The organism is Acinetobacter sp. 24-47-66, assembly GCF_056779755.1.
The window spans coordinates 1-115343 of record NZ_JBWYIL010000003.1 but is presented as its reverse complement, the minus strand read 5'-3'; the positions used below and the strand labels follow the sequence as shown (position 1 = coordinate 115343).

Here is a 115343-nt window from a genome sequence, read left to right as displayed (position 1 = left end):
ACTTGGTGAAAAACAGAAAGAATCTTTAGCTGCATACGATGTTGTGCTCATGCGTAAAGATCCACCTTTTGATATGAACTTTGTTTATACAACTTATATTCTGGAACAAGCGGAACGTGAAGGTTCGTGGATTATCAATAAACCTCAAAGTTTGCGAGACTGTAACGAAAAGCTGTTCGCTACACAATTTCCAGAACTGCAGGTTCCGACTTTGGTAACTTCACAGCAAAGTTTAATCCGAGAGTTTATTGCTGAACATCAAGATGTGATTGTAAAACCACTAGATGGGATGGGCGGTATGGGGATTTTCCGTTTAACTGCTGCAGGGGCAAATATCGGTTCAACTTTGGAAATGTTGACTCAAATGGGGCAGCAACCGATTATGGCGCAACGTTATATTCCTGAAATTGTGGATGGAGATAAGCGTATTCTGATGGTCAATGGTGAGCCAATACCATATTGTTTAGCTCGTATTCCACAAAATGGTGAAACGCGAGGTAACCTTGCTGCTGGTGGGCGTGGTGAAGCACGTCCGTTGACTGAAAATGATAAGGCGATTGCTGCTAAAGTTGGACCATTCTTGCGTGAGAAGGGACTAGTATTTGTTGGTCTTGATGTCATTGGAAACTATGTAACAGAAATTAATGTGACTAGTCCAACATGTATACGTGAAATAGATGCACAATTTGGTACATCTATCGCAGATACATTATTTGATGTTTTAGAAACTGGACGTTAGTTGATCTGCAAAAAAGAGCCTAAATAGGCTCTTTTTTTTGCGTATATATTTTAAATAAATAATAGCTGGTCAATAGTCCTAGGGTGGAAAGACTTACGGTAACCCATGCGGCATTGGACCACTGGTGAGAAGACGAAACGAGAGCTGCTGTTGCTGGGGGAACAAGGAACTGCGCACATGCAGAAATTTGCAGCACTAAGCCCATACTGGATGCTGCTGCATTGACCTGTGGCGCGTATCTAAGCGTATTGGCAAAGACGGTCGTCGGAATAATGCCACCGATAAAAGAAAACAAAATAGCGCACAAATATTGCAACTCAAAAATCAACCAATAGGGTTGTGAAAATACAACCCAGCTACATAAAATTAGACTTAAAAAACTAAATTGAAGTAATTTAAAAGGAGCTATGCCTTTTTGAAGTAATACGCCTGCGCCAAAGGTTCCACCTAAGTTAGATAACACAACCATTGACACCAAAATTCCTACAAGCTTTAAATCCATATTGAATGAGACATACAAGCTGGGTAAAAAACCTGTGAGTGTGATCCATTGACTGGTATAGCAAGCAAAGATAACGGCTAGACAGAGAATGGGTGGATGGGTCGCGGTGGCTTTAACAATAGATAAAAAAGAGTTGGAGGTTGATGTGCTCAGTGCCTTTGTCGTTACAGTGGTTTGCTTATCGTCATAACGTAAAAAATGGTAAATCATCAAGGCAACCAGCCAACACAAGGCACCAAATAATGCCCAAATGTGTTGCCAACTGAGCCATTCGAGTAATACAGGGATGGTCAAAATAGCAAGACTAACCCCAACTCCCATATAAGAACTCCATAACCCCATTTTAAAATTCATGGTTTCAGGCGTGCTTAGGCGTTTTAAAATTGCGGGAGCGCAAAGACTAATGGTGAGAAATCCAATGCCTTCCATAAATCGAAAAAAATAAAGGCTAACACTATGATCAATCCATAAGCTTGCAAAACTACTCATCCCCAATAGAATGAGTGCAAAAATAAGACATTTTTTGAGTCCTATTTTCTCAGATACAGCACCAATACACAGGGCAAATAGCATTCCAGCACCTTGAACCAGTGATAAGGATAGGCCTGCTTGGGTGAAACTTAGATTTAAATCTTTTTGAAGAATTGGAATAACAGCAGAAAGTTTACCGACATGAATTGCAGCAAGGTAGCCTGCCAAAATAATCCAAATGTCATAAGATGATATTTTTGACATTTGCGTTTAAAAATCCTTTTATTCGCGAGCTGAATCTCAATGAGATATAGCAATATCATAAATAGAACTATTGCCTCATACCATTTAGACATAAGTTTATATCCAATATGGCGGTAGCGCAGATACGAAGGAACAATAGAACCAATGCTGTGGTGGTTTTTAATGTGCACATTAATCATTATGTTGGTGCGTTATAAACTAGATCGAATGGTAAAATACATAAAAAAGGCACACCTCATAATAAATCTAGTTTAAACTCTGAAATCATATGAAAAAAACAATTAAAGGGTCCGTGAAAAAAAGTAAATAAACTTTCATGGATATACGATTGTGATTACAATTGATACCTTATATAAAATTTTCTGTTAGCTCTTAGATTTGAAGAATTAGACCGTGACACAAGCTCAGCATAAACAACCTAAACATGTCATGATGATGGCTGCAGGTACAGGTGGACATGTATTTCCTGCCCTAGCAGTTGCTCAGGAATTACAACAGCAAGGTGTCGAAGTGTCATGGTTGGCAACGCCTTCCGGTATGGAAAACCGCTTGCTTAAAAATCACCACATTCCAATTTATCAAATTGATATTCAGGGTGTGCGTGGCAATGGAATCGTCCGTAAGCTGCAAGCCCCTTTTAAAATTTTAAAAGCAACGCTTAGCGCAATGCGCTATATGAAACGATTAAACGTAGATGCCGTCGCTGGTTTTGGCGGTTATGTTGCAGGTCCTGGTGGTTTGGCTGCGCGTATTCTTGGTATTCCTGTCATCATTCATGAGCAAAATGCAGTAGCGGGTTTCACCAATACCCAATTGGCTCGTGTTGCTAAAACGGTCTGTCAGGCATTCCCGAAAACATTTCCAGAAAACCATAAAATCGTGACTACAGGTAATCCCGTACGTAAGGAAATTTCTGCGATATTGAGTCCTGCTTGGCGATATCAAGAGCGAGAAAAAGCCAATCAACCTATTCGTATTTTAATTGTAGGCGGCTCTTTGGGCGCACAAGCATTGAATGAGCGCGTACCCGAAGCACTGAAACAATTAGATGTTCCTTTAAGTGTTTATCATCAGTGTGGTCAAAATCATGCTGATAGCACGCGGGCACGTTATGCCGATGCTCCTGATCATTTACAGGTAGAAGTTCAACCGTTTATTGAAAATATGGCGGAAGCCTATGCCAATGCCGATCTAGTAATCTGTCGTGCTGGTGCACTGACAGTTACTGAGATTGCTACCGCGGGTGTTGCAGCCGTATTTGTACCTTTGCCAAGTGCGGTAGATGATCACCAAACCGCGAATGCCAAATTCCTAGCAGATATTAATGCTGCAAAAATTTGTCCACAAGCGACACTCACTCCTGATTCATTAAAAGCAGTTTTATTGCCACTCATGAACCGTACATTGTTGACGGAAATGGCTGTTAAAGCACGTCAACAAGCTCAACCAGATGCAACTCAGCGTGTGGTTGGTTTAATTCAAGATTTGTAAGTTTTTAGAGAAAATTATGTCTTCAACGAACCCAGCTGATAAAGCAAAAAACCTGATCAAAATTCCTGAAATGCGCCGTATCAAACATATTCATTTTGTGGGTATAGGTGGTGCAGGAATGTGCGGGATTGCGGAAGTCTTAAAAAACCAAGGCTATAAAGTTTCAGGGTCGGATATTAAAGCCTCTAAAACCACTGCACAGCTTGAAGAAAATGGCATTAAAGTTCATATCGGACACGCTGCTGATAATATTAACGGTGCGAATGTATTGGTTGTATCGACCGCGATTGACCAAGAAAACCCAGAAATTAAAGCAGCGATTGAAACACGCATCCCTGTAGTGCGTCGTGCGGAGATGTTGGGCGAGTTGATGCGTTACCGTCATGGTATTGCGGTTGCAGGCACACATGGTAAAACCACTACGACAAGTTTGGTGACCTGTATGCTTGCTGAAGAAAACATGGATCCGACATACGTGATTGGTGGTTTGCTTAATCGCTCTGGAGTAAATGCTGCTTTAGGTGCGAGTCGTTATATTGTAGCTGAAGCAGATGAATCTGATGCTTCATTCCTATATTTAGAACCAATGGCCGCTATTGTCACCAACATTGATGCTGATCATATGGACACTTATGGTGGTAGCTTCGATGTTTTGAAAGATACTTTTGTTCAATTCTTGCAGAAGCTTCCGTTCTACGGTTTAGCAGTGGTGTGTGGCGATGATCAAAATATTCGTGAAATTATGCCACGTATTGGTCGACCTGTTTTAACTTATGGGTTTAACGAAGATAACGATATTCGTGCTGTAGATGTGGTACAAGAGGGGATGCAATCACATTTTACTGTGCTTCGTAAAAACAAAGAGCCACTCAAGTTAACCATTAATATGCCTGGTTTGCATAACATCCTTAATGCGTTAGCTGCGATTGGTGTGGCAACTGATGAAGGTGTATCTGATGCTGCAATCGCTCGTGCTTTAGAAAGTTTTAGTGGTGTAGGGCGTCGTTTCCAAATTCAAGGTGAATTTGAGTTAGGTGATGGAACGGTCAAACTGGTTGATGATTATGGTCACCATCCAAAAGAAGTTGAAGCAACGATTAAAGCTGCGCGAGCAAGTCATCCTGATCGTAGACTTGTGATGATGTTCCAACCTCACCGTTTTAGCCGTACACGTGATTGTTTTGATGATTTCGTTGATGTCTTGTCACAAGTCGATCAATTACTGCTATTAGAAGTATATTCTGCAGGTGAAAAGCCGATTGTTGGTGCAGATAGTCGCTCACTGGCAAGAAGTATCCGATTACGTGGTGATGTTGAACCAATCTTGATTGATCCAGTAGAAGGGAATTTGCCAAATGTGATACAAAAAGTGTTACAAGCAAATGACTTGTTATTGACTCAAGGTGCGGGTAACGTTGGAGCAATTTCAATTGAGCTTGCTCAGAACCAGCTCTATTTAAAATAATCGTCGTTTGATGATTTGGCTAAATTGAAAATTTTATAAGTTTAAGGAACTAAACGTGTCAAATGCTTCTAAATTCGGCAAAGTTGCTGTATTGCTTGGTGGTAAATCTGCAGAGCGTGAGGTGTCATTAGATAGTGGTAAGGCTGTACTTGAAGCATTGGTACGTTCAGGGGTGAATGCAGAGGGTTTTGACCCTCAAGAACGCAGTGTGACTGAATTGGTAAATTACGATCGTGCATTTATTGTGTTACATGGTCGTGGTGGAGAAGATGGTCAAATCCAAGGCGCATTAGAGTGGTTAAATATTCCATATACTGGAACTGGTGTGCAGGGGTCGGCTATTGGAATGGATAAAGTAAAGACCAAGCAAATTTGGCAAGGTTCTGAACTTCCTACAGCGCCATACCGCATTGTTTCTAAAGATACTGATGCACAAGCACTCGTTGCAGAGCTTGGATTACCACTGATTATCAAACCCGTGCATGAAGGCTCAAGTGTGGGCATGAGTAAGGTTGAGAAAGCAGAGGATTTAGCTGAAGCAATTAAAAAAGCGACTCAACATGATGCCGTGGTCATGGCTGAGAAGTGGATTACAGGTCGTGAATTTACGATTTCATTTTTAAACGGCCAACCATTACCAGTCATCCGTTTACAACCTCCAGCTGATGTAGCCTTTTATGACTATGAAGCTAAATACCAACGCAATGATGTTGAATATGGTATCCCTTGTGGTTTGAGTGAAGCTGAAGAAAAAAGCTTACAAGCACTTTGCTTACGAGCGTTTCAAGCTGTTGGGGCAAGTGGTTGGGGTAGAATTGATGCTATGCAGGATGAGCAAGGTCAATTTTGGTTGCTAGAAGTGAATACTGTTCCAGGCATGACCAGTCATTCATTGGTACCAAAAGCAGCTCAAGCAGTAGGTTATAGTTTTGAAGATTTGTGTTTGGCTATTTTAGAGCAAACCTTAGCGAAAGAATCACACTAAGTTATGGCTCAACTACCTCCATCGATGCGTCGCAAACGTGCGGCGATTACATCGATTCATGACAAACCACCGACTCGCAAAGAGAAAATGATTAATGCGGGTGGTTGGGTCATGCTTATTTTTGCATGTTGTGTACTTTTGATCGGGATTTATGGCTTATATAGCGTCATGACCAATGCAAAAGTAGCATCGTTGGATGTGGTTGGTCTGCAAGCCGAGCCTGAAATTAGTCAAGTAAAACAGCAGTTAATGCCTACCATTACAGGCAATTATTTTACTGCTGATCTTGAGCAAATTCGTGATAAGGCATTAGAGATTTCTTGGGTAGATCGAGTGGTCATCTCTAGAGCTTGGCCAGACGGCATTAAGGTTCGTGTTATTCCGAAACATCCGATTGCACGTTGGGGAACAGGACGTCTGTTAAGTGATCAGGGTGTGGTGTATACAGAGGCGTACTCTAGAAATCACGCAAATTTACCACTTATGCATGGTCCGTCAGATCAGTCAAAAGTCATGATGAGACGTTATCATGAAATTAATCAACTGTTTAGTCCAGTGAATCTGCGTTTGAAAGAGCTATATTTAACAGATCGTCGGACATGGTTTATGCAGTTCGATTCGGGTTTACGTATTATTGTGGATCAGGATCAGACCATAAGCAAACTGCAACGATTGAGTCACTTATCTCAAGCAGATCTGAAAGTGGTTTGGCCAAGAGTTTCAGCGATTGACTTACGTTACCGTAATGGCTTAGCGATTCAATGGAAAAATGCGACACCACCAAAGATTATAAATGGTCAGTTTGTTGTAACCATTAATGACATTAACATTGCAGATTCAAGAGTTGCAAAGCCATAATACGTGGCTTTAAAAATAGGCATAAGCCAGATATAAACAATGAAGAAAATGGTAGTGAATCATGAATGAGGCTGTTCCCTCAGTTGTTGCGATAGACATTGGGACACATAAAGTTTCAGTTCTAATTGGTAAAGTACATGCGCCGGATAATATCCAGGTCATCGGTATGGCGACTGCGCGAAATAAAGGCATGAACAAAGGAAAAATTGTTAGCCTTGAAAAAGTGATCTCTGCGATTAAGAATGCGGTACAAGAAGCAGAAGATATGGCGGAGTGTCGTGTGCATTCGGCATGGGTATCGATCCCGAGTACAGAACTGCAAAGTGCTTATGCGACAGGCCGGACACCGATTTCTAATCCAGAACGCACCATTACGACTTCAGAAGTGGTTAAAGCTTTAGAAATGGCAAAAGCCAGTCATTTAACTTCTGATCATTATCTTGCAAGTGCAGTCCCATTGGGTTTTGAGTTGGATGATTCACCTGAGTGGGTGCATAATCCAATTAACCTTTCAGCAAATAGCATGACGGCGCATTATCAACTTATGATGCTACCAATCAGCACCATGCAAAATTTAGATCGTGCAATGAAAGGCGCCAATATTTTTGTCGAAAAGATGGTGATTTCATGTTTAGCAACGGCTGAAGGTGCATTGCTGAAAGATGAAAAAGAGTATGGTGTATGCTTATTGGATATTGGGGCTGGTACAACCAATATTGCAGTTTATATTGAAGGTCATTTAGTGCTAGCACACACCATTCAACGTGGTGGTGAAAATGTAACGCGTGATATCGCCGCAGTATTGCAAACGACGACCGAAGAAGCTGAACGACTCAAATTGCTTTACGGCTGTGTTGATTTACAGCAAGTCAAACCTGAACATATGATCGAGTTTGAAGCGATCGATGGTCCTCAAGCGATCAGTCGGATTGAGCTATCAGAGATTATTATTGCACGTTACGAAGAAATTCTTTCTATGGTGCGTGATGAGTTACAACAACGTGGTGCGCTACAAAGTTTATATCACGGTGTAGTTTTAAGTGGTGATGCATGTCAGATTGAGGGTATGATCACACTATCACGTCGTATGTTGGGTGTTTCTGCCCATTTAGGCAATCCTCCGCTACAAGTATATGCGGATGATCAACATTTACCGGCATTAAGACGTTCAATGTATTCTACCGCAACAGGATTGCTGTTATTTAGTCAAAGCGATTTACAAGAATCGGTTGAGCAACCTGAAGAAGTGAATAAGCGTCCAATATTAGAGCGCATAGCGAATGGTTGGAATGCGTTTAATAACAAATTGAAAGGTATTTTTTAAGTTTAGTTTTTAAGGGAGTATTGTTTGCAACTTGTAAGAGCAACTTCATGTGCTTGACAAGAATGTGATTGCAACGCATCCTAAAAACAAATTTTTATTATTGAAGATCAAGGCAGTATACGGGCTTAAGTGACTGCCAAATTTATTAGGAAAAGTTAAGGTCATGGCTTCATTTGAATTTTTAGAAGATGAACAAACCGATAATAACGGTCAAGCCCGTTTTACTGTGTTTGGTGTTGGTGGCGGTGGTGGTAATGCCGTACAACACATGGTGCAATCTGATATCAAAGGCGTGAAATTTGTTTGTGCAAATACAGATAAACAAGCTTTAGATCGTATGAATGCGCCATTCAAAATCCAATTGGGCCAACAAAGTACGCGTGGACTAGGTGCAGGAGCAAATCCTGATGTCGGTCAAATTGCAGCAGAAGAAAGTCGCGAGTTAATCCGTCAGCATCTAGAAGGTGCAGATATGGTATTTGTTACTGCCGGCATGGGTGGTGGTACTGGTACTGGTGCAGCACCAGTCGTGGCTGAAATAGCACAAGAAATGGGTATTTTGACGGTTGGTGTTGTCACCACTCCATTTAACTTCGAGGGTCGTCGTCGTCAACGTTCTGCTGAAAAAGGGATCGAAGAACTTGAAAAGCATGTTGACTCATTGATTATCATTCCAAACCAACGCCTACTTAGCGTTTATGGTGATATTTCGATGCAAGATGCTTATCGCAAAGCGGATGATGTCTTGCTTAACGCAGTACGAAGTATCTTTGATCTAGTTGTGCGTCCTGGTCATATCAACCTTGACTTCGCCGATTTGAAAACAGCGATGAGCACACGCGGTTATGCGATGATGGGTGAAGGTAAGAGTAGCGGTCCAGATCGTGCTGAAGATGCAGCGCGTCTTGCGATTCGCAGCCCGTTACTTGACAACGTAAATATTATGAACGCGAAGGGTGTTTTAATTAATATCACTGGCGGTAATGATGTTACCTTACGTGAAACCGAAATTATCACAGATGTTGTCAATCAGATTGTTGATCTAGATGAAGGTGAAGTCTTCTTTGGTACAGTATTTGATCCAGATGCGCGTGATGAAATCCGTGTTACTGTGATTGCGACAGGTTTAACTCGTAATGCGAATGAAACGGAAGTGAAGCGCCGTGCGCCAGTGAGTGTAAACCCATCAGTTGGTGGACAAGCTGCTGCTTTGGATGAAGATGATGTTCCAGCAATCAGTAAACGTCAGAATCAAGAGAGTGTAGCCCCAGAGCCTTCTGCAGCGCCTCGATCTGCACCCATGAGCATTCAAGATTATCTTAAAAATCAACAGCGTAAATAACATGTAACATAATGTGTTTACGATGATCAAACAGAAAAGGTGGCTCTTATGCCACCTTTTTGATTTTTATCAATGGCTAAATGTGCTAACGTATACTAGATTTTAGATGAATATTGAAGAAACATGTTGAAACAACGCACCCTGAAACGAGTCGTGAAAGCGAGTGGTATCGGATTACACAGTGGGCAAAAAGTAATGATTAACTTTGTACCACATGTAGCTGATGGGGGTATTGTTTTTCGCCGTATTGATTTAAATCCGCCTGTAGATATTCATGCCAATGCGATGCTGATTCAGGAAGCATTTATGTGTTCGAATTTGGTACAAGAAAATGCCAAAGTTGGGACTATCGAACATATTATGAGTGCGATTGCAGGTCTTGGTATTGATAATCTGATTATTGAAGTATCAGCTTCAGAAGTTCCAATTATGGATGGAAGCGCTGGTCCATTTATCTATTTACTCATGCAAGGTGAGTTGATGGAGCAAGAAGCGCCTAAAAAATTTATAAAAATATTAAAGCCTGTTGAAGCATTAATTGACGATAAGCGCGCTATTTTTAATCCGCATGATGGTTTTCAACTTAATTTTACGATTGATTTCGATCACCCAGCCTTTGCCAAAGAATATCAGTCTGCCAGTATTGATTTCTCAACGGAAACATTTGTTTATGAAGTCAGTGAGGCACGTACTTTCGGCTTTATGAAAGATTTGGATTATCTTAAGGCGAATAATTTAGCTTTGGGTGCTAGTTTAGAGAATGCAATTGGTGTTGATGATTCAGGTGTCGTGAACGAAGAAGGCTTACGATTTGCTGATGAATTTGTACGTCATAAAATATTAGATGCGGTGGGTGATCTTTATTTACTCGGACATCAAATTATTGCGAAGTTTGATGGTTACAAATCTGGACATGCACTCAATAATCAACTGCTTCGCAATGTTCAGAGTGACCCATCTAATTATGAAATTGTAACATTTGATGACGAAAAGTCTTGTCCAATTCAATATGTAAGTGTGATCTAAGTCATTGTCTTCAGGTTAAATGTTATAGTATAACATTGTTAAGTGTGACTTAATTCTCCTTTAAAATAGTGAATGACGTTTAAATCAAATGGTCCTGTTACTTTTTATTGCTTGCCAAACGTATCATAGCTTGGCTAAGCTTAGGATCGTTCACAAAACTAGCAGCGTTGAGTAACATTTCTTGCGTTGTCGGACATAAGGAAGTTTTGGAATTTTCAGTTTGTGTTTGGGGAATTTCTTTTTTTGCTCGAAGACGAACTTGGATTTTTTGTAAATCTTTGAGTTCAGGGATTTGTGATAACTGAGAAATATACTGTTTTTGAAGGTAACCGAGTTGACTAATCATGGCTTGATTTTCACCGGTGATGGTCAAAATACCGTATTGATAACAGACAACTTGCCATTGTTCATTTTTGGGCAATAGCGGTTGAATTAATTTTGTAAGTCTCTGCCAGTCAGCAACTTGTTTTGTGAGAAACGATAAGTTTCCTGTTTTTATGTGTTGTCTTGTTTGTTGAAACATATTTTTTGGTTCTGACATACATTGTTCCTACATTGTTTTGTCTTAATCTTAAACGCTTGTTTCTTTCGATATCAAGGAAGAGATCACACAAGAGACTTGAGTAAGAACAGTTTAATGAGGTTTATATGTATACGCGACGTATTTTATTAGCGTTTTCTTTAGCAGCTTCAGCAGCTTCGGTTGCATTTGCAGATTTAGTTCAATTAGATGCCACACAAGCCTCCAATCCTGATCGATTGGAAGAGTTAACAAGAACACTATCACAAGGTTCTTATAGTCATCCTGATGACATGGACATTCCATCGACAGCACAAGTCGATGTGACAGTTCGAGCGAAGGCGGATCCAATCGAATTAAATAATGCGCTGCTTAATAGTAAATACCCTGCTCAAAAAACTACAACGACAAGTTCAAATCGTTACTCTTCAAATAATGCGTATTCATGGTTAGTGACACACCCACTTCCAAGTGGTCGTGTCAGTTCAAATTATGGCGGCCGAACAATGGGCGGACGTGCTGAAAACCATTCTGGTTTGGATCTTGCGGCACCAACAGGAACTCCAATATATGCAACTGGTCCAGGAATAGTGACTAAATCAGGTTGGGGTACAGGTTATGGTCAATATGTCGAAATCAACCACGGTAATGGGTATATCACACGATATGCACATGCTTCACGCTTAATTGCTAAAGTAGGTGATAAAGTCACTGCTGGTGAGCATATTGCCAATGTAGGTTGTACTGGACGCTGTACTGGTCCTCACTTACATTACGAAGTGGTCAAAGATGGTCAGCGTAAAAATCCTTCAACTTACCTAGCGATGTTGCCTTAATTAATTATCAAACCTCATTAATACACATCCATTGTTAAGTCATTTGAATAAATCGCCAAGCATAGTCTTGGCGATTTTCGTTTTTGCAGTCAGGTCACCTGACTAAATTCAAGATTAGAATAAAGCTTTGTATAAAAAAACAGCAAAATTGGCGTTTTAGTGTTAATTTGTGTAATAAACGGTCAAGTACTATTTATTATCGAAATATTAGTCTAATGTCGTATTCATTTATAGCCATAACTGCGTATCGCGAAAATATGTTAAATATAGGGCATACAAATAGGCATGAATATAGGTGTAATATGGCGTATTACGGTGATACCGACGCACAAGAAACCCAAGAGTGGCAGGACGCTTTTGACTCTGTTTTACAGCATATGGGGACGGAAAGAGCAGCCTTTCTTCTTGAAAAACTGTATCAACGTGCGATTGCGAAACATGTTCCCATTCAGCGTCTAAATACTCCTTACTTAAATACGATTTCAGTAGAAGAGCAACCTGCAATGCCTGGCGATCCAGATATGGAGCGCCGAATTCGTGCTTTGATTCGTTGGAATGCTTTAGCAATGGTGCTTCGCGCCAATAAAACAGGCGACGATCTTGGTGGTCACTTAGCCAGCTTTGCATCCTCTGCAACTTTATATGATGTTGGCTTTAACCATTTCTTCCGTGCGAACAGTGATAACTTCGGCGGTGACATGATTTATTATCAAGGTCACTGTGCACCAGGGATTTATGCGCGTTCATTTTTGGAAGGTCGTTTAACTGAAGAGCATCTGAACAATTTCCGTCGTGAAGTTGATGGTATTGGTTTACCTTCGTACCCACATCCGTACTTAATGCCAGACTATTGGCAGTTCCCAACGGTATCGATGGGTTTAGGTCCAATCATGTCCATTTATCAAGCACATATTCAAAAGTACTTGATGAACCGCGGTTTGATTAAAGAAGAAGATCGTAAGGTTTGGGCTTATCTCGGCGATGGTGAGATGGATGAACCAGAAAGTACTGGTGCAATCTCCTTGGCAGGTCGTGAAAAGCTAGACAACTTGGTTTGGGTTGTAAACTGTAACTTACAACGTTTAGATGGTCCAGTTCGTGGTAATGGTAAGATCATCCAAGAACTTGAGTCTTTATTCCGTGGTGCAGGTTGGCGCGTGATTAAAGTAGTATGGGGTCGTCATTGGGATCCACTACTTGCTAAAGATGAATCTGGTGCGCTTAAAGCCATTATGGAAGAAGCTGTAGATGGTGATTATCAGCGTTATCAAGTGAAAGGCGGCGCTTATACACGTGCGCACTTCTTTGGTAAATACCCTGAAGCTGAAGAGTTAGTTAAACACTTAAGTGATGAAGATATCGATAATTTAAATCGTGGCGGCCACGATCCTTACAAAGTATATGCTGCTTATGCAGAAGCCATGAAATCTACAGGTCAGCCAACGGTTATTCTCGCGAAAACTGTTAAAGGTTACGGCTTATCTGAAGAAATTGAAGCGGTCAATAAAACGCATCAAATCAAGAAAATGCAACTTGAATCGCTTAAATATGTACGTAACCGTTTCAACTTGCCATTTACCGATGAGCAACTTGAAGAAGTTCCATTTTATCGACCAAGTGAAAACTCGCCTGAAATTAAGTATATGAAGGCTCGTCGTGAGGCTTTAGGTGGTTACTTACCAGCACGTCGTAAAGAAAGTGAATCTTTAGCGATTCCTGAGTTGTCTGTATTTGATGCAGTGTTAGCTGGTTCTAATGGTAAGCAACAATCAACGACCATGGTGATGGTACGTTTGATTTCTGCACTACTGAAAGAAAAAGCAATTAAAGACCGTGTGGTACCAATTGTTCCAGATGAGGCGCGTACTTTCGGTTTAGAAGGGATGTTCCGTCAATTGGGCATTTATGCCGCGCACGGTCAAAAATATACCCCTGAAGATCAAGAGCAGTTGATGCATTACCGTGAAGCGAAAGATGGTCATATGCTTCAAGAGGGGATCAATGAAGCAGGTGCGATGAGTGCTTGGGCTGCTTTAGGAACAAGTTATTCAACCAATAACCTTCCTATGATCCCAATGTACATGTATTACTCAATGTTTGGCTTCCAACGTATTGGTGATATTGCATGGGCGGCAGGTGATGCACAGGCGCAAGGTTTCTTATTGGGTGCAACTGCTGGTCGTACTACGCTGAATGGTGAAGGTCTACAGCATCAAGATGGTCACTCACATATTCTTGCGAATACGATTCCAAATTGTATTTCTTATGATCCATGTTTCGGATATGAACTTGCGGTGATTGTACATGACGGTCTAAAACGCATGTATGTGGATCAGGAGCGTGTGTTCTATTACTTAACTGTAATGAATGAGAACTATGAGCATCCAGCGATGCCACAAGGTGCTGAAGAAGGCATTAAACGTGGTATGTATTTACTTGAGGAAGATGAAAAAGCCACAGTTCAGCTTTTAGGTTCAGGTGTAATTCTGCGTGAAGTGATTAAAGCGGCTCAAATCTTACGTGATGAATATCAAATTCATTCGAATGTCTACAGCGTAACAAGCTTTAATGAGCTTGCACGTGATGGTATGGCGTGCGAAGAATATAATCGTTTACATCCACTTACTGAAGATGTGAAAGAAGCATGGGTGTCGAAGCAGTTGCGTGGTACGAAAGGTATCGTCGTTTCTGCAACAGATCATATGCGTGCTTACAGTGAACAAATTCGCGCTTACCTTCCAGATAATCGTCCATTTGTAGCATTAGGTACAGACGGTTATGGTCGCTCAGATACACGTGCAAAACTTCGTAGCTACTTTGGTGTAGATGCTGCGCATATTGTGGTTGCGACACTGAAGAAACTTGCCGACGAGGGTGAAGTAGATGCGCGTCTAGTTAAGGATGCGATTTCTAGCTTTGAATTAGATACTGACCGTCCAGTCGCTTGGGCACCTCAAACAACGCCTGAACTTCACGCTGTAGCTGACTACAAAGAGGAGAACTAAGCATGCAAATTACGACTCCTGATATTGGTGTAGATAAAGCCACAGTGGCTGAAATTTTGGTCAAAGTGGGTGATACGATTAGTGTCGATGACAGCATTGTTTTGTTGGAGTCTGACAAAGCATCTGTTGAAGTGCCAAGCACTTCAGCAGGTGTGGTGAAAAGTATTTTGGTGAGCCTTGGTGACGAAGTTGCTGAAGGTGCGATTTTGGTAGAGCTTGAAGCGGAAGGGCAAACGTCATCTGAAGCACCTACAGCACAAGTTGAAGAATTGAAAGCACAAGCTCAAGCAGAACCTGTAGCTCAATCTCAAGTGGAAGCACCAAAAGCAGCAGCAACGGCATCTGAAACCGTTGATGTACAAGTACCAGACATTGGTGTTGAAAAAGCCACTGTGGGTGAAATTTTGGTTGCTGTTGGCGACGAAATTGATGCCGATCAAAGTATCATAGTCGTTGAGTCAGACAAAGCAACAGTCGAAGTTCCAAGTGCTGTTGCGGGTACAGTTGAATCGATTGAAATTTCAGTTGGTGATACAGTGAAAGAAGGTGTTGTGATTCTGAAAGTGAAAACAGCAGCTTCAGTATCAACCGCGGCGCAAGCTGCTGCAGAAACTGCATCGTCTTCTGCTCCAGCTGCAGAAGCACCACCTGCAGAATCAACAAAAGCGACAGTTGCTTCAGCGCCAGCAGGTAAAGTTGAGATTGCTGTCCCTGACTTAGGTGTAGACAAAGCTGCTGTAGCTGAAATTTTAGTGGCTGTTGGTGATAAGGTTGAAAAAGACCAAAGCATCATTGTGGTTGAATCGGACAAAGCGACCGTTGAAGTACCAAGTACTACCACAGGTGTGATTACCGCAATTCATATTGAATTGGGTCAAAACGTGTCTGAAGGCGTGGCTTTAGTTACGATTGAAGCTGAAGGTCGAGTAACCCCAGTTACAGAAGCCCCTGTAGCAGCACCAGTGAGTACAAAAGCGGAAGCACCAAAAGCAGTCCCTGCGCAAGCTGCTGCTCCTGTACAAACAGCTGCTCCTTCAGCAGATAAGCTGACCAAAGAGCAAAATGCAGCAAATGCTAAAGTATATGCTGGTCCTGCGGTACGTAAGTTGGCGCGTGAGCTTGGTGTTGTGTTGGCAGAAGTGAAAGCTTCTGGTCCACATGCACGCTTAATGAAAGAAGACATCTTTGCGTATGTGAAAACACGTTTAACTGCACCAGCACCTGTAACTGCTGCACCGACAGTTGCTGCACCAGCAGGATTGCCTAAATTACCAAGTTTTGATGCCTTTGGTGGTGTAGAAGAAAAAGCGTTAACACGTTTACAGCAAGTGTCTATTCCACAGTTGTCATTGAACAATTATATCCCGCAAGTGACCCAATTTGATGCGGCAGATATTACGGAGCTTGAAGCATGGCGTAATGAGCTTAAAGGCAACTTTAAGAAAGAAGGCATTAGCCTGACCATTATGGCTTTCATCATCAAGGCTGTAGCGCATTTGCTAAAAGAAGAGCGTGAGTTTGCAGGTCACTTGTCTGATGATGGCAAAACCGTATTACTGCGTAAAGAAATCCATATGGGCATTGCTGTTGCTACACCAGATGGTTTAACAGTGCCTGTGCTACGTAATCCAGATCAAAAATCAATTAAGCAAATCGCAGTTGAACTCGGTGAGTTGGGTCAAAAAGCACGTGATAAGAAATTGTCACCGAAAGATCTGCAAGGTGCCAACTTCACGATTTCAAGCCTAGGCGCAATTGGTGGTACTGCATTCACTCCGCTTGTCAACTGGCCGCAAGTGGCAATCTTGGGTATTTCACCTGCAACGATGCAACCTGTGTGGAATGGACAAGGTTTTGATCCACGTTTAATGCTTCCATTGTCATTGTCTTATGACCATCGTGTCATTAATGGTGCTGATGCTGCTCGATTTACCAATAAATTGACGAAGCTGCTTAAAGATATTCGTACATTGCTTATCTAATTATTTTTAAAAGCATTTTGGATGCAGAATCAAAACCTCACTTCGGTGGGGTTTTTATTTGTAAAAACAAAAAGCCAGGCTTATAATGGAGAAACTTCATTGGGGAGTAGCCGCTGTTCTGCAACAGAACAGGTGATGGTCAACATATTTGCTCTAAAACGAGCATGGTCATCATAGCAAAGAACCAAATGAGCTCCTTTCGAGCTTTCTTTCTTTTGTTGGCAAGACCTTTGATTTACCATTCTGCAGATTTTTGGCTAGCAGGGGTGGTGGGTCATTGGTATTTGTTATGCTAGCCAGAGAAAGACATCATGTATGAATTCCTTCTGTCTACAGGTATCGTCGCATTAGCTGAAATGGGTGATAAAACCCAATTGTTGGCTTTACTGCTTGCTGCACGTTTTCGTAAACCCGTTCCAATCTTAATTGCTATTTTGTTAGCGACAATTGTCAATCATGGGGTTTCAGCTGCTCTAGGACAATGGGTTACAACAATTTTAAGTCCCGAGATCCTCATGTGGATTCTAGCAATAGGATTTATTGCTATGGCTGCTTGGATGTTGGTCCCTGATGAATTAGAGGATGAGTCAGGTAGTATTCAAAAATGGCAAAAATTTGGCGTTTTTGGAGCGACATTTATTTTATTTTTCTTGGCTGAAATTGGCGACAAAACGCAGATTGCGACAGTGGCACTTGCTGCACGTTTTGACAGTATCTGGTGGGTGATGGCTGGAACGACATTAGGTATGATGATCGCTAATGCGCCGGCAGTATTTATTGGTGATAAATTGGCGAATCGATTACCTATTTCCTTGATTCACAAAATTGGCGCAATAATTTTCCTTGTCATTGGTGTGGGCACTTTAGTACAACACTATTGGTTATAAATGGTTGTATTCGCTTAAATATTTGAATCTTCAAAATTTTTGATTCATTTATAAATCGCGTTGAAAAAATGCATCATAAAAGTGATTCATAATGGTGCATTTTTTTAACAGAAGTTATTGATTAATAAACGAATATAATAAAAAAATTCTTGTTTTTGAAATTAAGTTTTTTTAGGATTTCGTCACTAAAAAATTATTTTTAAGAGATTTAAAAATGCTCTCTCAGATTTCTGCACAGGATGCGTGTTTAAGTTGTGGTGCTTGTTGTGCCTATTTCCGTGTTTCATTTTATGGTGCGGAAGCGATGAACATCCCTACCGAGATGGTTGAGGATATTAACCCTGTATATGCTTGTATGGTGGGGACGAATCAAACTAACCCGCGATGCGTTGCTCTAGAAGGAGAAATAGGGAAGCAGGTCTCTTGCTCGATTTATACGGTTCGCAGTTCATCGTGTAGAGAGGTCCAAGCCGGAGATGCGCAATGTGCCAAAGCTCGACAAGCCCATCATCTGATCCCATTAATTGATATTGAAATTGTTCCATCGTCGAATGATGACGATTACGATCAGGTCAGTTAATTTGAATGATTTAAAATATGCTTCTGTTTTATATGTTCTTATTATGATTTTCTCGGATAGTAAGTTGCATAAAAATAGGGGTGATGGGTAAATTTCATAAAATTGTCGATAATAAGAAATGAAATTTACCTTAAAATTTGTATATAATGGCGCACGGAAATTACCAGTGAGACTGTTATGTTGACCATCGTTCAAGACGCGTTAACTTTTGATGATGTCCTATTACTCCCTGCCTACTCTACTGTTCTCCCAAAAGATGTCTCTCTAAAGACACGTTTAACTCGCGGCATTAATTTGAATATCCCTCTTGTGTCTGCAGCAATGGATACGGTGACTGAATCCCGTATGGCAATTGCAATGGCACAAAATGGCGGTATCGGTATCCTTCATAAAAATATGGATATTGCAGCGCAAGCTGCTGAAGTACGCCGTGTTAAAAAATTCGAAGCAGGCATGGTGAAAGATCCAATTACAGTAACCCCTGAAACGACTGTGCGTGAGTTAATCGCAATTACGCACGCGAACAATATCAGCGGTGTGCCAGTGGTGAAAGATGGCAAAGTAGTTGGTATTGTGACAGGTCGTGATACACGCTTTGAAACTAATCTTGAACAGCCAGTAAGCAACATCATGACTGGTCAAGATCGTTTGGTCACTGTTCGCGAAGGTGAATCGAAAGAAAACATTCAGGCACTTCTTCAAAAAAATCGCATTGAGAAAGTGATTGTTGTTGGCGAAAACAACGAACTAAAAGGTTTAATCACTGTAACAGATTTTAATAAAGCTGAGCTTTATCCAAATAGCTGTAAAGATGACTTAGGTCGTTTACGTGTGGGTGCTGCAGTTGGTACAGGTGTAGAAACTCCAAGCCGTGTTGAAGCATTGGTTGATGCGGGTGTAGACGTGATTGTGGTCGATACTGCACATGGTCACTCTGCTGGTGTTATCGAGCGCGTACGTTGGGTTAAAGCCAACTACCCACAAGTTCAAGTCATTGGCGGTAACATTGCGACTGGCGATGCTGCATTGGCTTTACTTGATGCAGGCGCAGATGCTGTGAAAGTAGGTATCGGTCCTGGTTCAATCTGTACGACTCGTATTGTTGCAGGTATTGGTATGCCACAAATTTCGGCGATCGATTCTGTTGCTAACGCACTGAAAGATCAAATTCCATTGATCGCAGACGGTGGTATCCGCTTCTCAGGTGATATGGCAAAAGCGATCGGTGCAGGTGCAAGTACGATTATGGTGGGTTCTTTACTTGCTGGTACTGAAGAAGCACCAGGTGAAGTTGAATTCTTCCAAGGTCGTTATTACAAAGCTTACCGTGGCATGGGTTCATTGGGTGCAATGGCGGGTGCAACAGGTTCTGCGGATCGTTATTTCCAAGACTCTAAAGCAGGTGCTGAGAAGTTGGTTCCAGAAGGTATTGAAGGCCGCGTACCTTACAAAGGGCCAATGGGCAACATCGTGCATCAAATGATGGGTGGTTTACGTTCATCTATGGGTTATACAGGCTCTGCAGTGATTGAAGATCTTCGTCAAAATGCGAAATTCGTGAAAATCACGTCTGCGGGTATGTCTGAATCACACGTTCACGATGTGACCATTACTAAAGAAGCACCGAATTACCGTGTTGGTTAATTGCCTGTTATAAAACAATTTTTAAAAAAAACCGTCATGTAAATGACGGTTTTTTTATTTTGGTGTAAAGTGGTGCGCATTGAAAAAGGATGATGTTAATCACCCGCTAAGAAGTGAGAGAATGAATGAGTTATTTTGGTACTGATGGTATTCGTGGGAAATTCGGTGTATTTCCAATCACACCTGAGTTTGCACTCAAATTAGGGTTTGCTGCGGGTAAAGTACTTAAGCGTAGAACAAAAAGAAATAAACCGATTGTGGTGATGGGCAAAGATCCTCGTTTATCAGGTTATATTTTAGAAGCGGCTTTACAATCGGGTTTAAACGCAGCTGGTGTTTATGTGCATTTATTGGGTCCATTACCTACGCCTGCCATTGCTCATTTAACTCGTGCTTTGCATGCCAGTTTAGGGATTGTCATCTCAGCTTCACATAACCCTTATCATGATAATGGCATTAAGTTTTTTTCTTCAGAAGGAAAAAAATTACCAGACGAGTTTCAAGATGAGATTAATGCTGAACTCGAGAAAGATATTGTCATTGATGATATTGCGAGTCTAGGAAAAAGTGTGCGTGTTGATGATGCTCCAGGTCGTTATATTGAATTTTGTAAATCAACGTTCCCATACCATTATGATTTAAACAATTTAAAGATTGTCGTCGACTGTGCCAATGGAGCAGCATATAACGTGGGTCCTGCGGTATTCCGTGAGCTCGGTGCCAAAGTGATTGCGATTCATAATGAACCGAATGGTTTGAATATTAACCAAGGCTGTGGCTCAACTCATCCTGAGAGTTTGCAAGCTGCTGTTGTTGAGCATCAAGCAGATTTGGGTATTGCATTTGATGGCGATGCAGATCGTGTCATTCTAGTGGATCAGAATGGAAAGCTGATTGATGGCGATCATATTCTATATATCTTGGCGACACAAAGTGCCAATAAACCAGCCGGTATTGTCGGTACGCTCATGAGCAATATGGCACTTGAATTAGCACTTGAAAAAGCAGAAGTTCCACTGCTACGTGCCAAAGTTGGTGACCGTTATGTATTGCAAGGTTTAGAGGAAAACGGTTGGGTTATTGGTGGTGAACCTTCAGGTCACATTTTAACTCTAGACAAGAGCACCACAGGTGATGCGATTATTGCAGCCCTACAAGTCTTAACTGTCATGGTTGAACAGAAGAAAGCATTGCATGAGTTGGTTGCTGACTTTAAATTACTGCCAAACGTGCTTGTAAATGTCCGTTTAGATGCAATGTTTGATCCATACTCAGTACCTGCATTGGCTGCAGAATTTGCCAAAGCCGAAGCGCAACTTAAAGGTCGTGGTCGATTACTGATTCGTAAGTCAGGGACTGAACCTGTAATTCGTGTGATGGTTGAAGGTGATAATCTTCAAGAAGTGACTGCACTGGCACATGCTTTGGCAGATGCTGTACGTGCTAATGCAGCAGCTTAATCGGGGATTGACTCATGAGTGATTTGATTAAAGATCTCAGTGAACTGCGCCTAAATTATCAAAAAGGCGAATTACATGAGGATCAAGTGAATGCTGATCCACATGAACAGTTTCTATTGTGGTTTAACCATGCGTTAGAAGCTCAGCTTCACGAACCGTATGCCATGTCATTGGCTACGGCAAATGCCGATGGTCGACCGCACGTACGTACCGTATTACTTCGAGGTGCGGATGAAAATGGTTATGCGTTCTATACCAATTATGACAGCCAAAAAGGACTCGACTTAGTAGCCAATCCTTATGCGCAAATTCTGTTTTATTGGGCAGAACAAGAACGCCAAATTCGCATTTCAGGTCGAGTGGTAAAAATTTCGGAACAAGAATCCGCTGATTATTACCATAAGCGTCCGCGTGATAGTCAAATTGCAGCGCATATTAGTACCCCACAAAGTGGTGTGATTGCGAGCCGTGACGAGCTACAGCAACGCTTTAATGATTTGCATGAGCGTGTGGCAGATCAACAAACTTTAGATAAGCCTGGCTTCTGGGGTGGTTACCGTATAGAGCCAGATTATTATGAGTTCTGGCAAGGTCGCCCAAACCGTTTGCACGACCGTTTGTGTTATGAAAAAATCGACGGTGCGTGGAAATTACAACGATTGATGCCATAAATGCCAAAATTTGAAATCAAGCAACGTCCATTTTTAACACGCCCTGAAAATTTTCAGGGCGTGCCTTCATTTATTGCCGAAATTTTGGCACGTCGTGGCGTTGAATCTGAACAAGAATTAGAACTGAAATTAAAACATTTATTGGCGCCAACCATGAAAGGTTTGGATGCTGCAATTCAGTTGATTGACCAAGCCATCAATCAACACAAAAAAATTGTGATTGTCGGTGACTACGATGCTGACGGTGCAACCAGTACAGCACTGATGATGCTTGCATTGCGTGACATGGGGGCAGATGTTGATTACTTAGTCCCTGATCGCTTTAAGTATGGCTATGGTTTGACACCTGCTATAGCAGATCTTGCGTTTGCCAACTTTACGCCTGATTTGTTGATTACGGTCGACAATGGTATTTCAAGTCATGATGGAGTTAAGCAAGCCCAAGATCATGGCATGCAAGTAATTATTACTGATCATCATCTCACAACCAAGCCAACGCCTATGGCTGAGGCAGTGGTGAATCCGAATCAACTCGGTTGTGAGTTTCCAAGTAAAGCTTTGGCAGGAGTAGGAGTTGCCTTTTATGTGTTGGCGAATTTATCTAGTCATCGTAAAAAAATGGGCAAGTCTTTTTCACAAATGATTAACTATTTGGATTTGGTAGCGCTTGGGACCTATGCCGATGTTGCCAGTTTGGACTATAACAACCGAATCTTAATCGACAGTGGTCTAAAGCGGATTCAACAAGGATTATGTCGCCCCGGGATTTCAGCCTTATTAGATATTGCAAAACGTGATCCTGCAGGACTGAAAGCGCAAGACTTAGGTTTTGTGATTGGACCGCGAATTAATGCGGCAGGGCGTATGGAAACCATGGACATTGGCATCGAATGTCTCTTGGCATCCGACTTGGCTACAGCATATCCTTTGGCTGAACAGCTGAATCAACTCAATGTTGAGCGTCGTCAGGTTGAAGGCAAGATTAAACAAGAAGCATTAAGTGCATTAGATCAAATTCAGCTAGATAAGGATGCAATACCTGCAGCATTAATTATGTTTGAGCCACATTGGCATCAAGGCGTGATTGGAATTGTGGCAGGACGCTTAAAAGAGCAGTTCCATCGTCCGAGTATCGTTTTTGCCCGTGATGAAGATGGCATTCATATCAAAGGTTCAGCGCGTTCGATTGAGGGAATTCATATTCGGGATGCGATTGAGCGTGTGGCTGAGCAATATCCACATATTGTCAGTCACTTTGGTGGGCATGCTGCAGCTGCAGGTCTAACCATTAAAAAAGAATATTTTGCTGAGTTTAAGCAGGTATTTGAGCAGTTGATCGCCAGTCAAGATGAAAGTCTGTTTACTGCAACTTTATGGACGGATGGGGAGTTGCCAGCATCAGCTTTCCAAATTGAAACGGTGGACGTATTACAAAATTTAAGTCCTTGGGGGCAAAAGTTTCCTGCGCCTGTATTCGAGGGAGTTTTTAAAATTTTGGATTATCGCTGGCTTAAGGATGTGCACTTGAAACTGCGTGTAGCTTTAGAAAATGGTCAAGTGGTGGAGGCAATCGCCTTTAACGCAGCAGATAAATATCAGTTTGATCCGATGCTCAATGAAATTCGCTTGGTCTATGAGCTGGATAAAAATACCTTTAATGGCAATACCAGTTTACAAATGCGCATTTTACATATGCATCAATAAAAAACCGCTCATTAGAGCGGTTTTTAGCACTCAAAGATTAGAAGCGGTATGCACCACGTACAGCAAAGGTATTACCGTCATCTGCAAAACCAATTCGACCTTCGACACTTACTTGCTGATTGAAGAATTTTTTAGCATTTACACCAAATTCATCAAAAGATCCGCCGTTGAAATCTTGATTGAAATAGTCGACACCCACGCTGAGTGTTTTATCAATGTAATAATCGCCTCTTAAAGAGAACTCATCTAAATCACCAAATGCAGCACCAGCCTCTAAATTCACATCGTTTGCGCCAATTTGAGTGACATATTTTGCTCGAAGAGTAGGGTCAATACCATCATCGTTGTCATCATCCCAACCACGTAAACCAGCTGCGACCAATAAAGATGGTGCTAAGAAATAACCAGCTTCAATTTTATAGTTTGTGACATCATTATCAGGGGTGTTAGGTATTTTTTGAGTTTCCTGAGAAAGATTGGCATTTAGATAGAAATCAGTATTTGGAACAAAGTATTCAATTCCAACACCATAATTCCAGTATTCGACTACATCAAAGTCGTCATAAGATACTTTTGCATTCACGTTGCTCGAACGATTTAAAAATGCAGCTTCGTTCAATGGAGAGTTCTTGATTTGAACAGGATTAAAATAATATGTGCCATCAAGCGCAAAACCTGCAGAATTGCTACCATTATCAGGATCGATCAATTTGGCTGTAGCCCCAACTTCAGCTTGATACGCATGTGCAGTTCCTAAGCTTGCAATAAGTGCAGTCGCAAGTGTAATTTTTTTAAACATATATTGACTCTCTTTGTTATAGAAATATGACTGTTTTGTGACAGCTAGTTTCTATTGTAAGAACAAAAGGGGATGAGTCAATGTACATAAAATGACATTCCATCAGGTTTTTGCACAAAAAAAGCCCATCATTAAGATGGGCTTTTAAGAAACATTAAATCTTAATCAAGATATTAGAAGCGATATTTAGCAGCTAAACCGAATTTGTTGTAATCATTATTCGCAAGTTCACCAAAACCTACACGACCTTCTAAGCTGACTTGAGGTGTGAAGAATTTACGTGCGCTTACACCAAACTCGTTTGTATCTGCAGGACCAGTATCTTTACTATAGTAATCTACACCAACACTTAAAGTTTTATCGATGAAGTAATCAGCAGCTAGATTATATTCATCAAGGTCACCAAATGCAGCGCCAGCTTCTAAGTTGATATCTTTACCGTTAGACAATGTAGTTACATATTTAGCACGTAATGTTGGGTCAACACCATCATCATAGTCGTTATCGTAACCCTTAAGACCTGCTGCAATTAATAAGCCAGGTGCAGGCAAATAACCTACTTCAGCACCATAAACTGTCTCATCAAAATCAGGTCCAATATCAAATTTACGATCATCACGACCAACATTACCGCTTACATAAAAATCAGAATTAGGTACGAAGTATTCAACACCTACGCCGTATTGATGTCTTTCATCATCACCAACTTCGCTGTATTGGTATTTCGCATTTACATTACTTGCACGATCAAGGAATGCAGCTTCAGCTAGTGGAGCATTACGTGTTTGAACTGGTTGGAAATAATAAGTACCATCAACACCAAATGAACCACTTGTACTACCATTATCAGGATCGATAAGACCTGCAGAAGCACCTACTTCAGCTTGATATGCATTTGCAGTTCCAGTTACAGCTAAAGCAGAAAGAAGCGCAGACGCGATTGCTAATTTTTTCATGGATACTTCCCCTCAATAGAGTTAGTTGTTAATACATTTTTTGTTACAAGTTCAGTGTAGGGGAAAATCATGAAGGATCAATCAAGCAAAAGTAACAGTAATGTATCTTGTGTAATTTTTATGTAAAAATAAAACTTTAAATTATTGATTTTAAAAAATAAAAAATCATGTTAATTCATGTGAAAGATAAGGTGTTTTAGTCATTTTATGTTGCTTTTCAATATGAATTGTATGCAATTTGAACGAAAGTAGCAGTTTTGGCACTGCTACTTCCCCATGTTGAATGGAATTAGAATCGATATGTTCCGTTTATATTAAACTTATCTTCATCATCACTGAATCTTAAAATACTCCCAAGAGAGAGGTTATTATTGATAAAGTATTTGCCACGTAATTGGTATTCGTCTTTATGAATTTTACTAGTGCTATTCGTATCTCGCGTATAAGCACTACCTAGGCTTAAGCGTTGAGTTAAATAATAATCCCCACCAAATGTAATCGAATCAATATCATGTCCAAAGCTACCATCCAATTCTAAATTGAGATATTGACCATTTTGGCCTAATGGGGTGACATATTTGGCTTTTAAAGCAAAAGCATTTTCATCAAAGCCTTCACCTTTATAAGCATTAATACCTGCTGCTATCAGTAAATTTTGAATAGGAGTATAACCAACGAGAGCTCTATAGGTGGTTAGATCGAAACGCTGCTTAGCATGAGATGAACCGTTTAGTGAGCTTGAGCGTGACTCCACTTTATAATGTTGACGACCGACCTCACCTGTGAAGTACAGTTGATCAATATAATATTCTCCCCCTATTGAATAGCCGTGCAGCTCTTGTTTGCTTTGCGCAACTGTTTCATTTATATACAATTTATCGTCTTTAATATGCTGAAAACTATATTTCGCTGAAACGCGATTATGGTGGCCAAGAAATGCAGCCTCATTAAGTGGTTTATTTTCAGTATCAACTGCTTTGAAGTAATAAGTACCTTCTGTTTCAAATACACCGTGATAATCAACCTTGAGACTATCATGGTCAAAATAGGTATATCCAGCATCAATTTGAGCTTGGTAGGCCATGGCTGAAGTTGTCAAAGGGAGGATGGCCAAAGCCAAATAGGTTTTGTTCATTTTCATAAGTCTCTGCTTATTGTTGTAAAAATAAAGTAAGTATTTTTTAATAATTAAATGTATTGTTAATAATAACTAAACAATGGTCAAGAGAATATTGAATAAAAAAGCAAACTCTCAAGTTTTACTTGGCTGTGTTAAAATATTGGCAATTTTGATATAGACATATTTAGGATCTACACCGTGGAAATTAATCCTTATCTTCTCCAGCTAAAAGACTTGAGCGAACGTGGTCAAACACTACGGGGGTATCTTTGACTACGATCTAAAGAAAGAGCGTTTAGAGGAGGTTCTCCGCGAACTTGAAGATCCAGCAATTTGGAATGATCAAAATCGTGCCCAAGCGATGGCGAAAGAAAAAGGTGAGCTCGAAAACGTTTTAAATGTTTTAGATGGTTTAGCAACACAACTTGATGATGCACAAGCGATGCTTGATCTTGCTGTAGAAGCGGATGAAGAAGAAATGCTTGCAGATGTTCAAGCAGAACTTGATTCAGCTGAGGCTGAACTGGCTAAACTTGAATTCAGACGTATGTTTAGTAATCCAATGGATCCAAATCCTTGCTATGTCGAAATTCAAGCGGGGTCAGGTGGTACTGAAGCTCAAGATTGGGCATCTATGCTATTACGTATGTACTTACGTTGGATTGAGCGTCATGGCTTTAAAGCGGAGTTAATGGAAGAATCTGACGGTGATGTGGCTGGGATTAAATCGGCAACAATTCGTGTAGAAGGCGAATATGCTTATGGTTGGTTACGTACTGAATCAGGTGTACATCGCTTAGTTCGTAAATCACCTTTTGACTCAGGCAACCGTCGTCACACTTCATTCTCAGCGGTTTTTGTGTCTCCAGAAATTGATGACAACATTGAAATTGAGATCAATCCAGCAGATGTCCGTACGGATACATACCGCGCTTCAGGTGCAGGTGGTCAGCACATTAACAAAACAGATTCTGCCGTGCGTTTAACCCATGCACCAACTGGAATTGTGGTGGCTTGTCAGAACCAGCGTTCACAACACGCTAACCGTGATCATGCTTGGAAACAGCTTCGTGCTAAATTGTACGAATTGGAAATGAATAAGCGTAATGAAGCAGCTCAAGCACTAGAAGATTCTAAATCGGATATTGGGTGGGGGAGCCAAATTCGATCTTATGTGTTGGATGATTCACGTATTAAGGACTTACGTACTGGCGTTGAAAATTCAAATACGGGTGCCGTGTTAGATGGTGATCTTGATAAATTTATTGAAGCTAGTTTGAAACAAGGGCTTTAATATTTTTTTAAAAAAAGGCAGGGCAAAAGCCCTGCCTTTTTCGTTCTAGCACGAAGCTTGCTAGATTAAATCAGTTCAATGTTAGAATCAGAATTATTCGGCACAGTCATTCATAAACTCGATTTGTTAAATATCGTAATAATTCGATATTAATATCTATATAAATCGATATAATGAGTTCAGCACAGTGCAGATCATTAACTTGAGTGAAATGAGATGGATACTGAAGCAATTTTCAAAGCCTTATCGAACCCGATACGCCGCCAAATTTTACAATGTTTAAAAGATCCAGAGCGCTTTATTCCACAAGATGAGTGCGTGCAAGATTTTAGTCGTGGCGTATGTGCAGGACAGATTGAAAAAATTGCAGATGTATCTCAGTCAACCATGTCTAATCATTTATCTGTTTTACAACAAGCAGGTTTGGTTCATGTTACTAAGCATGGTCAATGGTCTTATTTTTCTCGTAATGAAGCACTGATAAAAAGTTTTGCAGAACACCTTCAACAATCACTCTAACGATAATGAGTGAAGAGGATAGATGAATGACTGATTTTAGTAGCCCAGTAGTCTTTGGTGAATTAAAGCTCAAAAATCGCGTGGTTATGGCACCTTTAACGCGTAGTCGTGCGACAGATGATCGTGTACCAACAGAAATGATGGCTGAGTATTATGCGCAACGTGCAAGTAGTGGATTAATTATCTCAGAAGCGACCGTAATTTCTGAGGAGGCGAATGGCTATTTAAATACGCCAGGATTATTCACTGATGCTCAAGTGGAAGGGTGGAAGAAAGTAACCCAAGCTGTTCATGACAAAGATGGCTTAATTGTCGCTCAGCTTTGGCATGTTGGACGTGTGTCACATCCAGATTTACTGAAGGGTGATATACCCGTTTCGGCGAGTGCTGTTCAACAAGCCGGACATGTCAGTTTGTTGCGTCCGAAACGTCCTTATGTCTTGCCACGTCCATTAGAAATTTCTGAAATTCACGCGATTACAGCGCAATATAAACAAGCAGCAATTCGTGCTAAAGAGGCAGGATTTGATGGTGTGGAATTGCATGCGGCGAATGGTTATTTAATTGATCAATTCTTGCAATCGAAAACCAATCAGCGTGAAGATGAATATGGCGGCTCGGTGGAAAATCGTGCGCGTTTCTTGTTAGAAGTCGTGGATGAGCTAATTGAAGTTTGGGGTGCTGGTCGAGTAGGTGTACATTTAGCTCCTCGTGGTGATGAACACGATATGGGTGATGATGATCCACGTGAAACTTTTGGTTATGTGTTAGAACAACTCGGTCAAAGACACATTGCATTTTTCTTTACACGTGAATATTTGGCAGAAGACAGTATTAGTCAAGAATTAAAAGCGCGTGGACAAGGTATTCCTTTTATTGCCAATATGCGTTTAAGTCGAGAGGATGCTTTACAACTTCTCACTTCAGGTCAAGCTGATGCAGTGTCTTTTGGTAAAGATTATATCGCCAATCCTGATTTATATGAGCGTTTGGTACAGAATGCTCCTTTGAATGAATTAAAGTTAGAAAATATGATCGGGACGAATGTGGCTGAAGGCTATATCGATTATCCTTTTTTACAAGGAAATTGAAATTTAAGATAAGTATTTGAACCGAAAAAATTCGCAGGGTATGATCTCAACTTCGTGGTCATGCCCTATTTTGTTAAGAAAGCTCGAGGTCTTACGTTTTGACAACTCCATTTTGGTATAACGCAGCATTGGCTTTATTAAAGCCAATTTATAAATGGCGTATAAAAAAGCGAGCAGACAATATTGAGCAATTTCATCAAGAGTGCTTAGAGCGCTTCGGTCCGTTTCAATCTCCAAAAAATCTTAATGCGATATGGTTTCATGTGGTTTCAGTTGGAGAAACCAATGCTGCACAACCTCTGATAGAACATTATTTAAAGCTTGGGTATGCTGTGTTGGTTACGAATACCACCAAAACAGGTCAGGCACGAGCTAAATCCTTATTTGCAAAAGTACCATATGTAGATCTTTTTCAAGCAGTATATTTACCTGCAGATCAAAAAAAATTAGTCAGTGCTTTTTTAAAAAAATATCAACCTAAAATGTTGGTTTTGGTTGAAACGGAACTATGGCCCAATTTAATTGATCAGGCGAAAATTAGTAAAATACCCACTTTTTTGGTGAACGCACGTTTATCTAAAAAGTCAGCAAAAGGATACGCCAAAGTACCAAGTATTACTCAGCCTATGCTCAGCGGTCTGACTCAACTTTTGGCTCAAGATGAAGCTTCACTGAATCGATTTAGGGCTTTAGGTGCTGCTACAGCGCATAGTCAAACAGTGGGTAGTATTAAGTTTGATATTCATGCGCCCGAAGAAATGCTATTGAAAGCGCAACAAATTCATCAAGATTGGGATTTGCAAGCACGCCAAATTATTACGATTGCAAGCACACATCATCCTGAAGAGAAAAATCTGTTATCTAAGTTTAAAGATTATTTAAATGATCATCCTGCCGTCTTGCTGATTATTGTACCGCGTCATCCAGAACGTTTTTATGAAGTTGCACAAGCCATTCAAAGTCATGAGTTAAAAATGCATCGACGTAGTTTAGGTGAAATCATTGAGGCTGATACACAAGTTTATCTTGCTGATAGTATGGGTGAAATGTGGATTTGGTATGCATTGAGCCAAGCAAGTTTTGTGGGTGGATCATTAAATGAACCTGGCGGTGGGCATAATATCTTAGAGCCAATATCACTCAATGTCCCGACTGTGATTGGACCGAACTACTTTAACTTTCAAACCATTGTCGATGAATTTGTGGAAGAAAAAGGGATTCTAATCGGTCAAACTACGGAAGAGGTGGTGAATCATCTTATTCAGTGCTTATCTCAGGATGAAACGATTTTAGCAGTACAAAATCAGGCTCAAAAGATCATGCAACGGAATACAGGGTCATTGCAAAAACATATTCATGTCCTGAATCAATACCTTTAGTTTTTAAGTATATGAATATTGTATTGCTTGATCCTGCATCAGCACAGGATGACCTCTGGACGATTCAATCTGCACGCCAAATTGAGCATCTGAAGCATCAACTTGATATTAAAATTGGAGATACTTTAAAGGTTGGTATTAGAGGTGCTGGTCGATATACAGCTGAGGTCATAGAAATTTCTGAAAGGGAAATCTTAATTCAGCCACTTTATGAAGAGCCTGTACCGAAGAAATTACCTGTAACGTTAATCGTTGCTATGCCTAGACCGAAAGTATTGAGACGATTGATTCAAGATGCTGTAACTTTAGGCGTAGAAAAAATCATTTTGCTGCACAGCTATCGGGTCGATAAAAGCTATTGGCAAACACCATTTTTACAGCAAATTGATCACTATGTTCAACTGGGCTTAGAACAAGCGGGTGATACATTTCCACCTGAAATCGAAATATATAAACGCTTTAAACCTTTTGTGGAAGATATTCTTCCTCAAATGATTTCCGTTGAACGACCAGCTTATGTAGCACATCCTTATGCAACCCACAGTATGCCTCATGCGATTGAGCACCCGTGCACGATATTGATTGGGCCTGAAGGTGGTTATATTCCTTATGAGATTGATTTACTCAAAAAAAACGGCTGCCAAGCTGTCAGCTTAGGCAACCGAATTATCCGTACTGAGACGGTGATTCCTTATGTGTTAGGTCGTCTGTTTAGCACGTGGTGATTCATCTTCTTGTGAAGAATCTCCGCGATAGACTTTAACTTCTTGAACTGGATATGGAATCGAAATTTCATGTTCAGCAAAAGCTTGAATTACTTTTTCTTGCACTAAACTGATAGATGTAGATGTCGCAGTTTCACCCGTATTCACCCACCAACGTACAGTGAGGTTGATTGAGAAATCAGCTAAGGCAGAGACATTCACGCTAAATCCGGGTTGACTGAGAATCTGTTGATCGCGGTCTAAAATACTTAAAATAATATCTTTCGCTTTTTGAACATTATCTTCATAACCAATACCAACCACGAATTCACAACGACGACGTGGATATGCCGTATTGACGGTCACTGCATTGGTATAGACCGTTGCATTGGGAATGACGATACGACGACCATCAGGTGAACGTAAGTAGGTTGCACGAATTTGAATATCTTCAACGGTCCCTTCTAAACCATTCACAATAATATCGTCGCCAATTTTGAAGGGTTCACCGAGTAGAATTAAGATACCAGAGAGCAGGTTTTGAAAAATATCTTTAAATGCAAAACCAATTGCGACAGATCCGATCCCCAGTGCACTCATCAGCTGTCCAGGTGTAAACCCTGGAATTGCAATAACCATCGCGATTAAGAAGCCAAAGAAAATAATAAAAGAGCTACCGACGCGGTTGAGGACGAGCACTAAATTTTGTTTGGTATATGAACGCTCTGAAAGTGCTTTTCTGACAAATAATTTGAACAGCTTAGACAACAACCAAAATAAGGTAAATACAATCAAAGCAATACAGATATAAGGGATTCGTTCCCAAAAGCCATCCATGATTTTATCAATGGTGGTATATGCATCATTGTATTTCGCAGTATGTGCAATGACGGTTTGAGCCGTTTTCTCACTTGCATCTTGTAGAAGTTGAGTCGTACCTTGAGCCACCTGACTCAAAGAATTTTGTTGTTCAGCCACGAGTGTTCCAAATGTATTGAATGTTTACATTTTGCCTGAAAATACAGTGAATAAAAATCACGTTCTCAAGTTTTATCATCATTTATATTCATTGAATAAACTGAAAATAACAAAAAAAATTGTATGTTTTTATAAACATTCAGCACCTTGTCCAACAAAAAAATCGAAATGGTATTTATTGATAAAAAAATGGAGTTTTTTGACAACGACAGATTTTACTTGCTTAGGAATGATGATCAGCAATGATTCGGATCATTGATTGTTAGATATTTTAGGTTGTTCAATTGGCAAGAAGATACGGATAACTTTTGAAATAAATGAATGCTCAGTCTACGACCAAAGCATGATTGTTTGAAATTTTAAAGTATAGTCATACTCAAGATATAAGACAAAAAATGATCAGTATGATCAAGACAACTCTCGAGATGAGAAACATAAATCAAGGATGCGAATTATGAATGAAATATATCCAGTACCCGAAGTTTTTAAAAAAACTGCACGAACCAATGAAGAGCAATATTTCGAGCGGTATAAAGCATCTATTGAAAACCCCGAAGCGTTTTGGACCGAAGCAGCCAAGAAACTAGACTGGATTAAGCCTTTTACACAAGTCAAAAATACCAACTTTGATAAAGAGAATTACAAAGTTGAATGGTTTGCAGATGGCCAATTAAATGTCAGTGAAAACTGTCTCGATCGACATTTAAAAGAACACCCACATAAACCTGCGATTATTTGGGAAGGTGATCATCCATCACGCCATAAAATTATTTCATTTGAAGAATTACACGATGAAGTTTGTCGTTTTGCCAATGTTCTCAAGAAGCATGGCGTGACTAAAGGCGACCGTGTTGTTCTGTATATGCCAATGGTCCCTGAAGCAGCCATTGCGATGTTGGCATGTACGCGTATTGGTGCGGTACATTGCGTGGTGTTTGGAGGTTTTTCACCAGATTCTTTAGCAAGTCGTATTGATGATAGCCAAGCAAAAGTCATCATTACAGCAGACTCGGGCATGCGTGGTGGAAAGCCAATTCCACTGAAAGAAAACGTTGATGCAGCGATGGAGCTTGACGGGACGAGTTCTGTACAAAATGTCATTGTGGTACATCGTACTGGTAACCCAATCACGATGCATGAAGGGCGTGACCTGTGGTATCACATGGAAATCATGACAGTCACAGATATCTGTCCACCTGAACCAATGAATTCAGAGGATCCGTTGTTTATTTTATATACTTCAGGCTCAACGGGTAAACCTAAAGGTGTGCTACATACTACAGGCGGTTATCTGACTTACGCGAACTTTACCTTTAGGGAAGTATTTGATTTAAAACAAGACGATATTTTCTGGTGTACCGCTGACGTCGGTTGGATTACTGGTCATTCTTATGTGTTGTATGGTCCGCTTTCAAATGGGACGACAACATTGATGTTTGAGGGTGTTCCACAATACCCAACTTGGGCACGCACAGGACATATTGTAGATAAGCACAACGTCACAATTTTATATACGGCACCAACGGCGATCCGAGCGATGATGCGTGAAGGTGATGCATTTATCCGTGAAAGTGACCGTAGTAGCTTACGCTTGTTGGGCTCCGTCGGTGAGCCAATTAATCCTGAAGCTTGGAACTGGTACTACACCGTAGTTGGTGAAAGTCGTTGTCCAATTGTAGATACATGGTGGCAAACTGAAACAGGTGGCTTCATGATTTCGCCTTTACCGGGCGCAACTGCACTTAAACCTGGTTCTGCAACACGCCCATTCTTTGGTGTACAACCTGCTTTGGTTGATGCTGATGGTAAAGAGCTAGAAGGAGAGGCTGAAGGTAATTTGGTGATCAAAGATTCTTGGCCAGGACAAATGCGTACCATTTGGGGTGATCCAGATCGTTTTATCGAGGCATATTTCTCAACTTATCCAGGGAATTATTTCACGGGAGATGGTGCACGCCGTGATAAAGATGGTTATTACTGGATTACGGGGCGAGTGGATGATGTTCTGAACGTTTCGGGACACCGCTTGGGGACTGCAGAAATTGAAAGTGCATTGGTTGCACATGAACATGTTGCAGAAGCAGCCGTTGTGGGTATGCCACATGACATCAAAGGTCAAGGGATTGCAGCCTATGTAACTTTACAGGCAGATACGCCAGAGTCAGAAGAGCTCAGGAAAGAGCTAGTAGGTTGGGTAAGAAAAGTTTTAGGACCTGTGGCTACACCAGATGCAATTTATTGGGCGCCAGCATTACCAAAAACACGTTCAGGCAAGATTATGCGCCGAATTTTGAGAAAAATTGCCGCTAATGAGCTAGATAGTTTGGGAGATACCTCAACTTTGGCAGATCCACAAGTCGTGGATCAATTAATTGCTGAAGTGAAATCACAGCAGTAATCCCGATTAAACAGACGAAGTCATGTTTTAAATACCGTTAGTTCAACTAGCGGTATTTTTAGTTCAGTGATAAGAAAAGCAGGCATTGTGATAAGTCAAATCATGTTGATCTGCTAAGCTTATCAGCAGATGCGATACGGAATATAAAAATGAATTCTCCCCTAAATTTTAACCCTGAAACGCCACTTGAGACTGCGCAAATACTTGCATCTGAGTTTGCGAAGACCGCAGCAGAACGCGACAAACAGGGTGGAAATCCAAAGGCTCAGCGAGATCTAATTCGACAAAGTGGTTTATTGTCTTTATCTATTCCAAAAGAATTTGGTGGGCAAGGTGCAACTTGGAGCACGATTTTTAAAACCATTCAAACCATTGCTCAAGTCGATAGTTCGCTTGCGCATGTATATGGCTTTCATCATTTGCTTATAGCGACGGTACAACTTTTTGCACAGCCAGCTCAATATGGAGATTGGTTTAGACAAACCGCCAAACACAACTTATTTTGGGGTAATACGTTAAATCCATTAGATCGTAGAACAACCGCGAAACAAGTTTCTGATGAAGAATTTATCTTCCATGGTGATAAAAGTTTTTGTTCAGGATCAATTGATTCAGATATTTTGCTCTGTTCGGGATTTAATGAAGATGGAAAGTTACTGATTGGCGTGATTCCAACAGCACGAGAGGGCGTGAGCTTTCTTGGAGATTGGAATAATATGGGGCAACGTCAAACGGATAGTGGTACCAGTCATTTTGAACAGGTCAAAATTCGCAAGGATGAATTGCTCCTCAATCCCGGTCCTTTAAGTACACCTTATTCAAGTTTGAGACCGCTAATTGCTCAACTGATTTTCGTGCATTTATTTTTAGGTGTTGCTGAGGGAGCGTTCAATGTTGCGAAAGAGACAGTTCAAACACAAAAAGCTTGGTCGAAATCACTGGTTGAACAAGCGGTGAATGATCCATTTACCCAGAAGCATTTCGCCGAATTTTATGTGCAACTTGAAGGTGTGCGCTTGCTCGCGGAAAAAGCGATCAATACATTACAAAAGGCGTGGGATGAAGGGGAAACATTAACTGCGGAGCAACGTGGTGAAGCCTCAATTGCAATCGCTACCGCCAAAATCGCAGCGACTCATACTTCACTTTATGTGACACAAAATATTTTTCAAGTGATGGGTGCACGCGCGACTACTGCAAAACTGAATTTAGATCGATTCTGGCGTAATGTACGAACCCAAACCCTGCATGATCCAATTGATTATAAATATCAGGAAGTCGGAGAGTGGGCATTAACTGGAAAAGTTCCAGAACCGAGTTTCTACTCTTAGATCCAATGGATTATGAAAAAGCCTCCATCGTAGAGGCTTTTATTTATTTTTGGTGAATATTTTCTAAAGTATCGACAAGCGTACGTGTCATCTGATCAATTTCGTAATTGACTTGATCGCCGACTTGAACATATTTCCATGTGGTTAAGCGTAAAGTTTCTGGAATAAGATCGATTGAGATTTGATTGTTTGCACGATCAACTCGATTGACTGTCAAACTGCAGCCATTTAAACCGATAAAGCCCTTTAAGAAGAAATATTTGATATTGCCATTTGGAATTTCAAGGTCGATATGAAACGTTTCACCATTTTTGGTTAAATGCTTTACGGTTGCAGTGCCTTCAATATGACCATATAAATTATGCCCACCATTCTCAGCACCTACTTTAGCGGAGCGTTCAATGTTGACCTCATCACCGACGTTGAGTTGACCTAAAGTGGTTAATTCAAGTGTCAGATTTGAAACATCAAAATGCACTTGACCAACGATCAGATCAATTTGTGTAGCGGTTAAGCAAACACCATTAATCGCAACACTGGCGCCGATAAATACATCATGAAAAAGATTGAGCTCATTAGAAATCACAAAAGTCCGATATCCCTCTTTATGCTGTATATCTAATACTTTTTCTAACCCTTGCACGATACCTGTATACATAATAAACCTTTGCCTAAAAATAAATCTTAATTGCTTTTAATCCTACCTGAGATCGTAGCGATGATCATCTTACGCAGATCAATTGGTTCTAGGTAAAAAGAAGGTCAATAAGCCCAGTAGTGGTAAGTATGAGCTAAAGTGAAAGACCCAACGAATACCTTGATGATCTGCCACATAGCCCAAAGCTGCTGCCGCGATACCGCTGATCCCAAACATCAAACCAAACATCAAACCAGAGACCATGCCGACACGACCTGGCATCGCTTCTTGTGCATATACAACCATTGCTGAAAATGCGGAAGACATAATCAATCCAGCAAGAATCGCAAAGATACACGTCCACATCAAATTCACATGTGGCATGAGTAATGCAAAGGGTGCCATGCCAATGAAGGAAATCCAAATGACAGCTTTACGACCTATTTTGTCACCGATAGGGCCGCCAGCAAAAGTACCGATTGCGACTGCGGCTAAAAAAGCAAATAAATAAAGCTGAGCTTGTTGAATACTGACCTGAAACTTTTCGATCAAATAGAAGGTATAGTAATTTCCAATACTTGCAATGTACGTGAATTTTGCAAACATTAACGCACAGATAATCACAATTCCCTGTACAAGTTTAGAACCTTTCAACGGTGTTGATTGCTTGGCTTTTACTGCTGAAGCAGCTTGAACACCATATTGAATGGTCCATCGACTGATTCTGTAAAGCAGATAAATAGCGAAAATGGCAAATATCATGAGCCAAGCAACTGAGGCTTGACCGTTCGGTACAATGATTGCTGCGGCCAACAGTGGCCCAACGGCAGAGCCGCTATTACCACCCACTTGAAAAGCGGATTGAGCAGTTCCGAAGCGACCACCTGATGCTGTTCTCGCTACTCGTGAGGCTTCTGGGTGAAAGGCGGATGAGCCCACACCAATGAGTGCTGCTGAAATCAGTAAGACTGGAAAAGTCCATGCAAATGCCAGCAGAACGATACCTAGCAGTGTAACACACATACCCAAAGGGAGGAGGTAGGGCTTAGGATGCTTATCAGTGTAGAGTCCAACCCAAGGTTGTAGAATTGATGCAGTCATTTGATAGACCAAAGAAATAATCCCAATTTGGGTAAAACTCAAGTCAAAATTGAGTTTCAGCATGGGATAAATGGCAGGTAAGCAAGACTGGATCAGATCATGTAATCCATGCGCTAATGCAATAGCGAAAATAATATGAACCGCCATTTTATTCGCTGAAGTACCAGAGGAATTGTTTGAATGTTCTATTGATTGAATTGAACCCATAAGGCTGTGCTGTCTTCATTTTTGAGGTGATTATAACCGTGTAACAGCGGAACAATGTACGATTTATTCAATTTTCGATGTACTGTTGCTGATCAGATTATATGAATTATCCAATAAAAAGCCCCCAAGCCGAGCCTTGGGGGGTAAGTTGCTACTGCATGACGCTATTATTATAGTTATCAGGGTCAAAACAAGACTGAACAAAGCGCTGATTTCATTCAGATCGTTGTTAATTAATCGAAGACCAATTAAGCTGATTTAGCGGTGATGTGTTGTTGCTGTTCAGCTTCGAGTTTTCGAACTAAAGGCAGTACTTTTTCACCAAAATATTCAACTTCTTCTATAAAATGTAAGAAGCCAGATAAGATCAGATCCACACCAACTGATTTTAATTCAACGATACGTTCAGCAATTTGTTGCGGTGTACCGATGAGATTTGTTCTGAACCCGTCGTTGTATTGGACAAGATCTTCAAATGTTGATTTTGCCCAGTTACCTTCACCTTCTTGAGTTGCGGCACCTGCTTCACGAGTTGCATCACCAAAAGCATTGACTGCTTCTACATTTGCATTGTCAATGATTTCTTGAAGTACAGCTTTTGCTTCCTCTTCAGTATCACGAGCAATGATAAAGGCATTCACCCCAATTTTGACTTGATGGTGATTCAGCTTGGCTTTTTCACGGATGTCATCAATCTGCTTTTTAATTTCAGCAGGCGTGTTTCCATTGGTGAAATACCAATCAGAAACACGAGATGCCATATCACGTGCGGCACGCGAGCTACCCCCTTGGAAAATTTCAATATGTGGGCTTTGAACAGGTTTTGGCTTCAAGGTGTAGTCTTTAAATTGATAATATTTTCCATCAAAACTAAAGTTATCCTGCGTCCAAATGCCTTTTAAGCTACGAATAAACTCCTCTGAACGTGCATATCGTTGATCGTGTTCAGGCCATTCTTCACCGATGGCATCAAATTCACCACGGAACCATCCGCTCACAACATTAATAGCGATACGACCATTGGTTAAATGATCAATTGTCGCGAGCTGTTTAGCCGCCAGCGCGGGTTTCCAAGGGCCTGGTAAAATTGCTGCGATTACACGTAACTTTTCAGTTTTTGCCAATAAGCCATGACTAAAGCTTACAGATTCATGCTGATTCTCCGCACCGTATCCTGCCGTGAATCGAATCTGTGTCAAAGCATATTCAAATCCACTTTTTTCAGCAGCTTGCGCGAGTCGAACATTGTAGTCGTAGCACCAGTCTGTTCGTTGTTCAACATTACTGACGACAAGACCACCACTGACATTTGGAACCCAATAGGCAAATTTAATCGCTTGTTTTCCTGCATTAGACATGGCTTATACCCTCATTGATTCAATTATATTTATGCCACTTCAATTTTTGGGGCAGCATTATTCTTGTGATGCAAGCGTGACTCTGCTGCATCTAAACTTGGTACTGCTGCTGAAGGTAATACTTCTTCTTGTTCAATTTGTTTGTTAATGCCCAAGTTTTGATTGGCTTGTTGGGTTTTATCTTTCACAACCTCAGCACGTTTACCTTTGGCTGGTGCCCACTCTAAAATTGGTAAAGCACGAGCAATGGCTAAGGTAATGCGCGCACGTAATAGTTCACTGTGAATGGTGTATTCAGGCGTAAAATCACGATCAGTTGCATAAACGCCAATTGGCAAAGTCTGTGCTTGGAAGAAGCTAAATAAAGGACGCAATTGATGCTCAAGTACTAAGGCATGGCGATCACTGCCCCCTGATGCAGCTAGTAATACAGGCACATCTACCAGCGCAGTTTGTTCTACAAAGTCAAAGAAATGTTTAAATAAACCTGTGAAAGATGCGCGATATACGGGCGTTCCCACAATCAATGCATCCGCGGCTTCAACAGCAGCAAGATCATCTTGAACACGTTGCGGCAGCTGATTGCGATAAATGGCACCACCTAATAAATGACCGATTTCGCTAAATTTAATAAAATGCACATGAATTGGTGTTGCTTCACCTAACTCATCCAAAATCGCTTGAACAAGCGCTTCAGTTTTTGAAGGATTATTTAGACCGCCAGAGACAGCAACGATATTTAAGGGTTTTTGTTGAGCAGTAGACATAGTACAAACCTAAAAATTTAAAATTAATCTCGGATGCACTATTTATGTGGATTAATGCTTATTCTGTAAAATAAGCAAAATAATAATAAATATCATTTTTGCGTATATAGCGGGAATTTAATCTTCTTGAGATATAAATTAGTGATAAATAACTGAATAAACTTATATTTATGATTATGAATAAGCTATTTCAGTATTTGAATAAATTTTATATTTAAAAGTGATGTGCTTATCTAATTTTCAAAATTACATAAAAAAATCGCGTTTGTAAGATTTAGCCCGACATTTTCTGCAAAAATTCGTTAATATTTATATATCCTTAACAGCTATAGCACAGTTAGTATATTGATTGTGTTTGAGATCTCTCGCCTCGCTTATGAATATTTTAATCGTTGATGATCATCCACTGTTTCGTCATGCTTTAATTCAAGCAGTTCGTTACAGCTTACCGCAAGCCCAAATCCATGAAACAGCTGCTGTTAATGAATTTTATGAACGTTTAGAAAAAGGTCCTGAACCAGATTTAGTACTTTTAGATTTGAATCTTCCAGGTGCATCAGGCTTCTCAGCGTTGGTGCATGTGCGTGCACAGTATCCATCGTTACCAATTATTGTCGTATCGGCGCATGAAGAAGTTTCAATTATTCAACGCTCGATTGCACATGGTGCAATGGGCTATATTCCAAAATCAGCGCATCCAAGTCACATTGGTGAAGCGATTCGTCAGGTATTAGAAGGGGATATGTGGTTACCGCCAAATCTGCCTGCGAATTTAAACTTTGATCCACGTGCTGCAGATGAAACAGCTTTAGCAGAACGTATTCAATCTCTAACACCACAACAATTCCGAGTGTTAATGATGGTTGCGGAAGGTTTGTTGAATAAACAGATCGCATACGAACTTGATGTTTCTGAAGCAACGATTAAAGCGCATGTGACCGCGATTTTCCGTAAATTAGGCGTTCAAAATCGTACTCAGGCTGTATTAGCGATTAATGCATTAAACATCGAAGAAAAACGCGTTTAATTGATTCTTAGATTTGAAAAAGAGACCTAATCAAAGGTCTTTTTTTCGATGTGTATCTACTTTAGGCTAAACAGTCCTGTTTAGGTGTCAACTCATTACAATATAGAGGATTGAGTGCACATTGAAGTTCATCAATTTGATCTTGTGTTACATAGCCCTTGCGTTTTAAATATTCTGCAACGCGATCATCTCTAAGACTTAAAAAAGCGGCATCATAAACTTTCAGATCAACAAAGAGTGCAGCCGTTTCAAGTCCATTAAAACGATCTAAAAACACCTCATTGCCATACATGAGAAAAATATGATCGAAATCTGCATATGCATCGATGCCTAATTGTTCTGCGAGTGCAAGCGGCGGTGTTTTGATAAAGAGTAAATCTGAAATTTCATCAAACTGCGTGGTATCAAGCATATTTTCACCAGTTTTCACTTTACCAAGCCAAGCTTTAAAGACCAAAACGGCACCACCACGCAACAACATACTCCACACTTGATGACGCGTATGTTCATCTAAATCTCGGCATTCTGATGCTAAACGTTGAATAAGTTGATTTTCTTGTTGTGCCAATTTATCAAATAAACCTAAGCCTTGAGGGTGATAAGCTGCTGGTGTAAATACATCAAATTTTAATTGTTCAAAAACCTGTAAAGCCAAAGGTACTGCAGTTTGGTAAATCTGTTCCAAGGCACGTACATGTACATTTTTTAAGGATGTAGATGGAAAAATTTCTTGCCACTTGATTTCAGGCAAAATTGCATTGGCACCATATTGGCGATGAAATTCGTGATTACGATCTAAACCATGTGGCATAGCTTCTGAAATGTTCATTGCAAGACTCCATTTGATACTTTTATTCTCGAGAAAATTTGAGGCACTTTGATTGCTTTAATCGAAAGAAGATGTGCTGATGGCTAGATTTAGAATTATGTTGATTGCAATAAGAATAAGACTAAAGTATTAATTTTTATTTGATGAGTAAATTTGTCATCTAAAAACATGATGTTAGTAAACTTGTAACTATTTGTTTTAAATACTTTTTCAACTTTTGATGTGTTTTGCCATAGAAAATCAGACTTTGATTTTTTTGGTCAATCGCCAACGCTCTCTTTAGCTTTATTTTGTTCTCTTTTGCCACCTGTGAAGCTGAGGACTGCCAATCATTGTAAAGTACAGTGTCAATATGTATAAAAATCACCCAGCTCTTCTTGGAAAAACTGGGTGATGAATGTATCAAAATATAACTATTCAAATCTTATTTTGAAATTTTTAAACCTGATAACCATGAACGTAGTGAGGCAGGTTTGAGAGGTTTTTTCAGTAGGACAATATTCAGCTCTTTGAGTCGTTGAGGAAGCTCAGGATCTGAATCAGCTGTAATCAATGCCACAGGTACATTTTCTTGACGATAGTCTACAATAAAATCTAATCCTATTTTATTTGAATTCAGGTGTTGATCGACCAACCAAACTTGAATGTTCTCTTGTTGAATAATCTCAAGCGCTTGTTCAGGTTCTGTGGCTTTAAACACTTGATAACCCCATTTAGTAAGCAAAGTTGCCATGCCTTCTAAAATAGTTTCATCATTGTCTAAACATAAAATTTTATACGCTGCAGATTTTAATGGTGTGGCTTGAACTGGTGCGGTCACAACCTTTGGTGCATCGATGAGTGGGACTTCAATCATAAAACATGAACCCTTACCCAACTCGGAATACACATGCACAGGATAACCCAACATACTGGTCATTCTCTGAACGATGGCGAGTCCAAGACCTAAACCTTGTTCACCCCATGGCGAGGTATGTCCGCAACGTTCAAACTCTTGGAAGAGTTTAATACGTTGTTGTTCAGCAATCCCTGGACCAGTATCCCAAACACCAATACGAATATGATTCGCTCTTTCTGCTGAACGTAACACCCCAACAATTACACGACCTTTTGCTGTGTATCTTAGGGCATTACTGACAAAGTTTTGAATAATACGGCGAATCCATTGAGGATCTGTATCAATCCAGAACTTCACGTCATGCACTCGGAAGGAGATCGCTCGTTGTGCTGCAATTGATTTAAATTGTAGTTCTAAGTCACTCAATAGGTCATGTAATGGATAGGCTTGTCGTTTAGGTTGTATTGTTCCACCTTCTAAACGTGCAATGTCTAATAATGCAGAAAGCATACTCTCTGCACCATGTAAGGCACGGTCGAGTTGCTGTAGCGTTTTAGCATCTTCTTCATTTTGAATGCTTTGTTCTAATGCCGTACTGAATAACCGTGCAGCGTGCATAGGTTGAAGTAAATCATGACTTGCTGCAGCAATGAATCGACTTTTTGACATATTGGCTTTGTCAGCTTGTTCACGTGCCAATTGTTGTTCTGCCAAGGCATTGGCAAGTTGTTGAGTACGATCTTGAACGCGTCCTTCAAGTAGTGCTTCAGTTTCTCGGAATGCCGTGATATCAGCAAATGTCGTCACGAAGCCACCGCCTTCGATTGGATTTCCTCGCATTTGGATAACACGACCATCTTTTCGAATACGTTCGAACTCATGAGCGCTACCTACTTTCATCCAATGAATACGTTTACGTACGTGCTCTTCAACGGAACCAGGTCCACATTCACCGCGCTCTGCGTTGTATCGGATCAAGTCTGCAATTGGGCAGCCCACATATACCAAATCTTTTGGATAATCGAATAAAACGAGATATTGATTATTCCATGCGACTAAACACATGTTTTCATCGACAACACTTACCCCTTGGGTCATGTGGTCGATCATGGTCATAATTAGATTTTGGTTAAAGCGTTGCCATTGTGATGCTTGATCTAGAATATTAGCGACCTGTCCAAGTGCTAATCCATTGTTAACCATGGCTGTAGTGAGTAGGGTACGTGCCGATGCAGCTCCAATTGTGCCAGCAAGATATTGTTCAGTGAAACGCCACCACATCCCATTGGCACTGCTGTTTTCGTTTAATATCACATTATTGGATAAGCAGAATTGATTAAACGCATGCATGGTCGGACCTTCACCCGTAATCCGTTTGGCAAGCGTGATCAGGTCACCCACTTTTAATCGTGCGACATCATGATGTAAATAATTAACTTCATTTGAGGTTTGTTGCGTTTGTAGGGGTTTTGTTTCGTAATAGAAGAAACTTTCTGCCTGTATTTGCTCAGCAATACTTGGACGATAAATTCGTGAGATCCAGATGTAGAGCACGATATTTAAGCCAAGTGACCAAATTACACCATGTGTTAATGGCGCAAATGATTCAAAACCAAGTAATGCTTCAGGCTTTAATAAGTCAAATCCCAGAGGGCCAAACATCAGAAACGAATAAGTAAATTGATAATATTCATCTGGTAAACTTCTTAAAATTGTTGGTAAGAGCAGTGTGTAACTCCACATCACAAAACCAACGATGAGACCTGCATAGACCCCTTGTTTACTTCCACCACGCCAGTACAACCCCCCAATAAGTGCAGGTGCAAACTGTGCAACAGCACTAAATGCCAAAAGACCAAATACTGACAGCTGATCAATGTCATTAAAGAAATGGAAGAATAAGAATCCAAGTAGCATGACCGCCAAAATACATACGCGACGTGTGAATTTCAGCATTCGAGGTAAACGCTTGTCATGACGAGAAATCCAACCCAAACGCCATAGCGCAGGCATAATCAAGTCGTTACTGAGCATGATTGAGAGTGCGACTGAAGAGACTAAAAGCATACCAGTTGAAGCCGAAAATCCTCCAAGGAATGCTAAGAGCGTCAGCCATTCTTGGTTATAGCTCAAAGGCAGTGACAGCACGGCAACATCAGGGACTGCCATGTATTCTGGTGCAGCATGAAGTGCCCAACTTGCAATCGGAATAATCGCGACAACGGTTAAAATGATGTAAGCGGCAAACCATCTGCGCGCACCACGAATATGTTTTTCATCACGTAATTCAACTACAGCAACATGAAACTGGCGTGGCAAACATATAATCGCTAATGCTGCTAAAAGTGTTTGAATCCAAAAGGTATCTGGCACGCCCATCAGTTGAATTTCATGGAAGGTTTTGGATACGTCTGCGGAAACTTGAATGAGGTTTTCGGGGCGTTCAAATAAAAAGAAAAAAGCGACACAGAGGAGTGCAAATAATTTAACAAAGGATTCAAAAGCGACTGCCAGCATTAAACCGCCATGCTGTTCGGTGTTGGCAATCTGACGTGTACCAAACATCATAGCCAAAATTGCGAGAACCCCTGTAAGTGCAAGAACACCATTGGTGGTCAGATTCATCACTTCTGAATCTTGTTGCAACATCACGGATGCACTGAGTGCAATGGCTCTCAGTTGTAAGGCAAGATAAGGAATGATGGCGATCACGGCTAAAATGGTGACGAGTGAGGCGAGAGGTCCGCTTTTGCCATAACGTGCTGCCACAAAGTCAGCAATTGAGGAAATAGCATGGTGCTGACGTACTCGACCTAAGCGACGCCAAATATCATAACCAAACCAGACAAACAGAAGTGGGCCTAAGTAGATTGGAAGGAAAATGATCCCTTCACGAACAGCAGCACCCGTTGCGCCGTAGAATGTCCAAGACGAACAGTACACGCCTAAGGTCAAACTAAACAATAACATGCGTCCACGTGGGCTGAGCCGACTGGCATGTTTTTCACCAAAAAAGGCGCAAATAAAAAGGATGAGGATGTAGAGGGCGAGTACCCCAATAATCAACCAACTGTTCATAGGACTTACACTTGAGAATCTCGTGTAATGATAACGCATCCATGAACTGTCACGTTCAAATTGATCAAAATTTAGCGACCAAAGTCTAAATTACAACCAATGCAAAATCTTGCTAATTTAAAAATCGGAATAATTTAAATAAAAAAAATGACCTACGGTTGGGTCTCATATGGAGTCTTGTTTATGGATGAGAGACAAGTAGAGCAAATTCTACAGAATCCCAAATTCAAAGAAATGGTCAAAAAGAAAAGCACACTGAGCTGGACATTGACAGGCATTATGCTGTTTGTCTACGTTGGTTTTATGCTTTTAGTTGGCTATAACAAAGAATTTTTATTGTCATCGCTTTCAGGTGGTGTAACCACTTGGGGTATCCCTCTAGGATTAGGCATCATCGTGCTGTCTTTCTTGTTATGTGGTGTGTATTCGTACATTGCCAACAATAAGCTCGATCAATTAAACGAAGAAGCTATGCGCGAAGTTGAAGCCATCACTCACGAGAAGGGACTACACTAAGATGAAATGGAATTCTTTACTCACATTTGCAGGGACTGCAATGTTATCTGGATTGGCATTCGCAGGTCCTGATTTAGGTGCAGCAGAACAACAAGCAACAAATTGGCCTGCGATTATCATGTTCTTGATTTTCGTCGGTGCAACGCTGGGGATTACCAAATGGGCAGCTAAACAAACCACAAACACCAAAGATTTCTATACCGCAGGCGGTGGAATTTCTGGTTTCCAAAATGGTTTAGCCATTGCTGGTGACTATATGTCCGCAGCATCGTTCCTTGGTATTTCTGCGATGGTTTTCCTGTCAGGTTTCGATGGCTTACTCTATTCACTTGGTTTCATGGTAGGTTGGCCTATCGTACTTTTCTTGATAGCAGAGCGTTTGCGTAACTTGGGTAAATACAATTTATCTGACGTTGTATCATTCCGTTTACAAGAAAAACCTGTACGCACACTGGCAGCGTTAAGCTCTCTTGTTGTTGTTGCATTCTACTTGATTGCCCAAATGGTCGGCGCTGGTCAGTTGATCAAGCTTCTGTTTGGCTTGAACTATAACATTGCTGTCGTCATCGTCGGTCTGCTTATGATGGCATACGTTATGTTTGGCGGTATGTTAGCGACAACATGGGTGCAAATCATTAAGGCAGTGATGTTGTTGTCAGGTGCTACCTTCATGGCATTTATGGTGATGAAAGGCGTTGGCTTTAGCTTCACCAATATGTTCGAGCAATCGATTCAAGTCTTCTCTAAAGTACATGATTTAACCTTAGATGATGCAACCAAAATCATGGGACCAGGTAGTCTGGCATCAAACCCAATTGATGCGATTTCTCTTGGTTTAGCATTGATGTTTGGTACAGCTGGTTTACCACATATCCTCATGCGTTTCTTCACAGTAAAAGATGCGAAAGAAGCACGTAAATCAGTTGTTGTTGCAACAGGCTTTATCGGTTACTTCTATCTTTTAACTTTCATCATTGGTTTCGGTGCGATTCTCTATGTATCGAACAACCCACAATTCCTTGATATTGCGAAAATGGCAGTAACTGGCAAGCTAGAGCTTGTTGGTGGTAATAATATGGCTGCGGTTCACTTGTCTGATGCTTTAGGCGGTGACTTGTTCATGGGCTTCATTTCAGCGGTTGCATTTGCCACGATTCTCGCAGTTGTTGCAGGTTTAACGTTGTCAGGTGCTTCAGCAATTTCACATGACTTATATGCGAACGTATTGAAAAAAGGACAAACTACACCTGAATCTGAACTTCGTATGTCTAAAATCGCGACTTTAGGTCTTGCGATCTTTGCGATGATCTTGGGTATCTTGTTCGAGAAACAAAACGTTGCCTTCATGGTAGGTTTAGCATTCTCTGTTGCTGCATGTGCAAACTTCCCAGTGCTTGTACTTTCAATGTTCTGGAAAGGTTTAACAACGCGTGGTGCGGTTGCTGGTGGTGTTGTTGGATTAGTTTTAGCGGTTGTACTCATCGTACTTTCTAAAGCAGTTTGGGTAGATACGCTTGGTATTTCTGATACACCAATTAATCCATATAACGGTCCTGCATTATTTGCGATGCCTTTAGCATTCTTCTTCTGCTGGTTATTCTCTGTGACAGACAATTCTGCACAAGCGCAAGCTGAACGTAAAGCATTTGATGCACAGTTTGTACGCTCACAAACAGGTATTGGTATTTCTGGTGCATCAGACCACTAAGCCATACTGATGATGATAAAAAGCCCCTTTAAGGGGCTTTTTTCTTTACCAAATTTCTATTTTAAATGACATACAATTCATCAACTGTCCGCTATGCTTTCATTCAAACAAAACAATAAAAATAGTTGGAGTTGAGATGAGGTTAATATGCCGCGCGATACGTGATCTGGTACGTTTACCATCCGCTTGTCTACTGATTTTACAGCTGCTGATTTTATTCCTCGCAGTGGTATCAAGTCATGATTTGGCTTATCGCTCCATGACTTGGATTCTCGGTGCTTTAGTCCTTCTTATTATTGCTAAAGTCATCAAAATGACCCCAATTTTTAGTGCTGTAGGTTTATTTGGGGTACTAGGGGCTCTCATTTTTTCTTTCTTGATTCTGATTGGATACCATCAAGCCTATATTCAAATTACAGCGCATGTATTTGAAGTTATCGCGTATACGACAGCGGCTTATGGTTTGGTTCGATATATGTTCGAAGACCGCTATTTGACCAAAGATGAATTATTTGCGGCAGCGGCTGTTTTTACTTTAATTGCATGGAGCTTCGCATTTTTATATAGCATCTGCCAGCTATATGACCCACTGAGTTTTAGCATAACGCCTGAACAATCTGTTCAACATAGTTGGTTAGATTTGTTGTTTCTCAGTTTTAGTATTCAGTCGGCAACAGGTCTTTCAGATATTATGCCCTTGAGTCCGCTGGCGAGACTGATTGCCATGATTCAAATGTTTAGTGGAGTCATGTATCTGGCTTTGATTGTTTCGCGCTTAATTGCACTGCAATACATTGCTCATTTGCCAAAGCATCAGGATGATTAAAACAGAACGTTACATCTTGCTAACGGCATTCATCTGCAAAATCATGAATAATAAGTAATTAGATCAACAAACAGTCTCCGATGCTCTATATTGAGTCGATTTTCTATTCTGTTTTTGATGAAACTAACTCGGCTTTGTATGAGGTTGAGGATAAATGATCTCAATTCATATAGCGTTTTATCCAGTTTGAAGCGTTTCACCGAAAAATAAATATATAGGGGAATTATGTCTTCTCAGCATCCTTCATGGTATTCAAATGTAAATCCACGTGTTTTTATCAGCACGGTACTCATCATTTTTGTATTTTTGGCCACTGTGGTGTTATCTCCTAATGGTTTTGAATTAGTTACTCAGCAACTGAACCAATGGATTACGGATTCTTTTAGTTGGTTCTATGTTTTAGCAGTTGCCATATTTCTGATCGTGCTGGCTTATATCGCAATTTCTGACTACGGCAAAATCAGGCTCGGTCCAGATCATAGCCAACCGAGTTACAGTAATGGCTCTTGGTTTGCAATGCTCTTTACCGCAGGTATGGGGATTGGCTTGATGTTTTTTGGGGTAGCAGAACCTGTAATGCATTATGTCTCTCCGCCAGTCGGTGATGGAGAAACGGTTATGGCAGCGCAGCAAGCGATGCGAGTGACTTTCTTCCACTGGGGACTTCATGCATGGGGGATCTATGCATTGATTGGATTGTCTTTGGCCTATTTTGCTTATCGACATCAATTGCCTTTAAAAGTGCGTTCTGCGCTGTATCCGATCATTGGAAAAAAAATTCATGGTCCAATGGGGGATGCCGTAGACACATTTGCCACGATTGGAACAGTATTTGGTGTGGCGACAACGTTGGGTTTTGGTGTAACGCAAATTAACTCAGGCTTGAATTATTTATTTGATGTTCCTCAATCAGCAAGTACACAAGTGATACTGATTATTATCGTCAGTGCATTGGCATCATTATCCGTTTTTCTAGGTTTAGAAAAAGGAATTAAACGGTTGTCTGAGCTGAATTTAGTATTGGCATTAAGCTTATTACTCTTTGTATTCTTCACGAGTTCTACCATTTATCTTTTGCAAACCACAATTCAGAACATGGGTCAGTATGTTTCTAATCTCTTTACCATGACATTTAATTTATATGCTTATCAACCCAATGGTTGGATTGGTGGTTGGACGATTATGTATTGGGCATGGTGGATCTCATGGTCACCATTTGTCGGGATGTTTATCGCACGTGTGTCTCACGGAAGAACTATTCGAGAGTTTATCGTTGGAGTTATTTTGATTCCTACTGGATTTACACTCATTTGGATGGGCTTTATGGGGAATGCTGCGCTCTTCAGTATTATGCAAGAAGGCAATGAAGCACTGATGCTAGCAGTACAGAAGGATTCTTCCGTTGCATTATTCGAATTTTTAAATAGCTTACCACTCGCTTCAATGATGAGTGTGGTAGCAACATCGCTGGTTATTTTATTCTTTGTCACTTCAGCGGATTCAGGTGCATTAGTTACAGACTATTTGACGGCTAAAGGTGAAGGTTCACCGACATGGCAACGACTCTTTTGGACTGTGCTTATGGCGGTATTGGCAATTGTATTATTATTGGTCGGTGGGCTCGGTGCTTTACAATCTGCAACCATCATGAGTGCATTGCCATTCTCCGTCATTATGCTCTTTATTTGTTGGGGATTACTCAAAGCCTTAAAAGTAGATTTAATTAAAATGAATGCTTTGCAAGAAGCGAGAATTACACCTCGAGCAATTCATCAACCACGGAGTTGGCAAAAACGCTTAGGATTGATTATGCACTATCCTCATTCTAAGGAAGAGGTTGATGTATTTATTGAATCTCAAGTATATCAAGCATTAGAGCAAGTGCAGAAAGAGTTCAAGAGAAGACAGTTTAAGGTTAGTGTAAATCGATTGGGTGAAGGAATAGAGTTGAGGGTAGATCATCATGACGAGTTGAATTTCGTATATCAAGTGATGTCACAAAGAACAACGCCACCGAGCTTTATGCCAGATACAATGGTGAATGAGCAGGATTATTATCAGGCGGAAGTGTTTTTAAGAGAGGGTGGACAGGCCTATGATGTAATGGACTGGACACAAGAAGACTTAATTCAAGATGTCATTGATCAATACGAAAGACATTTACATTTCTTAAGTGTAATTCGTAGCCCTGAGTAAATAGTGAATGATTAAAAAAGGACGCATTATGCGTCCTTTTTTGATTCTGTATCTAATAATTTATTAGAAACGGAATTTAGCATTTAAGCCAACAGTTTCAGTATCACGGCTAGAACCATTTTCAGCGTTAGCATTTACATAACTTGCACCAACAGCTACAGCTGGAGTGATGAAGTAGTTTACGTTAGCACCGATAGCTGAGCTTGGAGTGTCATTAAAGCTTGATTCAGTATAAGAAACGCCTGCGCTTAACTGTGGATTGAAGTAAAGGTCAGATTTTAATTGGTAAAGTGTATCTTCACCGTATACTAAACCAGCTTCAAAGCCGACAGACATATTTGTATCAGTGATGCCGCCTACATATTTAGTACGAGCTGTGATCGCATCTTGATCTTCAGCAATAGTACCTGCTTCAAGTGCTGAGAATACGCTACCGTTGTTGATTGCTTTGAATACATCAAAAGAGTATTGATCAGCAACGCTTGTATAACCTACAGCAACCAAAAAGTTTGGCAGTAACATTGCACCAACTTCTAATGCATAACGATCGCCGTTACCATCTGCTAATTTAGCAACTTGTGGGTGGTTAGATGGATTGGTTGCAGTGAATTCATTTTTAGCATCAGTTTTTGAGTGGCTATATGACGCGCTTGCATATAAAGGAATAAGTTTAGTTGGGATATAAGCTTCAGCTTTTGCACCATAGTTATGTTGCTGAGCTTCAACTTTCTGATTAGCAGCTTTAATATCAGCAGAATATTCACCGAAGTTATAAGCAACAGAAACATTAGATGCTTGATTTAAGAAAGCCGCTTCAGCTAAAGGACCTTTAGTTGAGTCTACATTCTTGAAGTAGTAAGTACCTTGAACAGAACCAGTATAGTTATCATTGTTCAATGAGTCATCAAAGTATTCAGCAGCGCCTTGTACTTCAACTTGATATGCGTGTGCCCCAGTCATTGCTACTAATAAAGCAGTGGCTAAACTAATTTTTTTCATAATAGTTACCAAATAAATGTCGAATGAATATGCAGTAAATATTGTATTGTAACAATGTATTAAGTCAATGATCTTTAAGGTAATAGTCTGCTGGTCTAAATTTATTTTGTGTGTTATGTCTTGATACAAGAAGATTAAGAACATGAATTTTTGAACATTTTATTCAAAAATAACAATGTGATAAGGAGATTTTCAAGGTCGATTAAGCTAAAAAAATTGCATCGAAATTATACAAAAAAAAGATTATTAGAATCGGATAAAACGTATAAAGAAAATGTTAATTTACATGAAATTTAAGATTTTCGTTTAATTTTAACTCATTTGAAAATAAATAATGTGACTTTTTTCACCTACTTGGCTGTAAAGTGTTAGGTCGATTCGGAATTTCAAAGGGTTACGATCTTTGCAATTTAAGTTAATTTTCACATAATTACATGCTCGTTAACTAAGTTTTTTTTTATATTTAAATAAATTGAGTTTTACCTTTTAGATTTACTAAATATTATAGTGGTTATTTCTCTTATATACCCAGCTTTCCCCAAGGCTGGGTTTTTTTTAACTTATATTTATTTGCACCATTATAGTGCATAATTGGGTGTATTCTTTATCAATACTGAGCAAAAAAAAACCTAGTTTTCATAGAAAACTAGGTTTTTTCGCCAAAACTTGAGGGAAATACAGAAATTCTGCTGAGGTATATTTCTATCTCGCCCTAATGTGGGGCATTATGCACCAGCATATTGCACATGTAAATAATATTTTTAAAAAAAGTGTTAAAAATAGACAAAAAAATTGGAAATAATCTGTCAAAATTGAATTAAATGCATTGGTCAAATTGGAACATTGAATTGAAAGGAATCTACGTTGTTGCACTTGTTTTAACGTCTGTTTTTTTATCTGCCTGCCAGGCCTTAGATCATATTAATCCGAGAATAAAAGCATACGATTTAAAAGACGATTCAATGCTGAATAGCAGTGAATCAAAGAATCAGCATCATATTGAGACCCTATTTAATCAGCAAAATATTCAAGGTGTATTTATCACCTATGATGGCAAACACGTTAAAACTTACGGTTCTGATCGAACAAGAGCAAAAGAAAATTTTATCCCTGCATCCACTTTTAAAATAGTGAATGCTTTGATTGGATTAGAACATCATAAATCAACTCGGTATGAAGTGTTTAAATGGGATGGAAATAAACGTTCATTTGATAGTTGGCAACGTGATTTTACGCTTGGTGAAGCCTTACAAGCATCTGTTGTACCTGTGTATCAAGCCTTAGCACACCGTATTGGACCAACATTGATGCAACAGGAATTAAGTCGAATTCAGTATGGAAATGCAAAAGTCGGGGATCAGATAGATCAATTTTGGTTAAAAGGTCCTCTAGAGATTACACCTGAACAACAAGTTAAATTTGTTTATAGATTGGCACAGTTGTCATTGCCGTTTCGTAGAGATGTACAACAAGATGTAAGGGACATGATGTATGTCGAATCACGTGGTGCGAATAAGCTATATGCCAAAAGTGGTTGGGGAATGGATATTGAGCCTCAGGTAGGCTGGTATGTGGGGTTTGTAGAACAAGCCAGCGGTCAAGTCACTGCCTTTGCATTAAATTTAGAAATGAAAAATGGTGATCAAATTCAGCAACGCAAGGAAATCACTTTAGATATTTTAGATCGACTTGGTTTCTTTCATTATTTACGTTAAAAGTCATATAAAAGATAAAAAAAACCCAGCCGATTGGGATGGCTGGGCTGAAAAAGGATGTTCTGTATGTGGGAGAAACATCCGAGGGTAGAACAAAATTCATTAAGCAAATCTGATATGAATCAGTATCTTTGCGATGTAAGCATTATGGTTTAAAGGATGAGGTTTGTATAATGATTAAAAATTATGCGCATGATCTATTTTTTCGATGCTGATTAAGTGATCAAAATAATCATCTGATTTTAATTCAAAAAAAGTAAATACTGCGAAATATATCACTTGTATATTGGTGGAAAAATAATTTAAATATTGAACAAAAAAAATTTACGGCATTACAATAGTGTGATATTTATCACATTGTTTCTTAAATAAAAACTTGTGCTTTAAGTGCTTTTTAAACATGGTTATATTGTAAAATATAACTAAGTTCAAAGAAATTTTATAAATCTTACCGCTTTATACGGTCTTTTATTTTAGAGGTAGTTTGGATGTTAAAATCACATTCCGAGCAAATTGGTCGCCGCCTATTTGTGTTCGTGATGATTATCGTCTTATCTATCCTCTGTATTTCAATCCCATTGGTCATTAGCCATTATCGCGAATATCAGAAATCACAAACAGCATTGATTGAAATTGAAAATCTTCGAGCTGTTGCTGCTCTAGCGAACCGTATTTCACGCGAGCGTGGCCCTGCGAACATGGCAATGTCGAGTTCACAAGAAGAGTTTGAAAAAAATAAACAAGCGCTTATTGAGTATCGCGCGGGAGTAGATGAACAAATTAAGGTCTCGATTCATCGATTAGATCAGTCTGGATATGATGGGTTAGAAGAGTACGTCGCTCAATACCTAAATCCAAAATTAGCGGAAGGTCGCAAACAAGTCGATCACTATATTTCGTTGCCATTTGCAGAGCGTACGCCTGAAGCTTTAGATCAGGCTATTCTTACAATGTTTAATGCGTGGGATAGCAGCCATGATTTACTGAAAAAACTGGTAATGCAGTCTAAAAGTAAAGACAGTTCGATGGGGCATTATTACACCATGATTTTGGTGTTAGCAGATTTGCGTGATCAGGCTGGACGTGTTGCTTCAAATGTAACTGCACATGTGACATTTCAGCAGCCGTTACCAAGTGACAATATTGCACGCGCATTACAAACGCAAAAACAAGTTCGCTATTTGTGGGATTTAGTGAATACCATCCAACCCGAACGCCATCGTACAGCTGAGTTCGCTCGTTTACACCAAGAAGTGAAAACTCAGTTTATTGATCAGGGCTTACCCATCATCATGCGATTAATTGATGAAAGCCGAAAAGGACAACCTTATTTTTTATCAGGGACTGAATTAAGTGTAGCTGTATCTGGTAAATTCTTAACAGTTATCGATTTGCAAGACTATTTGCTCAATAAGAGCGTTGAAATCGCAAAGTCAGAAAAAGACGCGAATCAACTCAACTTTATACTCACGTTGATAGTCTCTTTAATTTCACTATTGGCTGCTTTATTTACGATGATCTATGTTCAACGTAAAGTTATTTCGCCGCTTATCATGGTGAGAGATAAATTAGTTGAATTGTCGTATGCCAATGCTTTGGTCGATAGTCATTTTATTGAAGATCAGCAGAAACAAGTACATTCATTACACGAAGCGATGCAAAAACTTCAGAAAATGTTGCATCAACGTGATGAGTTTGAATTTGAATTAAAGAATATTGCCAATACTGATAAATTAACAGGTGTTTCAAATCGTTTTGCTTTAGAAGCCTATACCAAACTTATGGAGGCTCAGCCCAATAAGTTTACCCAAACGTGTTTGATGATTGTAGATATTGATTATTTTAAACAGGTTAATGATCAATATGGTCATGTGGCAGGGGATCAAGTCATTCAGCAGGTGGCAAATTGTTTAAGTCATAATGTTCGTTCTACGGATTTGGTCGTACGCTTTGGTGGTGATGAATTTTTGGTGTTGATTGAAAATTTAGACCTTGAACATGGTTTACGTGCTGCAGAAAAGATGCGTAAGAGTATTGGTGATATACAATTTACAGATGAGCAAGGTCAATCATTTACGGTTTCGATCAGTGTGGGTGTTGCGGTAGGTGCTGATTCTTGGAAAGCCTTATTTGATAAGGCAGACCAAGCATTATTTAGAGCGAAAGCGCAGGGGCGTAATACTGTTTCAAGCTAAGATTATGTGAATATTGGCAGTAGTCACGTCCTCAATTGTCAGTTAGATTTTTTATTAAATTTGCGTAGGAATTTCCTACTTTTGAAAGCACAAAAGTAGGCAAAATGCTTTTTTTTTGATTGAGGATATATCCTTATATCCTAATCAAACGGGCGACATCCAGGTCGCTTTCATGTGATTGGATTTCAGTTAAAAATTATTTAGGAATGGCTTTATTTAAACTTTGATAAAGTTGTTTTCTAGTCTCTAATATACTTGCTTTATATTCAGCAGTTTTCTCAATTGAAACAGATTCTTTACGAAAACATGTATAGGAATTAAAAGCACCTACAAGTTCACCGTATCTTCTCAATATTTCTTGTTGATCTTTATAGTCATATAAAAGTAAAAGCCCTTCATTTTTACTTAATAGATTAAAGTCATCAAATAGGTTTTCTCGCAGAGGAGAGAGTCTGTCGCTAATTACTTCTTTATCTAATACAGGCTTTTTAATTTCAAAATCAAATATAGCCCAAATTTTTAAAATTAAATGATTTATTTCCTCTATATCAGAAGAAATTTTTGTTAAAAGATTACGATTAAATTCTTTGTTTTCCTTATTTTGTTGTGCCTTCAAATTTGCCTTTTGATTGAAATAAGTAATGATCCCTGTAATGAGCGCACCTAAACCAATTTTAATAGCTGTATCTAATATTTCTAATAAAGTCATAAGAATAAAAAACGGTGAATGAATCACCGTTTTAGCATAATAAATTATTATTTTGAAACCTCCCTAACCCTCCTTTTCAAAGATGAGGAGCATTAATCCGTAAGGGGGGAGATTATTTCAACATTGGCTTCAAGAATCTCGCTGTATGCGAAACCTTATTTTTCGCTACTTCTTCAGGCGTACCTTCGGCAATAATCATACCACCACCTGCACCACCTTCAGGACCTAAGTCCACAATCCAGTCGGCAGTTTTAATGACATCTAAGTTATGCTCAATCACCACAATGGTATTACCCTTATTGCGTAGCTCATGAAGAATATCCAAAAGTTTCGCAATATCGTGGAAATGTAAACCTGTGGTTGGCTCATCAAGCACATACAGTGTTTTACCTGTATCACGCTTCGCCAACTCACGTGCAAGTTTCACACGCTGTGCTTCACCACCTGAAAGCGTGGTTGCCGACTGACCCAAACGGATATAGCCCAAACCAACTTGATGTAAAGTTTCTAAACGACGATGAATCACAGGAATCGCATCAAAGAAATGCATCGCATCTTCAACGGTCATCTCGAGTACGTCAGAAATATTTTTGCCTTTATAGCCGACTTCCAAAGTTTCACGGTTATAACGCTTGCCGTGGCAGGCATCGCATGGCACATACATATCCGGTAAGAAATGCATCGCCACTTTAATCATACCGTCGCCTTCACAGGCTTCACAGCGACCACCTTTCACGTTAAACGAGAAACGACCTGCGGCATAACCACGCGCTTTGGCTTCTGGGGTTTGAGCAAAGAGTTCACGAATTGGCGTAAACAAACCTGTATAAGTGGCAGGGTTGGAACGAGGCGTACGTCCAATTGGGCTTTGGTCAATATCCACGACTTTATCGAGGAATTGTAAGCCATCAATCGAATCAAACTTTTCAGCAGTTAACGTGGTTGCACCGTTCAATTGTGTTGCTGCAAGCGGTAATAAGGTGCGGTTAATGAGGGTTGATTTACCTGAACCCGATACACCCGTCACACAGGTCATCACACCCAATGGAATAGTCAAATCGACATTCTTTAAGTTGTGACCACATGCACCCATCAGCTTAATTTGCTCATCAGGTTTAGGTGGTTGTACACGAACTTTAGGCACTTCAATTTTTAATTTGCCTGACAAGTATTTACCGGTCAAAGAGTCTTCATTGGCTGCCAATTCGTCATAAGTCCCCTCGGCAATGACGTGACCACCATGCACACCTGCACCCGGACCAATATCAATAATATGATCCGCTGCGCGAATGGCATCTTCATCATGCTCAACCACTAAAACGGTATTGCCAAGGTCACGTAAACGAACCAAAGTCTCAAGCAAACGGTCATTATCACGTTGATGCAAACCAATCGATGGTTCATCCAGCACGTACATGACGCCCATTAAGCCAGCACCAATTTGCGAAGCTAAACGAATACGCTGTGCTTCACCGCCTGATAAGGTTTCGGCTGAACGAGATAGACTTAAATAGTTCAAGCCGACTGATACAAGGAAGTGCAAACGCTCACGAATTTCTTTAAAAATCTTATCGGCAATTTCACCTTTGGCGCCTTCAAGATTGAGATCTTGATAATAGCTTTCAGCATCGCCAATCGACATTTTGGTAATTTCGGCAATGGTTTTGTCTTTGACACGCACATGACGTGAAATTTCATTGAGACGTGAACCGCCACAAGCGTCACATGCAGCATTCGATAAATACTGAGCTAAATCATCACGTACATAGTTTGATTCAGTTTCACGGTAACGACGTTCTAAATGTGGTAAAACCCCTTCGAAAGCCATCACACGGTTATGACGGCGACCACGTTCATCGATATAGCTTAAATCAATTTTTTCTTTGCCTGTACCGTAAAGGAATTTCTTTTTGGTATCCGCATCAAGTTCATTCCACGGCGTATCAAGAGAAAAGTCGAAATGTGCAGCGACTTTTTCAATCATGCTGTAATAGTATGGACGCTGACGATCCCAACCACGAATTGCCCCTTGGCTAATGCTGACTTCAGGGTTTGGAATGAGTTTGTCAGAACTAAAATGGCTGCGTGTCCCTAAACCATCACAGACCGGGCAAGCACCAAATGGGTTGTTAAAAGAAAACAGACGAGGTTCTAATTTGGCAACGGCACGGTCACATTCAGGACATGAGTGTTTTGCTGAAAACACACGATCAGATTGTTCGCCTTTCATCCATGACAAAATCGCAATATCACCACCTAAACGCAGTGCGGTTTCAAAACTTTCTGCAATACGGTTGCCTAAGTCATCGCGGACTTTAAAACGGTCGACCACGACTTCAATGGTATGTTTTTTCTTCTTATCCAGTTCAGGCGGTGGATCAATTTCCATGATTTCACCGTCTACACGTGCACGGACGAAACCTTGGCTTTGTAATTGCTCAAATAAATTGGTGTATTCCCCTTTGCGCTCACGTACAACAGGAGCAAGTAACAATAAAGCCGTACCTTCTTCAAGTGCTTTAACCGCATCAACCATTTCCGACACGGTTTGTGCCACCATCGGCAAGTCATGCTCAGGGCAGTAGGGTGTACCCACTCGAGCATACAACAAACGTAAATAGTCATAAATTTCAGTAATCGTACCGACCGTTGAACGTGGGTTATGACTGGTTGATTTCTGCTCGATGGCAATAGCTGGGCTTAAACCTTCAATCGAATCGACTTCAGGTTTTTCCATTTGTGACAGGAATTGGCGTGCATAGGCAGATAAAGATTCCACATAGCGACGTTGACCTTCTGCATATAAGGTGTCGAAAGCCAGTGAAGATTTACCTGAACCTGAAAGTCCCGTAATCACCACGAACTTATCGCGTGGAATATCAAGGTTCACATTTTTTAAGTTATGGGTGCGTGCGCCTCGAATACGGATATGACTTTGGCTCATAAAACATCTCGAAAATATGCTGAGTGAAGGTGATATATGATAGCGATTTAATTTTGTTCAAGCACAAATGAAAAATAAAACACGACAAATTATGTCGGTAAAATTTCATTGAACAGCAAAAGTCCAATGTAAAGTGCTTTGAGAGCTCCTGTAATCTGATTTTAAATAGATGAACAAGACATAATCAATTCGCAAATTTGATGTCATGATGAGCCATAGGATGTTAAATATAAGTGAATTTCGGGTGAATATTGATCAGCAAGCACGTGAATAGTGACGTTCGAAAATAGAGTCCACCTGTTCAAAACATATATGTCTTTCAATAGCATGATGTTGACGTGCGTAAAAATTTACTTCTTTTTCTAAGTGTTGAAGAAAATCGTTATATTCGGCTTCGAAATGTTGTAAATCTAGAAAATCAAAACGTATAGAGCTTGAACAAGAGTATTGTGCAATGAAGTCGAGCATTAAATTTTGAATATGATGATTGGTAAAATAAATGAGATATGTGGCAGCAGATCCACAATGTGTACATCCTTTTTCTAAATAAACTTCTTCATTATTTAACCAACAGCATTGTAAAGTGAAATATGCACGGATTGCTTCTGTTCCCAGTGAATGTTGCATAGAAAACCTCAAGTAAATTTTATTTATGATAATGAGAATTATTATCAATAATAATTGTGCTTGAAGTTTGCTTTAAAATCCAGTCTTAAATCCATTTAAATCGAAATGAGCCTGAAAGTCGGCAATGCAGTTTAGATCACCGACCTTTAATTTGGTTATGCAGGTGATAGCATCATGAGTGATCTAGGCTTAACCATTGACGTTGATGATAGGCACTATCCCAGAATAAATATTCGAGTTCAGCTCCCCGTGTGTAAGCTTGATGCATTTTTTCAATGGTATGTTGATCGCTTTCTGCCGCAACTCGGTCAATAATTTCAATGACTTTGCGTACTTCTTCGTTGAAATGCTCGCCAGCATAAGTGTCAATCCATGCTTGATAAGGATTATTTGCAATATTACGTTTAAGAATGTCTTTGCCCACTTCCGCATAAATCCAATAGCACGGCAGTAATGAAGCTAAAACGACAGGATAACTCTCTGACCATGCAGTAGCTGTCAGAAATGAGGTGTAATGATGGCAAGCAGCAGTCAAAGGTGTATTTTCAAAATCAGCTTTAGTGATGCCAAATTCGTGCATAAAACCATTGTGCAGTTCACGTTCAACCACAATTGCTTCATTAGCGCCTTGCGTAAATTGAATAATGGCATCGGAGTCATATGCTTTAGCACCACAAATAGCCAATGCTCGACCATAGGCAACCAGATAATGCGCATCCTGAATGACGTAATGGCAAAAAACTTCTCGATCGAGTGTTCCAAGCGCCAGTTCTTGGTTAAAAGGGAGTGCTAATGTTTTTTGATATAAATCGTAGTTTCGTTGCCAAACGGCTTCTGAAAAACGCATAAATCCATCCTGAATAAAATCATCTCTAGGTATCATCTAAGATCATATCAATTTGTCGTTACAAAACTAGCTTGAGCGATACATCATCTTCAACAAAAAAATCATACGAAGAACTTTGGATAAATTTTGAAAACTCGTCATAATTAGTACAGTTTAATTGAGTGTCTTTTAGCGCTAGAAATCAGACATTCAATTTATAGAATTTTTACAAATCACTAAGCACAGACTTTGTTTAATAATCGTCATATAAAAACTCTAAGTTTATGTTTTGTAAAATTTTTATTGATTCACCTCATTTTTTATAAGGTCGCTAGATTATGTGGAAACATTTTGGTTTCTCTATCGTATTCACGATCGTGTGTCTTGCGCTGTCTGCCTATTGGGGTTATACCCATGGTCCAGAAGCTGGCCTCAAGACCATGTTCACCGTACTGACCATTACTGCAATTTTAGCTGTGATGGAAGTTTCACTTTCTTTTGATAATGCTGTCGTGAATGCTTCAGTCCTTCGTCATTGGGATCACTTTTGGAAAATGCTTTTCCTGACTGTGGGTATTCTCATTGCAGTATTTGGTATGCGTTTAATCTTCCCAATTGTGATCGTCGCGGTCACAGCGGATATGGGCATGATGGAAGTTGTCAATTTGGCATTAAATGACCCTAAAGAATATTCGGCACGACTGATGAATCATCATCCTGAAATTGCAGCATTCGGTGGTGCATTCTTATTGATGGTATTCCTTAACTTTTTCTTGGATGATGGCAAAGACACGCATTGGTTCAAATGGATTGAGCGTCGTTTAGCGAAACTGGCATCTGTACCTGCACTATCTGTATTTGTAGCTTTAGTGGCTTTACTGATCATGGCAGCTAATGTTGATGAAGCTAAACGCTTAGTCGTGACTATGGCGGGTATCTGGGGCATCGTCATTTATATTGGGGTACAAGTACTGAGCCATTTGCTGGGTGGTGAGCCTGAAATTGATGAAAATGGTAATGCAATTGGTCACGATAGTAATGGTGTGCCAACAGGCGTAGTCAAAGCGGGTATCGGTGGATTCTTGTATTTAGAAGTATTGGATGCATCATTTAGTTTTGATGGTGTGATTGGTGCTTTTGCCATTACTTCAGATGTTGTGGTGATTATGTTAGGTCTCGCGATTGGTGCCATCTTTGTTCGTTCGATTACCATCTATCTCGTTGAGAAAGGTACTTTAGATGCTTACATCTATTTAGAACATGGTGCGCACTATGCAATTGGTGCATTGGCTTTCATTATGATTGCGAGTGGTACGGGCGTACATGTTCCTGAAGTGGTAACAGGTCTGATTGGTGTAGCATTTATTGTTTGGGCAGTGATTGCATCTATTCAATATAAGAAGCGTCAAGCGCTACAAGGCTAGATGAACACATCGAAAAAAGCACAGCACAAGCTGTGCTTTTTTGGCTTAAGGCTTTTGCTCTAGGGAAAACAGATGGTGTTGATCTTTATTTCAAATAAAATTCATGCCTGTTCATCAGCCGAATATTCTATAATCAAAGTAGACATAGAAATCACGCGATAACCTAAATTTTATGATGAATGCCTTAGAACGCCGTTCCACATTTGCATTGAGCAGCATTTTTGCATTGCGAATGTTAGGTCTGTTTATGATTGTCCCGGTCTTTTCTGTTGCGGGACAGGCTTATGAATATGCAACACCTGCTTTGATTGGTTTGGCCGTAGGTGTGTATGGTTTGACTCAGGCAATACTACAAATTCCTTTTAGTTTGATTGCAGACCGCTATAGCCGAAAGCCGCTGATCGTATTGGGTTTATTGTTGTTTGCCTTGGGTGGTGCAATCGCAGCAATGTCAGACACAATCTATGGTGTGATTATAGGGCGTGCAATAGCTGGGGGTGGAGCTGTCTCTGCTGTCGTCATGGCGTTATTGGCAGATGTTACGCGTGAAGAAAATCGTATGAAGGCGATGGCAATGATGGGGATGAGTATTGGTCTCTCTTTCGTTATTGCATTTAGTTTAGGGCCATGGTTGACCAGCGTGGTGGGTATTTCAGGCTTATTCTGGGTGACCACACTCATGGGATTACTTGCCATTGCAATGCTATTTCTTGTTCCCAAAACAACACGTCATCATAAAAATTTTCAGCAAGGTTATCTCACGCAGCTAAAACAAGTTTTGAAAATGGGCGATTTAAATCGCTTACATGTTTCTGTGTTTGCTTTGCATTTATTGCTGACGGCGATGTTCATCTATGTGCCTTCTCAATTGATTGACTTTGCAGATATTCCTTTAGCTCAGCATGGTTTGATCTATCTTCCCTTATTGGTAATCAGTTTATTTTTTGCTTTTCCTAGTATCATTCTTGCTGAAAAATATCGAAAAATGCGAGGTATTTTTCTGACTGCGATTGCTGGGATCATCGCCGGTTTGATCGTGATGATTTTTGGATTTGAATCGAAATACATTTTGTTGCTTGGTTTAGGTCTTTTCTTTATTGCCTTTAATGTGATGGAAGCACTACTGCCATCTTGGTTATCGAAGGCAGCACCTATCCAATCCAAAGCGACAGCAATGGGTGTGAATGCCAGTGGTCAATTCTTAGGTGCTTTTTTTGGCGGTATACTGGGTGGGCAATTGCTGATGTTAAATAACACTGCTCTAGGCTGGGGGGTACTGACAGGAATTGCCATTCTTTGGCTGTTGATTAGTTTTGGATTAAAGCAGCCACGTTATTTATCATCACTGATTTTGAGTTTGCCCAAAGTCCAAGAAACAGATGAATGGACTTCTCAGTTACTGGCAATTCGTGGTATTGAAGAGGTCGTGGTGATGACTGATCAACAAGTGGTCTATGTCAAAGTTGATAAGCAGCAGTTAGATGACACTGCGCGACAACATTTAACGCACTTGTTGGGTAAAGAGGTAGCCATTTAATCATAACTCTTATAAAGTAAAACATAGAATCGAATAGGAAGATTAGAGCACATGCGCGGCGTGAATAAAGTTATTTTAGTTGGTACTTTAGGTAAAGATCCTGAGACAAAAACATTTCCCAATGGTGGTTCATTAACGCAGTTTTCAATTGCAACAAGTGAATCTTGGACAGATAAAAACTCAGGTGAACGCAAAGAACAAACAGAATGGCACCGTATCGTCTTACATAATCGTTTAGGTGAAATTGCACAGCAATATTTACGTAAAGGTTCAAAAGTTTATATTGAAGGCTCTTTACGTACCCGTCAGTGGACAGACCAAAATGGTCAAGAGCGTTATACGACAGAAATCCGTGGCGAACAAATGCAGATGTTAGATTCTAATAATCGTCAGCAAGGTGATAATCAAGGTGATGGTGGTTATCAGCAACCTCGTTTCAATAATAATAACCAAGGTGGTTATGGGAACCAAGCGCCTGCTCAAGGTGGTTATGGTAATCAGGCGCCTCAAGGCAACTATGGCAATGTTAATCAAGGTTTCCAATCACCTAAACCTCAGCAGCAGCCGGTAAAGCCTATGGCGACAGCACCGTCTGATTTAGATGATGATTTACCGTTCTGAATCATATATTTAAATAGTTAAAAACCCTTTGTATAACAAAGGGTTTTTTGTTTTTATGATGATATAGTAAAACGTTTATTCATAGTTGAATTAGGGACAGTTGAATGAAACAAGGAATCATGTTTTTAACTTTTGTGCTGTGTAGTAGCATGAGCTTAGCAAAATCACCACAATGGACCGTGTTTGATCGAGATGATGCAGGCTGGTCTTATATTGATAAAACGACCATTAAATCACTCAATCAAGCCCCTCATATTTTTGAAATTGACTATAAATATGTGTATGAACATGGCGTACCCTCATTAAACATCAAACCCAAGGGCTACATACAAGCCGTTCATCAAATTGATTGTCAAAATAAAGCCAGAGCCTATGTCAAAAGCCAGCGTTTTACGCCGCAAGGTAAAGCCGTAGATGATAATAATTCATTCGATACGATTTATTTTGAACCCATGTCAATGCAACTTTCTAAAAATATTAAGTTAATTGAAATGTTATGCATTAAATAAAATTTATTAAAGACTTTGTATAACGCTACAACTTATTGAGATTTGATGCGAATCCATGAGTGATCCTTCAAAGCCTTTTTAAATAACAAGGCTTTGAAGGATAGTTAACCTAAAATTAGAATTTACCATTCATAACGTAAACGGAATAAATGCATATCTGGGGTTTGGAACGTATCATGTGTATATAAACGTTCATAATCAAATCCAAAACCATGGTTAAATCTAGCTGCTATACCAACACCGAGATCACGGCGTTTAAACTCTGAGCCATTGGTATATTCAAGTTGATTTCCCATGATATAGGGCTGAATGAATTTGATACCGTATTCTTCAATCTTGAAGTGCTGTCCCGCATAAAATTCAACGCCATAAGCCTCAGTATTCAGCAATGATTGAAGTTGAAAATCGCTCGATTCACTGTAAGCATCAAAATTTGGAACTAGATTTTTATACCAACCAGCGCCAAAGCTAAGCATCCATTTTCCATCAAAATAAAATAATGAACTTGCCCAAATTTCTTGCTTTAAATCATGCTTATCTTGTTGATTATTCAGACTAGCATTGTTGTACTTCCATGAGGTCGCCCAACTTAAATTTTTATTTAAATGCACATCAACTGCCAATTCGGCACCATTTTTACGTTGATATTGCACATCCGTATCTGCGACCGTCGTACTATCCTTGAACAAATAGCTGGCATATAAGTCTGCTTTATCTGTTTTGAACTCATAACGTAAAGTTTTATGAGCTGCTTGCGTACCATCTGTATAAGCGACAGGGCTCCACGTTTGGGGCTGAGCCAAGGTTGAGTAATTCCATAGGTCAGTTTTGGCGCCTACAATGTCGTAATAAATACTATAGATTTTTCCAAATTTAACGGTACCGTATGCTGAATCACGCAGACCAATATACGCCTGTTCGGTGGTGATGTTTTCATCAGAGGAACGGTAATGACCGTCCCAATCCAGCATCTTGGAAAGATTGATATAGTTTTGATAGCCTGCAATTAAATGCAAACGTTCATTCCATGCATAATCAGCATTGGCATACATACGGCTATTTGAGCTATAACCATCTCTGCGATATTTCTGATTTTCGTTAGATTGATCGTAATGATCGAAATTTAAGGCTTGTAGACGAATACTACCAGACGTGGTGAGTTTTAAACGATCTGATTCACTCAAAATTTGCTGTTCATCAATGAGTGTTATCTCGGCAAATGTAAGATTTGAAAAAATAAAGGTGCAGGAAAGCAATAGCTTGTAAAAGCATGGTTTTGACATAGTAACATCCGTGTGACTAAATATAAATTAAGCTGGTAATTCTGCTGATTAAAGCTGAGTAGAAATTAGGTGGTCTTTGTCGATTGAAAATATCGTTCCAAAATGGAATAGTGGTTGGTGTCTGCAAAACTCAAGAGATGCGTGAATTCAGGCTCTAGTTGCTGCCGAAATTGATAATATTTTTGGCTTTGCCATTTCAGTTCTGGTAACTCATCGAGTCCATACGCAATCGTACAGGGCTTAGCAAAGTGCGTAGAATGTTCAACTGGACTTAAGTTTTTAATGTCTAGCTCAGATAAATTTAAAGCCTTGTTTAAATGCGTTTCTTGAATCGGTTTTAGGTCATAGATACCACTGAGTAATATCGCTGAACAAATCAAGGGATGATCTAAATTTAAAGCAGCCAAATGGGCACCAGCAGAATGTCCAACCACAATGACATTGGGGCTGATCCAAGTTTGTTTGTGGATATAATCGAGCGCTTTGCGAATTTGTAGATTAATCAGATTTAAACTACTTTGAGGCGCTAAATCATATTCAACCAACACACATTGAGCATTTTGCTGTAAAACAAATTCAGCAACAAAGGCAAAATCCCTTTTTTCACACCATTGCCAATAACCACCATGTATAAAAATAACAGTAGTATTGGTGGCAACAGGTGTGGGGAAAAAATCAAGTGTAGATCTTCGCTGAAAGTCGTACTGTAAATCGGCAATATGATGGTGTTGCTTATAAGTCGCTTGGCTCATTTTTTGAAAATCAGACAAGATCTGATTTTCATCCGTCACAGTTTGCGAGTTGTCATAGAGCATGATTTACAGCTCCTTTACTAGGCTTGTTCATTTTCAGTTAATTGATGCTTTAAGGATGATTTCTTCATTTGATAGAAAATGATTAACATCACGATAAAAGGCACGCCAAACTGGAGAGTTGATTTAAATTCTTGCGTAAACCATGTGGTAAGCGTGATTGCAAGAATGGCAAACAAACCAATAAAGGAAATATAACGACTACCAGGAATGCTGTATTTGAGGTGGATATTATTTTTTGCTAAGTTCTTTCTAAAGAAGTAGTGTGTGGCAAAGATCGCCCCCCAAGTAAATAAAGCTCCAAACATGGACAGTGCAATCATGATTGGAAATGCTGATTCGGGATTAATGCTATATACAATACTCGCCACGGCAATACCTGTTGCCGAAAGTAGCAAGGCATTGATGGGCACCCCATTTTTACGAATTTTACCAAACAGCTTAGGTGCATCTCCTGAACGTGACAAGCTGAATAACATACGCGTTGAGATATATAACATGCTGTTCATTGCGGACAGTGCTGCCACAATCACAATGAAGTTTAAAATATGATCAGCAAAAGGAATGCCGACAATTTGCATAACAGACACGAAAGGACTGGTTGCACCTGGTGCTATCAATTGAGTCCATGGAACGAGAGTGACAATTAAACTCAGCGATAGTAAATAAAATAGAAATAAGCGAATCGCAGTGCTTTTGAAAGCGTATTTAACTGCTTTTTCAGGATCATTGGCTTCACCTGCAGCAACCGCGATCATTTCGATACTGAGATAACTAAAAATAGAAATAATGACACCAATCCAAACACCTTTAAATCCATTTGGCATAAAGCCATCATGTGCAGTGAGATTGTGAGTTAGCGCTTGATGAGGATTTGGATCTTGCGTCAAAATACCTATTGCCAACAGAATAAACACAATGATGGCAAATACTTTGATCGTCGAAAACCAATATTCAACTAAGCCAAATGCTTTGACACTATAAGCATTTACTGCGAGAAGTACGGTTGAAAAAAATACGATCCAAATACCTGAACCGACATGAGGAAACCAAAGTTTCATATAGTCAGCCACGGCGGTAATTTCTGTGCCTACAGCCAACACGATACATGCCCAGTAGCTATAACGAACTAAGAAACCAGAAAGTGGGTTGATATAATGTTCAGCGTAAGCACCAAACGAGCCTGAAGTGGGGTGTTGTACAGTCATTTCTGCCAGGCAAGCCATTAGTGCAAAAGCAATTAATCCGCCGATCGCATAGCTTAGAATGACAGCAGGTCCTGCAAAACTAATGGCAAATTTACTACCCATAAATAGACCAGTGCCTATGGCACCGCCTATTGCAATCATGCCCATTTGTTTAGCGGTTAATTTTTTATGTAATCCTGCTTCGCGTGTTTGAATTTTATCGAAGTTACTCATAAGCCCTCCTGGCCATGGTGATGTAAAGTGAGTAACTGAATTAAGTTACTTGACCTCGCACCGAATATTTTTCATTTTTCCATTCTTTATTCAGCATCACTTGTTTAAGATGTTGAACAGCATGCCAAATGTCTTCATGGCTTAGGTACAAAGGTGTGACCCCGAATCTGAGCACGGCTGGCTCTCGGTAATCTCCAATCACACCACGTGCAACAAGCGCTTGGACAATGGCATAACCGTGTTCATGGCAATAACTCACATGACTACCACGCTGTAAATGATCGATTGGTGTAATTAACTCAAAACCAAATTCAGCACATTCCTGTTCAACCAATTGAATAAAGAGATCTGTTAAATTTAGAGATTTTTCTCGGATCTTTTGCATGTCAGTTTTTAAGAACACATCTAAACCACATTCGATCAAACTCATGGACAAAATGCTTTGGGTGCCACATAAAAAACGACGAATGCCTTGAGCTGGCTCGTAGTGATCAGCCATATCAAAAGGACGTTGATGCCCCCACCATCCTGAAAGAGGTTGCCAAAATTTATTTTGGTGTTTTGCATGTACCCAGATGAGGGCAGGAGAACCTGGTCCACCATTAAGGTATTTATATGTGCAACTTACGGCAAAATCACTTTGGGTCTTGTTTAAATCGATTGGAACAGCGCCTGCAGAGTGGCATAGATCCCAGATGACCAAAGCGTTATGTTGATGAATCGTTTGATTGACCTGTTTCATGTCATAGAAATAGCCTGAGCGGTAATTGATATGTGACAACACCACAACTGCCGTTTGATGGGCTTTCAGAGTGGTTTCTAATTCATCAGGATGTTCGATTAAAACCAGTTGGTAGCCTTTTTGAACAAGGTCAATATAACCTTCAATAATATATAGGTCAGTCGGGAAGACGTCCTTTTCCGCAATAATCACTTTACGTTCAGGAGCGATTTCAGCTTGGATTTTGACAGCAGCAGAGAGTGCTTTAAATAAGTTGAGTGTGGTTGAATCAGAGATCACCGTTTCGCCTGGATTTGCCCCAATGAGCTGAGCCACCTTATCACCTAACCGAGTCGATAATCCCCACCAATCCGCTTTGTTCCAGCTATTGATGAGATCTTCTCCCCACTCTTGACTGACCACTTCGTGAGCACGTGTTAAAGCAGATTTAGGGCGTGCCCCAAGGGAATTTCCATCTAAATAAATGGTGTTCTCAGGTAAAGCAAATTCATTCTTTAAGTGGCTTAGTTTGTCTTGAGCATCCCATGCTTTGCATTGATCTAAGGTAATCATTTTTAACCTAACTTAGTCCGTGTTATTTCATTCGATTTTATCACGGCATTTTTTCATATTTATCCGATAATCATGCTTGAAATTGCATGAAAACTGGATAATATTCGAATTAAATATAAAAAATCAGGATGATATTTAGGAATGAATTTAGACCTCATTGATCATAAAATTTTAAGACTGTTACAACAAAATGCACGACTAAGTCATCAGGAATTGGCAGATTTAGTGAATCTTTCTGCTTCAGCTTGCCATCGCCGTGTCAAAATTTTAGAAAACAATGGAGTCATCGAAAAATACCAAGCAAAAATTAATTATGAAAAATTGGGTATTCAGGTTGAGGCGATTGTCGAAATTAAACTCAATCAGCTGACCGAATCAGATCATCAGCATTTTCTGAGCCAGATTCGTAATTTTGATGAAGTGATCAATGCTTTTATCATTACAGGGGATTCGAATTACGTTCTCTTTGTGGCCACCAAGGATTTAAATGGGTTTTCCCAGTTTATTATTAATAAGTTAAACAAAATTAAAGGTATAGCCAACATTAATTCTAAAATTATTCTTGAAAAAGTGATCGAGAAGACCTTCATGTGATCATTAATTTTTTTATGAAAAAAGTGAATCCGTATTTTAAAATCAACCTCGAATTGATTTTACAAGCGATGTTTTTTTTATGAGTTAAAACACATAAAACTGCTATTATGGTTCATCTTTTTTTTAAAAATAATTCTATGAACGAACATTACAAATATATATACACTAAATTTAGTTTTTTTGGTTCATTACCTACATATAAGGTGTTTCTGAATGAACAAAATAAGATCGTAAAATGGGTCTTTGCTGATAACTCTTTTATCTATGGGTATATATCTGATTGGGCATTGAATCATTCTGGTTTAGATGTGGGAAAGGCTACTTGGGCTGAAGAGTCGACATTATTACTAAATAATGAAAAATTTAAACTCAATTTGTATAGGTCTTTACATCAAAAATTTAAAACAGAATTGTCTGAATAATTTATCTAGTAACGATAATGATTTTATAGTTTTTGATAAAAATAAATTATTTAGATTGCTATATATCTCAAATTAGCGTACAAATGCACTTGTTGATGCGGGATGGAGCAGTCTGGTAGCTCGTCGGGCTCATAACCCGAAGGTCGTTGGTTCAAATCCAGCTCCCGCTACCAATTAAAAACTAATTTAAAAGTTTACAACCTAATTGCGGTCGATCTGTAGTTAGGTTTTTTTATTAAATCAATAAATCAATAAATCAATTAAATATGTGTTATATTGGTTTTCTAGAATTATAATTTTATTGTTTACTAATTTTATTTTGATCTGATATTAATTACATCTTTCATTCTATTAAAAGTCTATCTTCAAAATTATTTTCTAATTATTCATTACATAATATAGGAAATAAATGATGTCTAATTTAACAACTGGTACAGTTAAGTGGTTCAACGAAACTAAGGGTTTCGGATTTATCGCTGTAGATAATGGTCAAGATGTATTTGCTCATTTTAGTGAAATTCGAGCAAATGGTTTCAAGAATCTAGTCGAAGGACAGCGAGTTCAATTTGTTGTGCAACAAGGTCAGCGTGGCTTACAAGCAAGTGATATTGTAGCTATTTCATGAATACCTCATTAATTGAGGTGAAAGATCAGTTTGAAGTTAAATATGCAGTGATAGGTACATTTAATACTTCGCAGCATGCTTCGAACTTATCTCAAATAAATATTAAATTTATCACTGTTGATAATGAAAATATAAGACCTAGTTTTGATTTAAATTTTCATAGTTTAAATACTGGTAAAATTTACCAGCTCATTTAAATATTAAAATTAAACCATAAAATATTTTTTATGGTATAATCGTTGTTGATCGAATCCGTAAGCGAAACGGAAGTGTTTAGATAGAACTTAGAATTGCGTATTCTCAATTTATAGATTTTAATATCTATGATATCTAAACAGTTAACGCAGAGCATGAACTCGCACCATGCCGATCTTAGAAGTCCACAATCTCATTGTGGGCTTTTTATAATTAAATACATGCTAATGTAAAATTGTAATTTGAATTATAGGCTTGAGCCTCTTCGATATCAGAATCCATACTCTCGATTTAAATATTTAATATTATTTTTAATTTTACATGAGCTCATTAATGAGTAAGTGAAAATGAATATCTCTAATGGCTGGACTACAGCAAAAGCAGTGAATGGTGAAACCATTCGAATTAACATTATCCCATTTCATAAAGTTCAAAATACGATGAGAGGGCAAATTCTTGTAGAAGTTTATAAACAAGTTGAAGTCGAATCAGGTGAAGTATTTGAAATAAACTTAGATGGCCGATCTTTTTTCTTGGGATTTAATAATCTATATAAGATTATGATTTAAAAATATTTTTCATAAATGATGCTATTTTTAGTAGTAAAACCTTTAAAGATCATCAAGATAAATTTAAGAAAGCGATACAAAATCACAGACTCTGGTCTCGAGAGGATATAGTAGCAAGTATCCCAGCATAAAAATAAGAGAAGCCTAGATTCACTATCTAGGCTCTTTTTTTTAGGTAGTCATGATAGGTTTATTGATCGAATTATTTTGATTGGTCTTAAGTAAATATACCGTGAATAATCTGAGCACAGTTCATCATAGAACTTATAGACTCGTAATTCGAGCGACGTTAGATCGCTACTTGATTGGTTTCTATTTATGACCTTGAGTAATTTGATACAAAGCTAATTTTGATTTGTCTAGAGAATTGCTATTCTTGAGCTAGCGCTTGAAAATTTGAAATGTGAAACCGCCATACATATTTGTTAAAGTTATTCTATGAAAGATAATAAAAATGGGAAACGAATTTTGAGTAATGAACGGCGTCCTTTTGAAACGTCACTCCCGATACTACAAAAATCTAAGTTGGGGCATCATTTCTTTAGAGTGCAAAACTCACATATATCCATGGATCTTATTGAACTGATTCGTGGAAGAAAGTCATGATCGGTGCAATCGATGTGGCAACCAATCAAATTGAAACACTTGACGAGATGGTGAACACTTTGCGTAAAGTTTTGCAATTTGTCGATGCTGATAAGCTATACCCTTCAACCAACTGTGGAATGATACCACTGTCTCGTCACGAGGGACGTGACAAACTTGAAGCCTTAAGCACGGGTTCAGCGATCTTAAACTAAGAAATTAGTGCTTTAGCTGTGTTTATTTTCTACATTCAAGATGGATCATCTGTGCAATCACCTATATCCTAGGTTCGCACGAGTTTAGCAGTTTATATTTGAGAAGAGAAAAATGGTTGAAGCTTCAGACTACAGAAACGCAATGTCTTTATTAACCACTGCAGTCAATATTATTACAACAGCTGGTGAAACAGGACAGCATGGTTTCACGGCGTCTGCTGTATGTAGCGTTACTGATTCACCTGCTACACTTTTGGTGTGTATGAATCAATCATCCCGATCTCATCAGTATTTTATTGAGAACAAAGTTTTATCTGTCAATGTGCTCAGTTCTCAACATGAGTCTCTTTCAAATGCTTTTGCATCGAGTCAATTGAGTGCAGAACAACGTTTTGGATTAGCCCAATGGGGTAAATTGAAAACAGGTTGCCCGGTCTTAAAGGACGCTTTAGTCAGTTTTGATTGTGAGATTGAGCAAATTCAACAAGTGGGCACACACAGTATTTTTATTTGCCGAGTTGTAGCTATTCAACAAAGCTCGCAAGAGGAAAGTCTTGTCTATTTTAATCGATCTTATCATCAGGTTAATGCAAAAGAGGAAGTTTAATGAGCTAGAGCAGCAAGATTTTCAATCGTTTCATATAATGATTATAGAAATAGATCAGCGCTTGATTAATGATCTCGGGAAAAGATGGTGAATCGTAAGCCTCGAACAGTGAGCTTTCATAGTGTGAGGTTAAGCCCAATGGATATTACTCGAATTGTTTATGATCATACAGAGTGAATGATCTTTCTCTTTGGGATGAAAAAAGACAAGTATTATTTTCAAAAATTTGAAACCAATTGAATAAATTTCAAAAAATAAACAGTGTTTTATATTTGATTCATTCTCTTAAAGAAATATATTAACTTTTAAATCTAGAAATTCGATTGTTTTTATAAATACTTTCGGTTTTACCAATTTAATCATCTTTTGTATTCTCTATTTCAATGAAGCAACACTCTCACAAAGAAATAGAGGAAAACACATGAGTTTAATCAATACTGAAGTCAAACCATTCAATGCAACTGCTTATCAAAATGGTGAGTTCATTGAAGTTTCTGAGCAAGATTTTAAAGGTAAATGGTCTGTTGTCTTTTTCTATCCTGCAGATTTTACATTTGTATGTCCAACAGAATTAGGCGATCTTGCTGATAACTATGCTGAATTCCAAAAGTTAGGTGTAGAAATTTATGGTGTATCTACAGATACTCATTTCACACATAAAGCTTGGCATGATACTTCTGATGTGATTGGTAAAATTCAGTATCCACTTATTGGTGACCCAACGTGGACATTGTCTAAAAACTTTGATGTATTGATTGAATCTGAAGGTTTGGCAGATCGTGGTACATTTGTAATTGATCCTGAAGGAAAAATTCAAATTGTAGAGATTAATGCAGGTGGTATTGGTCGTGATGCTCAAGAACTTCTTCGCAAAGTGAAAGCGGCTCAATATGTTCATGCTCACCCAGGCGAAGTATGTCCTGCGAAATGGAAAGAAGGTGATGCTACACTTGCACCATCAATCGATCTTGTTGGTAAGATCTAAATTAAGTTGAAAAGTAAAGAACCAGCACGATGTGCTGGTTTTTTATTAAGAGGCATAACCTTCTTGATTTTGTGCTGCTTGTCGTAAACCTTCAACCAAGTGGTCGATGAGTTTTTCCATCACGAGTCGTTGTCCTTTACGTGATGCATAAACGAGTTGCACAGTCCCTATATTTGAGCACCAGTCAGGCAAGATGTGTATAAGCCGTCCTGCTGCCAAATCCTTTTGCACTGTAAGATAAGGTAGATCTGCAATACCTAATCCATCCATTACTGAATAATACACACCAGCCAAATCATTACTTTTAATACGTGGTTGTAATGGAATTTCAATGAGATCATGCCCTTCAATTCGGTGCAAATTCCATTGATAATGAGTTTTTTGAGTGCCTAAAACAATTGTTGGAAAATCATTGATTTCAGTTGGATATTCTAAAACGCGACCCTGTAAAAGCTCAGGGGTTGCCACTAAACAATGAGTGGTTTTGATGACATCACGAACCACGATGGTGGAGTCTTCATTGGCAGAAAAATTAGTTCTGATCGCCAAGTCAATATCATCGTGCAATACATCTACGCGTCGGCTGGTTAATTCCATCTCGACTTGAACTTGTGGATAGCGCTTCAAAAAATCATTGAGTAAAGAGCGAATTTGATAACGCATCATTACGGGTGGGCAACTAATTTTAACTAGACCCTGAGGTTCACTTTTCTGTTTAAGTAAAACATTATGAGCGCAATCAGCTTGGTTGATTACTTTTTCACATTCTTGAAAAAATTCTTGACCTAAAGGCGTTACTTTGAAATGGCGAGTAGAACGTTGAATGAGTGTGACATTAAATTTTGCTTCGAGTTCTAAAATACGTCGACTAAGCTTTGATTTAGTTATATTTGACGCGTCACTAGCAGCACTGAAACCGCCGTATTTAACGACCAAATAAAAATAGTAATAGTCATCAAATGAATGCAATTTTCACCTCGACGCCTGATCCGATAAAGTTTAAGCATAGGTTAAACTAAGCCGTTCAAGAAATCATCTTGGGTTTTGAATATGGTAAAAAAAAAGCGACCCAAAGGTCGCTTTTATTAAATATTATTTTTTAGTGGTGTTCTTTACATAGCTAACCATTAAGTTTTTATAGTCAGGAATATGCTCACCGAATAAAGCACCTAAACCTTCGATATCATTACGCCAGTCACGATGTAACTCACCTGCAGCACCAAACCATGTCATAAGTTGAGCACCTGCTTGAGACATGCGGTTCCATGCAGCATCGCGCGTAATTTGGTTGAATGTACCAGATGCATCAGTAATCACGAATACATCAAAGTCTTCAGCAAGAGCTGAAAGTGTAGGGAATGCAACACATACTTCAGTCACAACACCAGCGATGATCAGTTGTTTTTTACCTGTCGCTTTAACAGCATTTACAAAATCTTCGTTATCCCAAGCATTGATTTGACCTGGACGCGCGATATATGGAGCATCAGGGAACATTTCAACTAATTCTGGAACGAGTGGACCATTAGGACCATCTTCAAAACTTGTTGTTAAAATTGTCGGCAAGTTAAAGTATTTTGCTGCTGCTGCGAGTGCTAAAACATTGTTTTTAAACTTATCAGGATCGATATCACGTACAAGAGAAAGAAGACCTGTTTGGTGATCGACTAAAAGCACTACTGCATTATCTTTATCTAAACGAACGTAAGGTTTGCCCATTATTATTAGCCTCTATGATGTTAGTAAGTGTGAATACGTATCAATGAACTCGTATTCAGTCACCAGTTATATTAGACTGAAAATGAGATAAATTTGTGACCATTTTTAGGATAATTAGTCTTATTAATAGGAATATTGTAATCATGAATTTAAAATTTCAGTGAATAGTCACATATATGAATTAATTTAGATTATTATAATCATAAAAATAGGAATCTGTGTGGCAGTAAAGCTCTTTTTATTTTCTGTGCAAAGTCTAAAATGAGCGCATGTTCATCCTATCGAATATAGGAGTAAAAGATGAAAAGAGTAATTGGGGTTTATCGTAACCAACATACACATTGGGTTGGTGATGGTCTGCCAGTGCGTAACTTATTTTCTTATGATCGGTTAGGTCAAGCACTTAGTCCTTTTTTGTTATTAGATTACGGTGCACCACATCACTTTGAGCCAACGACACGTCAGTTAGGTGTTGGTTCACATCCTCATCGCGGATTTGAAACAGTGACTATCGCCTATCAAGGTGGTTTGGCACATAAGGATTCCAGTGGCGGTGGTGGTGTTATCGAGGCAGGAGATGTGCAATGGATGACTGCTGGGGCTGGATTGGTTCACGAAGAGTTTCATTCTCCTGAATTTGCTCAAAAAGGTGGAATTCTTGAAATGGCACAGCTTTGGGTCAATCTACCAGCCAAAGATAAAATGACTCAACCACGTTATCAAGCGATCACATCTCATGATATTCCAACAATTACCATGGATGATGATGCTGGTCACATCCGTGTAATTGCGGGTGAGTTTGGTGGTCATTATGGTCCTGCTGAAACATTTACTCCAATAAATGTGTGGGATGGTCAGCTTAAAGCTGAGTATGAAACATTCATACATGTTCCTGTAGATCACAATGTATTGGTTGTAGTGTTGAATGGTGAACTCGTAATTAATGGGACTCAAAAAGTTCTAGACAGTTCAATTGTGATGTTTGCTCGTGATGGTGAGGCAGCAATTCAATTGCAAGCATATAAAGATACACAATTTTTAGTGCTTACAGGTGAGCCACTAAATGAGCCAATTCAAGGGCATGGACCATTCGTCATGAACACCAAAGAAGAAATCATTCAAGCTTTTCATGATTTCAATAATGGTAAATTTGGTGAAATTGCACGTTAATTGGAACGACAAAAGCGGAAATATCATTTCCGCTTTTTTTGTGATCATCATTTTAAAAAAATAAAGGACCTCTATCCCACACAACAGAGGTCCTTATACGCTGTAATTTATATTTATTTTCTAGATCACATTCTATTTGTGCTTCTTATTAATGTGATGTAGTTCTCATTTTCAAAACAATGATAATGCATTTTTTTTAAGCTGTAAACTAAAAAATTAAATTATTGGTGAAAATATCTATTTTGTTTTTAAACATATTTTTTAATTTCTTAAAAAATACAAGTGTATTAAATATTTAGCGTATGACGAATAGTGTAGCAAGAATTTTACGTAAATTTATTTGATTAAAAATTAATCAAAAACAAATAAAATCTGGAAGTTTTTAATAGCAAGTTTCAAAGTGTTCTATCGCATAATTAAAAAAATTTTTAATGCTTGGATCATAATTTTGAAAATTGCAGTGATTGGAAGTGGTATGGCAGGGTTGGCAACTGCGAGAATTCTCAAGGATGCTGGTCACCAGATCACAGTTTTCGAGGCGCTTCCAGGGCGTGGTATGGATAGTTATAGTCTTGAGTATGAAGGTGGGATTATTGATTCGCCATTACGTGTCATGAATCCAATGCTCTGGAAAAATACATTGAGTCTTGCCACACATTTGGGTCTCAACACTTTTCCAGTACGTACATATATGTCATGTAGCTGGTTATTTGAAGATAAAATCGAAACTTGGCTGACAACATCACGTTCACGCATAGGCAACTTTCCAATCATTAACAATCGAAAAGGATTAAAGCAATATGGCATCCGTTTAGTGAAAGGGATGTTACAACTTAGATCTGCATTGAAGCAGTTTTTTAAATCTAAAAATCAAGATATCACTTTAGATGAGTTCGTTAAATATAACCAAATAGAAGAAGTATTTTGGAATGGGGCAGTCATGCCTGTCCTATTTACCATTTGTACATGTGATGCAAAAACCATTGGTGAATGGCCAGCAAAACCATTGTTGATTTTCTTACGCCAACTGACGGATGGAGATGCACTCCTTCGAATTCAAGGTGGGACGCCAGCTTTCGTTGATAAATTGCTGGAAGATATCGATTTAAGAAGTGGGCAGCCCATTACTCGTGTACAAGAGCAGGGTGATTTAGTCTATGTGGAAAATGAAGCAGGTGAATCTGACTTATTTGATCGCGTGATTGTCGCGACACCAACAACAAAAGTTCATGAGTTTTTAGATGCTGAACAGTTTGCGGATGATATTGCACTTCTCAAACAATTTAAGTTTGTTGATGGTGAATTGGTCATTCATACTGATTCAGTGGTAATGCCTGTGAAGCGTAAAGATTGGTGCGTATTGAGTTATATGATGGATCGTAAATTTACTAAACAGCATTTCACTGTTTGGCTGAATTCGATTGAGCCAACATTAGTGGGTAAATCTCCTGTTTTTCAAACTTGGAATCCAGTAATTGAGATTGATCCTAAAAAAGTAATACATAAAGTGAAACTCACTAGAGCTGTTGTAGACCGACATACTCTACCACTAACGCATGAGTTGAATGCTCTTCACCAACAACAAGGTCGTAAAGTATTTTATTGTGGCTCTTGGTCATGTGATGGATTACCAATTTTGGAGTCAGCGGTGACTTCAGCAATGGATATAGCAAAATTACTCGATGCGCCGTTACCATTTTTAGGTTTAAAGCCTAAGGTACAGGTTGCACCAGAGTTAGGATATTAAGGGATTGAATGAAGAAGCTCCAAGCATGGATGAAAGCCCCTCGACATAAATATGCGATCAATGCAGCTTTATTGGGGGATTACCGTAATTGTGCTTGGAGTAATTTAGGTCTGTGGAAAACTGACCAGCTGAATTATCCACAAGCCTGCGAGTTACTCGCAATAACCCTTGCTCAATCTATTGATTTAAATTCAAAAGATAAATTAATTGATTTAGGTTGTGGACAAGGTGCTAGCCTAATTTTATGGAAAGAAAAATTTCAAATCGAATACTTGGAAGGAATTGAATTACAAGAATATTATGTAAATCATACGCGTAAGTTTTTACCTCATGTCAATCGGATCTCGCAGGGAACATTTTTAAATTTAGAATCTAGATCATTTGAATTTAAATTTGATGCGGCAATTTGCATCGATGCTGCTTATCACAGCAATTTGAATTTATTTCTTCGTTCTATAGATGGGGTTTTGAATTCAAAAGGACGCTTAGCATTTCATTATCTTGCTTTGAATTCAAAGTTCTATACTTTGAGTCCTCTAGCGCAATTGAAAGTTAAATTATTATTAAAAGCAGCTGACGTTCAACTGAACCATTTGCACTCATTCGATGAAACGCAATCAATCTTAGTGCAAACGGGTTTTAGAGATATACATATTCAAGATTTGAGTCACGAGGTATTTGCAGGATTTGCAACGTATATTCAGAGTGATATTTTTAAAAATAACATCCAAGCTCATTCGTATCACGTTTTAGATTTGGCAAAAATTAAGATGACAGCAAAGTTGTGTGCGAAACTTTATCAAGAGGGGATCGTGCGATATGTACAAGTGAGTGCAAGTAAAAAATAAATCATCAAAAACAACAAAGCCTCACTAAAAAGCGAGGCTAAGTATAAAATGGTGCCGGCACACGGATTCGAACTGTGGACCTACTGATTACAAGTCAGTTGCTCTACCAACTGAGCTATGCCGGCAACGTGGAGAGAATAATAGCGTTTTTTCACTAAAACGCAAGTCAAAAATTAATCGATTAATTAAAATTGAGCAGGATGAATTGTTTTTGCTTTATTTTTGATCGTCTTTTCTCCTCATTTTATAGTGATGCCCGTCATAGCGTGTACAGGCATCTTGAGAAAATTTTATAGGATCAGCTATTTGTTTTTTAGAATACGATCAAGGTCTTGTGCACACTCTTCAAGAGTATAAGCCATATCAAATTGCATTTGAGGTTTTAACTCTTGTGCTAATTTTCTCCATTGCTCAATTAATCTTAGCGCTTTTTGAATTTTGTGTTTATTCACATCTTTAGCGATAGTGGGTGTGTAGCCACCACGTTTTGCATTTTTAATTTGTTTTACATAGTTGGCGCTGTTATTCATATTATCTCCGGAATAGCAGGTTCTCTATTTTATAGGTGTGCAAAAATCATCTATTTGAATAACGTTGTTAGGTTGTTCAGCTCCTTAAGTATTGTTTTTATTAACTTAACATGATGTTGATGACAGTAAAATGAAGCGAGATACGTGCCAAAAGCGAAGTTTTAGGCGAAAAAAAACCGAATCTCATGATTCGGTTTTTTAAATTCTGGCGGTGAAAGAGGGATTCGAACCCTCGATACGCTATTAACGTATACACACTTTCCAGGCGTGCTCCTTCAGCCACTCGGACACTTCACCAAGGCGTGCGATGATAACTAAAAAAAAAGCAGATGCCAAGTTGAAACAATTGATTTAAAGAAAAAGTTTTTAGCCAGTGATATGATTGCCGAAAAATTCTGTCGAATGCATGAAGACTAAAATATGCAAAGCACTGCAAAAAAAGCCGCACTTCCTGCGGTAACATTGGCAGCATTAGGGGTGGTGTTTGGTGACATTGGAACCAGTCCTCTGTATGCATTGCGTCAATGCTTCCTTACGGCTCATATTGCAATTACTGAGGCAACCGTTCTGGGCATTTTGTCGCTCATTTTCTGGTGCATGATGCTCACCATCAGCTTTAAATATGTCTCAGTCATTATGAAGGCAGATAACAATGGTGAAGGCGGTATTATGTCGCTTCTTGCCTTAAATCTACGTTCAACTCGTATTGCAGATCAGCGCAAAATTTATCTCATTGCCTTGGGCTTTATCGGTGCATCACTGTTTTTTGGTGATGGCATTATTACCCCAGCAATTTCTATTTTATCTGCGATTGAAGGTTTAAGTATTGCGACACCGATGTTTAATCAATGGTTATTACCATTGGCCGTCGGTATTTTAACAGCACTGTTTTTAATTCAGCGCCACGGCACGGCGACCATGGGTAAGTTCTTTGGACCAATCACATTATTGTGGTTTGCATCTATTGGACTATTAGGCTTATGGAGTGTTATGCAAACACCGTTCGTGTTGGCAATGATCAGTCCGCACTGGGCGTTTGGCTTTATCATCAACCAACCTTTTGTTGCATTCCTCACGATGGGTGCCGTCATTTTAACGATGACGGGGGGTGAAGCACTATATGCAGATATGGGACATTTTGGTCGCATGCCCATTAAGCTTGCTTGGTTTGTGATTGTATTGCCAAGTCTAGTTTTTAACTATGCGGGTCAAGGTGCTTTACTTTTACGAGACCCAAATGCAATTGAGAACCCATTTTACCTGTTGGTCCCTGATTGGGCTTTATTTCCAATGATTGGTCTTGCAACCGCTGCTGCTGTGATTGCCTCACAAGCGGTGATTACGGGCGTATTCTCAATGGTCAATCAAGCGATCCAATTACGCTATTTACCGCGTTTAACCGTGCAACACACCTCTGATATTGAACAAGGACAAATCTATGTCCCATTCATCAACTGGGTATTATTTATTTCAGTCATTATTCTCATTTTATTATTTGAAAATAGTGCGAATCTTGCCAGTGCCTATGGTGTAGCAGTGACCATGACTATGCTGTGTGGTACGATTTTAATTTCGATTTTAGCTTATGGCGTTTGGCGCTGGCCTGTTTGGAAAGTAGCCCTTTTTGCTGTGCCTTTATTGATCATCGACCTCATTTTTGTTGCTTCGACTTCTTTAAAAATTGTTGGTGGTGGATGGGTGCCAATCTTGATTGGTGCAATTGTATTTACCGTTTTAATGACGTGGAAAGATGGCCGTCAAATCGTACTTAATAAGCTTGAGTCTGATGCGTTACCTATTGATCTCTTTATTCAAAGTGTCAAGATGAGTGATGAAACTCTGATCGTTCCTGGGGATGCAATTTTCCTCACAGGAACACCTAATATCGTTCCTCATGCGATGTTGCACAATATTAAGCATAATAAGGTTCTACACGAACGTAATATGATGATTACGGTCATTACTAAAGATGTACCTTATGTACCTGATATTGAGAGAATTCGTGTAGAGAAGATGGATAATCGATTCTTTAGGATTTTTGTATATTATGGGTTTAAAGACCAACCCAACATTCCAGTCGCGCTGAAAGCGGCATATGAGCAGTTAAATTTTGAATTTGATATGATGCAAATTAGTTTCTTTATTTCACGTGATCGTCTGATTCATACCGTGGGAGAAGGAATGGCGCCATGGCGTGAAAAATTATTTATTTCAATGCAGCGGAATACGAGTCCTGTGAGTGATTTCTATTTAATTCCTCCAAATCGCGTGGTCGAAATGGGAAGCCAGATCGAAATCTGAGTAAGCGTTTGCTAAAATTTTGGATATAAAAAAACCGCCTCTAAGGCGGTTTTTTTATTAAGTCTAATACCTTACTCAGCCACTGGTGCTTCTACAGGCGCTTCTTCAGTTGCATTTACTTCAGGTTGAGCTGGAACTGCAGTTTGTGCTTGAGGAGCAGTTTCTTCTGCTTCAGCAGGTGGTAAGTTTCCAATAGGCGCTTTCGCATCAGCAGGCGCTTGTGTTGTAGCACCTTCAGAAATAACTTTCATCTGACCATTAGCTAATACTTCTTGTAAAGTACCAGGCTGACCATTCACTGTTGTTACGACTTTAGCTTTAGAAAGGCTTTCCAAAGTTTCGCCAGCTTGAACTGGTGGCTCAGCAAATGCACTTGCACTTGCCAAAGATAAACCCATTACTAATGCTGTCAAAGAAGTATGTGATAATTTCATAGTGTCCTCACTTTCAATTCTTTTAATTTACTAAATAACTTTTATAGCATCTCACAAGTAATTGATGTAATTCAATCAAATACACGTAAAACCTTAAAGAGTATTAAAAAACTATTCTATAAAAACAACAATTTGTTACTTATTTTGAGTGATATTTGAACGGAATGCGAAGATCCTTTATTCACTTGAAAATTCACTTAATGTACTTCAAATTCATAGCTTGTTAAGCTGTGGCCGGTTTTGAATAAAGCCCACGCATTGGGCCAGAAGTTGAACACGGAATGAATAGGTAATCTGAGTTTGAATAATATTGTGGTAAAAGCTGTATTAGGTATTGTTGCAGCAGGAAGCTTTGCAATTGCTTTCGGTCAAGAAAAGTTGTCTTCATATCTGCCATTTTCAGGTTCGGTTAATAATACAGCTTGTCTAAATCAATTTTATCGCCAAGAGCCACCTTATTTAATCAAAGAGAGCTTAAATAAAGATCGCTACCCATTATGCTTTAATGGATTCACCACTATGTATTCTGGTGTCTCAAAAACACCATTATGGGTAGCTGAATATCTGAATCCAGATCGGCTGAGCCAAAAAATAAAAAGAGAAGACAGTTTCCATGAGGAGACTCGTGTAGCAGAAAAGCATCGAGCATTATTATCAGATTATCGTGGGTCGGGATATGACCGTGGTCATATGGCTCCAAATGCTGATATGCCAAATAAAGCTGCACAGTACGACAGTTTTTCTTTAGCCAATATGGTTCCTCAAGCTCCGCAGAATAACCAACAAATCTGGCGAGAAATTGAGGAAGCGACACGTGCAATCGTTACGAAGCAGAAACATGATGTGTATGTGATTACCGGGCCTGTATATAGTGGCAAAAAACTGAAAACTATTGGACGCGGTGTTATTGTTCCAACAGCGGTGTTTAAAGCCGTGTATATACCTAAAACAGGTGCTATTGGCGCATATTACGCTCCCAATAATAATTCACTACAGATGCAAGTGGTCAGTGTATGTCAGTTAGAAGAAGTGCTTGGCATGAATTTGTTTCCTCAACTTACATCTGAGCAAAAGCGAAATACTTATAAATTGCCATTAAAAGCCAATCAGGTCAAAGCCCAACAAGCCATAGAGTATTCGCACTGGGATGCCGAAAGCCAATGTGCAGTTGATATCTCAACAGATCAACTCAAAGCGCTGCAAAAAGAGTTTAGTAGTCAAAGCGTACCTGTCAATACAACCGCAACGAATCAAGAGGCTAAGATCGATGAACAAGCACAAGATGCAATCGTGAAAGAGTTGGTTCAAGCGTTGTTGCAATATTTATTACAAATCCTTAAATAAAAAAAGCTCGAATTCGCCCTGAAGATTCATTTATCTTCAGGGATTGATATTTATAAACTTAAAGAGATTTGCCATGTTTAAGCCTTTTGAAAATGGGACTGAGTCACATTCCATTCATGACTTGACGCTTGAAAACGATCTTGATCGTGTGAGTATTTATGGCAACTTGCAAATCACCAAAGATCAAGCCGGTTTAGCCGCTGCGAAAGCGTTAAAACAATATTTAGATGCAATGGTCATCTACTTAGAAGATCAAAAAAATTTAGCAGAAAAAATAGAAACGACGGCTGAGAATGAAATAGAAAATCCTTTCTTGTGATTCATCAATCATCTTTGGACTGAAGACTTAAATTCACAATCATCAAGTGCGAATATGATGTTGAATACGCCACTGTTGGGGTGTCATCTTCATCCACTGACGAAATGCGCGTTGGAATGCACTTTGTTCAGAATAACTGAGCAATAACGAAATCTCATGTAAGCTGAGATAAGGATCTTGTAGATATTGAATCGCTAGAAGTTTGCGGACTTCTTGAACACGCTGCTGATAGGTATCACCTTGATTTTGTAAATGGCGCTGAAGTTGTCTGACGGACATTCCCACTTGATCTGCGACAGTTTGAATTTGATAATTGTGTCTCTGTATTCCAATCAGAATGGCTTGCTGTAACCGCTCATCGATTTGTGTGTTGTTGGGGAGTCGACTTAACAAATCTTGAGCTTGTTGCATCAGGAGTTTTTGTAAAGTTTGATCAGCTTGTTTAATCGGTGCTTGTAGGAGCTGGCTTGGAAAAGTAAGCTTGACATGAGGCTGAGAGAATTTTACTTTGCTCTGAAAAAAACGCTCATAAATCGCAATATTTTTTGGTGCTGGAAAGCGAAAGTGAATTTCTTGAATATGTAAATGCTCAATACCCGCATAACGTTTTAGAAATTCAACCAATAATGCCATCGCAATTTCATCCGTGATTTGTGTCGACAAATGCATCGGCAAATCTTCCCAACGTACGCTAAATACGCCTTGCTCCAGATCAACGGCGAGAGGTGTACCATCATAAATTAAACGATGATATTCATGATAACGGGTGAGTGCTTCTGCTAGGTTATCGCATGATAAAGCGATATACGCGATAATGCCTAAATGTTGCGGTTTGACCCATTGAGCAATTTCTAACCCTAAAGCAGGTTGTGGGTGTGCTTCATAAATTTCATTTAATATTTCACGCCAAATGCTAAAGTCAAAGCGCTCAGCTTGCTGAATACTTGCCAATTTTGCAGAAATAGGGAGACCGTTCTCTTCACAATAATTATGTAAGAGATGTCCAAGTCCACCATGAACCGAGCCTGAATAATCCTTTATCTGCTGCATGTGATTAATACTTTTCTTGTTTTATCAATTGAAATCACGATGAGTTATTAAGCCTGTTTTTACAGTGCCATACAAGCGCTTTTTCTACCATACGACATTGAAAAATATGTCGTGATTTGTCAATGAAAATTTTATCTTGCGTCAATGGTTGAGAGCTTGAGTTAGATATATTGAAAGAAAAGAAACAGGGATTTTGAACATGATTAAAGGTTTTGTTGCAGGCTTAATCATTGCCAATGGATTTGAATGGGTCGCGCATAAATATGTTCTACATGGTGTACACCGTCCGGGTAAAGCGAGGTTTAGTCCTGTGCCTAAAAATATGGAATCTCATTGGGCACATCATCGTGAAGTTAGAACACAAGATTTCCATGATGAGGGTTATGTAGAGGGAATCTCAAATTGGCGAACAAAAAATGAAATCGTATCATTGGGGATTGTTGCTGCTGTATTTGGAACAGCATTTTATCCAATCTCGAAAGGCATGAGTTTATCCGTGCTTTATAGTGCTTGTAACTACTACTACACGCATCGCAGAGCTCACCTCGAACCTCATTGGGCAAAAAAGAAAATTCCTTGGCACTATGACCACCATATGAACGCCAATCAAGATGCAAATTGGTGTGTCACTAAGCCTTGGTTTGATTACATTTTAGGGACACGTGTCATTTCAACGCCAGATTTGAAGGAAGATAACCCTTTAGGGGTGCAGTTACCGTCTTTTATTTCAAAACGAGTCAATCATATTGTTGAACAATATTTCCCCGCAAAGTGGGTTGAGCAGAAAGCAGCGCGTTCCGATATTTCAAAAAAAGCTTTGGCTATAGTGGAGTAAGTCAGATTAGATATGGAATTGGCTGAATTGACGTCTGATTTGTCATGTTTGGTCAATAAAATATGTAGCTTTTGTCAAGATTTCGTGCAGATCTGTCATTTATGATATGAGATGAATAAATCGGAGAATGAAAATCTGATGGTAGAACTCTCCAGTTTATCGCTTTGCATAACGAACCAAGCGCTGTTTTTTCTTGGTTTTTAGGGCCTTCGGGCTCTTTTTTTTGCAAAAAAAAGAGGCATTTGCCTCTTTTTTATGGGGCGTGATTAAAGACGCATTTCAATGCCTTGTTCAGCTAAATATTGTTTTGCTTCCGGGATGGTGTGTTGACCAAAGTGGAAGATAGAGGCTGCAAGCACCGCATCAGCACCCCCTTGTAAAATTCCGTCTGCTAGATGTTGAAGATTACCCACACCACCTGAAGCAATCGTTGGAATCGTTACACGATCATTAATGTGACGCATCAATGCTAAGTCATAACCAGCTTTTGTACCATCTGCATCCATTGACGTAATGAGCAATTCTCCTGCGCCGTATTCTGCCATTTTCACAGACCATTCAATCGCATCGATACCCGTTGGTTTGCGACCACCATGTGTGAAAATTTCCCACTTATTTTCCCCCGTTTTTTTTGCATCAATCGCAACTACAATACATTGTGCACCAAAACGTTGAGAGGCTTCTTGAACGAATTCAGGATTAAAGACAGCAGCTGAGTTAATACTGACTTTGTCTGCACCAGCGTTAAGCAATAAACGAATATCTTCAACTTTACGAACACCGCCACCTACGGTCAGTGGTACAAATACAGTTTCAGCCATACGCTCAACCGTACGGTAAGTGGTGTCACGCCCATTAGATGTTGCAGTGATATCGAGAAAAGTAATCTCATCTGCACCTTGTTCGTTATAACGACGTGCTACTTCAACTGGGTCGCCTGCATCACGAATATCAAGGAATTGAACACCTTTTACAACTCGACCGTTATCTACGTCGAGGCAAGGAATAATACGTTTAGCAAGCATAATTTTTTCCAAAAATAACAGCCGATTATGAAACTTACAGACTTTGGTGCTACACCTTGGTAGTCGGAGCAGGTATTCTATCAAAATAATGTAAGTTTTTTCGCAGGTTTTTTTATGTCGGTTTATACCACTTTGACTTTAAAGGAAGTTCAGGATTTTGCTACGCCTTATGGATTAGAGGTGATTGACCTGATTCCGATTCAAGGAGGTATTCAAAATACGAACTATTTTCTAGTTTGTGCAGATCAAACCGAATTTGTTTTAACAATTTTTGAAGATATGGATGAGCAAGGCGCAGGTGAACTCGTCCCTGTACTTGAGCATCTGGGTCATGCAGGTCTGCCTGTGCCTGTACCTTTGAAACATTCAGGACGTTCGATTCAGATCTTAAAAAATAAACCTGCACAAATTGCGCCTAGAATGCGTGGCAAGCATCCTATGCCTTCATCACTTGAACAGGTTCAGTCCATTGCTATTGCACAGGCTCAAATACATGTGGCTCTCGATAACTTTCCCTTAGAGCGCGCAGAGTATCGTAATCATGATTATTGGTTAAGTGTGGCTCAGCAGCTTCGACCTACGCTAAATCCAGCCGATCAAGTATTATTAAATAGTTTGTTAGGTTTATATGACGCTCTTACCGCAATGTACCCTGATCGTCCACGAGGTTTTATCCATTCTGACCTATTTAGAGATAACACTTTATTTGAAGGGGCTACTTTAAAAGGGATACTCGATTTTTATGAGTTGAATAAAGATGAACTTTTGTTTGATATCGCCATTACGATGAATGATTTCTGTACAGAATATCCAAGTGTTCATTTGAATGAGGAAAAGGCCTTAGCATTCTTGGAGGCTTATCAAAGTGTACGTGAAATGACCAGTGATGAAAAATCATGCCTAGAACTCTATTTAGCGATGGCAGCTGGACGTTTTTGGATGATGCGTTTGCTAGTGGCTCAAAAGAACAAAGAAATGGGGCGTGTTGGCGAGGATATTTTGCAAAAAAATCCTTTAGAAATGCGCAATATGCTGGTTGAACGATTAAAATTTGTCACAGCTTAAAAATTTAAAAAATCTGGGGGAAATATGCGTGATCAAGGTCGTCTAGTTGAATGGTTTGATGAAAAAGGCTATGGATTTATTCAACCCAATGATTCATCCAAAGATCGCGTTTTCCTTCACATTAAAGATTTTGCCAAACCAGGCCCAAGACCGATTCCAGGTTGTGCTTTGGAGTATATCGTTCAATTGGATGGTCAAGGTCGATTTAAAGCGAAACAAGTAACATACTTAAAAGCGACTCAGGCAAAAAAAGTAAAAACGAAGCCGCGTCATTCACCAGTTACTCAACAAAAAATGCAACCGATGCAAGTAGCGATTATTGCTTATATCTTGACGCTTGCTACATTAGTCCTATTGGGGCTATTGAGTATGATGGTGGTGTTGGTCATTTTATTGATGAACCTGATCACCTATGGCTTATATGCACACGATAAAGCGGCGGCTCAACAGGGGAGTCAACGTGTACCAGAAAATACATTACATGTGGTTTCTATATTAGGAGGATGGCCGAGTGCTTGGCTTGCTCAGCAACGCTTGCGTCATAAAACACAAAAACAACCATTTCGAAAAATTTATTTCTGTACTATAGCGTTTAATATACTGATTATTTTATGGATAATTTCACCATTTAATGGTTTGAAATTATAAAGCCTCAAAAAAATTAAAAAGGTGACTTTATGAATTATACAGCTGATCAAGATCCAAACCGCAGCTTAACGATTTTACTTTATATCCTGTATATCATCGCTATTTTTTCAGCAGGTATTTTGGCGGTTATTGCGCTAATTATTAACTATTGGAAACGATCAAAAGTACAGGGCTCAATTTTTGAAAGTCATTTTACTTGGCAAATTCGTACTTTTTGGTGGTATTTAATTTGGAATATCATCGCGTTCCTGCCGTTTTTATTCTTATTCTTCACGGGTGACAATCCTAATGCCTTTGCTGGTGTAGCACTGGGTGCAACAACATTCTGTATCGCAGTGATTGGTTTGTCATGGGTTTGGATTGTTTATCGTGCGATCAAAGGAATTATTAAGGTCAATGATAACGAGCCAATGTATCAATAATTAAAACTCATGAATGAGGTGGTGTCATGATTATTGAGCATGTTCATTTAAATATCAAAATGAACCAGAGTGAAGCATTCGAAAATGCTTTTAAATTAGCTAAAGACATTATTTCACCAATGAAGGGGCTAAATGCGGTTCAGCTGATTAAAAATACGAATAATGAACATGCTTATATTTTACTGATTTACTGGGACAAACTTGAAGATCATACGGAAGGTTTTAGGCAGTCAGAGGCGTATTTAAAATGGAAGGAACTCTTGCATCCCTTTTATACGCCTATGCCTGAAGTGCAGTATTTTCAACCATGTATGATGTTAAAGCTAAAAGAGCCCCAATAAGCTTATTCTTTCTTCTTAAATTTTGGTCTCCACTCACTGGTAATTACACCGAGCACAACCAACACGCCACCTAAAATTGAGAGCATAGCTAAACGCTCACCTGCTAATCTCCCAATCAAAGCCGCCCAAACAGGTTCGCCAGAATAAATAATCGCAGCCTGTGAAGGATCAACCACGCGTTGAGCCCAGTTCATGACTAACTGAATGATTGCACTTGCAAGTCCTAATCCTCCAATAATCACAACGAAGATCCAGTTAAACTCAGGGAGTTGTGTTTCACCCACCAATGGTGCCATTAGAAAACAAATTAACGATGCAAAAATGAGTTGTAATATCGTCACTCGGCGTAAATTGACTCGAGGCGCAAAGTAACTAATGAGAATAATTTCAAGTGCAATCGCAATTGATCCTATCAAGGTAATGATCTGACCAAATTCAAGCCGAATAGCACCAAACCCATTGCCTGTTAAGAAAACTAAACCTACAAAGGCGAGTCCTGCCCCTATCCATGTCATGACATGTGGCCTTTTGTTAAAGAGCAACCACAATAAGATGGGAACCAACGGCACATAAAGTGCTGTCAAAAAGGCAGACTCGCTACTGGTGATGGTCTGTAAGCCAATGGTTTGCGTTCCATAGCCAATTGCAATCACTGTTCCAATGCAAAATCCTGCCCAAATATCTTTGGCACTAAAATTTTTACAATATTGAAGTGAGATGAGACCAACAGCCAGCGCAGCTGCTGCAAATCGAAAGGCAACGAAAAGCACTGGTGTGCTGAAGCTCAATCCATATTTGACTGTTATGAAACTGGCACCCCAAATCATCGTAATTGCAATGAGGGCAAGTTGTGGTGTTTTGGTTTTAAGGGTAGGAGATAAATTCAACATATTTTTTAAGTAAGAAAAAAGAGGTCCTAAGACCTCTTTAGAAACATGCGCTATTAGAGCGCTTGTTCATCAAGTAATAATTGAGCTTCACGAAGATTTAAAGTGCCTTCATAAATTGCACGACCAGTAATCGCACCTAAAATACCAGGCTGACCTTTTAAGTTGCGAACGTCGTCAAGATTGGTCACACCGCCTGAAGCGATCACAGGTAAACCTGAATAAGTCGCAAGATTAACTGTTTGTTCGATATTCACACCTTGCATCATGCCATCACGTGCAATATCGGTATACACGATACTAGATACACCAGCATCTGCAAAGCGTTTAGCTAAATCAGTTGCTTTTACGTCAGTTACATTTGCCCAGCCATCAGTGGCGACCATGCCATTGATTGCATCAATACCGACAATGATGTGACCTGCGAATTTTCTACAAGCTTCCTCAACAAACTCAGGTTCTTTGACTGCTTTTGTACCAATAATGACGAATGATACACCTGCATCTAAGTAGTGTTCGATGGTTTCAAGAGAACGGATGCCACCACCAATTTGAATTGGCAGTTCAGGTTGTGCTTTTGCAATCGCTTCCACAACAGGTTTGTGAATAGGTGTACCAGCGAAAGCACCATTTAGATCAACTAAATGTAAACGGCGAGCGCCAGCGTCTACCCAATGTTGTGCTGTTGCCACAGGATCATCAGAGAAAACGGTATCGTCTTCCATACGACCTTGTTTTAAACGGACACATTTACCATCTTTAAGGTCAATTGCAGGGATAATCAGCATGCTTTCGCTCCTTGCCAGTATTCTGGAGTTTATTCGCAGCAATCTTAGCAAAGAAACATCAAATGAGCGAAGTAACAATGAAAAAAAACCGTCAAAACAATGTTGACGGTTTTTTATACGAACTTTGAATTAAATGTATGGTGTTGTATCTAAATTAGAGATTAGATCAAAGCTAGTTGGTGTGATACTGGTTGGGATTGCACCTAAAGCATTTGTGATCTCTCCCGTGAATCCTACAAGATCACCCACGACAGGAATCGATGACAGAGCATCTGTAACAGGTGCTAAATCATCCAGTAAATTATCTAATGTTCCTGAGACATCTCCTAATGTTCCTGTGACACTGCCTAAAGGATCATCAATGAGACCAGTCACGAGATCAAGAGGTTTGGTACTTGCTACATAATCTCCCGTTTCACTCACGAATCCCAAAAGATTTGAAGAAGTTTCTCCGACAACATCTACGACAGCACCTAAACCTGGCACTTGGCTTAGCAGGTCGGTCACGGGATCGGCTAAACCAGCGACCTCACCTACAACATTTGAAACATCTTTGATGGTTTGGCCTACAGTTGCAGTAGTGCCATTCAATGCAGTATTAATGCCCCCTAATAGATCTCCCTTCGAAAAATCATCAGCGATAGCGTGTAAGCCTCCGCTTAAATTTCCTAGTAAATTATTTTCAAGATTGAGTACCGATTCCACTGTATCTCCGATCAGTGGCAATTCTGTTAACTTATCCGTTAATGGTTTGGTCAGCGTCCCTACTGTGTCAACAACGGTATCTACAACTGTCGTTACGGTTTCTAGAATAAAACCAACTGCTTTCGTAATTCCCTGTAAAGCAAGGCTTAGAACGCCACTGATTTTTCCAGTAAAAAGTTTAAACATGTGCAGATTGCTCCAAAATATATGTGGTTAGTGTTGGATCTTTGTTGTTTCAGCAAGTTCATAATTAACAAAGAAAAAAATCTCAGACAAATCGAAAAAAAACAATATAAGTGGAATAATTTTGAAGATATGCCGTAAAAACAGCAACTTAATACAACACAAGGGTAATGTTTAAAAATGTTAACAAAATCAATTATTTATTGTGGCTTAATTTGGTGCTTGATAGAATAAATGTACACTTATAATGCATGAATATTATCGAGTAGCATGGTGTAAATACCTAAAATGCCAACTTGTTCGATTCGTTGATTGATTTTGTGAATTTTGTGTATTTTTTTAATGATTAAAATTGGTGCTCATTGTCTTTACATAAGTTAACAATTAATCATTGGGTCAATTTATTTTTCTTTTTAATTCAAACTGAGTAATGAGAAAAATTAGATCACACTTTTATTTGTGAATTATCTATATTGAAAATAATTTCAATTTCATCTGATTTGTTTGGCAATATTAGACTCAACTGCATAGGCTTAATGTTAAATTGAAACTGCAGACAGTGAATAAGATTTGGACAGAAGCGATGGCAGTTCAAGAAGATGATTTATTTAGCGAAGGTGCTAAAAAACTTAGAAAATTGATCAAAGAGAAAAACATTAAACCGACTGATGTGGTGAATGCATTGGGAGTCTCTAAGGAAACGCTGTCGAAATGGGTGCAAGAGTCAACTCCTGCCAATGCTCAACATCTAGTTGAATTAGCGAAAGTACTGAGTGCTGCAGAACGATGGGTTTCAGACGCTAAAGATGGTAAAAAATCAGAAAGTTTTAAACAGTATCCTTTGAAGGATGAGTTGGCTTTAAAAGATGCAACGCCAGAACAATTAATTTCAGAACTTAAAAGTCGTTATGCTGCGCTGAATCTAAAAGCAGAAATTAAAGTAACTGTTGAGCCAATTGAAGGTGGCTTTGTCGTAAAAGATATTTAGAGTAAAGTCTGAAAAAAAGCTCACTGAAAACAGTGAGCTTTATTATGGCTTTAAATTTTCCACTCTACAAAATTTTTCAACAACTGTAAGCCAGCTGTATGACTTTTTTCTGGATGGAACTGCGTAGCAAACAAATTATCTTTATGGATTGCGGTGCAGAATTCCAAACCGTAGTTACATGTCGCAGCAATGATCTCAGATTGTTTCGGTTCAACATAGAAACTATGTACGAAATAGAAACGAGCATCTTGATCAATGTTGTTCCACATTGGATGGCTTGGATCTGCTTGGTGTACCTGATTCCAACCCATATGGGGAACTTTTAAACCTTCAATATCTGGAAAGCGTTTAACAGCACCATCAAAAATGCCTAATGCATCTGCACCACCATTTTCTTCAGAGTGTTGCAGCAGAGCTTGCATGCCGACACAAATCGCAAGGACAGGCTTGTTGAAAACGGCATTGCGTACAACCTCGTCAATGCCAGCCTCGTGCATACCTTGCATGCAATCACGCATTGCACCAACGCCTGGGAACACAATTTTATCTGCTTGAGCAATCAGCTTAGGATCATTGGTCACATCAACGGTTGCACCAACATGCTCAAGTGCTTTTGCTGCTGAGTGAAGATTTCCCATGCCATAATCAAGAAGGGCAATACGGGTCATTACAAAGTACCTTTGGTTGAAGCTACAGTATTTTCTGCACGTGGATCTACTTCACAAGCCATACGAAGTGCTCGTGCAAATGCTTTAAATACACTTTCAATTTGGTGATGGCTATTTTTACCTTTCAAATTGTCTATGTGGAGTGTCATTAATGCGTGATTCACAAAGCCTTGGAAAAACTCAGAGAATAGGTCGACATCAAAAGTACCAATGCGCGCGCGCGTAAATGGAATGTCCATCCATAAGCCAGGGCGGCCTGATAGGTCAACAACGACACGACTCAAGGACTCATCAAGTGGTGCATAGAAGTGACCATAGCGACGTAAACCTTTTTTGTCACCTAAAGCCTGTGCAAATGCCTGACCAAGGGTAATACCACAGTCTTCTACTGTATGGTGATCATCAATTTCTAAATCGCCGTCGCAATGAATATCGATATCAAATAAACCATGACGCTTGATTTGGTCGATCATATGGTCTAAAAATGGAACACCTGTATTGAGGGTGCCTTGACCAGTACCATCAAGATTCACGCGAACACGAATTTTGGTTTCGTTTGTGTTTCTTACCACTTCACTGATACGTTGCGTCATAGACACGTTCCTCAAAAACGTTAAAAATGATGAATGTAGATTTTCGATGTCACGAAAGTGACAGCATATTAGATTGCTCAGGAGGGTTAATCAATGCCTATAACCGTACATGCAATAACTTCGCTTGATAATGTTGAAGTTCGTGAACAGCTTGAGCGCTTATATGACACCAGTCCAGAATTTAGTGACGGACAAGATGCCATTGAACAACTTGAGCAAAACTTAGCTCAGTATACCTTACTTTACACGGCAGAATTTAATACAAAGATCATTGGGGCCATTTGGTCAACTGGACAAGGTGAAAGTCGAACGCTTGAAAATATCGTAGTTCATCCGGCTAACCGTGGACGTGGTGTCGCAGAGCGCTTAGTGAGTGAAGCATGTCGAATGGAAGAAGAGAAAGGCGTCAACCATTTTGAGCCTGGATGTGGTGCAATACATCGTTGTTTAAGTAGTTTGGAAAAAATTTAAAACTATTGTTCGATTTTAAATATTAAAAGTCAGTCAATACTGGCTTTTTTTATTGGATTTGTATGTATTTACATCGAATAATCTAAAGGTTGTTTTAAAAACATCCATTTGTTTAAATATCCCAAAAACTTGCTTGACTATATCGAGATGAAACTGTTTAATACGCGACATCGGCGTGATAGCTCAGTTGGTAGAGCAACGGATTGAAAATCCGTGTGTCCCCAGTTCGATCCTGGGTCTCGCCACCATATTCTTTTAAGAATTTGTATTTTCAATCTCTGATCCCATCAGAGATTTTTTTTGGGTAAAATTTACTCGAACAAATAAAAAATGCATGATTTTTATTGACTATTGAGCTCAGTTACGGCTTAATACACCCCATCGGCGTGATAGCTCAGTTGGTAGAGCAACGGATTGAAAATCCGTGTGTCCCCAGTTCGATCCTGGGTCTCGCCACCATATTCGAAAAATCCTCAACAATGTTGAGGATTTTTTTTGCTTATAAAATAATACAAAATGAATCGAAGTCATTCATCATCCATTTTTTTTGATGTGCTAAGGTTGATTTCTCGATCAAATTCAGAATAAAAAATGAAAGACCTATTTTCTGATCAAAGTGAGCTTTATCAACAAGCTCGTCCAAGTTATCCACAAAGTGTGATTGACGAAATCTTCAAATATGTTCAGAACTATGAAATGGCTTGTGATTGCGGGGCAGGTTCAGGCAAATTCACCCGCTTATTGGCTCCGCATTTTAATCAAGTCATTGCAACGGATATAAGCGCAGCACAACTTCAGCAAGCCCCAGCAATAGATAATGTAATTTACCGAATTGATAATGCTGAACATAGCAATTTTAAAGCACAATGTTTTGACCTGATTACAGTTGCCCAAGCCATTCATTGGTTTGACTTCGAGTTATTTTTTCAAGAGGTCTATCGAACACTGAAGCCCCAGGGTGTCTTTGCAGTGATTGGATATGGGCTTATTGAAGTGGAGAATGAGGAGCTTCAAAGCTGTATTGAAAAGCTATATCACCAAGTATTGAAAACATATTGGGAGAGTGAGCGTCACTATATTGATCTGAAATATCAAACGATTCCATTTCCTTTTGAAGAAATCCCGACCTGTGAGCAGCACATGCATTGTAAATGGCGGATTGATCAATTGATTGATTATTTAAATACATGGTCAGCTTTAAAGAAATATCTTAAACAAAATACGCAAGCCGATAATCAGGCGACACAAATATTAAATCAGATGAGCCAATATGCCTTAACTTTGAATGATGATACCAGTCATAAATTTAATATTCGATTCCCAATATTTTTACGGATCGCTAAATTGATAAATGCTCCTGTTTTATAAAATTTCTTAATGGTCGTGAATGAGTCTTTTAGCAAGGCATACAACTTCTTTTTCGTCATATCCCAATTGTTCATAAAAATTTTGAATATCAATAAATTCTTTTTGCACTAAAAGCTGAACTTCTGGACAACCAAGTGCAATCAATCTTTTTTCCAAATGTTGAATCAACGCTGTAGCAACACCATTCCGTTGGTGATTGGGATGTACCGCGAGGTAATTGATCCACCCCCGATGACCGTCGTAACCACCCATTAATGTGGCGATAATGAACTGATCTTTCACAGCTACTAAGAATAAGTCATCTTTTTGTGCAGCTTTCCTAAAAATATCAATTTCTGGATTATTCCATGGTCGTGTTAGATCACATCTTTCCCAGAGTTGAATGATGTCTTCTAAGTCAGTCTCAATATAAGGACGAATGATAAACATGATGCGCTCAATGTTGGTTAATTTTAATACAGAGATTAGCCTACTCTGATGAAGTTCATAACTCATAATCATCTTATGTGTCTATTTTCTGCTTTACATTTATGCATTCTTTTTTTAGATAGGAAGATAAATATTAATAAAAAAGATTTGTCTGTGACATGAGTCTAACAATTCTTGTTAAGTAAACGATATTTAAGATAAATGGTAGTTGTTTTTGGCTGGAATGTTTTTAAAGATGGCTTTTATTACGTTCAGTGAGAGCGATGGGGAATGAGGCAATTTAAGCAAGTTTTGTGGGGAATCTGTGCTTGGGGTCTTTCGAGTTTGAGTTGGGCGGCACATCCTAACAATGGAAATTTTGAATTACTGCCAGACGATCAGTTAAGTTTGGTCAATGCTTTAGGTATTGAGGAATCTCAAATTCGTGAAATTACATCTTTTAAATCTCAGGAATTAAATCATTTAGATAATTTCGTGAGTGATAGAAAAAGGATTCATTATACAAAGGATGAAGAGCAACCTTTTAAAGCGCTTATGGACTTAACATCTATGAACTCTTTACAATTCAACGCACAGGTTATGGAGCAGCGGTTTGATCTTCAAAATCGGCAGATTTACATTAAATTTGGTCCAATTCGTGTTGACCGAATGGAGATGCAGTTAAATATGAACGGAGTTTACCAATTAGGTCATATTTTAAATCCGCCACAAGCACTTTTTTAGTCAGCTAAATTTTGACTCCATTGATATTGATTTGATGTCCCATAAAAAGAACCTCTATTAAGATGATTCTTTTGGGATTAAAGCCTGTGCATATCTTCGGTGTTTTTCTTGCCTAATTATTAAAGTAACGCATAAAAAAGAATCCCCAAAGATGGGGATTCCTTTTAGATTAAAGCCTACGCGGACTTCGTCTTTATCTTAAGTAAAAAAGAAAAGCAGTGCTTTCTTTTTTACTCAGGCTTTAGGCCTTCAGCTTTTTCTAAAGTTTCATCATTGTTGAAGAACTTTTCACGTTGTTCTTCAAGAAATTTCTTTGCATCAGCTTCAAAGACATTTAAACGTTTTTCATTGATTAAAGTAGTTTGATGCTTTAACCATTCGCCCCATGCTTGCTTAGAAACACTATCAAATAGTTCCTGACCTTTAGGACCAGGGAATGGTGCAAAATCCAAACCTTCCATTTCTTTTTGATACTTACGGCAAAATACTTGGCGAGACATATCAATACTCCAAAAATATAATCAGAAATTAAGCGTAAAGAGCTTCTAAACGCGCATAAGCACGCTCAATTGCTGCTTCAACTTGAGCTGGTGCTGTGCCACCGATGTGGTTACGTGCATTGACAGAAGCTTCTAAAGTTAATGCTTTTTCAAAGACGTCAGCTTGAATTAAATCAGAGAATTGTTGAAGTTGTTCAAGCGTAAGTTCTGATAAATCCTTACCTTCTTGTACCCCAAGCGCAACTGCTTTACCGACGATTTCATGTGCATCGCGGAATGCAACACCATTTTTTACCAAGTAATCAGCAAGGTCAGTTGCTGTTGAGAAACCACGCAGCGCTGCTTCGCGCATTTCAGGAATATTTGGAACAAGTGCAGGAATCATGTCTGCGAAAGCCATCAAAGAGCCACGAACTGTATCGATAGCATCAAATAGTGGTTCTTTATCTTCTTGATTGTCTTTGTTATATGCCAAAGGTTGACCTTTCATGAGGGTAAGTAGACTCATTAAGTCACCATATACACGGCCTGTTTTACCACGAACAAGTTCAGGTACATCAGGATTTTTCTTCTGAGGCATAATCGAAGAGCCTGTGCAGAAGCGGTCAGGAATATTCACAAACTTGAATTGTGCAGATGTCCAAAGAATTAATTCTTCAGACATACGAGATAAGTGCATCATGATGAGTGATGCCGCAGCATTAAACTCAATACCAAAATCACGATCAGATACAGCATCTAATGAGTTTTCTGCAACTGCTTCAAATCCTAAAAGTTCTGCTGTATAAGCACGATCGATTGGATAAGTGGTACCTGCAAGCGCAGCAGAACCTAAAGGCATACGATTCACGCGTTTACGGCAGTCAATCAAACGTTCTGAGTCACGTACCAGCATTTCAAACCATGCCATTAAATGATGTCCAAACGTCACAGGCTGTGCAGTTTGAAGATGTGTAAAGCCTGGCATGATTGTATTAGTATTTTTAGCAGCCAAGCCTAGAATGCCTTTTTGTAGTTTGTGTAATAACCCTAAGATGGCATCAATTTCATCACGTACATACAAACGAATATCCGTTGCTACTTGGTCATTACGGCTACGACCTGTATGTAATTTCTTACCTGTAATCCCAATACGTTGTGTTAATCGAGATTCAATGTTCATGTGAACATCTTCTAAATCAATACGCCATTCGAAGTTGCCAGCTTCAATGTCCGCTTTAATTGCGGTTAAGCCTGCGATGATGTCATCACGCTCTTGTTCAGTGAGTACACCGACTTTTGCCAACATCGTTGCATGTGCGATTGAACCTGCAATATCTTGTTTATAAAAGCGTTGGTCAAATTGAACAGATGCTGTAAATTCAGCGACAAAGGCATCAGTTGCTTCGGAAAAACGACCGCCCCACATACCTGAAGTTTGGGCTTGTGACGGATTAGAGGAATTAGAAGATGTGGTCATGTCGGCTCAGTAAAAGAAAAAGCAGTAATTTTGCATCAAGTATAACAAATTCAAATCAAGATGCCGAAGTCTTGCCTATGGATAATTCTTCAAAAGATAAACAAGAATTTATCGACGCCAATTTCTTTGTACGTATTGGACAATGGCAATATTTTGCAGAGCTGTTTATTGCCAGTATTTTTTTGGCGTTATTGCTGTGCCTAGCAGAGTCACAGTCTTGGTCAAATTTACAGACATCACAGGTGATCAGGTATGTGCTTTATATCAATTGGGTGGTATTGGTCTTTATCGCCGTAATTGATTTATTTAGGGGGTTTTGGCAAAAACTAACCACTTGGCAGTCTGCGATTTATACATTTGTACTATTAGAACTCATCATCCTGTTCACTACTTGTAGTTTGAATTTTCTGTTTTTTTGGGGAAGTAACTTTTCTTTACAAAAATTTTCATGGTTACTTTTATTTGATCATGTGATTTTACATATGAGCTATGGCGTATTGTTGATCACTTTTTGTTTACGATATATCTATGTTCGGGGTGAGTGGTTAAAGCAGCAACAAGGTGAATTGAATGCTCGAATTCAAGCCATGCAAGCAAGAATACATCCACACTTTCTTTTTAATAGTTTAAATAGTGTGGTGAGTCTGATTGGGAGTGATCCAGATAAAGCAGAGCAAATGCTCATCGATCTTTCAAGGCTGTTTAGAGCAAGCTTTCAAGAGCTTAAAATTGTCACATTAAAAGAAGAAATCCAATTGTGTGAACATTATTTGGCGGTTGAAAAGCTAAGGTTGGGTTCGAGATTAAATGTGGAATGGAATATCTTGCAACCAGAGCAGTTGGGCCAAGCAAGTATCCCTTTTTTAACTTTACAGCCTTTAATTGAGAATAGTATCTTTCATGGGGTGGAGAAAAAGTTAATTGATGCAAAGATTGTCATATTGGTTGAAATATTACAAAATCAAGTCACTATAGTCATTACTAACCCTTATATAGCCGATAAAATGGCCAATAGGGAGGGGAATGGTATTGCGATAGAAAACGTGAAACAGCGTTTGAAAGCACATTATGGGTATACGGTACAGTTTAGGAGTCATGCAGGTAATGGAATTTACACGACTGTAGTCCAGTACCAATATAAATAAAATCAAGTTAATACATTAAAATAAGCAACGTTAACTTGAGCAAGGAGGAACAATGGACATCCTAATTTGTGATGATGAGCCACTCGCGGTTGAGCGCTTATCTCGCTTGGTCACTCAATTGGGGCATCAAGTTGTTGCAACTGCGCACCATGGAAAAGAAGCTTTGACCTTAGTGCAACAATATGAGCCTGATGTAATTTTACTTGACATCCAAATGCCTGAAATGGATGGTTTGACATGTGCTCAGCATCTTTCACAGCTAAACCCAATGCCCGCTATTGTTTTTTGCACGGCCTATGATGAGCATGCTTTGACTGCTATTCAGGCACAAGCGAAAGGCTATTTATTAAAACCGATTATCAAATCAGAATTAGAAAATACACTCAATAATTTAACTAAACTTACTCAAGCTCAAATGTCGAATATAGAACAAAAAGAAAATATGGAAGAAAAACATCAACGTCAGCAAATCGCTGCGAAAACGTATCGTGGTCTTGAACTCATTCCTATCGAAAATGTTTACTATTTTCTAGCTGATCAGAAATACGTAACAGTACGACACAAAAACGGCAGTGTGTTGATTGATGAGACTTTAAAAGATCTAGAGCGTGAGTTTTCAAATAAATTTATACGAATTCATCGAAATGCGCTGATTGCATTGGATTATTTGGATGGATTGGAGTTGGTTGCTTCAGGCCAGTATCAAGTTCGTTGTCGTGAACTTGAAGAGAAATTGGCGGTGAGTCGCCGTCATTTACCTCTGCTCAGAGAAAGAATGCAAAATATTTAGTTGCCTAAAATTATAGATATTGCTGAACAATTTACTTGCAATTTTGGGACAGCAGGGTAAGTTTAGGATGTCTAAAGTTTGGCAGCATTAAAATGATCAAAACCTTAAAAATTGCAACTCGTCAAAGTCCATTGGCTTTATGGCAGGCGGAGCATATTCGTGAGCGACTTGAGACCCTACATGCTGGTCTAAAAGTTGAGTTGGTGACGTTTGTGACCCAAGGCGATAAAATTTTAGACACCCCTTTAGCCAAGATTGGTGGAAAAGGTTTATTTGTTAAAGAGCTTGAGGCTGCATTACTTGATGGTCGTGCAGATCTGGCTGTCCATTCCATGAAAGATGTGCCGATGGCGCTCCCAGAAGGATTAAGTCTTGCCGTGATTTGCGAGCGAGAAGATGCTTTAGATGCTTTTGTTTCGAATACTTATAGCAAGTTTGAAGATTTGCCCCTTGGTGCCAAAGTGGGAACCTCAAGTTTGCGTCGTAAATGTCAAATTTTAAAAGCCCGTCCAGATCTTGAGATTATAGATTTACGTGGAAATGTAGGCACACGACTATCTAAGCTTGATGATGGGCTTTACGATGCCATCATTCTGGCAAGTGCAGGCTTAAAACGTTTAGGTTTAGCAGAGCGTATTCGACACACGCTGGATGCACAGACGAGTTTACCCGCAGTTGGCCAAGGTGCATTAGGTCTTGAGTGTCGAGGTGACGATGCACGCGTATTAGAGTTGATTCGACCTTTATTACATCCAGAAACAGATGCGTGTGTTCGTGCAGAACGTGCATTTAATACTTATTTAGAAGGTGGATGTCAGGTACCGATTGCGGGATATGCGACTTTAAATGATCAACAGATTCAATTAGAGGGGCGCGTAGGCAGTGTGGATGGTCAAACATTATTGGTTGCTAAAGTAGAAGGTCCAGTTGAACAAGCTGAAACGTTGGGTGTTTCACTTGCAAAAGCTTTGATTGACCAAGGTGCTGCTGATTTATTAAAAGCACTGTATAAATAAAACAATGAAATGAAGTTTATCAATACTCGACCTGTAGATCGTGCTAAGCCTCTTAATGAGGCACTGGTACGTGCAGGATATGAGCCTATCGAGTTATCTGTACTAGAGTTGGCTGCTGTTCATTGGAGTGATGAACTTGATCAGCGCTTTCAGCAATTAATTTCAGCACAAGTGATTGTGGTTGTCAGTCCAACAGCAGTTGAAGTTGGCATGCGGTTTCTTGAAAAATCGGGACTTAGATTGACCGATTTAAATCATATCAAATGGATTGCGGTTGGTCGGAAAACAGCTGAAGCCCTAAGTCGATATGGTGTTAAAAGTTTAGTTCCAGATGTTGAAACTTCTGAAGGAATGTTAAGTCTTCCGGTTTTAACACAAAACGCTGATCTCAAACGTATTGCGTTTTGGCGGGGTGAGGGTGGTCGTCAGTTCATGATGCAGCAGTGTCGTGTTGCTAAAATTCAAGTGCTTAATTTTGTTTTATACTCCCGCTACTGCCCAAGTGATGCTCAAGATAAATTTAAACATCTACTTGAAGCATTCAATGCAAATCCACAACCTTATGCTGTATTGATTAGTAGTGAAGCCAGTTGGAAAAATTGGCTGAGTTTATGCAAAAATTATCCTATATTTATGCAACACGGTCATTACTTGGTTTTGGCGGATCGGTTATATCAGATCGTGTGTAAGTATCAACAGACCTCAAATACTAAATTTCAAATCACTCAAATTGCGGACTTAATGCCAGATACGATTTTGTCGCAGCTTGAAAGTGAACATAGGCACTCATGAAGAAAATTTTATATCTATTCATTTTAGGCTTAATCATTTGGTTGATTAAACTCAGCTATGATCATTTTTCATTACAAAAAAAAGTTGAGTTGCTACAACAAACTCAACATAAATCAGAGCAATTAGTGGCAAGTTTGAATGATCAGTTGGTAGCAATTCAGCGCTCAAATCAGCAGGTTTCGTCTCAATCCAATCCACCTCAGCAAAACAAGAATCAACAAGAAATTCAATTTGAAATCAATCCAATCAAACTCTTAAGTCAAAAATTAGAGCTAATTCAATTTGCCTTTGATCAACATGAGTTTGTATATGCGCTTGAGCAACTCAATCAACTGGATCAACTGGTTGAGCGCTTGGCTTTGGCAGATACATTGCAGGTTTCAATGCATCGAGCTGTTGAGCATGATCAAAAAATGATTCAACAATATGTTGTGGCAAAAAATATTCAAATTGCTCAGTTAGGAGACTTGCTTGAAAATATTGATGCAAATTTGAAAAATGAACAACAAGTACAGCAACTCACGAGTGATAACTCTTCGCAATCCTCATGGTTTGAGCGTGTATTCAAAGTTGAACGCGTTGATGAACAGATGCCGGTATTACTTAATCGAAGATTAGTTTTAAAAGAAGTTCAATTGAGAGTGTTATTTGCTCAAAGAGCACTACAACAAGGACAATACATTGATTATCAAAATGCACTGACCTCAATTATCGATGAACTGGATCAACTGCCTGATGCTGCGGCAATCAAAATAAAAAATAAAGCGAAACATCTCAAACAAACACAACTTTTACCTGTCCCTAAATTGAACAGTAAAGCAATTTTAGAGGGCTAATCATGAAACATATTTTTATAGTTTATGCATTAGTTGGTTTAATGATATTAGCCGTGTTAAGTGTGCTGAGTTATCAAGAAGGGCCAGGTTATATTTACATGCTTTGGCACGGTATTCAGATTCAAACGAACCTCTGGTTTGTTTCATTTTTTTTTCTATTCGTTGCTTTATCTCTTCATTTTTTATGGTTTTGGGTTGGAAAGATGAGATCAAGAGAGCAGCGTAAAATTCAACAAGTTACAGACTTTTCAAGGTTACATACGTATGAAAAATTAGGAGTTTTGTGGGTTTTGGAGGCAAACACAAAACAGCGAGAATATTTACAACCTGTGTTTGAGAATTCAGGATTACTCAAAGAGGTTATTCAATCTCGTATATGGTTGAAGCAAGATCGTATTGATGATGCGTTGAGTGTTTTACAACAAAGTCCTGCAGATGCTTTTGAATTGGCTGAACTCCAGCGTATTGAAATTTATTTAGCTCAAGAGCTTCCAGATCAGGCTTTAACCCATTTAGAGTTTTTACATGGTCATATGCTGTCACCTTGGTTAAAAGATCTTGAAGATGCTTATCAGCATAAGTTGAATCATCTATGGGGTAGATTTGCGATTCAATATCCATGGCATTATTTAAAAGCCACGCAATATGGTCATTTAGATTTGGAACATAAAAAGAAATGGCTTTTAAAGCTACTCAATGATTTTGACAACGTTTCAAATACAGATTTAGAGCTTATTCAAATTCGGTATGCTCAAATGAGTGATCAAATTGTGTCGTCTTCATATGGTATTAAATCGTTATGGTTAAAACTTATTTCTCGCATTCCTGAGATGGCTTTTGATGAAACTCAACTTTCTTTGTCTTTATTAGAAGAACGGTTCGATCAGGATATTTTTTATTTATGGTTTCAACAACAATTGTTAAAACAAAATCCTGATTATGAAATGCTTGAAAACCAGATTGATCATTTTGAAATGAAATATCCTGGATTACCGATTTTGAGTTTTTCTAAATGGCATATTTATACTGCGACTCATCGTGAACAGGATGCTGAGGCATTATTGCAATTATATCCTGATCACCCTTTAATGAACTATTTAAGAATTAAATCTGTATTAAAAGGCAATGCTGTATTAACTCAGCAATTGAACAGTGTCTTTGAGACCCATAATAAATTTATTCAATTTAAGTTATGAGAATGATGAATGAAACAAATGAATGAGTACAAAGTCATTACCCATCAAAAAGTCGCTTGGGGTGATATGGATGCTTTTGGACATGTCAATAATGTGATTTATTATCGCTATATTGAAACTGCTCGAATAGAGTATTTGAATCAATTAGAAATCTTAGCGTTAGATATTAATACTGTTGTGGCTTCAAATAGTTGTAAATATCTTAAACCAGTGTTTTATCCTGATTATTTACGCATTGGAACTAAAGTGGTTGAATTGCGTAACTCTGCCTTCAGGATGGAATATACAGTTTGGAGTGAGCAACAGAATGAAATTGTGGCAATTGCTGAGGCCGTTATAGTTTGTGTGGATAAAAATACAATGCAAAAGGTTTTGATTCCAGAGCATATTAGAGAAAAAATAATAGAAATAGACTCGGTTAATTAATGTGTTAAATTATTTGTTTTATTTATGTATATTAAATAACATGATGGATTGATTAAAATAATTTATAACAATAAGATGGCGCTTTATAAATCTAATAATGATATTGAATTTTTTGGAGTAAATGTTATGCCTGATATTAGTAATTTATCTGTTGAAGAGTTAAGAAAGTTAACTGCTGAAGCCCAAGCTTTGATCGAGTCTAAGAAAGATCAGGAAATTGAAGATGCTTATCATCAGATTACTCAAATTGCTGAATCAGTGGGTATGTCTTTAGAGCAATTCATTGAATATGGTGCACAAAAGCGTAAGAAAAGCACGCGTAAATCTGTAGAGCCTCGTTATCGTAATAAAAATAATACTGCGGAGACTTGGACAGGGCGTGGAAAGAAGCCACGTTGGTTGGTTGCAGAGCTTGAAAAAGGTGCCAAATTAGAAGATTTCCTTATCTAATTTCACTGATTTGTCATGTAATGACACTAATATTAAAAAAACCAAGCAAATCTGCTTGGTTTTTTTATAAGTGAATTGGAGAAGTGTAAAATTTATGCATAATACCAAGATAGAAAATTTTCAAACATTTTGCGGTTAATTAGACTTAGATGTTGGTATACATGGAATGATAAAAAAATCAAAAAAAATGGTGTGGTTAAGCGTCGCTATCTTCGCTTTTTTATTATTTGTTTTTTTACAAGTTCCAGCATCGTGGCTCATTGCTAAATTTTATAAAAATAATCAAATTTTAAAAAATGTCAGTGGCAATATCTGGCAAGGTCAAGCAGATTGGCAAAAAGGAAATCTTGCAGGTTCTGTCATCTGGCAAACACGTCCTCTCGATCTGATTTTATTAAGAGCTGGTGCCAACTTAGAAATACATAGTGGTCAGACGCAACTCAACGGTGTGGTGGGTTATGGGCTTGGAAAAAAAATAATTATCAAAAATATGAATGGAAATATTGCCCCTGAAACACTCAAAACATTTGTGGATTGGCAATGGCCTCAGAATAGTATTCAGTTGAAGGATGTAGCATTTCAATTCAAACAAAACGATGGTTTTGCAAAAACCGCCGGAGAGATGCAATGGGGTGGTGGTACGCTAACTTATACCTTTGCCCAGAAACAAGAACGAATGAATATGCCATCTTTAAAAGGGCAATTTTCAGACGAAGCTGGAAAACTGCTCATTGATGTACAAGATCAGCGCGGGCAAAAAATGGCCAACCTTAGTTTAGATCCTGCATTAATGTTGGATGCACAGGTGACCCAAAGATTATTAATGAATGTGCCTTCATATGATGGTAAAGCTGGTTTGGATACCTTTGTTGTCAGTACGAGACAGCCACTGCTGAGTGGAGGCTTCTAATGAAGGGATTCCAAGATAAGTTTTCACAAATTTCATTTAAAGATTTAGATCGAATTGCTCCGCTTACTTTATTTATTCTGATTTTAATCTTAATGTGGAAGCTCGCTTCATTATTTTGGTTGGTGGTTGCACCACCGCAAGTCATGCAAGTTGAGCGAGTCGCATTAGGTTCGCAGCAACCTCCTGTTCCGAATATATCGAGTTTCTCTTTGTTTCAAGAAACAGGTGCGCAAGTGAGTGGTGCTGATGCTAATTTAGCGCTTACGTTGCAAGGGGTTGTGGTTTCGACGCCAAGTAGTCAATCTTCAGCCGTGATTAAAGTGCGAGAGGTTGCTGATCGTTATACCATTGGACAAACTTTGGAAGGAAGTTCTTATCAGCTTTCAGAAGTATATTGGGATCATGTGGTATTGAAACAGCCGAGTGGTGCGACGACTGAGTTGAGATTTACTGGAATAGAGAATCTTAATCAGCCAATGGTACCTGACGCACAGCAAAATTCTGCTAACGTAACACCGAATTCTGGTCAAACGACCACTCAAAATGCCATTGGTCAGGCAATCAATCAAATTCAAGAAAATCGTGAACAATACTTAAGTAATATGGGTGTCAACACTGACAGTGGTCAAGGTTATGAAGTCACGGATCGAACGCCTGCATTTTTGAGAAGCAAACTGGGATTAAGACCTGGTGATCGCGTTTTATCCTTGAATGGGCAGTCAGTCGGTCAAGGACAAAGCGATGCACAACTGCTAGAACAGGCTAAACGAGAAGGTAAAGTTCGCATTGAAGTAAAACGAGGTGATCAAGTGATGACCTTCCAACAAGAATTTTAAAATGTGTAAATTTGCATAAAGTATTAGGAAATATAACAAGTTATGGATTTTTTAAATCGAAATCGGTCACTTTGGGCGATGGTCGCAGTAGCACCAGTATTGGCTGTCGCAAGTACCGCTGCGCAAGCGCAAACTTGGAAAATTAACCTGCGTGATGCAGATTTAACTGCATTTATTAATGAAGTGGCAGATATCACGGGAAAAAACTTCGCAGTTGATCCGCGGGTTCGGGGTAATGTGACGGTCATTTCAAATAAGGCTTTAAACAAAGCTGAAGTCTATGATTTGTTCTTGGGTGTGTTAAACGTTAATGGCGTTGTTGCTGTACCTGCGGGTAACACTATCCGCTTAGTCCCTGACAATAATGTAAAAAATTCAGGTGTGCCTTTTGATGCCTCTCGGAACGCACGAGGTGATCAAGTGGTCACTCGTGTCATTTGGCTGGAAAATACTAACCCCAATGATCTAATACCCGCGTTAAGACCACTCATGCCGCAATTTGCGCATTTGGCGGCGGTACAAGGTACAAATGCGCTTATAGTCTCAGATCGTGCGAATAATATTGCACAGCTTGAAACGATTATTCGTAATTTAGATGGAACGGGACAAAACGATATTGAGGCTATTAGCTTGCAGTCTAGCCAAGCTGAAGAGCTGATAGTTTTGTTGGATTCAATGTCTTCTACGGGTGGTGCCAAAGACATTTCAGGTTCTCGAGTACGTATTATCGCAGATGCACGTACTAATAGGATTTTGATCAAGGGTGATCCAAGTACTCGTAAACGCATTCGTCAAATGATCGAAATGCTTGATGTTCCTTCAGCTGATCGCTTAGGCGGTCTAAAAGTATTTAAGCTTAAGTATGCAAGCGCAAAAAATTTGGCTGAAATTTTACAAGGTTTAGTATCTGGTCAGGCGGTGAATAGTGCCAGTAATTCAAATAGTTCAAGCTCCAATTCAAGTGCTAGTAACTCATTAATTAATAATACCTCGAGTAATACGTCTTCAAATGGGAGTGTGAATACCCCAGCGATTAATTTGAATAGTGGTTCAAATCAAAATCAACAAGATATTACAAGTTTTAATAGTAATGGCGTGAGTATTATTGCTGATGGTGCACAAAATGCATTAGTGGTAAAAGCAGATCCTCAACTCATGCGTGAAATTGAATCTGCTATTCATCAACTTGACGTGCGTCGTCAACAAATTCTCATTGAGGCTGCTATTGTTGAAGTTGAAGGAAATGACGTAGATCAATTGGGTGTTCAGTGGGCACTAGGTGACATCAGTAGTGGTATTGGTGTAATCAATTTTGATAAAGCGGGTGTGGGGCTGAGTCAATTGGCTTCTGGATTCCTTGGTAATGTAGCTACGGGTGCTGGTTTGATTGGAGCTGGTGCTTCATTGGCCTTAGGTGAATATAAAGAAGGTGCGAATGGATCGCGTAAACTGTATGGCGCACTGATTCAGGCATTGAAGACCAATACTAAGTCGAACTTACTGTCTACACCATCGATTGTCACCATGGATAACGAGGAAGCTTATATCGTTGTGGGTGAGAATGTCCCATTCCAGACAGGATCTGTGACAACGACAGGTGGAACAGCAAACCCTTATACTTCAATTGAGCGTAAAGATGTTGGTGTAACATTAAAGGTCATTCCGCAAATTGGTGAAGGTGGAACAGTTCGTCTTGCTGTAGAACAAGAAGTATCCTCGGTGAAGCCAGATAGTGGTGAGGCGAAAGACTTGGTGACCACTAAGCGTGCCATAAAAACCTCGATTTTGGCTGAAAATGGTCAAACAATTGTACTGGGTGGTCTGATTTCAGATGATACTAAGTTAACGCGTCAAGGCGTCCCAGGTTTAAGCTCGATTCCTGGTTTGGGTAGACTGTTTAGAGCAGATGCAAAGAATAATGTGAAACGAAACCTACTCGTTTTTATTCATCCAACAATCGTAGGAGATACGGCTGATATTCGTAGATTGTCACAGCAACGCTATGATCGTTTATACAGTTTGCAGTTAGCACTGGATGGTGATGGGACATTTAAGAAGTTACCGGATAATGTTGATGATATCTTCCAACAGCGGTTGCCTGTATCAAGTACTCCTCAACCCGTCAAGCCTATCGTAGTGCCATCAACGCCTCAAGCAGTAGAGCCGCAGGTACAGCGTTATACTGCTCCAACAGCACAGTCTAAGCCAGTAGGGCGTGTGATTGAACGTCCAAATGTCATCGTGACTCAGGATCCTGTGGTGAAATCAACGCGAGTGCTGCCAAAGCCTGTGATTTACAATCAAGTTGCCACAACAAATACAAACAATGCCCAAGTCGTGGTGGAAACCCCTGTCGCGATTGAGCCAAAACAAGATGTGCAAAGAACACAAAATACGGTCACAACCACGACATTGAGACCATCTCGATAACATGCGTTCAATGTGAATCTCGAAAACAGCCATGTTAAAATGTCAAAACTTGAATAATGGATCGAAACTATGACTTGGAAATTACAAACAATTACTGGCGAATTTGCGGGTAAAGAAGTTGATATCGATCGAGACATGTTGGTGGGTCGTCATCAAGATGCAGATATTTTGATTCAGTCTGCAGATGTATCACGCCGTCACGCTGCTTTGTTTCTAAAAGAGCAGGTGCTCACTGTTCAAGACTTAGGTTCGTCAAATGGCACGTTTATTAACGATACAAAAGTTGCTGAAGGCGAAACTATTGTTAAAGATGGCGATATTCTGCAATTTGCTAGCCATAAATTTTCAGTTTTAGCACCTGCGCAATCTGCACAAACATTACAAGATGTTCAGCAGCCTAGCGAAGCAATCGCAACAGCTGAAATTTCTTCAAAGGTTGCAGTAGAGAAGACAGCAGCAGCTGAAATGCTTGAGCAGGGTATGCCTGATCTGAAAGAGCGAGATAGCTCAGTTCAGCTTAGTCGAGATGGTATGCCTCAAAATGTAGGAATTCCTAAACCAGCGCCAATTCCTGAGGGAGTTGATGTTAATACAACTGTCAATAAGCATGAAGCGTGTGAGGTAAATATTCCTGCAACTTGTACGGAAAAAGAGTTGGAAACTCAAAAAAATGCCAATATTGGCTTAATGGCATTATTGGTGTTAGTGATTGTGGCACTGGTTGCCTGGTTTATTTTCAACTAAGTTGCATGTGATTTTTTAAGGCATGCTTTCGCATGCCTTTTTTGTTAGGTTTAAAATAATGAATATTGCGAATTTGGAACAGCGTGACTTAATTCTTTTTGATCTGGATGGAACTTTGGTTGATTCGGCATTTGATCTATATCGTGCCATGAATATGAGTTTGAATGTATTAGAACTGCCTTTGGTCACAGAATCTCAAGTTCGAAATTGGATTGGCAAAGGGACTTCATTGTTCTGTCAGAGTGTTTTAATGCATCTGACTGGGCGTGTAGAGCCTTCTGAGCATCAACAATTATTGGATACTTTTTTAGAAATTTATAATGCCGAACCGTGCGTGGATACGCGTCCATTTCACGGCATTATCGAATTTTTAGAGTGGGGTCGAGCTCATCAAAAAAAAATGGTGTGTGTCACGAATAAGCCGGAATTACCCGCTAGAAAAATATTGGCTGAATTAAAGATGGATCACTATTTTGTGGATACGGTGGGTGGAGATCGTTTTGAGGTGAGAAAACCAGATCCTAAACCTTTGTTGCATTGTGTTGAGGCCTTTGGAACTGATCTGGACAATACCTTGATGATTGGTGACTCATCGAATGATGTAGAGGCAGCGCGCCGTGCGGGTATTGATTGTATTGTCGTAAGCTATGGTTATAATCATGGTGAAGATATTCAGTTATGTAAGCCGCAACAAGTAGTTGATGATTTAACTGTGTTGATTTCTAAATAAGTTGTAATAAATAAAGAAGGGTAGAGGAATGAATAGTTTTAATGTTTTTCGATGGCGTCTCTCAGCGCAGACCTTATAGAACATTCAATATGCATCGAAAACTACAGAGAATTCCTCATGACAACGTCAACTCAATTTCAACAACTTCAATCACAAGGTTTTAACTTAATTCCAGTTTATCGCCAACGCTTAGCAGATACTGATACTCCATTGTCAGTATTTGCACGTTTAAAACAACATCAACAAGCCTATTTATTTGAGTCTGTAGAAGGTGGTGAAAACTGGGCGCGTTATTCCATTATTGGTCTAGGTGAGTCAACCGTATTCTCTTGTAATGCAGGACAGTTAACAATTCAGAATGCTGACGGTCAAGTCGAATCGTTTGAATGCCAGGATCCTTTCCAGTATATCCGTGACTTTCAATCGCAGTTCAAAGTGCCATCAAAAGCAGAACTTCCAGATTTGCCTAACTTTACAGGGGGCTTGGTGGGCTATCTAGGTTATGACGCGGTACGTTATATTGAACCGCGCTTAAATAACGTTCCTGATGCTGATCCTGTTGGATTGCCAGATTTATGGCTCATGTTGTCTAAAACAGTTGTAGTTTTTGATAATTTAAAAGACACGCTATTTATTATCGTACATGCGGATACACAGGATGCGGATGCTTTTAATAAAGCACAAAGCCAGCTGGATGAAATTGAATCATTACTTGCCACACCGGTGAGCTTGCAGGCAAAGCCTCACACGGCCCCTCATTTTGAATCATTAACAGGTAAAGAAAAATTCTTAGAATCGATTGAAACGGTTAAAGAGTACATTCGTGCGGGTGATGTGATGCAGGTGGTTCCTGGTCATCGCATGGTATCGGACTTTGATGGTGATCCTTTACAAGTATATCGTGCATTACGTCATCTTAATCCTTCACCATATCTGTTTTTAGTACAAGGAAAAACGCTTAGTGATGAAAAGCCATTTTATATTGTGGGCTCATCACCAGAAATTTTATCGCGTTTAGAAAATGGGGTGGCGACTGTGCGCCCATTAGCGGGCACACGACCACGCGGTAAAACCAAAGAAGAAGATTTAGCGCTGGAAAAAGATTTACTTTCCGATGAGAAAGAAATCGCAGAGCACTTAATGTTGATTGATTTGGGTCGCAATGATATTGGGCGTGTATCAAAAATCGGTAAAGTGCAAGTCACTGATCAAATGGTGATCGAACGTTATTCACATGTCATGCATATTGTTTCTAATGTGCAAGGGGAAGTTGCGGAAGGCGTAGATGCTTTGGATGTTTTTAAAGCAACATTCCCTGCAGGAACACTTTCTGGGGCGCCAAAAATTCGTGCTATGGAAATTATTGACGAAGTTGAGCCAGTAAAACGTGGAATTTTTGGCGGTGCTGTTGGTTATTTAGGCTGGCATGGTGAAATGGACATGTCTATCGCAATTAGAACCTGTGTTATTCGCGAAAATAAGGTTTATGTACAGGCTGGTGCGGGTCTTGTTGCAGACTCAAATCCTGATTCTGAGTGGAATGAAACCCAAATAAAAGCTCGCGCAGTGATCAAAGCGGTTGAATTATCATCAAACGGATTGATTTTGTGAGTTTTTAGGGTTTTTTTTGAAAAAAACACTTGCACGGATTTCAAGTTTTGCTAAACTGCACACCGTTCCGATACGAAACGTACGAAACACTAAGAAACGCCGGCATAGCTCAGTTGGTAGAGCAACTGACTTGTAATCAGTAGGTCCACAGTTCGAATCCGTGTGCCGGCACCATCTTAGAGAGTTTAAGTAGTCGAGTAAAGAACAACACTGAAGTAAGTGTAAATGGTGAGATTCCCGAGCGGTCAAAGGGAGCAGACTGTAACTCTGCCGCGTAAGCTTCGAAGGTTCGAATCCTTCTCTCACCACCAATTTTAAAACTTCGATCTAGTGTCTTACCAATATGCGGGAGTAGCTCAGTTGGTAGAGCGGCAGCCTTCCAAGCTGCATGTCGCGAGTTCGACCCTCGTCTCCCGCTCCATCGAAGTGTTAAATGCTCTTATAGCTCAGTGGTAGAGCACTCCCTTGGTAAGGGAGAGGTCTCGAGTTCAAATCTCGATAAGAGCTCCAGATATACAGTTTAGTAGAAATTTCTACAAAGTTTTAAAGAAAGCAGGCTTATTAGTCTGCTTTTCAAGTATTTAAAGTGTCATTTTTTTGGCGACAGGTCGATACTGAACAATCTTAGAATTGTGTTCGACGTAAACGAGGAAGATCTCATGGCTAAGGCTAAGTTTGAACGTAATAAGCCACACGTTAACGTGGGCACAATCGGTCACGTTGACCATGGTAAAACAACTTTAAC

General features: G+C 39.3%; 106 protein-coding genes, 9 tRNA genes, 1 pseudogene and 1 riboswitch (1 of these 117 running past the window's edge). Of the genes and pseudogenes, 79 read left to right on the top strand and 37 right to left on the bottom strand.

Features of this window, described 5'->3' with window-relative positions:
- Positions 1-739 carry the 3' portion of a glutathione synthase gene (gene gshB / locus AC1M84_RS04410; protein ID WP_481592820.1) on the top strand. It extends 200 nt beyond the left edge of the window, so only the last 739 of its 939 coding nucleotides appear in the window; its start codon lies beyond the left edge, outside the window; the stop codon is at positions 737-739.
- 19 nt (positions 740-758) lie between these two features.
- Here the strand turns inward: gshB and AC1M84_RS04405 are convergent, their stop codons facing one another.
- Positions 759-1976, bottom strand: coding sequence for an MFS transporter (locus AC1M84_RS04405; RefSeq protein WP_481594509.1), 1218 nt, complete (start codon positions 1974-1976; stop codon positions 759-761).
- Positions 1977-2369: 393 nt separating this feature from the next.
- Here AC1M84_RS04405 and murG point away from each other — a divergent pair, with 393 nt between their 5' ends.
- The 7 genes from murG to lpxC all read left to right on the top strand — a co-directional run bounded on the left by murG (position 2370) and on the right by lpxC (position 10467).
- A complete protein-coding gene (gene murG / locus AC1M84_RS04400) occupies positions 2370-3467 on the top strand; it encodes an undecaprenyldiphospho-muramoylpentapeptide beta-N-acetylglucosaminyltransferase (protein ID WP_179999161.1) in 1098 nt (365 codons plus the stop codon).
- A gap of 16 nt (positions 3468-3483) precedes the next feature.
- The gene (murC, locus tag AC1M84_RS04395) at positions 3484-4932 is read left to right on the top strand and encodes a UDP-N-acetylmuramate--L-alanine ligase (protein ID WP_180028490.1); all 1449 of its coding nucleotides are present in this window, start codon (positions 3484-3486) and stop codon (positions 4930-4932) included.
- A gap of 55 nt (positions 4933-4987) precedes the next feature.
- Complete coding sequence (locus AC1M84_RS04390; RefSeq protein WP_035265835.1) at positions 4988-5917, top strand: D-alanine--D-alanine ligase; 930 nt, start codon at positions 4988-4990, stop codon at positions 5915-5917.
- 3 nt (positions 5918-5920) lie between these two features.
- The gene (locus AC1M84_RS04385) at positions 5921-6775 is read left to right on the top strand and encodes a cell division protein FtsQ/DivIB (RefSeq protein WP_481594508.1); all 855 of its coding nucleotides are present in this window, start codon (positions 5921-5923) and stop codon (positions 6773-6775) included.
- Between the two features lie 61 nt (positions 6776-6836).
- Entirely contained in the window at positions 6837-8099 is a 1263-nt protein-coding gene (gene ftsA, locus AC1M84_RS04380; RefSeq protein WP_481594507.1) for a cell division protein FtsA, read from the top strand.
- A 163-nt stretch (positions 8100-8262) separates the two neighbouring features.
- The gene (gene ftsZ, locus AC1M84_RS04375; RefSeq protein ID WP_035265829.1) at positions 8263-9441 is read left to right on the top strand and encodes a cell division protein FtsZ; all 1179 of its coding nucleotides are present in this window, start codon (positions 8263-8265) and stop codon (positions 9439-9441) included.
- 123 nt (positions 9442-9564) lie between these two features.
- Positions 9565-10467 carry a UDP-3-O-acyl-N-acetylglucosamine deacetylase gene (gene lpxC / locus AC1M84_RS04370; RefSeq protein ID WP_481594506.1) on the top strand — a complete coding sequence of 301 codons (903 nt, stop codon included), beginning with the start codon at positions 9565-9567 and terminating at the stop codon, positions 10465-10467.
- A gap of 97 nt (positions 10468-10564) precedes the next feature.
- Here lpxC and AC1M84_RS04365 read toward each other — a convergent pair whose 3' ends face one another.
- Positions 10565-11008, bottom strand: coding sequence for a DciA family protein (locus tag AC1M84_RS04365; protein WP_035265826.1), 444 nt, complete (start codon positions 11006-11008; stop codon positions 10565-10567).
- 107 nt (positions 11009-11115) lie between these two features.
- On the opposite strand from AC1M84_RS04365, the gene AC1M84_RS04360 reads away from it, so the two are divergent.
- The 9 genes from AC1M84_RS04360 (at position 11116) to recJ (ending at position 23756) form a co-directional block, all read left to right on the top strand.
- Positions 11116-11823: a M23 family metallopeptidase gene (locus AC1M84_RS04360; protein ID WP_481592822.1), complete on the top strand. Its 708-nt coding sequence runs from the start codon at positions 11116-11118 to the stop codon at positions 11821-11823.
- Between the two features lie 302 nt (positions 11824-12125).
- Positions 12126-14828, top strand: a complete 2703-nt coding sequence (gene aceE / locus AC1M84_RS04355) for a pyruvate dehydrogenase (acetyl-transferring), homodimeric type (protein WP_092766512.1) — start codon at positions 12126-12128, stop codon at positions 14826-14828.
- Positions 14829-14830: 2 nt separating this feature from the next.
- The gene (locus AC1M84_RS04350; RefSeq protein WP_481594505.1) at positions 14831-16810 is read left to right on the top strand and encodes a 2-oxo acid dehydrogenase subunit E2; all 1980 of its coding nucleotides are present in this window, start codon (positions 14831-14833) and stop codon (positions 16808-16810) included.
- 89 nt (positions 16811-16899) lie between these two features.
- Positions 16900-17046, top strand: a riboswitch (yybP-ykoY riboswitch).
- A gap of 75 nt (positions 17047-17121) precedes the next feature.
- Positions 17122-17697: a TMEM165/GDT1 family protein gene (locus tag AC1M84_RS04345; protein WP_481594504.1), complete on the top strand. Its 576-nt coding sequence runs from the start codon at positions 17122-17124 to the stop codon at positions 17695-17697.
- A 214-nt stretch (positions 17698-17911) separates the two neighbouring features.
- Positions 17912-18277, top strand: a complete 366-nt coding sequence (locus AC1M84_RS04340; RefSeq protein ID WP_179999146.1) for a YkgJ family cysteine cluster protein — start codon at positions 17912-17914, stop codon at positions 18275-18277.
- A 177-nt stretch (positions 18278-18454) separates the two neighbouring features.
- Positions 18455-19921 carry an IMP dehydrogenase gene (gene guaB, locus AC1M84_RS04335; protein ID WP_481594503.1) on the top strand — a complete coding sequence of 489 codons (1467 nt, stop codon included), beginning with the start codon at positions 18455-18457 and terminating at the stop codon, positions 19919-19921.
- 125 nt (positions 19922-20046) lie between these two features.
- The gene (gene glmM, locus AC1M84_RS04330; RefSeq protein WP_035265813.1) at positions 20047-21381 is read left to right on the top strand and encodes a phosphoglucosamine mutase; all 1335 of its coding nucleotides are present in this window, start codon (positions 20047-20049) and stop codon (positions 21379-21381) included.
- Between the two features lie 14 nt (positions 21382-21395).
- Positions 21396-22052, top strand: a complete 657-nt coding sequence (gene pdxH, locus AC1M84_RS04325) for a pyridoxamine 5'-phosphate oxidase (RefSeq protein WP_092766509.1) — start codon at positions 21396-21398, stop codon at positions 22050-22052.
- Entirely contained in the window at positions 22053-23756 is a 1704-nt protein-coding gene (gene recJ / locus AC1M84_RS04320) for a single-stranded-DNA-specific exonuclease RecJ (protein ID WP_481594502.1), read from the top strand. It abuts the gene before it with no gap.
- A gap of 37 nt (positions 23757-23793) precedes the next feature.
- Here the strand turns inward: recJ and AC1M84_RS04315 are convergent, their stop codons facing one another.
- The 3 genes from AC1M84_RS04315 to AC1M84_RS04305 form a co-directional block, all read right to left on the bottom strand.
- A complete protein-coding gene (locus tag AC1M84_RS04315) occupies positions 23794-24555 on the bottom strand; it encodes a putative porin (protein ID WP_180028487.1) in 762 nt (253 codons plus the stop codon).
- A gap of 173 nt (positions 24556-24728) precedes the next feature.
- Complete coding sequence (locus AC1M84_RS04310; RefSeq protein WP_035265806.1) at positions 24729-25511, bottom strand: putative porin; 783 nt, start codon at positions 25509-25511, stop codon at positions 24729-24731.
- 289 nt (positions 25512-25800) lie between these two features.
- Positions 25801-26652 carry a putative porin gene (locus AC1M84_RS04305; protein WP_481594501.1) on the bottom strand — a complete coding sequence of 284 codons (852 nt, stop codon included), beginning with the start codon at positions 26650-26652 and terminating at the stop codon, positions 25801-25803.
- A 177-nt stretch (positions 26653-26829) separates the two neighbouring features.
- Here AC1M84_RS04305 and prfB point away from each other — a divergent pair.
- From prfB to AC1M84_RS04280, 5 genes are all read left to right on the top strand, one after another.
- Positions 26830-27925 (top strand): peptide chain release factor 2 gene (gene prfB, locus AC1M84_RS04300; RefSeq protein ID WP_143047395.1). Its coding sequence is split into 2 segments (ribosomal slippage): positions 26830-26901 and positions 26903-27925, totalling 1095 coding nucleotides; the frame shifts between segments, so codons are not numbered across the junction.
- Between the two features lie 216 nt (positions 27926-28141).
- On the top strand, positions 28142-28444 hold the full coding sequence (locus AC1M84_RS04295) for an ArsR/SmtB family transcription factor (RefSeq protein ID WP_035265803.1): 303 nt from the start codon (positions 28142-28144) through the stop codon (positions 28442-28444).
- 26 nt (positions 28445-28470) lie between these two features.
- Positions 28471-29535 (top strand): alkene reductase, encoded by a 1065-nt coding sequence (locus tag AC1M84_RS04290; protein WP_035265802.1) that lies wholly within the window; start codon positions 28471-28473, stop codon positions 29533-29535.
- A gap of 98 nt (positions 29536-29633) precedes the next feature.
- Complete coding sequence (locus tag AC1M84_RS04285; RefSeq protein WP_180028486.1) at positions 29634-30914, top strand: 3-deoxy-D-manno-octulosonic acid transferase; 1281 nt, start codon at positions 29634-29636, stop codon at positions 30912-30914.
- Positions 30915-30925: 11 nt separating this feature from the next.
- A complete protein-coding gene (locus tag AC1M84_RS04280) occupies positions 30926-31639 on the top strand; it encodes a 16S rRNA (uracil(1498)-N(3))-methyltransferase (RefSeq protein WP_481594500.1) in 714 nt (237 codons plus the stop codon).
- On the opposite strand, the gene AC1M84_RS04275 is transcribed toward AC1M84_RS04280, so the two are convergent.
- Complete coding sequence (locus AC1M84_RS04275; RefSeq protein WP_180028484.1) at positions 31613-32596, bottom strand: mechanosensitive ion channel family protein; 984 nt, start codon at positions 32594-32596, stop codon at positions 31613-31615. The two genes, AC1M84_RS04280 and AC1M84_RS04275, sit on opposite strands and share 27 nt — an antisense overlap.
- 454 nt (positions 32597-33050) lie before the next feature.
- Here AC1M84_RS04275 and acs point away from each other — a divergent pair, with 454 nt between their 5' ends.
- Positions 33051-34994: an acetate--CoA ligase gene (gene acs / locus AC1M84_RS04270; protein ID WP_481594499.1), complete on the top strand. Its 1944-nt coding sequence runs from the start codon at positions 33051-33053 to the stop codon at positions 34992-34994.
- 149 nt (positions 34995-35143) lie between these two features.
- Positions 35144-36325, top strand: a complete 1182-nt coding sequence (locus tag AC1M84_RS04265; protein WP_481594498.1) for an acyl-CoA dehydrogenase family protein — start codon at positions 35144-35146, stop codon at positions 36323-36325.
- Positions 36326-36368: 43 nt separating this feature from the next.
- Here the strand turns inward: AC1M84_RS04265 and AC1M84_RS04260 are convergent, their stop codons facing one another.
- The 4 genes from AC1M84_RS04260 to msuE form a co-directional block, all read right to left on the bottom strand.
- Entirely contained in the window at positions 36369-36983 is a 615-nt protein-coding gene (locus AC1M84_RS04260; RefSeq protein ID WP_481594497.1) for a riboflavin synthase subunit alpha, read from the bottom strand.
- A gap of 78 nt (positions 36984-37061) precedes the next feature.
- A complete protein-coding gene (locus AC1M84_RS04255) occupies positions 37062-38210 on the bottom strand; it encodes an MFS transporter (RefSeq protein WP_481594552.1) in 1149 nt (382 codons plus the stop codon).
- 308 nt (positions 38211-38518) lie between these two features.
- Positions 38519-39628 (bottom strand): dimethylsulfone monooxygenase SfnG, encoded by a 1110-nt coding sequence (sfnG, locus tag AC1M84_RS04250; protein WP_481594496.1) that lies wholly within the window; start codon positions 39626-39628, stop codon positions 38519-38521.
- A gap of 29 nt (positions 39629-39657) precedes the next feature.
- Entirely contained in the window at positions 39658-40395 is a 738-nt protein-coding gene (msuE, locus tag AC1M84_RS04245; protein ID WP_481594495.1) for an FMN reductase, read from the bottom strand.
- A 376-nt stretch (positions 40396-40771) separates the two neighbouring features.
- Here msuE and AC1M84_RS04240 point away from each other — a divergent pair, with 376 nt between their 5' ends.
- Complete coding sequence (locus AC1M84_RS04240) at positions 40772-41422, top strand: response regulator (RefSeq protein WP_035265788.1); 651 nt, start codon at positions 40772-40774, stop codon at positions 41420-41422.
- Positions 41423-41483: 61 nt separating this feature from the next.
- Here the strand turns inward: AC1M84_RS04240 and AC1M84_RS04235 are convergent, their stop codons facing one another.
- Both AC1M84_RS04235 and AC1M84_RS04230 read right to left on the bottom strand, forming a co-directional pair.
- Positions 41484-42251, bottom strand: coding sequence for a hypothetical protein (locus AC1M84_RS04235; RefSeq protein WP_481594494.1), 768 nt, complete (start codon positions 42249-42251; stop codon positions 41484-41486).
- A gap of 424 nt (positions 42252-42675) precedes the next feature.
- Positions 42676-46167, bottom strand: coding sequence for a hybrid sensor histidine kinase/response regulator (locus AC1M84_RS04230; RefSeq protein ID WP_481592835.1), 3492 nt, complete (start codon positions 46165-46167; stop codon positions 42676-42678).
- 183 nt (positions 46168-46350) lie between these two features.
- On the opposite strand from AC1M84_RS04230, the gene AC1M84_RS04225 reads away from it, so the two are divergent.
- The 4 genes from AC1M84_RS04225 to betT all read left to right on the top strand — a co-directional run bounded on the left by AC1M84_RS04225 (position 46351) and on the right by betT (position 51413).
- Positions 46351-46683, top strand: coding sequence for a DUF485 domain-containing protein (locus tag AC1M84_RS04225; RefSeq protein WP_035265779.1), 333 nt, complete (start codon positions 46351-46353; stop codon positions 46681-46683).
- Between the two features lies 1 nt (position 46684).
- On the top strand, positions 46685-48391 hold the full coding sequence (locus AC1M84_RS04220; protein ID WP_180028478.1) for a cation acetate symporter: 1707 nt from the start codon (positions 46685-46687) through the stop codon (positions 48389-48391).
- A gap of 136 nt (positions 48392-48527) precedes the next feature.
- Positions 48528-49217, top strand: a complete 690-nt coding sequence (locus AC1M84_RS04215) for an ion channel (RefSeq protein ID WP_481594493.1) — start codon at positions 48528-48530, stop codon at positions 49215-49217.
- A 225-nt stretch (positions 49218-49442) separates the two neighbouring features.
- On the top strand, positions 49443-51413 hold the full coding sequence (betT, locus tag AC1M84_RS04210) for a choline BCCT transporter BetT (RefSeq protein ID WP_481594492.1): 1971 nt from the start codon (positions 49443-49445) through the stop codon (positions 51411-51413).
- A gap of 63 nt (positions 51414-51476) precedes the next feature.
- Here betT and omp33-36 read toward each other — a convergent pair whose 3' ends face one another.
- Positions 51477-52412 carry a porin Omp33-36 gene (omp33-36, locus tag AC1M84_RS04205; RefSeq protein ID WP_481592839.1) on the bottom strand — a complete coding sequence of 312 codons (936 nt, stop codon included), beginning with the start codon at positions 52410-52412 and terminating at the stop codon, positions 51477-51479.
- A gap of 821 nt (positions 52413-53233) precedes the next feature.
- Between omp33-36 and blaOXA the strand changes: the two genes are divergently transcribed.
- Together blaOXA and AC1M84_RS04195 are read left to right on the top strand one after the other, a co-directional pair.
- Positions 53234-54127, top strand: a complete 894-nt coding sequence (blaOXA, locus tag AC1M84_RS04200) for a class D beta-lactamase (RefSeq protein WP_481592840.1) — start codon at positions 53234-53236, stop codon at positions 54125-54127.
- 488 nt (positions 54128-54615) lie between these two features.
- Positions 54616-56322 carry a GGDEF domain-containing protein gene (locus AC1M84_RS04195; protein ID WP_481594491.1) on the top strand — a complete coding sequence of 569 codons (1707 nt, stop codon included), beginning with the start codon at positions 54616-54618 and terminating at the stop codon, positions 56320-56322.
- A 196-nt stretch (positions 56323-56518) separates the two neighbouring features.
- On the opposite strand, the gene AC1M84_RS04190 is transcribed toward AC1M84_RS04195, so the two are convergent.
- The 4 genes from AC1M84_RS04190 to tenA all read right to left on the bottom strand — a co-directional run bounded on the left by AC1M84_RS04190 (position 56519) and on the right by tenA (position 61449).
- On the bottom strand, positions 56519-57031 hold the full coding sequence (locus AC1M84_RS04190; RefSeq protein ID WP_035265770.1) for a hypothetical protein: 513 nt from the start codon (positions 57029-57031) through the stop codon (positions 56519-56521).
- 112 nt (positions 57032-57143) lie between these two features.
- Positions 57144-59975 carry an excinuclease ABC subunit UvrA gene (gene uvrA / locus AC1M84_RS04185; protein ID WP_481594490.1) on the bottom strand — a complete coding sequence of 944 codons (2832 nt, stop codon included), beginning with the start codon at positions 59973-59975 and terminating at the stop codon, positions 57144-57146.
- 255 nt (positions 59976-60230) lie between these two features.
- Positions 60231-60602: a hypothetical protein gene (locus AC1M84_RS04180; protein ID WP_180028470.1), complete on the bottom strand. Its 372-nt coding sequence runs from the start codon at positions 60600-60602 to the stop codon at positions 60231-60233.
- A 172-nt stretch (positions 60603-60774) separates the two neighbouring features.
- Complete coding sequence (tenA, locus tag AC1M84_RS04175) at positions 60775-61449, bottom strand: thiaminase II (RefSeq protein WP_481586851.1); 675 nt, start codon at positions 61447-61449, stop codon at positions 60775-60777.
- A 317-nt stretch (positions 61450-61766) separates the two neighbouring features.
- On the opposite strand from tenA, the gene AC1M84_RS04170 reads away from it, so the two are divergent.
- From AC1M84_RS04170 to AC1M84_RS04155, 4 genes are all read left to right on the top strand, one after another.
- Complete coding sequence (locus AC1M84_RS04170; RefSeq protein WP_179999088.1) at positions 61767-62852, top strand: DUF475 domain-containing protein; 1086 nt, start codon at positions 61767-61769, stop codon at positions 62850-62852.
- A 172-nt stretch (positions 62853-63024) separates the two neighbouring features.
- Positions 63025-64389, top strand: coding sequence for an MFS transporter (locus AC1M84_RS04165; protein ID WP_035265762.1), 1365 nt, complete (start codon positions 63025-63027; stop codon positions 64387-64389).
- A gap of 51 nt (positions 64390-64440) precedes the next feature.
- Positions 64441-65010 carry a single-stranded DNA-binding protein gene (gene ssb / locus AC1M84_RS04160; RefSeq protein ID WP_481586849.1) on the top strand — a complete coding sequence of 190 codons (570 nt, stop codon included), beginning with the start codon at positions 64441-64443 and terminating at the stop codon, positions 65008-65010.
- Positions 65011-65114: 104 nt separating this feature from the next.
- Entirely contained in the window at positions 65115-65519 is a 405-nt protein-coding gene (locus AC1M84_RS04155; protein WP_481594489.1) for a hypothetical protein, read from the top strand.
- Between the two features lie 122 nt (positions 65520-65641).
- Here AC1M84_RS04155 and AC1M84_RS04150 read toward each other — a convergent pair whose 3' ends face one another.
- The 4 genes from AC1M84_RS04150 to kynU all read right to left on the bottom strand — a co-directional run bounded on the left by AC1M84_RS04150 (position 65642) and on the right by kynU (position 70329).
- A complete protein-coding gene (locus AC1M84_RS04150; protein WP_481594488.1) occupies positions 65642-66802 on the bottom strand; it encodes a porin in 1161 nt (386 codons plus the stop codon).
- A gap of 65 nt (positions 66803-66867) precedes the next feature.
- Positions 66868-67620: an alpha/beta hydrolase gene (locus AC1M84_RS04145; protein WP_481594551.1), complete on the bottom strand. Its 753-nt coding sequence runs from the start codon at positions 67618-67620 to the stop codon at positions 66868-66870.
- 14 nt (positions 67621-67634) lie between these two features.
- The gene (locus AC1M84_RS04140; protein WP_180028467.1) at positions 67635-69035 is read right to left on the bottom strand and encodes an amino acid permease; all 1401 of its coding nucleotides are present in this window, start codon (positions 69033-69035) and stop codon (positions 67635-67637) included.
- A gap of 40 nt (positions 69036-69075) precedes the next feature.
- Positions 69076-70329: a kynureninase gene (gene kynU / locus AC1M84_RS04135; RefSeq protein ID WP_481592844.1), complete on the bottom strand. Its 1254-nt coding sequence runs from the start codon at positions 70327-70329 to the stop codon at positions 69076-69078.
- Between the two features lie 141 nt (positions 70330-70470).
- Between kynU and gigD the strand changes: the two genes are divergently transcribed.
- The 8 genes and pseudogenes from gigD to ahpC all read left to right on the top strand — a co-directional run bounded on the left by gigD (position 70471) and on the right by ahpC (position 75126).
- Entirely contained in the window at positions 70471-70923 is a 453-nt protein-coding gene (gigD, locus tag AC1M84_RS04130; RefSeq protein ID WP_092766480.1) for an Lrp/AsnC family transcriptional regulator GigD, read from the top strand.
- A gap of 518 nt (positions 70924-71441) precedes the next feature.
- A tRNA-Met gene (locus AC1M84_RS04125) sits at positions 71442-71518 on the top strand.
- A 239-nt stretch (positions 71519-71757) separates the two neighbouring features.
- Positions 71758-71970: a cold-shock protein gene (locus AC1M84_RS04120; protein WP_035267602.1), complete on the top strand. Its 213-nt coding sequence runs from the start codon at positions 71758-71760 to the stop codon at positions 71968-71970.
- On the top strand, positions 71967-72167 hold the full coding sequence (locus AC1M84_RS04115; protein ID WP_092766478.1) for a hypothetical protein: 201 nt from the start codon (positions 71967-71969) through the stop codon (positions 72165-72167). Before AC1M84_RS04120 ends, AC1M84_RS04115 begins: the two co-directional genes overlap by 4 nt.
- 345 nt (positions 72168-72512) lie before the next feature.
- Positions 72513-72734, top strand: coding sequence for a transposase (locus AC1M84_RS04110; protein ID WP_481592845.1), 222 nt, complete (start codon positions 72513-72515; stop codon positions 72732-72734).
- A 366-nt stretch (positions 72735-73100) separates the two neighbouring features.
- Positions 73101-73534: pseudogene (locus AC1M84_RS04105) on the top strand (uroporphyrinogen decarboxylase/cobalamine-independent methonine synthase family protein); the annotation flags it as partial.
- Between the two features lie 112 nt (positions 73535-73646).
- Positions 73647-74141 carry a flavin reductase family protein gene (locus AC1M84_RS04100; protein WP_481592846.1) on the top strand — a complete coding sequence of 165 codons (495 nt, stop codon included), beginning with the start codon at positions 73647-73649 and terminating at the stop codon, positions 74139-74141.
- Between the two features lie 421 nt (positions 74142-74562).
- Positions 74563-75126 carry an alkyl hydroperoxide reductase subunit C gene (gene ahpC / locus AC1M84_RS04095; RefSeq protein ID WP_035267594.1) on the top strand — a complete coding sequence of 188 codons (564 nt, stop codon included), beginning with the start codon at positions 74563-74565 and terminating at the stop codon, positions 75124-75126.
- A 45-nt stretch (positions 75127-75171) separates the two neighbouring features.
- Here the strand turns inward: ahpC and AC1M84_RS04090 are convergent, their stop codons facing one another.
- Complete coding sequence (locus tag AC1M84_RS04090) at positions 75172-76095, bottom strand: LysR substrate-binding domain-containing protein (protein ID WP_481592847.1); 924 nt, start codon at positions 76093-76095, stop codon at positions 75172-75174.
- Positions 76096-76218: 123 nt separating this feature from the next.
- Positions 76219-76845, bottom strand: coding sequence for an isochorismate family cysteine hydrolase YcaC (gene ycaC / locus AC1M84_RS04085; RefSeq protein WP_035267592.1), 627 nt, complete (start codon positions 76843-76845; stop codon positions 76219-76221).
- 300 nt (positions 76846-77145) lie between these two features.
- Between ycaC and AC1M84_RS04080 the strand changes: the two genes are divergently transcribed.
- The 3 genes from AC1M84_RS04080 to AC1M84_RS04070 all read left to right on the top strand — a co-directional run bounded on the left by AC1M84_RS04080 (position 77146) and on the right by AC1M84_RS04070 (position 80610).
- The gene (locus AC1M84_RS04080) at positions 77146-78015 is read left to right on the top strand and encodes a pirin family protein (RefSeq protein WP_035267590.1); all 870 of its coding nucleotides are present in this window, start codon (positions 77146-77148) and stop codon (positions 78013-78015) included.
- Positions 78016-78463: 448 nt separating this feature from the next.
- The gene (locus tag AC1M84_RS04075) at positions 78464-79762 is read left to right on the top strand and encodes an FAD-dependent oxidoreductase (protein WP_481594487.1); all 1299 of its coding nucleotides are present in this window, start codon (positions 78464-78466) and stop codon (positions 79760-79762) included.
- A gap of 8 nt (positions 79763-79770) precedes the next feature.
- Positions 79771-80610 carry a class I SAM-dependent methyltransferase gene (locus AC1M84_RS04070; protein ID WP_481594486.1) on the top strand — a complete coding sequence of 280 codons (840 nt, stop codon included), beginning with the start codon at positions 79771-79773 and terminating at the stop codon, positions 80608-80610.
- 49 nt (positions 80611-80659) lie between these two features.
- Here the strand turns inward: AC1M84_RS04070 and AC1M84_RS04065 are convergent.
- The 3 genes from AC1M84_RS04065 to AC1M84_RS04055 form a co-directional block, all read right to left on the bottom strand.
- Positions 80660-80735, bottom strand: a tRNA-Thr gene (locus AC1M84_RS04065).
- A 177-nt stretch (positions 80736-80912) separates the two neighbouring features.
- Positions 80913-81140: a hypothetical protein gene (locus tag AC1M84_RS04060; protein ID WP_035267585.1), complete on the bottom strand. Its 228-nt coding sequence runs from the start codon at positions 81138-81140 to the stop codon at positions 80913-80915.
- A gap of 206 nt (positions 81141-81346) precedes the next feature.
- Positions 81347-81437 (bottom strand) — tRNA-Ser (locus AC1M84_RS04055).
- A 123-nt stretch (positions 81438-81560) separates the two neighbouring features.
- Here AC1M84_RS04055 and AC1M84_RS04050 point away from each other — a divergent pair.
- The gene (locus tag AC1M84_RS04050) at positions 81561-83441 is read left to right on the top strand and encodes a potassium transporter Kup (protein ID WP_179999076.1); all 1881 of its coding nucleotides are present in this window, start codon (positions 81561-81563) and stop codon (positions 83439-83441) included.
- Positions 83442-83512: 71 nt separating this feature from the next.
- Here the strand turns inward: AC1M84_RS04050 and AC1M84_RS04045 are convergent, their stop codons facing one another.
- A complete protein-coding gene (locus AC1M84_RS04045; protein ID WP_481594485.1) occupies positions 83513-83875 on the bottom strand; it encodes a hypothetical protein in 363 nt (120 codons plus the stop codon).
- Between the two features lie 300 nt (positions 83876-84175).
- On the opposite strand from AC1M84_RS04045, the gene AC1M84_RS04040 reads away from it, so the two are divergent.
- Together AC1M84_RS04040 and AC1M84_RS04035 are read left to right on the top strand one after the other, a co-directional pair.
- Positions 84176-85219, top strand: a complete 1044-nt coding sequence (locus tag AC1M84_RS04040; RefSeq protein WP_481594484.1) for a DNA/RNA non-specific endonuclease — start codon at positions 84176-84178, stop codon at positions 85217-85219.
- A 73-nt stretch (positions 85220-85292) separates the two neighbouring features.
- Complete coding sequence (locus tag AC1M84_RS04035; protein WP_179999072.1) at positions 85293-85538, top strand: hypothetical protein; 246 nt, start codon at positions 85293-85295, stop codon at positions 85536-85538.
- A gap of 42 nt (positions 85539-85580) precedes the next feature.
- Here the strand turns inward: AC1M84_RS04035 and AC1M84_RS04030 are convergent, their stop codons facing one another.
- A complete protein-coding gene (locus AC1M84_RS04030) occupies positions 85581-86588 on the bottom strand; it encodes an AraC family transcriptional regulator (RefSeq protein WP_481594483.1) in 1008 nt (335 codons plus the stop codon).
- Between the two features lie 199 nt (positions 86589-86787).
- Here AC1M84_RS04030 and AC1M84_RS04025 point away from each other — a divergent pair, with 199 nt between their 5' ends.
- Positions 86788-87423: a sterol desaturase family protein gene (locus tag AC1M84_RS04025; protein ID WP_180028773.1), complete on the top strand. Its 636-nt coding sequence runs from the start codon at positions 86788-86790 to the stop codon at positions 87421-87423.
- A gap of 266 nt (positions 87424-87689) precedes the next feature.
- On the opposite strand, the gene hisF is transcribed toward AC1M84_RS04025, so the two are convergent.
- Positions 87690-88448 carry an imidazole glycerol phosphate synthase subunit HisF gene (gene hisF / locus AC1M84_RS04020; RefSeq protein WP_481592860.1) on the bottom strand — a complete coding sequence of 253 codons (759 nt, stop codon included), beginning with the start codon at positions 88446-88448 and terminating at the stop codon, positions 87690-87692.
- 114 nt (positions 88449-88562) lie between these two features.
- On the opposite strand from hisF, the gene AC1M84_RS04015 reads away from it, so the two are divergent.
- From AC1M84_RS04015 to AC1M84_RS04000, 4 genes are read left to right on the top strand one after another with little or no spacing between them, the layout of a single operon-like run.
- On the top strand, positions 88563-89513 hold the full coding sequence (locus tag AC1M84_RS04015) for a homoserine kinase (RefSeq protein WP_481592861.1): 951 nt from the start codon (positions 88563-88565) through the stop codon (positions 89511-89513).
- A gap of 24 nt (positions 89514-89537) precedes the next feature.
- Positions 89538-90161 carry a DUF1294 domain-containing protein gene (locus AC1M84_RS04010; RefSeq protein WP_179999061.1) on the top strand — a complete coding sequence of 208 codons (624 nt, stop codon included), beginning with the start codon at positions 89538-89540 and terminating at the stop codon, positions 90159-90161.
- 29 nt (positions 90162-90190) lie between these two features.
- Positions 90191-90583, top strand: coding sequence for a DUF4870 family protein (locus tag AC1M84_RS04005; protein WP_035267567.1), 393 nt, complete (start codon positions 90191-90193; stop codon positions 90581-90583).
- 26 nt (positions 90584-90609) lie between these two features.
- Positions 90610-90924 carry an antibiotic biosynthesis monooxygenase family protein gene (locus AC1M84_RS04000; RefSeq protein WP_092766466.1) on the top strand — a complete coding sequence of 105 codons (315 nt, stop codon included), beginning with the start codon at positions 90610-90612 and terminating at the stop codon, positions 90922-90924.
- 2 nt (positions 90925-90926) lie between these two features.
- Here the strand turns inward: AC1M84_RS04000 and AC1M84_RS03995 are convergent, their stop codons facing one another.
- The 3 genes from AC1M84_RS03995 to AC1M84_RS03985 all read right to left on the bottom strand — a co-directional run bounded on the left by AC1M84_RS03995 (position 90927) and on the right by AC1M84_RS03985 (position 93490).
- Positions 90927-91814, bottom strand: coding sequence for a DMT family transporter (locus AC1M84_RS03995; RefSeq protein WP_481594482.1), 888 nt, complete (start codon positions 91812-91814; stop codon positions 90927-90929).
- Between the two features lie 53 nt (positions 91815-91867).
- Positions 91868-92599 carry a 1-(5-phosphoribosyl)-5-[(5-phosphoribosylamino)methylideneamino]imidazole-4-carboxamide isomerase gene (hisA, locus tag AC1M84_RS03990; RefSeq protein ID WP_035267561.1) on the bottom strand — a complete coding sequence of 244 codons (732 nt, stop codon included), beginning with the start codon at positions 92597-92599 and terminating at the stop codon, positions 91868-91870.
- A 129-nt stretch (positions 92600-92728) separates the two neighbouring features.
- Complete coding sequence (locus AC1M84_RS03985) at positions 92729-93490, bottom strand: hypothetical protein (RefSeq protein ID WP_179999052.1); 762 nt, start codon at positions 93488-93490, stop codon at positions 92729-92731.
- 580 nt (positions 93491-94070) lie between these two features.
- On the opposite strand from AC1M84_RS03985, the gene AC1M84_RS03980 reads away from it, so the two are divergent.
- Complete coding sequence (locus tag AC1M84_RS03980; protein WP_035267606.1) at positions 94071-94475, top strand: helix-turn-helix domain-containing protein; 405 nt, start codon at positions 94071-94073, stop codon at positions 94473-94475.
- 50 nt (positions 94476-94525) lie between these two features.
- Here AC1M84_RS03980 and hisH read toward each other — a convergent pair whose 3' ends face one another.
- Positions 94526-95143, bottom strand: coding sequence for an imidazole glycerol phosphate synthase subunit HisH (gene hisH / locus AC1M84_RS03975; RefSeq protein ID WP_035267559.1), 618 nt, complete (start codon positions 95141-95143; stop codon positions 94526-94528).
- Positions 95143-95736 (bottom strand): imidazoleglycerol-phosphate dehydratase HisB, encoded by a 594-nt coding sequence (gene hisB / locus AC1M84_RS03970; RefSeq protein WP_035267557.1) that lies wholly within the window; start codon positions 95734-95736, stop codon positions 95143-95145. The genes hisH and hisB overlap by 1 nt, the downstream gene beginning before the upstream one ends.
- A 93-nt stretch (positions 95737-95829) precedes the next feature.
- On the opposite strand from hisB, the gene AC1M84_RS03965 reads away from it, so the two are divergent.
- From AC1M84_RS03965 to AC1M84_RS03950, 4 genes are all read left to right on the top strand, one after another.
- Positions 95830-96207: a GNAT family N-acetyltransferase gene (locus tag AC1M84_RS03965; RefSeq protein ID WP_035267556.1), complete on the top strand. Its 378-nt coding sequence runs from the start codon at positions 95830-95832 to the stop codon at positions 96205-96207.
- Between the two features lie 172 nt (positions 96208-96379).
- Positions 96380-96455 (top strand) — tRNA-Phe (locus tag AC1M84_RS03960).
- Between the two features lie 135 nt (positions 96456-96590).
- Positions 96591-96666: transfer RNA gene (locus tag AC1M84_RS03955), tRNA-Phe, on the top strand.
- 132 nt (positions 96667-96798) lie between these two features.
- Positions 96799-97575, top strand: coding sequence for a class I SAM-dependent methyltransferase (locus tag AC1M84_RS03950; protein ID WP_481594481.1), 777 nt, complete (start codon positions 96799-96801; stop codon positions 97573-97575).
- A 6-nt stretch (positions 97576-97581) separates the two neighbouring features.
- On the opposite strand, the gene AC1M84_RS03945 is transcribed toward AC1M84_RS03950, so the two are convergent.
- Positions 97582-98004: a GNAT family acetyltransferase gene (locus AC1M84_RS03945; protein WP_179999046.1), complete on the bottom strand. Its 423-nt coding sequence runs from the start codon at positions 98002-98004 to the stop codon at positions 97582-97584.
- Between the two features lie 270 nt (positions 98005-98274).
- On the opposite strand from AC1M84_RS03945, the gene AC1M84_RS03940 reads away from it, so the two are divergent.
- On the top strand, positions 98275-98727 hold the full coding sequence (locus AC1M84_RS03940) for a hypothetical protein (RefSeq protein WP_481594480.1): 453 nt from the start codon (positions 98275-98277) through the stop codon (positions 98725-98727).
- A 230-nt stretch (positions 98728-98957) separates the two neighbouring features.
- Here AC1M84_RS03940 and AC1M84_RS03935 read toward each other — a convergent pair whose 3' ends face one another.
- Complete coding sequence (locus AC1M84_RS03935) at positions 98958-99227, bottom strand: oxidative damage protection protein (protein ID WP_035267550.1); 270 nt, start codon at positions 99225-99227, stop codon at positions 98958-98960.
- Between the two features lie 28 nt (positions 99228-99255).
- Positions 99256-100686 (bottom strand): argininosuccinate lyase, encoded by a 1431-nt coding sequence (argH, locus tag AC1M84_RS03930; RefSeq protein WP_481594479.1) that lies wholly within the window; start codon positions 100684-100686, stop codon positions 99256-99258.
- On the opposite strand from argH, the gene AC1M84_RS03925 reads away from it, so the two are divergent.
- The 19 genes from AC1M84_RS03925 to AC1M84_RS03835 all read left to right on the top strand — a co-directional run.
- The gene (locus tag AC1M84_RS03925; protein WP_092766461.1) at positions 100677-101831 is read left to right on the top strand and encodes a sensor histidine kinase; all 1155 of its coding nucleotides are present in this window, start codon (positions 100677-100679) and stop codon (positions 101829-101831) included. The genes argH and AC1M84_RS03925 overlap by 10 nt on opposite strands.
- A 52-nt stretch (positions 101832-101883) precedes the next feature.
- Positions 101884-102621: a LytR/AlgR family response regulator transcription factor gene (locus tag AC1M84_RS03920; protein ID WP_092766460.1), complete on the top strand. Its 738-nt coding sequence runs from the start codon at positions 101884-101886 to the stop codon at positions 102619-102621.
- Positions 102622-102716: 95 nt separating this feature from the next.
- Complete coding sequence (gene hemC, locus AC1M84_RS03915) at positions 102717-103637, top strand: hydroxymethylbilane synthase (RefSeq protein WP_481594550.1); 921 nt, start codon at positions 102717-102719, stop codon at positions 103635-103637.
- Between the two features lie 9 nt (positions 103638-103646).
- Positions 103647-104429: a uroporphyrinogen-III synthase gene (locus AC1M84_RS03910; RefSeq protein WP_481594478.1), complete on the top strand. Its 783-nt coding sequence runs from the start codon at positions 103647-103649 to the stop codon at positions 104427-104429.
- On the top strand, positions 104426-105265 hold the full coding sequence (locus tag AC1M84_RS03905; protein ID WP_481594477.1) for a hypothetical protein: 840 nt from the start codon (positions 104426-104428) through the stop codon (positions 105263-105265). Before AC1M84_RS03910 ends, AC1M84_RS03905 begins: the two co-directional genes overlap by 4 nt.
- Positions 105266-105267: 2 nt before the next feature.
- A complete protein-coding gene (locus tag AC1M84_RS03900) occupies positions 105268-106461 on the top strand; it encodes a heme biosynthesis protein HemY (RefSeq protein ID WP_481594476.1) in 1194 nt (397 codons plus the stop codon).
- A gap of 9 nt (positions 106462-106470) precedes the next feature.
- Positions 106471-106887, top strand: coding sequence for an acyl-CoA thioesterase (locus AC1M84_RS03895; protein ID WP_035267539.1), 417 nt, complete (start codon positions 106471-106473; stop codon positions 106885-106887).
- A gap of 126 nt (positions 106888-107013) precedes the next feature.
- Positions 107014-107337 carry an H-NS histone family protein gene (locus AC1M84_RS03890; protein WP_035267603.1) on the top strand — a complete coding sequence of 108 codons (324 nt, stop codon included), beginning with the start codon at positions 107014-107016 and terminating at the stop codon, positions 107335-107337.
- 166 nt (positions 107338-107503) lie between these two features.
- Positions 107504-108247 (top strand): type II secretion system protein N, encoded by a 744-nt coding sequence (gene gspN, locus AC1M84_RS03885; protein WP_092766456.1) that lies wholly within the window; start codon positions 107504-107506, stop codon positions 108245-108247.
- On the top strand, positions 108247-109083 hold the full coding sequence (locus tag AC1M84_RS03880; protein WP_481594475.1) for a type II secretion system protein N: 837 nt from the start codon (positions 108247-108249) through the stop codon (positions 109081-109083). Before gspN ends, AC1M84_RS03880 begins: the two co-directional genes overlap by 1 nt.
- Positions 109084-109125: 42 nt before the next feature.
- Positions 109126-111513, top strand: a complete 2388-nt coding sequence (gspD, locus tag AC1M84_RS03875; protein WP_481594474.1) for a type II secretion system secretin GspD — start codon at positions 109126-109128, stop codon at positions 111511-111513.
- 69 nt (positions 111514-111582) lie between these two features.
- Entirely contained in the window at positions 111583-112257 is a 675-nt protein-coding gene (locus AC1M84_RS03870) for an FHA domain-containing protein (RefSeq protein WP_481594473.1), read from the top strand.
- A gap of 58 nt (positions 112258-112315) precedes the next feature.
- On the top strand, positions 112316-112987 hold the full coding sequence (locus tag AC1M84_RS03865; protein ID WP_035270445.1) for an HAD-IA family hydrolase: 672 nt from the start codon (positions 112316-112318) through the stop codon (positions 112985-112987).
- Between the two features lie 117 nt (positions 112988-113104).
- Positions 113105-114598: an anthranilate synthase component I gene (trpE, locus tag AC1M84_RS03860; protein ID WP_481592877.1), complete on the top strand. Its 1494-nt coding sequence runs from the start codon at positions 113105-113107 to the stop codon at positions 114596-114598.
- A 98-nt stretch (positions 114599-114696) separates the two neighbouring features.
- Positions 114697-114772: transfer RNA gene (locus AC1M84_RS03855), tRNA-Thr, on the top strand.
- 53 nt (positions 114773-114825) lie between these two features.
- A tRNA-Tyr gene (locus tag AC1M84_RS03850) sits at positions 114826-114909 on the top strand.
- 34 nt (positions 114910-114943) lie between these two features.
- Positions 114944-115019, top strand: a tRNA-Gly gene (locus AC1M84_RS03845).
- 14 nt (positions 115020-115033) lie between these two features.
- Positions 115034-115108, top strand: a tRNA-Thr gene (locus AC1M84_RS03840).
- A 149-nt stretch (positions 115109-115257) separates the two neighbouring features.
- Positions 115258-115343: GTP-binding protein (locus tag AC1M84_RS03835; RefSeq protein ID WP_001029592.1), on the top strand; the 86-nt coding region annotated here is incomplete at its 3' end.

What these genes read in the sequence shown, in the direction of transcription:
- AC1M84_RS04405 (WP_481594509.1), bottom strand. Translation starts at nt 1,976, where the DNA reads ATGTCAAAAATATCATCTTATGACATTTGGATTATTTTGGCAGGCTAC.
- murC (WP_180028490.1), top strand. Translation starts at nt 3,484, where the DNA reads ATGTCTTCAACGAACCCAGCTGATAAAGCAAAAAACCTGATCAAAATT.
- AC1M84_RS04385 (WP_481594508.1), top strand. Translation starts at nt 5,921, where the DNA reads ATGGCTCAACTACCTCCATCGATGCGTCGCAAACGTGCGGCGATTACA.
- ftsA (WP_481594507.1), top strand. Translation starts at nt 6,837, where the DNA reads ATGAATGAGGCTGTTCCCTCAGTTGTTGCGATAGACATTGGGACACAT.
- ftsZ (WP_035265829.1), top strand. Translation starts at nt 8,263, where the DNA reads ATGGCTTCATTTGAATTTTTAGAAGATGAACAAACCGATAATAACGGT.
- lpxC (WP_481594506.1), top strand. Translation starts at nt 9,565, where the DNA reads ATGTTGAAACAACGCACCCTGAAACGAGTCGTGAAAGCGAGTGGTATC.
- AC1M84_RS04365 (WP_035265826.1), bottom strand. Translation starts at nt 11,008, where the DNA reads ATGTCAGAACCAAAAAATATGTTTCAACAAACAAGACAACACATAAAA.
- AC1M84_RS04360 (WP_481592822.1), top strand. Translation starts at nt 11,116, where the DNA reads ATGTATACGCGACGTATTTTATTAGCGTTTTCTTTAGCAGCTTCAGCA.
- aceE (WP_092766512.1), top strand. Translation starts at nt 12,126, where the DNA reads ATGGCGTATTACGGTGATACCGACGCACAAGAAACCCAAGAGTGGCAG.
- AC1M84_RS04350 (WP_481594505.1), top strand. Translation starts at nt 14,831, where the DNA reads ATGCAAATTACGACTCCTGATATTGGTGTAGATAAAGCCACAGTGGCT.
- AC1M84_RS04345 (WP_481594504.1), top strand. Translation starts at nt 17,122, where the DNA reads ATGTATGAATTCCTTCTGTCTACAGGTATCGTCGCATTAGCTGAAATG.
- AC1M84_RS04340 (WP_179999146.1), top strand. Translation starts at nt 17,912, where the DNA reads ATGCTCTCTCAGATTTCTGCACAGGATGCGTGTTTAAGTTGTGGTGCT.
- guaB (WP_481594503.1), top strand. Translation starts at nt 18,455, where the DNA reads ATGTTGACCATCGTTCAAGACGCGTTAACTTTTGATGATGTCCTATTA.
- glmM (WP_035265813.1), top strand. Translation starts at nt 20,047, where the DNA reads ATGAGTTATTTTGGTACTGATGGTATTCGTGGGAAATTCGGTGTATTT.
- pdxH (WP_092766509.1), top strand. Translation starts at nt 21,396, where the DNA reads ATGAGTGATTTGATTAAAGATCTCAGTGAACTGCGCCTAAATTATCAA.
- recJ (WP_481594502.1), top strand. Translation starts at nt 22,053, where the DNA reads ATGCCAAAATTTGAAATCAAGCAACGTCCATTTTTAACACGCCCTGAA.
- AC1M84_RS04315 (WP_180028487.1), bottom strand. Translation starts at nt 24,555, where the DNA reads ATGTTTAAAAAAATTACACTTGCGACTGCACTTATTGCAAGCTTAGGA.
- AC1M84_RS04310 (WP_035265806.1), bottom strand. Translation starts at nt 25,511, where the DNA reads ATGAAAAAATTAGCAATCGCGTCTGCGCTTCTTTCTGCTTTAGCTGTA.
- AC1M84_RS04305 (WP_481594501.1), bottom strand. Translation starts at nt 26,652, where the DNA reads ATGAAAATGAACAAAACCTATTTGGCTTTGGCCATCCTCCCTTTGACA.
- AC1M84_RS04295 (WP_035265803.1), top strand. Translation starts at nt 28,142, where the DNA reads ATGGATACTGAAGCAATTTTCAAAGCCTTATCGAACCCGATACGCCGC.
- AC1M84_RS04290 (WP_035265802.1), top strand. Translation starts at nt 28,471, where the DNA reads ATGACTGATTTTAGTAGCCCAGTAGTCTTTGGTGAATTAAAGCTCAAA.
- AC1M84_RS04280 (WP_481594500.1), top strand. Translation starts at nt 30,926, where the DNA reads ATGAATATTGTATTGCTTGATCCTGCATCAGCACAGGATGACCTCTGG.
- acs (WP_481594499.1), top strand. Translation starts at nt 33,051, where the DNA reads ATGAATGAAATATATCCAGTACCCGAAGTTTTTAAAAAAACTGCACGA.
- AC1M84_RS04265 (WP_481594498.1), top strand. Translation starts at nt 35,144, where the DNA reads ATGAATTCTCCCCTAAATTTTAACCCTGAAACGCCACTTGAGACTGCG.
- AC1M84_RS04260 (WP_481594497.1), bottom strand. Translation starts at nt 36,983, where the DNA reads ATGTATACAGGTATCGTGCAAGGGTTAGAAAAAGTATTAGATATACAG.
- AC1M84_RS04255 (WP_481594552.1), bottom strand. Translation starts at nt 38,210, where the DNA reads ATGGCGGTTCATATTATTTTCGCTATTGCATTAGCGCATGGATTACAT.
- sfnG (WP_481594496.1), bottom strand. Translation starts at nt 39,628, where the DNA reads ATGTCTAATGCAGGAAAACAAGCGATTAAATTTGCCTATTGGGTTCCA.
- msuE (WP_481594495.1), bottom strand. Translation starts at nt 40,395, where the DNA reads ATGTCTACTGCTCAACAAAAACCCTTAAATATCGTTGCTGTCTCTGGC.
- AC1M84_RS04240 (WP_035265788.1), top strand. Translation starts at nt 40,772, where the DNA reads ATGAATATTTTAATCGTTGATGATCATCCACTGTTTCGTCATGCTTTA.
- AC1M84_RS04235 (WP_481594494.1), bottom strand. Translation starts at nt 42,251, where the DNA reads ATGAACATTTCAGAAGCTATGCCACATGGTTTAGATCGTAATCACGAA.
- AC1M84_RS04230 (WP_481592835.1), bottom strand. Translation starts at nt 46,167, where the DNA reads ATGAACAGTTGGTTGATTATTGGGGTACTCGCCCTCTACATCCTCATC.
- AC1M84_RS04225 (WP_035265779.1), top strand. Translation starts at nt 46,351, where the DNA reads ATGGATGAGAGACAAGTAGAGCAAATTCTACAGAATCCCAAATTCAAA.
- AC1M84_RS04220 (WP_180028478.1), top strand. Translation starts at nt 46,685, where the DNA reads ATGAAATGGAATTCTTTACTCACATTTGCAGGGACTGCAATGTTATCT.
- AC1M84_RS04215 (WP_481594493.1), top strand. Translation starts at nt 48,528, where the DNA reads ATGAGGTTAATATGCCGCGCGATACGTGATCTGGTACGTTTACCATCC.
- betT (WP_481594492.1), top strand. Translation starts at nt 49,443, where the DNA reads ATGTCTTCTCAGCATCCTTCATGGTATTCAAATGTAAATCCACGTGTT.
- omp33-36 (WP_481592839.1), bottom strand. Translation starts at nt 52,412, where the DNA reads ATGAAAAAAATTAGTTTAGCCACTGCTTTATTAGTAGCAATGACTGGG.
- blaOXA (WP_481592840.1), top strand. Translation starts at nt 53,234, where the DNA reads ATGCATTGGTCAAATTGGAACATTGAATTGAAAGGAATCTACGTTGTT.
- AC1M84_RS04195 (WP_481594491.1), top strand. Translation starts at nt 54,616, where the DNA reads ATGTTAAAATCACATTCCGAGCAAATTGGTCGCCGCCTATTTGTGTTC.
- AC1M84_RS04190 (WP_035265770.1), bottom strand. Translation starts at nt 57,031, where the DNA reads ATGACTTTATTAGAAATATTAGATACAGCTATTAAAATTGGTTTAGGT.
- uvrA (WP_481594490.1), bottom strand. Translation starts at nt 59,975, where the DNA reads ATGAGCCAAAGTCATATCCGTATTCGAGGCGCACGCACCCATAACTTA.
- AC1M84_RS04180 (WP_180028470.1), bottom strand. Translation starts at nt 60,602, where the DNA reads ATGCAACATTCACTGGGAACAGAAGCAATCCGTGCATATTTCACTTTA.
- tenA (WP_481586851.1), bottom strand. Translation starts at nt 61,449, where the DNA reads ATGCGTTTTTCAGAAGCCGTTTGGCAACGAAACTACGATTTATATCAA.
- AC1M84_RS04170 (WP_179999088.1), top strand. Translation starts at nt 61,767, where the DNA reads ATGTGGAAACATTTTGGTTTCTCTATCGTATTCACGATCGTGTGTCTT.
- AC1M84_RS04165 (WP_035265762.1), top strand. Translation starts at nt 63,025, where the DNA reads ATGATGAATGCCTTAGAACGCCGTTCCACATTTGCATTGAGCAGCATT.
- ssb (WP_481586849.1), top strand. Translation starts at nt 64,441, where the DNA reads ATGCGCGGCGTGAATAAAGTTATTTTAGTTGGTACTTTAGGTAAAGAT.
- AC1M84_RS04155 (WP_481594489.1), top strand. Translation starts at nt 65,115, where the DNA reads ATGAAACAAGGAATCATGTTTTTAACTTTTGTGCTGTGTAGTAGCATG.
- AC1M84_RS04150 (WP_481594488.1), bottom strand. Translation starts at nt 66,802, where the DNA reads ATGTCAAAACCATGCTTTTACAAGCTATTGCTTTCCTGCACCTTTATT.
- AC1M84_RS04140 (WP_180028467.1), bottom strand. Translation starts at nt 69,035, where the DNA reads ATGAGTAACTTCGATAAAATTCAAACACGCGAAGCAGGATTACATAAA.
- kynU (WP_481592844.1), bottom strand. Translation starts at nt 70,329, where the DNA reads ATGATTACCTTAGATCAATGCAAAGCATGGGATGCTCAAGACAAACTA.
- gigD (WP_092766480.1), top strand. Translation starts at nt 70,471, where the DNA reads ATGAATTTAGACCTCATTGATCATAAAATTTTAAGACTGTTACAACAA.
- AC1M84_RS04120 (WP_035267602.1), top strand. Translation starts at nt 71,758, where the DNA reads ATGTCTAATTTAACAACTGGTACAGTTAAGTGGTTCAACGAAACTAAG.
- AC1M84_RS04115 (WP_092766478.1), top strand. Translation starts at nt 71,967, where the DNA reads ATGAATACCTCATTAATTGAGGTGAAAGATCAGTTTGAAGTTAAATAT.
- AC1M84_RS04110 (WP_481592845.1), top strand. Translation starts at nt 72,513, where the DNA reads ATGAATATCTCTAATGGCTGGACTACAGCAAAAGCAGTGAATGGTGAA.
- AC1M84_RS04100 (WP_481592846.1), top strand. Translation starts at nt 73,647, where the DNA reads ATGGTTGAAGCTTCAGACTACAGAAACGCAATGTCTTTATTAACCACT.
- ahpC (WP_035267594.1), top strand. Translation starts at nt 74,563, where the DNA reads ATGAGTTTAATCAATACTGAAGTCAAACCATTCAATGCAACTGCTTAT.
- ycaC (WP_035267592.1), bottom strand. Translation starts at nt 76,845, where the DNA reads ATGGGCAAACCTTACGTTCGTTTAGATAAAGATAATGCAGTAGTGCTT.
- AC1M84_RS04080 (WP_035267590.1), top strand. Translation starts at nt 77,146, where the DNA reads ATGAAAAGAGTAATTGGGGTTTATCGTAACCAACATACACATTGGGTT.
- AC1M84_RS04070 (WP_481594486.1), top strand. Translation starts at nt 79,771, where the DNA reads ATGAAGAAGCTCCAAGCATGGATGAAAGCCCCTCGACATAAATATGCG.
- AC1M84_RS04060 (WP_035267585.1), bottom strand. Translation starts at nt 81,140, where the DNA reads ATGAATAACAGCGCCAACTATGTAAAACAAATTAAAAATGCAAAACGT.
- AC1M84_RS04050 (WP_179999076.1), top strand. Translation starts at nt 81,561, where the DNA reads ATGCAAAGCACTGCAAAAAAAGCCGCACTTCCTGCGGTAACATTGGCA.
- AC1M84_RS04045 (WP_481594485.1), bottom strand. Translation starts at nt 83,875, where the DNA reads ATGAAATTATCACATACTTCTTTGACAGCATTAGTAATGGGTTTATCT.
- AC1M84_RS04035 (WP_179999072.1), top strand. Translation starts at nt 85,293, where the DNA reads ATGTTTAAGCCTTTTGAAAATGGGACTGAGTCACATTCCATTCATGAC.
- AC1M84_RS04030 (WP_481594483.1), bottom strand. Translation starts at nt 86,588, where the DNA reads ATGCAGCAGATAAAGGATTATTCAGGCTCGGTTCATGGTGGACTTGGA.
- AC1M84_RS04025 (WP_180028773.1), top strand. Translation starts at nt 86,788, where the DNA reads ATGATTAAAGGTTTTGTTGCAGGCTTAATCATTGCCAATGGATTTGAA.
- hisF (WP_481592860.1), bottom strand. Translation starts at nt 88,448, where the DNA reads ATGCTTGCTAAACGTATTATTCCTTGCCTCGACGTAGATAACGGTCGA.
- AC1M84_RS04015 (WP_481592861.1), top strand. Translation starts at nt 88,563, where the DNA reads ATGTCGGTTTATACCACTTTGACTTTAAAGGAAGTTCAGGATTTTGCT.
- AC1M84_RS04010 (WP_179999061.1), top strand. Translation starts at nt 89,538, where the DNA reads ATGCGTGATCAAGGTCGTCTAGTTGAATGGTTTGATGAAAAAGGCTAT.
- AC1M84_RS04005 (WP_035267567.1), top strand. Translation starts at nt 90,191, where the DNA reads ATGAATTATACAGCTGATCAAGATCCAAACCGCAGCTTAACGATTTTA.
- AC1M84_RS04000 (WP_092766466.1), top strand. Translation starts at nt 90,610, where the DNA reads ATGATTATTGAGCATGTTCATTTAAATATCAAAATGAACCAGAGTGAA.
- AC1M84_RS03995 (WP_481594482.1), bottom strand. Translation starts at nt 91,814, where the DNA reads ATGTTGAATTTATCTCCTACCCTTAAAACCAAAACACCACAACTTGCC.
- hisA (WP_035267561.1), bottom strand. Translation starts at nt 92,599, where the DNA reads ATGCTGATTATCCCTGCAATTGACCTTAAAGATGGTAAATGTGTCCGT.
- AC1M84_RS03985 (WP_179999052.1), bottom strand. Translation starts at nt 93,490, where the DNA reads ATGTTTAAACTTTTTACTGGAAAAATCAGTGGCGTTCTAAGCCTTGCT.
- AC1M84_RS03980 (WP_035267606.1), top strand. Translation starts at nt 94,071, where the DNA reads ATGGCAGTTCAAGAAGATGATTTATTTAGCGAAGGTGCTAAAAAACTT.
- hisH (WP_035267559.1), bottom strand. Translation starts at nt 95,143, where the DNA reads ATGACCCGTATTGCCCTTCTTGATTATGGCATGGGAAATCTTCACTCA.
- hisB (WP_035267557.1), bottom strand. Translation starts at nt 95,736, where the DNA reads ATGACGCAACGTATCAGTGAAGTGGTAAGAAACACAAACGAAACCAAA.
- AC1M84_RS03965 (WP_035267556.1), top strand. Translation starts at nt 95,830, where the DNA reads ATGCCTATAACCGTACATGCAATAACTTCGCTTGATAATGTTGAAGTT.
- AC1M84_RS03950 (WP_481594481.1), top strand. Translation starts at nt 96,799, where the DNA reads ATGAAAGACCTATTTTCTGATCAAAGTGAGCTTTATCAACAAGCTCGT.
- AC1M84_RS03945 (WP_179999046.1), bottom strand. Translation starts at nt 98,004, where the DNA reads ATGTTTATCATTCGTCCTTATATTGAGACTGACTTAGAAGACATCATT.
- AC1M84_RS03940 (WP_481594480.1), top strand. Translation starts at nt 98,275, where the DNA reads ATGAGGCAATTTAAGCAAGTTTTGTGGGGAATCTGTGCTTGGGGTCTT.
- AC1M84_RS03935 (WP_035267550.1), bottom strand. Translation starts at nt 99,227, where the DNA reads ATGTCTCGCCAAGTATTTTGCCGTAAGTATCAAAAAGAAATGGAAGGT.
- AC1M84_RS03925 (WP_092766461.1), top strand. Translation starts at nt 100,677, where the DNA reads ATGTGGTCATGTCGGCTCAGTAAAAGAAAAAGCAGTAATTTTGCATCA.
- argH (WP_481594479.1), bottom strand. Translation starts at nt 100,686, where the DNA reads ATGACCACATCTTCTAATTCCTCTAATCCGTCACAAGCCCAAACTTCA.
- AC1M84_RS03920 (WP_092766460.1), top strand. Translation starts at nt 101,884, where the DNA reads ATGGACATCCTAATTTGTGATGATGAGCCACTCGCGGTTGAGCGCTTA.
- AC1M84_RS03910 (WP_481594478.1), top strand. Translation starts at nt 103,647, where the DNA reads ATGAAGTTTATCAATACTCGACCTGTAGATCGTGCTAAGCCTCTTAAT.
- AC1M84_RS03905 (WP_481594477.1), top strand. Translation starts at nt 104,426, where the DNA reads ATGAAGAAAATTTTATATCTATTCATTTTAGGCTTAATCATTTGGTTG.
- AC1M84_RS03900 (WP_481594476.1), top strand. Translation starts at nt 105,268, where the DNA reads ATGAAACATATTTTTATAGTTTATGCATTAGTTGGTTTAATGATATTA.
- AC1M84_RS03895 (WP_035267539.1), top strand. Translation starts at nt 106,471, where the DNA reads ATGAAACAAATGAATGAGTACAAAGTCATTACCCATCAAAAAGTCGCT.
- AC1M84_RS03890 (WP_035267603.1), top strand. Translation starts at nt 107,014, where the DNA reads ATGCCTGATATTAGTAATTTATCTGTTGAAGAGTTAAGAAAGTTAACT.
- gspN (WP_092766456.1), top strand. Translation starts at nt 107,504, where the DNA reads ATGATAAAAAAATCAAAAAAAATGGTGTGGTTAAGCGTCGCTATCTTC.
- AC1M84_RS03880 (WP_481594475.1), top strand. Translation starts at nt 108,247, where the DNA reads ATGAAGGGATTCCAAGATAAGTTTTCACAAATTTCATTTAAAGATTTA.
- gspD (WP_481594474.1), top strand. Translation starts at nt 109,126, where the DNA reads ATGGATTTTTTAAATCGAAATCGGTCACTTTGGGCGATGGTCGCAGTA.
- AC1M84_RS03870 (WP_481594473.1), top strand. Translation starts at nt 111,583, where the DNA reads ATGACTTGGAAATTACAAACAATTACTGGCGAATTTGCGGGTAAAGAA.
- AC1M84_RS03865 (WP_035270445.1), top strand. Translation starts at nt 112,316, where the DNA reads ATGAATATTGCGAATTTGGAACAGCGTGACTTAATTCTTTTTGATCTG.
- trpE (WP_481592877.1), top strand. Translation starts at nt 113,105, where the DNA reads ATGACAACGTCAACTCAATTTCAACAACTTCAATCACAAGGTTTTAAC.